Source organism: Pseudoalteromonas sp. RWi3 (assembly GCF_054960735.1).
Genome location: NZ_JBHNYL010000002.1, coordinates 115,343 through 230,685, shown reverse-complemented (window position 1 = coordinate 230,685; position 115,343 = coordinate 115,343). Strand labels below are relative to the sequence as shown.

General features: G+C 38.5%; 88 protein-coding genes and 3 pseudogenes (2 of these 91 running past the window's edge). 39 read left to right on the top strand and 52 right to left on the bottom strand.

The genetic code is table 11. From position 1 onward, the window contains the following. Window positions 1-663, top strand: the 3' portion of a protein-coding gene (locus ACFI4Z_RS04560) for a class I SAM-dependent methyltransferase (RefSeq protein ID WP_462669523.1). It extends 3 nt beyond the left edge of the window; the window shows 663 of its 666 coding nt (coding positions 4-666); the start codon falls outside the window, past its left edge; its stop codon occupies window positions 661-663. 275 nt (window positions 664-938) lie between these two features. Next, the gene (locus ACFI4Z_RS04555; RefSeq protein ID WP_462669522.1) at window positions 939-2,012 is read left to right on the top strand and encodes a hypothetical protein; all 1,074 of its coding nucleotides are present in this window, start codon (window positions 939-941) and stop codon (window positions 2,010-2,012) included. A gap of 52 nt (window positions 2,013-2,064) precedes the next feature. On the opposite strand, the gene ACFI4Z_RS04550 is transcribed toward ACFI4Z_RS04555, so the two are convergent. Continuing rightward, entirely contained in the window at window positions 2,065-2,748 is a 684-nt protein-coding gene (locus ACFI4Z_RS04550) for an FMN-dependent NADH-azoreductase (RefSeq protein WP_462669521.1), read from the bottom strand. Window positions 2,749-2,877: 129 nt separating this feature from the next. Between ACFI4Z_RS04550 and ACFI4Z_RS04545 the strand changes: the two genes are divergently transcribed. The 6 genes from ACFI4Z_RS04545 (at window position 2,878) to ACFI4Z_RS04520 (ending at window position 13,711) form a co-directional block, all read left to right on the top strand. After that, window positions 2,878-3,726 carry a LysR family transcriptional regulator gene (locus tag ACFI4Z_RS04545; protein ID WP_462669520.1) on the top strand — a complete coding sequence of 283 codons (849 nt, stop codon included), beginning with the start codon at window positions 2,878-2,880 and terminating at the stop codon, window positions 3,724-3,726. A 40-nt stretch (window positions 3,727-3,766) separates the two neighbouring features. After that, window positions 3,767-4,963, top strand: a complete 1,197-nt coding sequence (locus ACFI4Z_RS04540) for a beta-propeller fold lactonase family protein (protein ID WP_462669519.1) — start codon at window positions 3,767-3,769, stop codon at window positions 4,961-4,963. Window positions 4,964-5,220: 257 nt separating this feature from the next. Next, on the top strand, window positions 5,221-7,398 hold the full coding sequence (katG, locus tag ACFI4Z_RS04535) for a catalase/peroxidase HPI (protein ID WP_462669518.1): 2,178 nt from the start codon (window positions 5,221-5,223) through the stop codon (window positions 7,396-7,398). Window positions 7,399-7,909: 511 nt separating this feature from the next. Beyond that, the gene (locus tag ACFI4Z_RS04530) at window positions 7,910-9,175 is read left to right on the top strand and encodes a hypothetical protein (protein ID WP_462669517.1); all 1,266 of its coding nucleotides are present in this window, start codon (window positions 7,910-7,912) and stop codon (window positions 9,173-9,175) included. Next, window positions 9,168-11,129 carry a hypothetical protein gene (locus ACFI4Z_RS04525; RefSeq protein WP_462669516.1) on the top strand — a complete coding sequence of 654 codons (1,962 nt, stop codon included), beginning with the start codon at window positions 9,168-9,170 and terminating at the stop codon, window positions 11,127-11,129. Before ACFI4Z_RS04530 ends, ACFI4Z_RS04525 begins: the two co-directional genes overlap by 8 nt. After that, complete coding sequence (locus tag ACFI4Z_RS04520; protein ID WP_462669515.1) at window positions 11,129-13,711, top strand: DEAD/DEAH box helicase family protein; 2,583 nt, start codon at window positions 11,129-11,131, stop codon at window positions 13,709-13,711. The genes ACFI4Z_RS04525 and ACFI4Z_RS04520 overlap by 1 nt, the downstream gene beginning before the upstream one ends. A 148-nt stretch (window positions 13,712-13,859) precedes the next feature. On the opposite strand, the gene ACFI4Z_RS04515 is transcribed toward ACFI4Z_RS04520, so the two are convergent. The 3 genes from ACFI4Z_RS04515 to ACFI4Z_RS04505 form a co-directional block, all read right to left on the bottom strand. Beyond that, window positions 13,860-16,202 (bottom strand): S9 family peptidase, encoded by a 2,343-nt coding sequence (locus ACFI4Z_RS04515; protein ID WP_462669514.1) that lies wholly within the window; start codon window positions 16,200-16,202, stop codon window positions 13,860-13,862. Window positions 16,203-16,350: 148 nt separating this feature from the next. After that, entirely contained in the window at window positions 16,351-16,995 is a 645-nt protein-coding gene (tmpT, locus tag ACFI4Z_RS04510; RefSeq protein ID WP_462669513.1) for a thiopurine S-methyltransferase, read from the bottom strand. 9 nt (window positions 16,996-17,004) lie between these two features. Next, complete coding sequence (locus ACFI4Z_RS04505; protein WP_462669512.1) at window positions 17,005-17,496, bottom strand: DUF2938 domain-containing protein; 492 nt, start codon at window positions 17,494-17,496, stop codon at window positions 17,005-17,007. Between the two features lie 101 nt (window positions 17,497-17,597). On the opposite strand from ACFI4Z_RS04505, the gene ACFI4Z_RS04500 reads away from it, so the two are divergent. Next, the gene (locus tag ACFI4Z_RS04500) at window positions 17,598-18,488 is read left to right on the top strand and encodes a LysR family transcriptional regulator (RefSeq protein WP_462669511.1); all 891 of its coding nucleotides are present in this window, start codon (window positions 17,598-17,600) and stop codon (window positions 18,486-18,488) included. Here ACFI4Z_RS04500 and ACFI4Z_RS04495 read toward each other — a convergent pair. From ACFI4Z_RS04495 to ACFI4Z_RS04475, 5 genes are all read right to left on the bottom strand, one after another. Then, entirely contained in the window at window positions 18,485-19,057 is a 573-nt protein-coding gene (locus ACFI4Z_RS04495) for a DJ-1/PfpI family protein (protein WP_462669510.1), read from the bottom strand. The genes ACFI4Z_RS04500 and ACFI4Z_RS04495 overlap by 4 nt on opposite strands. 28 nt (window positions 19,058-19,085) lie before the next feature. Continuing rightward, on the bottom strand, window positions 19,086-20,552 hold the full coding sequence (locus tag ACFI4Z_RS04490; protein WP_462669509.1) for a DNA recombination protein RmuC: 1,467 nt from the start codon (window positions 20,550-20,552) through the stop codon (window positions 19,086-19,088). Between the two features lie 936 nt (window positions 20,553-21,488). Beyond that, window positions 21,489-24,635, bottom strand: coding sequence for an SNF2-related protein (locus ACFI4Z_RS04485; RefSeq protein WP_462669508.1), 3,147 nt, complete (start codon window positions 24,633-24,635; stop codon window positions 21,489-21,491). Between the two features lie 404 nt (window positions 24,636-25,039). Then, window positions 25,040-26,002: a transcriptional regulator gene (locus ACFI4Z_RS04480; RefSeq protein ID WP_462669507.1), complete on the bottom strand. Its 963-nt coding sequence runs from the start codon at window positions 26,000-26,002 to the stop codon at window positions 25,040-25,042. Window positions 26,003-26,016: 14 nt separating this feature from the next. Continuing rightward, window positions 26,017-27,255 (bottom strand): AAA family ATPase, encoded by a 1,239-nt coding sequence (locus ACFI4Z_RS04475; RefSeq protein ID WP_058559432.1) that lies wholly within the window; start codon window positions 27,253-27,255, stop codon window positions 26,017-26,019. A 772-nt stretch (window positions 27,256-28,027) separates the two neighbouring features. Between ACFI4Z_RS04475 and ACFI4Z_RS04470 the strand changes: the two genes are divergently transcribed. Continuing rightward, entirely contained in the window at window positions 28,028-29,245 is a 1,218-nt protein-coding gene (locus ACFI4Z_RS04470; RefSeq protein ID WP_394189522.1) for a replication protein A, read from the top strand. A gap of 137 nt (window positions 29,246-29,382) precedes the next feature. Here the strand turns inward: ACFI4Z_RS04470 and ACFI4Z_RS04465 are convergent, their stop codons facing one another. Further along, the gene (locus ACFI4Z_RS04465) at window positions 29,383-30,258 is read right to left on the bottom strand and encodes a DNA replication terminus site-binding protein (RefSeq protein ID WP_462669506.1); all 876 of its coding nucleotides are present in this window, start codon (window positions 30,256-30,258) and stop codon (window positions 29,383-29,385) included. Between the two features lie 1,330 nt (window positions 30,259-31,588). Here ACFI4Z_RS04465 and ACFI4Z_RS04460 point away from each other — a divergent pair. Further along, window positions 31,589-32,938 carry a class II 3-deoxy-7-phosphoheptulonate synthase gene (locus ACFI4Z_RS04460; protein WP_099293250.1) on the top strand — a complete coding sequence of 450 codons (1,350 nt, stop codon included), beginning with the start codon at window positions 31,589-31,591 and terminating at the stop codon, window positions 32,936-32,938. Between the two features lie 62 nt (window positions 32,939-33,000). Here the strand turns inward: ACFI4Z_RS04460 and ppsR are convergent, their stop codons facing one another. Next, a complete protein-coding gene (ppsR, locus tag ACFI4Z_RS04455; protein ID WP_462669505.1) occupies window positions 33,001-33,810 on the bottom strand; it encodes a posphoenolpyruvate synthetase regulatory kinase/phosphorylase PpsR in 810 nt (269 codons plus the stop codon). A gap of 154 nt (window positions 33,811-33,964) precedes the next feature. Between ppsR and ppsA the strand changes: the two genes are divergently transcribed. Continuing rightward, complete coding sequence (gene ppsA, locus ACFI4Z_RS04450) at window positions 33,965-36,343, top strand: phosphoenolpyruvate synthase (RefSeq protein ID WP_462669504.1); 2,379 nt, start codon at window positions 33,965-33,967, stop codon at window positions 36,341-36,343. Window positions 36,344-36,401: 58 nt separating this feature from the next. On the opposite strand, the gene ACFI4Z_RS04445 is transcribed toward ppsA, so the two are convergent. Next, window positions 36,402-36,611 (bottom strand): PGPGW domain-containing protein, encoded by a 210-nt coding sequence (locus ACFI4Z_RS04445; protein WP_462669503.1) that lies wholly within the window; start codon window positions 36,609-36,611, stop codon window positions 36,402-36,404. Between the two features lie 144 nt (window positions 36,612-36,755). Here ACFI4Z_RS04445 and ydiJ point away from each other — a divergent pair, with 144 nt between their 5' ends. Further along, window positions 36,756-39,800, top strand: coding sequence for a D-2-hydroxyglutarate dehydrogenase YdiJ (gene ydiJ, locus ACFI4Z_RS04440; RefSeq protein WP_462669502.1), 3,045 nt, complete (start codon window positions 36,756-36,758; stop codon window positions 39,798-39,800). A gap of 55 nt (window positions 39,801-39,855) precedes the next feature. Here ydiJ and ACFI4Z_RS04435 read toward each other — a convergent pair whose 3' ends face one another. Together ACFI4Z_RS04435 and ACFI4Z_RS04430 are read right to left on the bottom strand one after the other, a co-directional pair. Continuing rightward, entirely contained in the window at window positions 39,856-41,058 is a 1,203-nt protein-coding gene (locus ACFI4Z_RS04435; protein ID WP_462669501.1) for a cation:proton antiporter, read from the bottom strand. Next, the gene (locus tag ACFI4Z_RS04430; protein WP_462669500.1) at window positions 41,058-42,269 is read right to left on the bottom strand and encodes a tyrosine-type recombinase/integrase; all 1,212 of its coding nucleotides are present in this window, start codon (window positions 42,267-42,269) and stop codon (window positions 41,058-41,060) included. The genes ACFI4Z_RS04435 and ACFI4Z_RS04430 overlap by 1 nt, the downstream gene beginning before the upstream one ends. Window positions 42,270-42,401: 132 nt before the next feature. On the opposite strand from ACFI4Z_RS04430, the gene ACFI4Z_RS04425 reads away from it, so the two are divergent. Beyond that, window positions 42,402-42,965, top strand: a complete 564-nt coding sequence (locus tag ACFI4Z_RS04425) for a lipid-binding SYLF domain-containing protein (protein WP_462669499.1) — start codon at window positions 42,402-42,404, stop codon at window positions 42,963-42,965. A gap of 123 nt (window positions 42,966-43,088) precedes the next feature. Here the strand turns inward: ACFI4Z_RS04425 and ACFI4Z_RS04420 are convergent, their stop codons facing one another. The 3 genes from ACFI4Z_RS04420 to ACFI4Z_RS04410 all read right to left on the bottom strand — a co-directional run bounded on the left by ACFI4Z_RS04420 (window position 43,089) and on the right by ACFI4Z_RS04410 (window position 46,730). After that, the gene (locus ACFI4Z_RS04420) at window positions 43,089-44,135 is read right to left on the bottom strand and encodes a patatin-like phospholipase family protein (RefSeq protein ID WP_462669498.1); all 1,047 of its coding nucleotides are present in this window, start codon (window positions 44,133-44,135) and stop codon (window positions 43,089-43,091) included. Window positions 44,136-44,204: 69 nt separating this feature from the next. Next, entirely contained in the window at window positions 44,205-45,611 is a 1,407-nt protein-coding gene (locus ACFI4Z_RS04415) for an alanine/glycine:cation symporter family protein (protein ID WP_462669497.1), read from the bottom strand. A gap of 135 nt (window positions 45,612-45,746) precedes the next feature. Continuing rightward, a complete protein-coding gene (locus tag ACFI4Z_RS04410; RefSeq protein WP_462669496.1) occupies window positions 45,747-46,730 on the bottom strand; it encodes a patatin-like phospholipase family protein in 984 nt (327 codons plus the stop codon). A gap of 479 nt (window positions 46,731-47,209) precedes the next feature. Between ACFI4Z_RS04410 and ACFI4Z_RS04405 the strand changes: the two genes are divergently transcribed. From ACFI4Z_RS04405 to ACFI4Z_RS04355, 11 genes and pseudogenes are all read left to right on the top strand, one after another. After that, complete coding sequence (locus ACFI4Z_RS04405; RefSeq protein ID WP_058559405.1) at window positions 47,210-47,623, top strand: LexA family protein; 414 nt, start codon at window positions 47,210-47,212, stop codon at window positions 47,621-47,623. Further along, window positions 47,611-47,709: pseudogene (locus ACFI4Z_RS04400) on the top strand (Y-family DNA polymerase); the annotation flags it as partial. The gene ACFI4Z_RS04405 and the pseudogene ACFI4Z_RS04400, both read left to right, overlap by 13 nt. A 100-nt stretch (window positions 47,710-47,809) precedes the next feature. Next, complete coding sequence (locus ACFI4Z_RS04395; RefSeq protein WP_462669495.1) at window positions 47,810-49,339, top strand: tyrosine-type recombinase/integrase; 1,530 nt, start codon at window positions 47,810-47,812, stop codon at window positions 49,337-49,339. Then, window positions 49,339-51,186, top strand: a complete 1,848-nt coding sequence (locus ACFI4Z_RS04390; RefSeq protein ID WP_462669494.1) for a hypothetical protein — start codon at window positions 49,339-49,341, stop codon at window positions 51,184-51,186. The genes ACFI4Z_RS04395 and ACFI4Z_RS04390 overlap by 1 nt, the downstream gene beginning before the upstream one ends. After that, the gene (locus ACFI4Z_RS04385) at window positions 51,183-53,171 is read left to right on the top strand and encodes a hypothetical protein (protein WP_462669493.1); all 1,989 of its coding nucleotides are present in this window, start codon (window positions 51,183-51,185) and stop codon (window positions 53,169-53,171) included. The genes ACFI4Z_RS04390 and ACFI4Z_RS04385 overlap by 4 nt, the downstream gene beginning before the upstream one ends. Window position 53,172: 1 nt before the next feature. After that, complete coding sequence (locus tag ACFI4Z_RS04380; protein WP_462669492.1) at window positions 53,173-53,613, top strand: hypothetical protein; 441 nt, start codon at window positions 53,173-53,175, stop codon at window positions 53,611-53,613. Between the two features lie 37 nt (window positions 53,614-53,650). Further along, window positions 53,651-54,901: a Y-family DNA polymerase gene (locus ACFI4Z_RS04375; RefSeq protein WP_462669491.1), complete on the top strand. Its 1,251-nt coding sequence runs from the start codon at window positions 53,651-53,653 to the stop codon at window positions 54,899-54,901. Window positions 54,902-55,020: 119 nt separating this feature from the next. Continuing rightward, the gene (locus tag ACFI4Z_RS04370) at window positions 55,021-55,260 is read left to right on the top strand and encodes a plasmid replication protein RepB (RefSeq protein WP_462669490.1); all 240 of its coding nucleotides are present in this window, start codon (window positions 55,021-55,023) and stop codon (window positions 55,258-55,260) included. An 801-nt stretch (window positions 55,261-56,061) separates the two neighbouring features. Next, entirely contained in the window at window positions 56,062-57,393 is a 1,332-nt protein-coding gene (guaD, locus tag ACFI4Z_RS04365) for a guanine deaminase (RefSeq protein ID WP_462669489.1), read from the top strand. 6 nt (window positions 57,394-57,399) lie between these two features. Next, the gene (locus tag ACFI4Z_RS04360) at window positions 57,400-58,632 is read left to right on the top strand and encodes an MFS transporter (protein WP_462669488.1); all 1,233 of its coding nucleotides are present in this window, start codon (window positions 57,400-57,402) and stop codon (window positions 58,630-58,632) included. A 997-nt stretch (window positions 58,633-59,629) separates the two neighbouring features. Continuing rightward, window positions 59,630-60,814 (top strand): annotated as a pseudogene (locus ACFI4Z_RS04355) (Y-family DNA polymerase); the annotation flags it as partial. Here ACFI4Z_RS04355 and ACFI4Z_RS04350 read toward each other — a convergent pair. The 6 genes from ACFI4Z_RS04350 to ACFI4Z_RS04325 form a co-directional block, all read right to left on the bottom strand. After that, entirely contained in the window at window positions 60,809-61,276 is a 468-nt protein-coding gene (locus ACFI4Z_RS04350; RefSeq protein ID WP_462669487.1) for a hypothetical protein, read from the bottom strand. The pseudogene ACFI4Z_RS04355 and the gene ACFI4Z_RS04350 sit on opposite strands and share 6 nt — an antisense overlap. Before the next feature lie 92 nt (window positions 61,277-61,368). Further along, on the bottom strand, window positions 61,369-61,887 hold the full coding sequence (locus ACFI4Z_RS04345) for a DUF4240 domain-containing protein (protein WP_462669486.1): 519 nt from the start codon (window positions 61,885-61,887) through the stop codon (window positions 61,369-61,371). Continuing rightward, window positions 61,884-62,078: a YwbE family protein gene (locus ACFI4Z_RS04340; protein WP_462669485.1), complete on the bottom strand. Its 195-nt coding sequence runs from the start codon at window positions 62,076-62,078 to the stop codon at window positions 61,884-61,886. Before ACFI4Z_RS04340 ends, ACFI4Z_RS04345 begins: the two co-directional genes overlap by 4 nt. A gap of 57 nt (window positions 62,079-62,135) precedes the next feature. Further along, window positions 62,136-62,588, bottom strand: coding sequence for a hypothetical protein (locus ACFI4Z_RS04335; RefSeq protein WP_462669484.1), 453 nt, complete (start codon window positions 62,586-62,588; stop codon window positions 62,136-62,138). Window positions 62,589-62,595: 7 nt separating this feature from the next. Then, on the bottom strand, window positions 62,596-62,877 hold the full coding sequence (locus ACFI4Z_RS04330) for a hypothetical protein (RefSeq protein ID WP_462669483.1): 282 nt from the start codon (window positions 62,875-62,877) through the stop codon (window positions 62,596-62,598). Further along, entirely contained in the window at window positions 62,864-63,091 is a 228-nt protein-coding gene (locus ACFI4Z_RS04325; RefSeq protein ID WP_462669482.1) for a hypothetical protein, read from the bottom strand. Before ACFI4Z_RS04325 ends, ACFI4Z_RS04330 begins: the two co-directional genes overlap by 14 nt. Before the next feature lie 102 nt (window positions 63,092-63,193). Here ACFI4Z_RS04325 and ACFI4Z_RS04320 point away from each other — a divergent pair, with 102 nt between their 5' ends. Beyond that, the gene (locus tag ACFI4Z_RS04320; protein ID WP_462669752.1) at window positions 63,194-63,994 is read left to right on the top strand and encodes an ion transporter; all 801 of its coding nucleotides are present in this window, start codon (window positions 63,194-63,196) and stop codon (window positions 63,992-63,994) included. Between the two features lie 35 nt (window positions 63,995-64,029). On the opposite strand, the gene ACFI4Z_RS04315 is transcribed toward ACFI4Z_RS04320, so the two are convergent. The 16 genes from ACFI4Z_RS04315 to ACFI4Z_RS04240 form a co-directional block, all read right to left on the bottom strand. Then, a complete protein-coding gene (locus tag ACFI4Z_RS04315; protein ID WP_462669481.1) occupies window positions 64,030-65,739 on the bottom strand; it encodes a methyl-accepting chemotaxis protein in 1,710 nt (569 codons plus the stop codon). An 18-nt stretch (window positions 65,740-65,757) separates the two neighbouring features. Next, window positions 65,758-65,988, bottom strand: coding sequence for a hypothetical protein (locus ACFI4Z_RS04310; protein WP_462669480.1), 231 nt, complete (start codon window positions 65,986-65,988; stop codon window positions 65,758-65,760). Between the two features lie 146 nt (window positions 65,989-66,134). Then, window positions 66,135-67,277 carry an aspartate-semialdehyde dehydrogenase gene (gene asd, locus ACFI4Z_RS04305; protein ID WP_462669479.1) on the bottom strand — a complete coding sequence of 381 codons (1,143 nt, stop codon included), beginning with the start codon at window positions 67,275-67,277 and terminating at the stop codon, window positions 66,135-66,137. Between the two features lie 144 nt (window positions 67,278-67,421). Continuing rightward, window positions 67,422-68,225, bottom strand: coding sequence for a polyphosphate kinase 2 family protein (locus ACFI4Z_RS04300; protein WP_462669478.1), 804 nt, complete (start codon window positions 68,223-68,225; stop codon window positions 67,422-67,424). A gap of 130 nt (window positions 68,226-68,355) precedes the next feature. Beyond that, a complete protein-coding gene (locus ACFI4Z_RS04295; protein WP_462669477.1) occupies window positions 68,356-71,058 on the bottom strand; it encodes a TonB-dependent receptor domain-containing protein in 2,703 nt (900 codons plus the stop codon). Window positions 71,059-71,154: 96 nt separating this feature from the next. Next, window positions 71,155-72,762 carry a hypothetical protein gene (locus ACFI4Z_RS04290; RefSeq protein WP_099293310.1) on the bottom strand — a complete coding sequence of 536 codons (1,608 nt, stop codon included), beginning with the start codon at window positions 72,760-72,762 and terminating at the stop codon, window positions 71,155-71,157. A 220-nt stretch (window positions 72,763-72,982) separates the two neighbouring features. Further along, window positions 72,983-74,290 (bottom strand): tetratricopeptide repeat protein, encoded by a 1,308-nt coding sequence (locus ACFI4Z_RS04285; protein ID WP_462669476.1) that lies wholly within the window; start codon window positions 74,288-74,290, stop codon window positions 72,983-72,985. A 15-nt stretch (window positions 74,291-74,305) separates the two neighbouring features. Then, entirely contained in the window at window positions 74,306-74,911 is a 606-nt protein-coding gene (locus tag ACFI4Z_RS04280; RefSeq protein WP_462669751.1) for an energy transducer TonB, read from the bottom strand. A 15-nt stretch (window positions 74,912-74,926) separates the two neighbouring features. Further along, complete coding sequence (locus tag ACFI4Z_RS04275; protein WP_058559390.1) at window positions 74,927-75,337, bottom strand: ExbD/TolR family protein; 411 nt, start codon at window positions 75,335-75,337, stop codon at window positions 74,927-74,929. Between the two features lie 49 nt (window positions 75,338-75,386). Further along, window positions 75,387-75,914 carry a MotA/TolQ/ExbB proton channel family protein gene (locus tag ACFI4Z_RS04270; RefSeq protein WP_099293316.1) on the bottom strand — a complete coding sequence of 176 codons (528 nt, stop codon included), beginning with the start codon at window positions 75,912-75,914 and terminating at the stop codon, window positions 75,387-75,389. Between the two features lie 3 nt (window positions 75,915-75,917). Then, window positions 75,918-77,285 carry a MotA/TolQ/ExbB proton channel family protein gene (locus ACFI4Z_RS04265; protein WP_462669475.1) on the bottom strand — a complete coding sequence of 456 codons (1,368 nt, stop codon included), beginning with the start codon at window positions 77,283-77,285 and terminating at the stop codon, window positions 75,918-75,920. 13 nt (window positions 77,286-77,298) lie between these two features. Continuing rightward, complete coding sequence (locus ACFI4Z_RS04260) at window positions 77,299-78,051, bottom strand: DUF3450 domain-containing protein (protein ID WP_462669474.1); 753 nt, start codon at window positions 78,049-78,051, stop codon at window positions 77,299-77,301. A 383-nt stretch (window positions 78,052-78,434) separates the two neighbouring features. Further along, window positions 78,435-79,061, bottom strand: coding sequence for a DsbA family protein (locus ACFI4Z_RS04255; RefSeq protein ID WP_462669473.1), 627 nt, complete (start codon window positions 79,059-79,061; stop codon window positions 78,435-78,437). Then, window positions 79,061-80,152 (bottom strand): GGDEF domain-containing protein, encoded by a 1,092-nt coding sequence (locus ACFI4Z_RS04250; RefSeq protein ID WP_462669472.1) that lies wholly within the window; start codon window positions 80,150-80,152, stop codon window positions 79,061-79,063. Before ACFI4Z_RS04250 ends, ACFI4Z_RS04255 begins: the two co-directional genes overlap by 1 nt. 24 nt (window positions 80,153-80,176) lie before the next feature. Further along, window positions 80,177-82,066 (bottom strand): methyl-accepting chemotaxis protein, encoded by a 1,890-nt coding sequence (locus tag ACFI4Z_RS04245; RefSeq protein WP_462669471.1) that lies wholly within the window; start codon window positions 82,064-82,066, stop codon window positions 80,177-80,179. Window positions 82,067-82,663: 597 nt separating this feature from the next. Beyond that, entirely contained in the window at window positions 82,664-83,938 is a 1,275-nt protein-coding gene (locus ACFI4Z_RS04240) for a sugar MFS transporter (protein ID WP_462669470.1), read from the bottom strand. Between the two features lie 363 nt (window positions 83,939-84,301). Between ACFI4Z_RS04240 and ACFI4Z_RS04235 the strand changes: the two genes are divergently transcribed. Continuing rightward, window positions 84,302-84,982 carry a hypothetical protein gene (locus ACFI4Z_RS04235; RefSeq protein WP_462669469.1) on the top strand — a complete coding sequence of 227 codons (681 nt, stop codon included), beginning with the start codon at window positions 84,302-84,304 and terminating at the stop codon, window positions 84,980-84,982. Here ACFI4Z_RS04235 and ACFI4Z_RS04230 read toward each other — a convergent pair. From ACFI4Z_RS04230 to ACFI4Z_RS04220, 3 genes are all read right to left on the bottom strand, one after another. Next, the gene (locus tag ACFI4Z_RS04230; RefSeq protein WP_462669468.1) at window positions 84,979-85,497 is read right to left on the bottom strand and encodes an RNA methyltransferase; all 519 of its coding nucleotides are present in this window, start codon (window positions 85,495-85,497) and stop codon (window positions 84,979-84,981) included. The genes ACFI4Z_RS04235 and ACFI4Z_RS04230 overlap by 4 nt on opposite strands. Beyond that, entirely contained in the window at window positions 85,497-85,994 is a 498-nt protein-coding gene (locus ACFI4Z_RS04225) for a YcgN family cysteine cluster protein (protein ID WP_462669467.1), read from the bottom strand. Before ACFI4Z_RS04225 ends, ACFI4Z_RS04230 begins: the two co-directional genes overlap by 1 nt. Before the next feature lie 82 nt (window positions 85,995-86,076). Then, entirely contained in the window at window positions 86,077-87,903 is a 1,827-nt protein-coding gene (locus ACFI4Z_RS04220) for a DUF885 domain-containing protein (RefSeq protein ID WP_462669466.1), read from the bottom strand. A 154-nt stretch (window positions 87,904-88,057) separates the two neighbouring features. Here ACFI4Z_RS04220 and ACFI4Z_RS04215 point away from each other — a divergent pair, with 154 nt between their 5' ends. Beyond that, window positions 88,058-89,320: a Xaa-Pro dipeptidase gene (locus ACFI4Z_RS04215; RefSeq protein ID WP_462669750.1), complete on the top strand. Its 1,263-nt coding sequence runs from the start codon at window positions 88,058-88,060 to the stop codon at window positions 89,318-89,320. Between the two features lie 207 nt (window positions 89,321-89,527). Then, window positions 89,528-91,939: a TonB-dependent receptor gene (locus tag ACFI4Z_RS04210; RefSeq protein ID WP_462669465.1), complete on the top strand. Its 2,412-nt coding sequence runs from the start codon at window positions 89,528-89,530 to the stop codon at window positions 91,937-91,939. Between the two features lie 57 nt (window positions 91,940-91,996). On the opposite strand, the gene adhP is transcribed toward ACFI4Z_RS04210, so the two are convergent. Next, entirely contained in the window at window positions 91,997-93,007 is a 1,011-nt protein-coding gene (gene adhP / locus ACFI4Z_RS04205; protein ID WP_462669464.1) for an alcohol dehydrogenase AdhP, read from the bottom strand. 190 nt (window positions 93,008-93,197) lie between these two features. Here adhP and ACFI4Z_RS04200 point away from each other — a divergent pair, with 190 nt between their 5' ends. The 3 genes from ACFI4Z_RS04200 (at window position 93,198) to ACFI4Z_RS04190 (ending at window position 97,810) form a co-directional block, all read left to right on the top strand. Further along, window positions 93,198-93,743: a GbsR/MarR family transcriptional regulator gene (locus ACFI4Z_RS04200; RefSeq protein ID WP_462669463.1), complete on the top strand. Its 546-nt coding sequence runs from the start codon at window positions 93,198-93,200 to the stop codon at window positions 93,741-93,743. Between the two features lie 1,624 nt (window positions 93,744-95,367). Beyond that, the gene (locus ACFI4Z_RS04195; protein WP_462669462.1) at window positions 95,368-96,234 is read left to right on the top strand and encodes an AraC family transcriptional regulator; all 867 of its coding nucleotides are present in this window, start codon (window positions 95,368-95,370) and stop codon (window positions 96,232-96,234) included. Between the two features lie 106 nt (window positions 96,235-96,340). Next, complete coding sequence (locus ACFI4Z_RS04190) at window positions 96,341-97,810, top strand: serine hydrolase domain-containing protein (protein ID WP_462669461.1); 1,470 nt, start codon at window positions 96,341-96,343, stop codon at window positions 97,808-97,810. 454 nt (window positions 97,811-98,264) lie between these two features. On the opposite strand, the gene ACFI4Z_RS04185 is transcribed toward ACFI4Z_RS04190, so the two are convergent. After that, window positions 98,265-99,305 carry a lytic murein transglycosylase gene (locus tag ACFI4Z_RS04185; RefSeq protein WP_462669460.1) on the bottom strand — a complete coding sequence of 347 codons (1,041 nt, stop codon included), beginning with the start codon at window positions 99,303-99,305 and terminating at the stop codon, window positions 98,265-98,267. Further along, window positions 99,286-99,567, bottom strand: coding sequence for a YcgL domain-containing protein (locus ACFI4Z_RS04180; protein WP_462669459.1), 282 nt, complete (start codon window positions 99,565-99,567; stop codon window positions 99,286-99,288). Before ACFI4Z_RS04180 ends, ACFI4Z_RS04185 begins: the two co-directional genes overlap by 20 nt. 169 nt (window positions 99,568-99,736) lie before the next feature. Between ACFI4Z_RS04180 and minC the strand changes: the two genes are divergently transcribed. Genes minC through minE form a run of 3 tightly spaced genes read left to right on the top strand, consistent with a single transcriptional unit; the run spans window position 99,737 to window position 101,521 of the window. Beyond that, complete coding sequence (minC, locus tag ACFI4Z_RS04175) at window positions 99,737-100,441, top strand: septum site-determining protein MinC (RefSeq protein WP_462669458.1); 705 nt, start codon at window positions 99,737-99,739, stop codon at window positions 100,439-100,441. Window positions 100,442-100,446: 5 nt separating this feature from the next. Continuing rightward, window positions 100,447-101,256: a septum site-determining protein MinD gene (gene minD / locus ACFI4Z_RS04170; protein WP_394189615.1), complete on the top strand. Its 810-nt coding sequence runs from the start codon at window positions 100,447-100,449 to the stop codon at window positions 101,254-101,256. Window position 101,257: 1 nt separating this feature from the next. Further along, window positions 101,258-101,521 (top strand): cell division topological specificity factor MinE, encoded by a 264-nt coding sequence (gene minE, locus ACFI4Z_RS04165; protein ID WP_087531477.1) that lies wholly within the window; start codon window positions 101,258-101,260, stop codon window positions 101,519-101,521. Window positions 101,522-101,759: 238 nt separating this feature from the next. On the opposite strand, the gene ACFI4Z_RS04160 is transcribed toward minE, so the two are convergent. Then, window positions 101,760-102,428: a DUF1826 domain-containing protein gene (locus ACFI4Z_RS04160; protein WP_462669457.1), complete on the bottom strand. Its 669-nt coding sequence runs from the start codon at window positions 102,426-102,428 to the stop codon at window positions 101,760-101,762. Further along, on the bottom strand, window positions 102,425-103,627 hold the full coding sequence (gene zigA / locus ACFI4Z_RS04155) for a zinc metallochaperone GTPase ZigA (protein WP_462669456.1): 1,203 nt from the start codon (window positions 103,625-103,627) through the stop codon (window positions 102,425-102,427). The genes ACFI4Z_RS04160 and zigA overlap by 4 nt, the downstream gene beginning before the upstream one ends. A 401-nt stretch (window positions 103,628-104,028) precedes the next feature. On the opposite strand from zigA, the gene ACFI4Z_RS04150 reads away from it, so the two are divergent. Then, complete coding sequence (locus tag ACFI4Z_RS04150) at window positions 104,029-104,688, top strand: NADPH-dependent FMN reductase (RefSeq protein WP_462669455.1); 660 nt, start codon at window positions 104,029-104,031, stop codon at window positions 104,686-104,688. 72 nt (window positions 104,689-104,760) lie between these two features. Here the strand turns inward: ACFI4Z_RS04150 and ACFI4Z_RS04145 are convergent. The 4 genes and pseudogenes from ACFI4Z_RS04145 to ACFI4Z_RS04130 form a co-directional block, all read right to left on the bottom strand. After that, window positions 104,761-105,429: pseudogene (locus tag ACFI4Z_RS04145) on the bottom strand (isoaspartyl peptidase/L-asparaginase family protein); the annotation flags it as partial. A gap of 220 nt (window positions 105,430-105,649) precedes the next feature. Beyond that, window positions 105,650-106,021 carry an isoaspartyl peptidase/L-asparaginase gene (locus tag ACFI4Z_RS04140; RefSeq protein ID WP_462669454.1) on the bottom strand — a complete coding sequence of 124 codons (372 nt, stop codon included), beginning with the start codon at window positions 106,019-106,021 and terminating at the stop codon, window positions 105,650-105,652. A gap of 65 nt (window positions 106,022-106,086) precedes the next feature. Continuing rightward, complete coding sequence (locus tag ACFI4Z_RS04135) at window positions 106,087-108,936, bottom strand: discoidin domain-containing protein (RefSeq protein ID WP_462669453.1); 2,850 nt, start codon at window positions 108,934-108,936, stop codon at window positions 106,087-106,089. A 116-nt stretch (window positions 108,937-109,052) separates the two neighbouring features. After that, the gene (locus tag ACFI4Z_RS04130) at window positions 109,053-112,034 is read right to left on the bottom strand and encodes a TonB-dependent receptor (RefSeq protein ID WP_462669452.1); all 2,982 of its coding nucleotides are present in this window, start codon (window positions 112,032-112,034) and stop codon (window positions 109,053-109,055) included. Between the two features lie 394 nt (window positions 112,035-112,428). On the opposite strand from ACFI4Z_RS04130, the gene ACFI4Z_RS04125 reads away from it, so the two are divergent. Both ACFI4Z_RS04125 and ACFI4Z_RS04120 read left to right on the top strand, forming a co-directional pair. Continuing rightward, the gene (locus ACFI4Z_RS04125; protein WP_462669451.1) at window positions 112,429-113,169 is read left to right on the top strand and encodes a copper homeostasis protein CutC; all 741 of its coding nucleotides are present in this window, start codon (window positions 112,429-112,431) and stop codon (window positions 113,167-113,169) included. Next, window positions 113,162-114,040, top strand: coding sequence for a glucosamine kinase nucleotide-binding domain-containing protein (locus ACFI4Z_RS04120; protein WP_462669450.1), 879 nt, complete (start codon window positions 113,162-113,164; stop codon window positions 114,038-114,040). The genes ACFI4Z_RS04125 and ACFI4Z_RS04120 overlap by 8 nt, the downstream gene beginning before the upstream one ends. Here ACFI4Z_RS04120 and ACFI4Z_RS04115 read toward each other — a convergent pair. Next, the gene (locus ACFI4Z_RS04115) at window positions 114,030-114,752 is read right to left on the bottom strand and encodes a PAS domain-containing protein (protein WP_462669449.1); all 723 of its coding nucleotides are present in this window, start codon (window positions 114,750-114,752) and stop codon (window positions 114,030-114,032) included. The two genes, ACFI4Z_RS04120 and ACFI4Z_RS04115, sit on opposite strands and share 11 nt — an antisense overlap. A gap of 161 nt (window positions 114,753-114,913) precedes the next feature. On the opposite strand from ACFI4Z_RS04115, the gene ACFI4Z_RS04110 reads away from it, so the two are divergent. Further along, window positions 114,914-115,343 carry the 5' portion of a Gfo/Idh/MocA family protein gene (locus ACFI4Z_RS04110; RefSeq protein ID WP_462669448.1) on the top strand. It continues 731 nt past the right edge of the window, so the window shows 430 of its 1,161 coding nt (coding positions 1-430); its start codon is at window positions 114,914-114,916; its stop codon lies beyond the right edge, outside the window.

The following is a 115,343-nucleotide window of genomic DNA, read 5'->3' as shown; positions in this document are numbered from 1 at the left end:
CCATCATTTACACAAGACGAAGCCACTGAGTATGATTCACGAATCACTCGCCTAGTACCAGGTTATGACCTGCTCCATAGCTGCACTGCAGCACAGTTAAGCGCCACACTTGACGATAATGCACATATTTTGGTAGTTGGCTCAGGTACTGGTAAAGACATTGCTCAACTGGCTGCTATAAACCCAACATGGCGTTTTACAGCACAAGATGTATCTGTTGATATGTTAAACATAGGACAACAGCGCTTCTCTGATTTAGGGATCAGCGAACGAGTCAAAGTACATGTAGGCAGTATAGATGAATTGAACGATCCCGCTGATGCCGCTGTTTGCTTACTCGTTATGCATTTTTTAGCTGATAACGGCGACAAAAAGGACATGTTCAAGGCCATCGCTAAACAGCTAAAGTCACACGCTAATTTATACATAGCCGATTTAATGCGCCCTGAAACCACCTTTGAGCGCGATGCTCAATTTACGCTGTGCCAACAGCTAGGTTTAACCGAGGTTGGAGTAGAACGCATGAAACATAATTTTGAGCATGAGTTTTACCCGTTAGATCGTATTCGCTTAGCCGACCTGCTCGACGAAACTCGCTTCAATATAGGTAAACTCTACTTTAAAGCCCTAGGCTTTAGCGGTTACGTAACACAAAAGCGCTAACTAATTAGCATATATACCTAAGCATTTGCTGAGCCTAAGTAAATGCTTTTTATTTTCTACCCCCCCCCCCAATTATTACTTTACCTGAACTCTGGTTAATAGATGTACTAATGTATTGATATTAAATCACAAATATATTTATTATCCAGAGTTCAGGTTACTTTAACTCTGCCATGTGTTTTACGTTACCTATATCAGATGTAAATAGCGCCACTTTAATGTATTGTAAACAACGCTTATTGAAGTAATAAAAATTATAACAAGAGGGATCGACGATGAGAAAGCTCAAACGTTTTGCTTTAAGCTTATTAGCATTTAGCTTACCTAGCTTTGCAGTAACACTTGAAGATGTAAATCAGGCTCACAAAGCAATTCAAACGCAACTTTACAGTGCAGATCCTCTCAACACATTAGACATAAATGAATTACAAAAACACATAGACACATTAGAGACCGCCACACGTGAAATGGAGTTCGACGCAGCTAATTTCGCTATTATTTTAAATGCCCAATTGAGTGCAGCTGAACTCATTAATAAAAAGTATCATTTTAATGGCGAACCTATTGATGTATCGCAAGTTCAAGACTTCTTAGATGATTTAGACACGCTAAGTGAAGTTACAGACATCAAATTAAATAACCTTCAATATAACGCTGGCCATATCGCTGCCCACCAACTGCAAAACAAAGGACTAGCCTACCGCTACTGGTCTGAGTGTGGAATAAACGGCCATGCAGGATGCATGAACATACTGGCAACTAGCTATGAATCAGGTGAATTTGTCGTCGAAAAAGATTTAGACAAAGCAGTTACCTGGCATAAACGCGTAGTAGGCACAGGCACTCGTTGGAATTGTGCAGGAGTTTACTCATCGCTACGACTGGCTATTTTAAGCAGTAGTGGTGTAGAAACCCATAAGCCAACCGAGCACTGGTTAAAGCAGGTTACTTTGCTCCGTGAGCAGCGAATAGAGGAAACAGACAATGTCGATGTATGTAGCCCTGATATGGAGTACATTGCACACTACACAATGAATGGTTTTGATAAAAAATGGCTCAATGAGCTAGCATCCATAAATATGAATGAAGACAATATAACGCGAAGTGGCAGGGCGAGCTGGATAGCTAACTTTGCCAAAGCACAAAGCCTAAACGTACTCATACCAACCTTAGATCTAATGTACGACGATGCACGCCGCTGCTCAGCAATTGAAGAGTTTGCTCTTAAAAATAAAGGCAACAAGGCAGAGCTAGATGTAATTAACAGCTATATCTCAAAGCTTGATCCAGAGCACTGTGCCCAGTACCAAGCAACTGTTATTCGTTTACGTAATTTAGCTGCACAATAACCACTTACTTAAATTCAGGAGGTTTAGCGTGCTGTAAACCCCCATTACAGTTTTAGGGGCGAGTCTGAAAACTCTCTGCGCTGAGCTTCAACCCAAGCTCAGCTGCTTTATTGTAGGCATTTTTTAACGACTGCTCATGACGTTCGTCATTAAATTCCTGATACTGAGAAGTGATTTCGAAAATCGTATTGGCCCCTAAATATTTACTTAGTGTACGTAAATGCGGCACTAAATGACTCATATGCTCGCGAATCCCCCCAACCTCAAACCCAAACTCTCCCGTAGAAGTCACGATAATGAGTGTTTTCCCCTCAAGCAAAGGTTGCAATGGAAAATCTCCGCGCGCTAGGTCAAAATCAAAGGTTTTATTAATACGTATAACTTGATCAAACCATGCCTTTAACTGCGCGGGCATACCGTAATTATACATAGGTGAGGAGATGACAATAATCTCAGCAGCCATTATTTCTGCAATTAATTGATCGGATAGAGCCAATAACTGCTTCTGTTCGTCAGACTTTTTATCGTTTGGCGTAAACACAGCACCTATCCAGTCTTGGGTAATAAAAGGGGGTGGATTTACACCTACATCACGATAAATATACTCATCTATAGTTTGGTGTTTTGCAAAGCTATCGGTAAAACACTTAGCAATATTTTTAGAGATTGAATCATGGCTTGGGTTTTCGTTTTTAGCGGCTCTTACGCTTGCATCAATATGTAGTAGGGTAGTCATACTGTTTATCCTCGTAATGAATATGGTGTAATCATCTAACTAACAGCAACGATTCACAAACAAGTTAACTTCAGCTATAAACAAGTTATACTCATCTATAATTTATTTTATCATTTGCCAACATTCCTTATGAAAGTCTCACTACAAGCGCTTAAAGCCTTTGAATCAGCGGCACGTTTAGGCAGCTTTAAAGCCGCAGCTGATGAACTATCAATCACATCAACCGCTATTTCGCATCATATAAATAACCTTGAAAACCGTTTAAACGTGGATTTATTTTACCGCCAAGTCAGAAGGGTCGCCCTCACACCTACCGGTGAATATTTAAGTACCGCCACAAGCGACGGCTTTAACCGTATAGACCAAGCCTTAGCAACTGTGCAAGACACAGGCAGAGCCGTTAAAATAAGCACCACCTCGTCACTGGCCGCCTTGCGCTTAATACCCGCATTGCAGGAGTTATCTATAAACCAGCCTAATCTTGAGGTAGATATATCAACCAGTGAAGCCGTTGATAAACAATTACACACCTTACCGATCCGCTTTGGTCAGCAGCACAATATAAACGCAGATGACATTATTAAAACCGAGCAATTTAACGTATTCGGCTCATACAAAACCGCCGATACCCCATGGCAAAACGGCCCTGTTACGCTCTATACCACTAAATGGAAAAACAACGCTTTGAGTGAGCCACCAATTAAACAATGGCTTACTCAAAACAACTTAGATCCAGCTTTATTTAATATTAAAACCTTTGACCAAGAGTTATTTGGCATTCAAGAAGCCATGGCAGGCTCAGGACTTGTATTTTGTTCAACTACACTAGTGAAACAGCTATTAAACACTGAGCTACTTAAACATTTTGGTACACAGCATGTAACATCCGACTTTTGTTACTACGTACCTAAAAAACAACAATTTCAAACGCGCGATACCCGCTTAGTGTTAGAATGGGTAGAAGGGTTGCTAAGGTAGCGATTGTATATAACAACGTATTTTTGAGGTATCCAAAGCCATGTTTCAAACCAAAAGCGCAGCTTTATTTTCTCTGTTGGTCTTCACCAGCTTGTTTTATGGCTCAACAGTAAAGGCAGCGCAAAGCCTCACCCTTATCCAAGTACTGAGCGACAATACAAACGGGGTTGATGGACTAGCTAACCCCAGAAGCATCAAAATCAAGGCCGATAACACCAAGGTCTATATTTCCAGCGGCGACGATAATGCAGTGGCTGTTTTCAACGCTGACAAGCATTTTAACCTTACTTTTAATCGTCTATTTAAAAACACGCCACCTACTTTTAAAGGCTTAGAAGGCGCATCGGGATTAACTTACTTGCCAAAATATCGTCTAGTCGCTGTAACGGGGTTTTATGATGGCGCATTAACGCTATTTAATGAAACCGATAAAACCATTACCTATAGCCAGACGCTAAGTGATGGCCTAAGTTATAAAAACGTATTTACAGATAACACTATTTTAAAATCACCAGACACACTTGGCTTACTTGGAGCGTGGGAAGTCATTCACCCAGCAAACGAAAAGCAGCTTTTAGTAGCAAGCTATATGAGCAATGCCATCTCAATTTTTGATGTAAAAGCAGATCATACAGTCACATTTAAACAAAAAATAACACACGCAAAACCCTATGCCGATAGTTTGGGGAAACCTGTAAGCCTTGCGTTATCACCATCAAATAATGCGTTGTTCGTACTTGGTTATGAAAACCAATTAACTATTTTTGATAGGCAAACTGATGGAACCTTATCTGTTAAGCAAGTCATTGAACACAGTGAAAATGGTGTAATTCAGTGTCTCAATCCGCAAAAAATTGTGACTTCGTCAAATGAGCAGTTTTTATATATAGCATGCTCTGGAAGCCATTCAATTGCCGTATTACAAAAAACACCAAATGGAAAATATCGTTTTATAGATGCTATCACTAACGCTGATATTGGAAATGATAGCTTAAAAGGGGTCAGCAGTTTAGCCATATCAAACAAGGGTGACACGCTTTACGCCGCAGGTGAGTTAGGGGTTGGTTTGCATGTGTTTAACGTACAAAAAGATGGTAAGCTCGCTTTAAAAGAGACTTTATATAATGTTGGTGAGCAAAAATTAAAGGGGATATCATCACTGACACTCACACCTGATAACCGACATTTATTGGTTGCAACAGGGAAGGGAAACTCGCTTATAATTTTTAAGCGATAATTACAAAGCTCTGCAATTAGAATTTAACGGCCATTGATTAATCATAATGCATACAGTATTGGTTAGTTTGCGTTCTGATTTTATAAGGATATTTCATAAACCTCTGCATCTAATTAATGGATGGCTGCAATCGCTTTAAAGCATTGCTTACAACCTAGTTTTCCAACGCAAATCAGCTATATTGAATATATTAAGTAACCGTCTAACCGTCAGTTACAGTTTCCAATCAAATTGTATTTTCTTAGATAGGGACCAAAATGAGCAATTCTAATGCAGGTAAATGCCCAATAATGCATGGCAGCAACACACAAACATCTAAATCCAACACCGATTGGTGGCCAAACGCATTAAACTTCGACATTCTTCACCAACACGATACAAAAACGAATCCATACGACGATGATTTTAATTACGCTGAAGAATTTAAAAAACTAGACCTTGAAGCGGTAAAAACCGATTTAAAAAACCTCATGACATCGAGTCAAGATTGGTGGCCTGCTGACTGGGGTCATTATGGTGGCTTGATGATCCGCATGGCGTGGCACTCAGCAGGTTCTTACCGTTTAACGGATGGACGTGGCGGCGGTGGCACCGCGAACCAACGCTTTGCGCCTTTAAACTCATGGCCCGATAATGCCAACCTTGATAAAGCCCGTCGTTTACTTTGGCCTATTAAGAAAAAATACGGCAATAAATTATCCTGGGCTGATTTAATTATTTTGGCCGGTAACATGGCGTATGAATCAATGGGTTTAAAAACCTTTGGATTTGCCGGTGGGCGCGAGGATATTTGGCATCCAGAAAAAGATGTTTATTGGGGCGCTGAAAAAGAGTGGCTTGCACCAAGTGATGAACGTTACGACAATGTCGAAAAACCTAGCACCATGGACAACCCATTAGCAGCGGTGCAAATGGGCTTAATTTACGTCAACCCGGAAGGGGTCAATGGAGAGCCTAATCCACTTAAAACCGCAGAGCAAGTGCGTGAAACCTTTGCTCGTATGGCAATGAATGACGAAGAAACCGCAGCACTTACTGTAGGTGGCCATACGGTCGGTAAAACTCACGGCAACGGCAGTGAAGAGAACTTAGGCCCAGAGCCAGAAGCCGCCGATGTATCTGAGCAAGGTCTTGGTTGGAATAACCATAAAACACGCGGTATCGGGCGTGACACTATGACCTCAGGCATCGAAGGCGCGTGGACCACACATCCAACTAAGTGGGATAATGGCTACTGTTACTTACTGCTAAACTACGAGTGGGAGCTGACTAAAAGCCCAGCAGGTGCACACCAGTGGGAGCCTGTAAACATTAAAGAAGAGGATAAACCCGTTGATGTTGAAGACCCGTCAATTCGTTTAAATCCGATAATGACCGATGCCGATATGGCAATGAAAATGGACCCTGCGTACCGCAAAATTATCGAACGGTTTAACGATGATTTTGAGTATTTTAGTGACGTATTCGCTCGCGCTTGGTTTAAACTCACTCACCGTGACCTAGGACCTAAAGCACGTTATTTAGGTGCAGATGTACCAAGTGAAGATCTGATTTGGCAAGATCCAATCCCAAGCGTAGATTACACATTATCGGATGCTGAAATAGCAGAGCTTAAAGATAAATTACTAAACTGTGGCATTGCAGCGAACGAGTTGATCAGCACTGCATGGGATAGTGCTCGTACTTATCGCAGCTCTGATCATCGAGGTGGCGCAAACGGCGCACGTATTCGCTTAAGCCCACAAAAAGATTGGCAAGGTAACGAGCCTGAGCGCTTGGCAAAAGTATTAGCTTCGCTTGAACAAATACAATCAGGTTTAAGCAAGCCCGTTAGTTTAGCCGACTTAATTGTACTCGGTGGTACAGCCGCTGTGGAACAAGCTGCAAAAGCAGCTGGAGTCAACGTGACTGTACCATTTGCACCTGGGCGAGGCGATGCAACTGACGAGATGACCGATGCAGAGTCTTTCGATGTGCTTGAGCCAATTCACGATGGCTTTAGAAACTGGTTAAAGCAAGACTACTCTGTATCACCAGAAGAGCTACTATTAGAGCGCAGCCAGCTAATGGGCTTAACAGCACCAGAGGTAACCGTACTATTTGGTGGCATGCGCATGCTTGGCACCAACTATGGCGACACTCAACACGGTGTGTTCACCGATAATGTGGGCACTTTAACAAATGATTTCTTTGTTAATTTAACTGATATGAACAACCGTTGGGAGCCTGCAAGCAAAACAACCTTTAATATCGTTGATCGCAGCTCTGGCGATACTAAATGGACAGCAACACGTGTTGACTTAGTATTTGGTTCAAATTCTATTCTACGAGCGCTTGCGGAGTTTTACGCTCAAGACGATAACAAACAGCGCTTTGTAAAAGACTTTGTTAAAGCATGGGTAAAAGTAATGAATGCCGACCGCTTTGATATTTAAATAAAACACCGAGCTAGTTTTAAGAACTGCGCGAGAGTTAACATTCTCGCGCTTTTTTATTCCTCGCTAGCTACGCACCGTAAATCTCCACCTTATTTTTGGCTAAAAAACCATAAACTTTTAAATGCTGATTCGTATTGCTAGCTCCATAGCTTGTATGTGAGTATTTGCCAGTAACTCCTGATGGCAATAACTACAGCCGTAGTTTACAGGAGTGTCCAATACTAACTTCAAATTGGCCACTTGATATATTCATTAACCTTATAAAAACATAGAATAAATCATTTGAATAGACTACATTGCTATTTGCTTACACCCTAGTTGGCAGAAGTGTAAATGGAACTTTTGTTAAAGAATCATAAAACCAAAATATAGCTTAATTAATTTAGCTGTTTTAAATAAGTAGCAAAGCCGCGACAAGTTTTTGTCGCAACAGTGTTGTATCATTTTGGATAACTATATTAAAAGTTGAAAGCTTAATTAACACTAAAAATATATAAAGGGAACACATATGGATTGGGGGTTAATGGGGCCAGAAAAGGTCATTTCTCAAAGACGAACACGAACGCTAGGTTTAAGCTCTATAGTACGTAAATTTAACGATTTAGCAGTACCTGGGTTAGGTGGGGTAAAATATGCCAAATCTGTTTTTCTGGCTTGTTTAGGTATTGATGTTGCTGAAAAAGTAAGGCAAACAGGTAAGCAAGTTACAAATATTCAAGTCACTAACGCTATCGAAGCACTTGCTTGCCATTTAGCATACTATACGAATGACTGGCGTGCGGATAATCGCCTAAGAGGCAGAACTAAATTAAATAGCCCTGTAGATTTAACCTATAAAACTTTCAGCAGCAATAACTTCTATGTGACTCAGCCCATGCGCATGAGCACAGTACAAGCATTACCAGGTTTAGGGTTCGTTGAGTCTAAAGGTGAACGATTCAATAGCTTTAGCTTAAGCCAGCAAGGTAGAGACTTTATAGATGCTGCTTCTATGGGTTATAAATGCCATAAATTAAATATTACAGCGTTTTTAGCAAGGTGGGTCAAAAACGAAAAGCAGCTGCCTTCCTCTGAAACATCAAGCCATAATGATTTACTTTATGTACTTTCTCCTATGGTACGTTTAGAGCAACATGCCTTAAATGTATTCACTCAAGCTTTATTGTCAGGTGAGCCTCAAAATGTCAGTAGGAGAAAAGGTATACTTGAGTGGACTAAGTCAAATGACCTTAGCAAATATGTTAATTGGACAAGGCCATCATTCATAGAAGAAACTCATTTCAATGACTTAAAAAGTGGCGCTTTGTTCTTTTCTCTAAGAAATAAATCATTAGATTTACTTAATGTGATTGAAGCCGAAATTGCGCCTTTAAACCCACCAAAGCTTGCCCTAACAGCACCTCTTTCAGAAGGTATTTGTAAAGCTGTTAATAAATTAAAAGTGGCTGCCAATGATTTTCTAAGTCTTGAACATGATCCAAGTGCAGGAAAACAAGCCAATCATTTTGCAAAACAATGTATGCAAAGTGATGATATTAGTGTTCTCAAGTCACTGTTAGAAAGGGATGAAGTTGTACTTCGCTGCAGAGGCAGTCATGTCCTTCCCGCTGCTGCATTTGGTAAGCCTGAAACTGTGAACTATGAAGAAATTGAAGACTCTTCACTATTTCCAAACCATATTTCGTTTCGAGTTTGGAATATGTACGCGCTTAATCAAGACTTTGAAAATAAACTGGAGCAATGGTTAGAGCCAGAAGGTGATAATGATGTGTAAGAAACTAGCGCCATCACTAGCGAGTTATTTTACCGCCCCAAAAAACTACAAAGGTGAATTTGGACTTGTAACAGGCTACTCCGCAGACGCTGATTTTTTTAATGATGCGTTAGAGAAGTTCACCCTAAATATGAAAGGGCAAAGGGCATATCAAGGTGATATTAGCCTTGCATTAATGCTCGACCCAAATCACGCACAAATTTCACCAATTACATGCCCTGGCTTACTGCATTTACCCTTCAAACATGATGCTAATAAACCTTTTAATTTATTACACAGCAAAGTTGCGCTATTAATATTTAAGGCAATCGATACTGACGTTCACTTTATTCGGTTAATTGTTTCAACAGGTAATTGGACTAAGCAAACACTTGAAGACAGTTTAGATCTTGTATGGTCTATTGATGTCAAACTTGATAACCAAGATGTTCAAGGTAATGCAGACATTGCAACCGCTTACCAGTTTCTGAACGATGTTATATCGTATTTCGATATCGCTATTTTGAGAAATAACGATACTAAAAAGAGGCTATCTAGCACCCATAAGAAATATGAAAAATTCAACAAACTGCTTGATGACATTAAAGTTGAAGAATACATAAAACCTAGATTTTTTGATAATCGCTCGGTATCACTACTTGATCAACTACCCACTTTAGTTAAGCACCATTGCAATGATAAAAAGCGTAATTATTTAACTTTAGGCTCAGGCTTTTATGAAGGTGGCTCAAGCAATGAAGTCCCAAGTGTTGTTGCTCTTGTCAAACAGCGCTTAAGTGATGAAAACTTGCTGACAAAACATGTAGAAAAAAGCATTGTAATTAATCAGCATGCTTGCCAAGCAGTTTCGAGTAGCTTACCTAGTTTGCAAAAAAATAATTGGCAAGTATTAAAGGCATATGATCCGCTATATCAAGATGGTTACATGCAGAGAAGCCTGCACGCAAAGTTTATTTTCAGTGCAAAAAGATCAGAAAACGAAGATGCGTGTAAAAGAGCATGGGTGTACTTAGGTTCAGGTAATTTAACAGCTCCAGGCTTTACTCAAAAAGCGTCCAAATTTGGAGGTAACTTAGAGGCTGGAGTAGTGTTCAATGTAAAAGGGACTACTTGGCATGGGGAGAAAAACCACCAAACCGCTTTGAGCTTAAAGTTACCTGTTTGCTTTGATAGCGAATATTTGATTGCTGAAACAGCTCAATTAAATGCCGGATGTGACATGCCTGAGCATGAAGCTGAACACATATCGCTGCCAATTACTTACTTTGTAGTTGAAGAACTTGAAAATGATACATACGCTCTAATACCAAACGCGCCATTTATAGAAGCCTTTAGTATTATATGCTTAGGAGCTGACAAGTTTACTTTAGAATCTGAAGAAAGGCTACTTTGGTCCGGAAAACCACCAAGGCAACTTACAGTTTCATGGCTAAATAATGGCACCATACACACAGCAGATATTCCTGTTATTGATGAGTATGGTCGAGTAGCAGCGACAGAACTCCCCGAGCTCGCAATTGATGATGCTTGGTATATGTTTAGCTCATTTCCACTGATGCCAAGCTCAGATGCACAAGGTGGTGAAGATAGTGTAGAAGAAGGCTTATCATTAGGCACTGCACTCGATGTTGAAATAGATAAAAGCTACTCAATCAACTCAATAATGACATTGATAGAGCTTATTGCTGAAAAGCAAACACACGTGCCAGAAAAAGACTGGTTGCAATGGTGTATTCGGTTAGAGCAAACATTTTCTCAACTAAAAAATAATTCAGCTTTTTTATTATTCAAAGAAATAGCTATTAACCCTCTTTCAGCGCTATGGCAGTCCCCGTTTAGACCTACTTATGCAGAATCAGCCGCCACTGAGTCAGGGGCTCAATATGAAAAAGCGCTAAAGCGAATCGAGCAAAAATTAGGGTTAGAAACATTAGCAAGATTAGGAAAACTGTAATGAACTTTAAAGGTTGGGAACAAGTTGCGAATATTATTACAAACTCCTTAGAGAGCAATGAAATGCTAAACGAGGGCCAAAAACTTAGTGTCAAAAACTTAATTAAAACACTGCCCAAGTCTGGCGCCATCATTGCCGATGAAGTAGGTATGGGTAAAACGCGTATTGCCGTTGAGCTTATTAATGCTGTAAAAAAAGCAGGTGGTCGAGTATTAGTTGTATTGCCTACAACACTCGGGTTTCAGTGGCAGAATGAGCTTGAAGACAGGAACAAATACTTAAAGCCAAAACCTATTATACGAAGCTTGTGGGGATTTCTTGACGCATATAAAGAAGAAGAAACCGCAGAAGCATGGGCAAATGAAAGTGTTGTGCTACTTTCACAGAATTTTGCTAACTGGCGACTAGGTGTTAATTCTAGAGCTGACCGCTGGGCATTATTACCTGAGATTTACGGTCAATACCATAAAGCTCATAATGGCAGTGTTCCTAGAGGTTATCATCAGCGTTCAGATTTAGTATCTTGGGAAGCTGAAGTATGTGCAAGAAACATAGTTAACTATGCCAGTAAGCTACCTAAAAAACATGTAATCAACAAAACCTTAAATGATGTGATTAATAATTTCAATTGGGGTATGAGTGGTTTTGATGGGGATGTTTTTTCAGCTGGCAGTGAGTATCGAACACTACTAGAAAAAGCAGTAGGTCTTGGGTTTGGAGCATTTGATTTAGTGGTAATAGACGAAGCTCACAAGAGTAGAGGCGAAACGAGTAGCTTAAGTACCATTTTAAATAATATCGTATTAAAAACTGAATCAGCCCGTAACCTTGCTATGACAGCGACACCTGTTGAGCTAGGCGTTGGACAGTGGGAAGATATGCTCAGCAGAATAGATCTGCCAAAAGAAAATCGAGATAAAATCCTAGAGATCGTTAAAGAATATGCGCAAGTAGTTTCTAAACTAAAGCAAACTTGGCGCTCAGATCCTGTTATTCGTCAGCAATTTAAAGAAACATCAACTAAATTTCAACAGGTTTTATCACCTTATTTGTTTCGAAGGGATAAGCGTCAAGATGACACCATAAAGGCCTTTCATAAGGTGTCGGGTTTACCTATAAATGCTTACCGTAAACAATTGCCCGTAAATGTAGAAATATCTGATCTTTCAACTGAGTGGAAAAAGATAGTCTGCGCAGTTGAAGGGCTTTCTGCATCATCTATAATGCAAACAGATTCAACATCTAAAAGAGCCAGACTAACATTATCAAATGGTCACGGCATCGCAGGCATAATCGACAAGTCAATTAACTCATCAATAGATGATGATATGTTAGAAATTGAGAGCGTTCCTTTACCAAGCAAAAAAGAACAAAGAGCTCAATGGTGGCAATCAATTATTGCTAATTCATATCAGTCTGGTGAAGAATCACTTTATAGCCATCCTGCAATTATTAAAGTCATTGAAGAGATTGAAAAAGACTTAAGTAAGAATCAAAAAGCCCTCGTTTTTGGTAAGATGACTAAACCAATGCGCGCGTTAGTAAACCTACTAAATGCCCGAGAAATGCTAAGATCACTTCAGCAAGAAAAGTATTGGCCCCAAAGTAAAATTCATACCTCAGCGGAAAATAGCGCTGAATCGGAAGAGTTAGCCGTTTTAGCTGCACTTAGGCAACTTAAACTTTCTTGGAGTATTGATGAAGTTAACCAAAAACTTGCAAAGCAATACAACCAACATGCTTACAAAGTTGATAAGGCAAAAAATACTCTAGTTGAACGTATTGAAGAAGCTAAGTCTATTTTTGATACAAGAAGCTCTGCATTATTTGATGCTTTTAAAGTAACTATCGATTCAACAGAGCCAGATCAAAAAACTAACCTTATAAGCTTTGCGAATGCGATTTTTGAGTTAATCGATAAAGAGGGCTTTGATTTTTCTGCACTTGAGCTTGCTCAAGGCTTTAAAGACTTAATGAATGTAGTAACAGCTAAAAATGAAGGTGATGAGAATGGAGATGGTGAATTAGATACAGAAGAAGCTAATAACCTATGGAAGGTCATCACTCAACGTGTTGCTAATGAGTTTGCTCATGTGCGCGGTGGTATGGCGCGCTTAATGTACGGCGGTACCGAAGCACATAGTCGAAGAGTTATGCAACTAGGCTTTAATCGCCAGAATAGCTTCCCTAAAGTGGTTGTCGCTCAATCAGTGGTAGGCCGTGAAGGTTTAAACTTACATCAGGCATGTAGAGTTGTTTATCTACTTCATCCAGAATGGAATCCGGGTGTTGTAGAACAGCAAATAGGTCGTGTAGATCGCCTTGGCTCAAGGTGGCAAAGAGAATTCGAAGCTAGTCAGTATGAAGAGAAAGAGCTGCCATTTATCGAAATTAAACCTGTTATTTTCAAAGGGACTTATGACGAATATAATTGGCAAGTACTGGACGCAAGGTGGGACGAGCTTCGTTCGCAGTTACATGGCGTGATTTTACCTGAATCAGAAAGAAGTAACGGTGACGAAATGTTATATGACGAGCTTTGTAAAGCGGCGCCAAATTTTACGCCGCTTGATGTTAAGTAACAGATTTGGGTTCAAGAGATACATTTTTTCGTTGGGTTTCGTTGCACTCTACCCAACCTACACTTTGTAAACCCCCGTTACATTCTGATTAAAAAAGCCGCACACTAACAATTAGTATGCGGCTTTAGTATTTCATTTTTAAAAGCGATTACTTGGTTAATAAATGCTTTTCAAAAAACTCGGCCATCATTGTATGGTAATGCAAAGTGGTGCCTTTGCCTTCACGTAGGCTGTGTGAACGGTTTGGATATGAGAAAAACTCAAACTGTTTGTTGTGCTTAACGAGTTCGTCAATTAAACGCTCTGAGCCCTGGTAATGCACGTTGTCATCGCCGGTGCCGTGAATAAGCAATAGCTTACCGGTTAGGTTTTTAGCAAAGGTGATAGGCGAGGTGTTATCGTAACTTTCAGGATCGGTATTTGGATTACCCGCATAACGCTCTTGATAAATGGTGTCGTATAAACGTATATCCGGCACAGGTGCTGAGGCTATACCTACTTTAAATTTATCACCATGGCGGAACAATAAATTAAGCGTTGAGCTACCGCCCCCAGAGTGGCCCCACACGCCAACGCGGTCGGTGTCTATTACATCCCAACGTTTGGCCATGGCATCTAGGGCATCAACTTGATCTTGCACGGTGATTGAGCCGATTTTTTTGTAAATCGATTTGCGCCAATCACGGCCTTTGGGTGCGCGTGTACCACGGTTATCAACCGATGCCACAATAAACCCTTTTTGCGTTAATAATGATTTATACAAGTAGCTATTGCCCTCATAGCGATCTTGCACTGTTGAGCCCCACGGTTCGCCGTATACGTAAAAAACAATCGGGTATTTTTTACTTTTATCCATGTTCTCTGGGAACATAATGTAGCCGTCAAGCTCGGTACCATCCTGCGCATTCACTTTGAAGAATTCGTGACTTGGTAAGCTTTGCTCAGCGAGCTTTTCTTTTAGCTCTTTATTTTCAACTAAGGTTTTTACATTGCTGTGATCGCTCACTTTAATGATTTCTTTTGTTGGAGGGGTGCCAAATTTAGAGTAGCTGTGCATGGCCCATGAGGCATCTTTAGACATGTAATAGCTGTTTGAGCCGTCAAACTCTTCAGGGGTTACACGCACAGGTTTGCTGCTACCATCAAGTGGCGTACTGTATAAATAGCGCTGACCTGGGTTCTCTGGCGAGGCAATAAAATACATGACATTTTTTTCTTCATTGATAGTGAGCATATCAACAATATCGTAATCGCCTGGTGTTAGATCAATAATGGTTTTGCCATCGCGCGATACACGGTAAAGATGACGCCAGCCGTCACGTTCGCTGTGCCAAATAAAGAAGTCGCCGTCTTTTGACCAGTTGGCTTTGTAAAACCACTCAATAAAGGCATCGTCTTTATCTTCTAAAATTTTAGTCAGTTGCTGTTTTTGCCAGTCAAACAACCATACCTTGTTATGGCTTTGCGGGCGGTTTAAATCTTGGATCATTAGCTCACCCCCAGTACCTGCCCAGCTGATCCGTGGAATGTAGCGATCGCGATTATCACCTTCAAGTTCAGCCCAACGGGTTTGTTTATCTGCAAGGCTGACGACGCCCACGCGCACGGCTGAATTGGTTTCACCCGCTTTAGGATACGGAAATGTTTTGAGAGTAGGATAGAGTTCATCGGTGTTGTTGATCATAGTGAAAAATTTAACGTCACTGGTATCAAGCTGCCAATAAGCAATTGATTTGTTATCTGGGCTCCAACGAAAGCCATCCGCAATAGTGAACTCTTCTTCGTACACCCAATCAAAGTTGCCATTAACAATTGTGGAGCTGCCATCGGTTGTGAGTGCTGTTACATCGTGACTGCCAACCGCTTGCATATAAATATTGTTATCGCGCACATAAGCCACTTTTGAGCTATCAGGCGAGAACTTAGCAAACATGAGCTTAGTTGGTTCAACGTCTACGCCACCTAATTGTTGTAACTGGTTAGTCTCAAGGTTGAGTAACCAAAAGTCCCCGCGGCTGCGCGAGCGCCAAACTTGCTCGCTATTGGTAAATACCATGAGCCATTTACCATCTTTTGACCACTGGTAGCTTTCTATCGCTAATGGCTCTTCAGCACCTTCTGGGTGTAGTTTTTCAAACTCAACTAATACCTTACGGCCCGTGCCATCGGCATTGTAAAATACGATATCGTTACCTTTTACGCCGTGTTCTTTTTCATCATCAGCCTTTGCATTATCAGTGTTGTCTTTTTTATTTTTTTCGCTTTCTCGCTCTTCAAGCACGGTGTAGCCAGTGCCATCATCAAGCCATTTAAAGTAAGTGCTACGTTGTGCTTTAAAGTATTTATCTTTATAGATTTGCTCAAGGGTAAGTGGGTTACTTACTTGGCTCATAGCTGTATTCCCAGTGGTATTTTGCGTTACTGTGCAACCTGATAACGAAAGCCCGGCGAGTACCGACAGTACTAAAGCCGAGGATTTAAGTAGTTTCATGTGGAGATCCTAAAGTAAGGTAATACTTTTGTTATTGTTAAAGATGTCTTGCAATAAGCTTACTTTAGCAAACTTTCCCAGTTAATAGTTTATAGCTTATCGCAGAGATCTATCCATCCGCCTCAAGTATTGCATGCAATATACAAAGCTAGCAATTCTTTTTACTTAACAACCACACGAGCGCATTAGCAGGTTCAACGCCTTTAATACCATTTTCAATACGTTGGCACTTTAGTAACTGGAGAGTATAACCACAGTGATAATGAACAAACACTTCCTGGGCACTCACGCTGTAAGGTGTGCCATCTCGTTTAGATTGGTCATAGATGCAGCAAATTAGCAGTTGTGGTGCGTTACTGGTAATGTTTATTAAATGAGCCGTATATTTTTTGCGTAACTCGAAGGGCAGAGCAACTAAAGCTCCGCGGTCGTATATTGCATTAACTTCTCCTATTAACTGAGCCGTTAAAGCAAAAATATCCCCCACCCAAACAACCAAATTACTGGCCTTGTAAAGTTTTAGCTCACCATGGTGAGTGACTGTAGCTGTTAAACACAATGAATCAAACAGTTGTATGATTGCACTTTCGCTTAGTTCCACTCCCACAACATTAAACTTGTTCTCTAGTAGCCATGCTATATCGTTTGTCTTACCACATAAAGGCACAAACACTCGCCCATTTTGCTTTATGTTTAAGTTAGTAAAATAACGGTTTAAAAAAGGATTTACTTTTTGCTCATGAAAACCAATATCATTATCTTGCCATCGTTTTAGCCAGTAGTTAATTGACATAGTAATACCTCACATCAAAGTTAATAAAAGTGCGCTAACATAAAGGCCAACACCAAAAACACAATGTGATAAACAGCTTTTAACTCTCGCTAAAAAAGGCTTTTTAGCGTTACTTGCAGCAATACCTAAACCCAAGGCTGGTTGCATTATAAAAAAAGGAAAACACACAGTCAGAAGGCCAAAAAATAAAGCATGGAAAAGCTTTGGTGAGGAGAGCCAATCGCTGGGCACTAAAAGTAAGAAAACCAAGGCAAAAATAACTCCAATAAAATAATGTACACACCAACCTATTGAGCACTCTTTGTTTTGTGCTTCAGCTTGGCTAATTGACGCATGCTTAAACAGGCCATAACGCATTAAACTCACCCAGCGACCCACTAAGCAAAAGTTTAGCGACGATACTGCAAACACTTTTGCGAGTATTAAACTCCACACATCGAGCAATACAGTCGCTCCCACCCCAATAACAATCGCTGTAGTCCAATCAATACTTTCAAACATTAAAATAGCCTTGTCGCAAGAAAACCGAGCCCCAATGATATAAACTTACAAAAAAGTAAAATATAAAACTTTGATCAAGCTTAAATTGCAAAAGTGGAATTATGTTAGACGATATAGTGTTATTTGTGCACATAGTGCAACAAGGTGGCTTGTCTCAAGCGGGAGAGCATTTATCGCTACCTGCGGCAACCGTTACAAGGCGCTTACAACGACTCGAATCTAGGCTTGGGCAAAAGCTGCTGCATCGCTCTGCACGTCAATGCACACTGACTCAACAAGGAGAAGTGTATTACCAAAGCTATGTCAGTTTAGTTGAGCAATTTGAACAAACCAGCCATCAACTCAATCAGCAAAAAGAGCAACTAAGTGGTAAACTTAAAGTACTTGCACCACTTAATATTTGTCATGGTTTTTTAAGGCCAATGTGGTTGGCATTTACTAAAGCGTACCCTGATATTCAATTAGAGCTAATTTTGAGTAATCAGTTAGAAGATATAATAAAAAGCCAAGCCGATTTAGCACTACGTATAGGCCCCCAAGTTGACTCGTTATTACAACAAAAAAAGCTCGGACAAGCTGATTCTATTTTAGTGGCTACCCCAAGCTATTTAGCTAATAGCCCTAAATTAGAGGAGCCAAGCGACCTTAAACAACACCGTTTAATTGGTACAACACTGAGAAATAAATGGCCTCTCACCCACCTTTTTACGCGAGCAAGCTATACACATATGTGCCGTTTTAGCAGTATTTATAACGATACCGGCTTTGTGAAATATCAACTATGCGATCATCGAGGAGTTGGCTTACTGCCGCGCTTTGAAATTATAAACGAGCTTAAAACTGGGGAGTTAGTCAGGGTTTTACCTGCTTGGCAAAGTCTGCCAAGGGAGATTTTTGCTATTTGGCCAAGCGGTCGTTTACTTAGTAAAAAAGCGGTTTGTTTACGTGATTACATACATGAATTTATACAACAGCAGCTACTAGAGAGCTAAGTGTTTTTATGCCACTGATATTCCATTTGCTTTGCTGTAAGCTCTGCATGTTCTGGGCTTATTAACTGCTCAACTAGCGCCAGGCTCATATCAATTCCCGCAGAAATACCCCCAGAGGAGGTAAATGTACCTTGTGACAGCCAACGCTTATTTGCGATCACATTTAGGTTTGGAAACATATTAGCGAGATCGGCTTGATCTTCCCAATGTGTGGTAACCGTTAAACCGTCTAATAAACCTGCTTTTGCTAGTAAGAATGCTCCGGTGCACACTGATGCAACGTGCTTTGCTGAATCAGCTGTTTGTTTTATCCAACCAATTACTTGAGGTTTAGTTAATTCAGCAGTGTGAACGCCGCCAACCACTATGAGTAAATCTATTGCCGGATGATCAACAAAACTGTAATGGGGGTTTACAGTAAAACCACCGCGCGCCATAACCGGTTGAGCATGTTCAGCCACTAAAAATACCTGCCAGTTGTTATCAGCAAGTCGCTTAGCAGTGCTAAATACTTCAAAAGGGCCAGAAAAATCCAGCACTTCTGCATCATCGTAAATATAAATATTCATACTGAGTCCTGCTTATGAAAAGCTGAGATTAATCCAGCTCTAATTGCGCGCGTTCGACACTTTCTTTAGGTAATTCTTTTTGTACTGATACACCAAGCTCTTTAAATTCTGCCGCTTGTTTAATTAAGTTGCCTTTACCACGGTATAACTGAGAAAACGCTTTATCATAGCTTTCTTTGGCTTTATCTAACTGCTTACCAACACCTTCCATACTTGATAAAAACCCATTAAGTTTGCTGTAAAACTTTTCTGCACGATTTGCCAGCTCTTTTGAATATTTAGTTTGCTCTTCAAAACGCCATAACTGTTTTACAATATTTAAACTGGTTAGCAGGGTAGTGGGGGTTGCAACCAGTATATTTTGCTCTATCGCTTGTTGGTAAATATCACTTTGATATTTAAGTGCTTCAACAAATGCTGATTCTATCGGCACAAACATGATCACCACTTCTGGTGAGTTAAGCCCAGGAAGACGATCGTATGACTTACTGGCAAGTTCGTTAATTCGTGCTTTAACGGCTTCCACATGCTCTTTAATCGCTTGCTGCGCTTGCAGCTCATGATCTGCATTTACAAAGCGTGTGTAGGCATTTAACGATGTTTTAGCATCAATCACTAAGTGGCGGCCTTGGGGTAAATACACCACCACATCGGGGCGCAGGCGACCATCTTCTGTATTAAACGAAACCTCACGTTCATAATCTGTTCCAGCGCGAAGTCCTGCGCTGTCTAGCACGTTTTCAAGCATTAGCTCACCCCAATTACCTTGGGTTTTCTTTTGCCCTTGTAGCGCATTACTTAGCTTATCTGCTTGCTCCGTAACCGCTTGGCTTTTAGCTTGTAAATGCAGTAGCTCAATTTTAAGTGCTTCACGTTGCTTTGAGTCTTCAACATGAATAGATTCAAGCTTATCGCGAAACCCTTTTAACTCACCTTGTACAGGCTTAAGTAATTGCTCAATGCTTTCTTTATTGAGGGTCTTAAACTGTTTTGATTTATTTTCTAAAATTTGATTTGCTAGATTTTCGAACTCTTTTTTAAGCTGCTCTTTACTGTCATTAATGTGTTGCAGTTGCTGCTCAAAATGCATTTGCTTTTGTTCAAGCTCAGTACGAAGTGAGTTTAACTCGACATCACGGGCGTTGTACTCAAAGCGCAATGACGTTAAGTCAGCCTCCGCTTTTTGCCAATAATGATTATATTGTTGACTCTGTTTCTCTTGCTCAGTAAGGCGAGTTTTAAAGTATTGAGCTTCATCACGCTGCGCTAGATAGTCTTGCTCTAGCGACGCATGCTGGTCGAGTAAAGTGGTATAGTGGGATTGCTTGTCATTAAGCTGCGTTTGCAATAACGCCAGTTCTTGCTGTTGTGTGCCTAGTTGTTGTCGGTAAGATTTACGACGCACAGCGCTTATAACACTAAAAAGTACAGCGCTTGCAGCAAAGCCAACCCCAACACTCAACCAATCAATATTTGTAAGTAACTGTATATACATAAATAAACTTAATTAACCATAAGACAATTAATCATAGCGAATTACACGTGAGCAAGATAGTTGTTAAACAGCTTAGTCAAAGAAATGTCCAATAAAACAGTGTTTAAAGCGTAGAGGTTATTTAATTATTTTTTGAGGCATAAAAAAAGCCAACCTAGTTAATGGGCTGGCTGATTATTACTAAATTTAGTAACAAATTTGGGAAATCAACATGATGCATGTGCAAACTGCAATTTAACTACATGCCTAATAATAGACATTACCGATGAAAGTTAGTTCAAATAAATGTGATCTTTTTTAGGCATAAAAAAAACCAGCTCAATGTGAGCTGGTCAAAATTACTATAAATAAGTAACTAAATAGGGAAATCAACATGATGCATGTGCAAACTGCAATTTAACTACATGCCTAATAATAGACATTACCGGTGAAAGTTAGTTCAAATAAATCTGATCTTTTTTAGGCATAAAAAAACCAGCTCAATGTGAGCTGGTCAAAATTACTATAAATAAGTAACTAAATAGGGAAATCAACATGATGCATGTGCAAACTGCAATTTAACTACATGCCTAATAATAGACATTACCGATGAAAGTTAGTTCAAATAAATGTGATCTTTTTTAGGCATAAAAAAACCAGCTCAATGTGAGCTGGTCAAAATTACTATAAATAAGTAACTAAATAGGGAAATCAACATGATGCATGTGCAAACTGCAATTTAACTACACGCTTAATAATAGACATTACCGATGAAAGTTAGTTCAAATTGATTTGATCTTTTTAGACATAAAAAAGCCAGCCTAAAAATTGGCTGGCAAATTATTACTAAAATAAGTAACAAATATGGGAAATCAACATGATGTATGTATAAACTGCAATTTAACTACATACATAATAATAGACCGCGTTTATTTTGATCAGTTCAAAAAAATTGCACTATTTTATTAAACTCAACATTTGTTGCTCATCAAATCGGGTGAAGCTCATTGATTTATCGGTAAAAAGAGCATCAACGAGCGCTTGTTTTTCTTGCTGCATTTTATATACTTTTTGTTCTATCGAATTAGCCATAATAAGTTTATAAACAAATACCGGATTAGTTTGGCCAATACGATAAGCACGATCAGTAGCTTGCTTTTCAACGGCCGGGTTCCACCAAGGGTCAAAGTGAATTACGGTATCTGCTTGCGTTAAGTTAAGCCCTGTACCGCCAGCTTTCAAACTAATTAAAAAAACCGATGTTACGCCTTCGGTGAACTGCTCAATGACTTTATCACGATGTCGCGTTTGCCCAGTTAACAAGCTATAGGGAATAGCTTGGTTTTGCAGTTGCTCGGCAATAATATCCAGCACAGAAGTGAATTGGCTAAATATAATGATTTTTCTACCTTGTTCTAGCATTGTAGGAATATGCTGGCTTAACCAATTTAGCTTAGCGCTCTGAGCTGAAGTATTATTATCAATTAACTTAGGATGACAACATATCTGCCGCAGTTTTAATAATGCGTCTAGGAATGCGAGTTTACTTTTTTGTACACCTTGAGCAGCAAATAGGTTAACCATTTTTTCTTCGAGCGTATCTGTAATTGATTGGTACAATGCTTTTTGCTGTTCTTCAAATTCAAACTCTTTTATGAGTTCGGTTTTCGGCGGTAGCTCTTGGGCAACCTCTGCCTTAGTACGACGAAGAATAAATGGCATTATCAATGCTTTTAACTCATTTGCTCTTTGGGTATCTGAATCACGTTCTATGGGAAGCTGAAAATGACTCTTAAAATGTGCTTGCGAACCAAGTAACGAGCTCATTGCAAAATCAAGTAATGATTTAAGTTCAAATAAGTTATTTTCTATCGGTGTACCACTTAAGCACAATTTGAATGAGGCGTTTAATCGCTTTACTAATCGAGATATCTGGGCGCTGTCATTTTTAATATATTGGGCTTCATCAAGAACAATATTTTCAAAGTGAAGAGGCGTGTAGTAGGCAATATCCCTTTTTAATAAAGGATAGGTTGTAAGAATACAATCAGCCTGACCCAAGTGCTGCAATTGTTCAACACGCGCTGAACCAAAGATTGTGGTTACTTTTATATTGCTGGCAAATTTTCTCATTTCATTTTGCCAATTACTAACAAGACTGGTTGGGCATACTATTAAAGTAGGGCCTGATTGAAGGGTTTGTTTAGTAGTGGCTAAAAACGCAATGACTTGAAGAGTTTTGCCTAACCCCATGTCATCCGCTAATATGCCGCCTAGTTGATGACGCTTTAAAAAGTGTAGCCAGTTAACACCTTGCAGCTGATATTCACGCAGTTTCACTCCCTCATTTAAGTCCGGCTGCACGAGCATATAAGTTGAGTCTTCTGCTTTTAAGTCGTTAAGATAATTGTCTAAATTACTATCATTAATAGTCACATTGATACAATTGAGCTCGACGAGTTCCGGCAAGTAAGAAAGCGGGATAAGTAGTTCATCTCGCGTTTTTATAAACTCAAATCGCTGAATAAACTCACAAAGAAGTTTAAAAACTTGCTTCTCTATTACAGAAAAAGCTTTTCCTTGTTTAAAATAATAAAACAAGTCACTTTGACGATTTAATGATTGGTAATCGGGGTTATCATTAATTAGTAAACTAGCAGCTTTGTATTTTGAGATCATTATTTTACTAACAATTTGATGTCCTTTGCCACGTGTGATCTCTAGGTTGACGGGAACAAGTGATTTTTTTATACGTAAGTTTTTATCACAAACCTGCCATCCACGTTTACGTAAATTAGGTAGCACTTCAAATTTAAACCAATGTTGAAATGCATCTATTTGTTTATTGTATATAAACCTATTCTGTAAAGCCCCTTTACACACGTTAAAGCCAAGGTTAGTTAATTCGGTTAAAACCGTATTTTCAAGGGCTAAGTTGAGTAACTCTTTGGGAGCGGCATTAGGCGCAAAAGTAGCGCCTTGATAATTAAAACCAAGTGTTAAAGTGAGTTCCTTATTATCATTATTAACTTCTATTTCTGCAAAAGTATCTGCATGGCGCTTAACCTTTTTACCTTCTTTTTGTTGATAATGAGGAATAACGCCATCACCAAAGTTTGCGCTAATTTGTTTAAACACACGTTCAAAATTTGCTGTATGTACACCAGGCATCGATTTAATATGAGCAACCTCTTCGCCACTTAAAGGTGTGCGAATACGACCAACCTTAAGGGTATCGGTATCTAAATATGTTGGCGGCGTTGTTTTTATTAATAACCAAGAAGGCTTGTCATTAATAGTAGTATTGAGCTGAATTAAATCGTTTGATTGCCTCCAACTAAAATTAAGATCAACAGCGCTGTCTGGGCTAATAGCTTTACGAGAACGTCCAAAAAACAAACGACCAGTAGCAATTAATTGTTGTAATGCCGCGAAACCCCATTGCCCCTTTAATTCAAGATTACCTAATGCATTTTGTGAACGAATCCAACTGAAAAGCCTAAAATCAGTTTCAAGCAAATCTGCTGGAGTTACAAAACTATTTAGCTGTTGCTCAGTAAGACTTCGCCCTAAAGTGTACTGCTCATTATTTGAATAAGACGCTATTTTTGGCGTTAATATTAATTTATTCGCTTCAACCTCAAGCACAAACAATAATACATTTTTAGCACTTCGGTCATGCGTTTGCTTAATTGTGCTAAGTTCATCAAACCAATCGTTAATAATATAGTCTTGTCCGTACTCACCAGAATGATCAATTTTGAGTTTAAGTAATACGGCTGCTAAATGACGACAACTTGTTTTGGCTTTGCATGAGCAATGCCTTTCAACAGAAAAACCGCCATTGAATTTTTTTATCTCAATATGTTGAGTGAAAGTGCTACCTTCGTTACCAAACATAGACGCATCAATGATTGAAAAATCTTTATTGTGCTCTAAAAAATTGATCTGTCCGTTGGCTAAATACTCCTTAGCTTGATTAAGAACATGAGGCTTGAAAAGCTGTTTAATAAACCTTTCAGAAAGTGGAAATAAGGTTTCTTGTTCTTGTTTTATCTCTTCAAAAATAGCAAGAAGATCAGACTTTGATAAGTTAGCAGACATAACGCCCAAAGCAGTATGAATAAAAAGTAATTTTACCAGTATATGATTTATCGTCTGCCAGCTAAAGGCTTAATCGAATAAAACACACTGGTTGGAGTAGCTTAGTTGGTAAAAAATCGGTTTATCAACAAAATTGGGCAGAAAAAACAAAACCAATACAACTAAGCCACAAGATATATACAACTTAATAACAAGTAGGGGGGCTTACAGATCAGTTTTTTACTAAGGAGATAGAATTTTAAGATCAAATCGAATTTAAACACGTATATGTGGGTAAAAAACTGATCCAATCAGGGTAAATTGAAGAAAAAGAGGGTTTTTAGATCAAGTTTTTACTAACATTGAAAGAACTGAGATCGTACTTTTACTAACTTAAGACAGACCTCAGATCATTATTATACTAACTAATTGAACGCTTTAAGCAGTTTGGTGAGCTGTTCCAAACGTTTGTCAGTCATCACTTTATTATCAATTTTTATAGATAAATCGCCGCTTTTTAAAATTCGCTGAACACTAACAAAATCGTTTTCTAAAACAGCTTCTTTACGACCAACAGTTTGTTCTTGCGCTGTTAATGACTTAGTAATAGCCATCGCACGTTTATCATCTCCTTCAATTAGCAATAATTGAGGATCATTAGCTACTTCTTGAACAAGAGCATCAAACGTCTCAGAGTCCCTTTCTTTAGCTGCGATGAGCTTTTTAGCGACTTCACGACCAACATGATTAGCTGTAGGGTAAAGTGCTAACACCGCTGCAGGCAGGTTCTCATAGGCTTTGATTGCATCAGCAACTGCAGTATGTGAAACTCCTTCGATTGCAGATATTTCCCTATACGAGCCCTTTTTCCCCTGGCTGATCAGCTCATCTCTGGTTTGTTGATAGGCTTGACCTAACTCCCAGAGACTAGGTGCAATATACTGATCAGACGAAACAGCCAGTATTTTTGCATCTGAGTCGGTGAAATCTGCTGAGCTAAGGACAAGATAATCTGCATTACTTAAAATACATGCCATTCTACGTCGAGAGCCTGCCAGTACAAGCATTTCATCGCCTTTATCCCAGCACAATGCTGGATGCTGATTACGACCGTCTTGTGCAATTGCAGGTAAAATGTCAGCGACTGACTTTTCATTAAGTAGCGCCTGCACTCGACGGTTTTTACCATACACTTTTGTATCGGGTTCAATCTGTGAGTGAGGGATAACTTTACAAGTTAATGTGATTGAACGAGAAGGGTCGCTTGGGGCAGGCATTTTTATGACATCGCCTGCAGAAGCTTGTTCTAACAGCTCATCCAAATTACTGTTACCAATTGTTGTTGCAAATGGGTCTAAGCGGGTGTCGTTTTTGCGTTTTTTTGCCATTTTTATTAACTACCTTACTTAGGGTTTTTAAGTTGAGATTGAGTAGACTGCCAATTCGAGCGAATTAACATCTCAAGTTCATCAACAACATCTTTAATGTTTTCTTGTGCGCGAATCAATGATTCTCGACTTGCTAAACTATCAGACGTTTTTTGATCAAAAATAGTATTAAATGAGGATGAGCTCGCCGTAATAGCTGAACTGTGATTAATAGGGTAACTCATAACTTGTCGCCCAAATGCACTTCGAACATCTTTTACAATGTCACGCTGAGAGTGATTACCTTTTACATAATTTGTTACTAAGAACTGCATAAAATCCCAGCCTTCATGGCCTAAGGATGCAACAGTATGATAGATCTCACCTAAACGTTTGAGGTATTTATTATTTGCATCAAAATCAACAGCTTCAGGGTGAACCGGAATTAACATAGCTGTAGATGACATTAATGCATTATAAAACATAAAGTTAAGAGATGGTGCAGTGTCTATTAGAATGATATCAAATTGATCTTTTACCGGGTCAATAACCTTTTCTAATAACTTATGGTAATGGCGTGTTTTATCATAACTCGAACTATCTTTAAGCAAGGTTGCCGTTTCATGTTCAAAGTAAAAATCATCCATACCTGATGGTAACATTCTAATATTAGGAATGTGAGTTGGTAAAAAAGAGTTTGATACTAAATCTTCCCATGTTTCTCCTTTATCAAGCTCAATGCAATCACGCATTAAATCACCAACGGTAATTGGATCTGGCTCGCTTGGTGGAAAAAAGCTTGAAGAAGAACCTTGAGGGTCTAAATCGATTATACCGATTCTATAACGTTTAATATTTGTTGTTGCTAGTGCTGCAGCTATATTAACCATACTAGTAGTTTTACCACAGCCACCTTTTAAAGAGTTGATAACAATAACTTGTAGTTTATCTGACTCAGAGCGATGATCAGGCTTAATATCCATGATATCAGCCATAGCAAAAATATTAACTAACGTGTAAGCATAATGACCGTTCGCACCCCGTTTAATATTAAGTTCATCAAAATCACCGTTATCATGACGGCGTTTTAAAGTGCGATTATTACAACCTAAAAGATCAGCTGCTGCTTTTTGAGTGTAGGTTCTTAACTCTTTCTCTTCAGATTTCAAGTGGGCACGATAATGCTGGATACGTCCTTCTAAAGATTTTTCAGCAACTTCTGCGGTTGCTTTTAAAAGCCGGTAAGTGGCTAATGCATTATTATGAATTGACATGCTTTATTCCTCAAAGTTAGGCTATAAGTATAATGTCCATTCAATTGACTGTAAACAACTATTTATGACGACATCACTTTTAATAAGTAGACATAAAAAATTAGTTTATAGATTTAAAGTTGCTTAGTATAAATAAAGAAGTTTAAGTATGGTTAAAGTATAAGGTAATAAAGGATAAGAAATAAAAAAGGTGGTATAAATATATGATATTAATGAATAAAAGGTAAAATATTGGATCATGTTTATACTACGTTAAGATCAGATCTCTTATAACTACCAGATCACGATAATACTAAGCTACTTTTTAACTTTGAAGTTATGCACATATTAAGCACAGTATTATACACATTTTTAATGCTTAAGATCCGATTTTTACTAAGTAAAATAGAAAGTTATACACTTCAAGCTATGTAAATGTAGTAAGTAAATTAGTATAGATCTGATCTATAGTAAGTACAGATCAGATCTATGCTAACTCAGAACATGTTTATACACAGGGCTGTTTAAATTATCTCTATTTTGTCGTGTAAATTTAACTAAAATAAAGTTTTTAAGTGACATAGATACACTTGGAGTTAGTAAAAATTCGGTTTATAAGTGGTCGCTTAGTAAAAATATGATCTCAAACCAGTAAAATAAAACTAGCTTAGTAAAATAGTGATCTGAAAATTTATTTTAAACCCAGATCAAGTTTATACTAACTTAAACATTTAACTTTTAGCTTTATATGTGTTGTTATTAGCTGTCGCAAAAAAATTTGGAAATAAGAACAATGAGCCGAAAGGTCAACATCTCGGTAGATAACTTACCCGATACATTACGGGGACAAATCCACGGGGTGGAAAGTGCAATCGATAATGAAAGTTTAGCTTTATTTACAGATAATAAAGATGTTCGTATTTCAATTGAAAATGCGGCCCACGGATTACGTGCTTATTCTAATACTTTTAATCATTATGATTTATGGGGACGATTTGTTCGTTCTGGCCATAAAAAATTGCCATTAGAAGAAGCACCGAAAAAAACCATTATTACTCGTAAAATATCTGAGAAAGTAGATGGCATTTTATACGACGGTGAGATTAAAATAACTCCAGCAGTGGTAAGTTCTCGAAAAGATGGTGAAGATGTTGAGTATTTAGTTTGGCCATCTGATCGTGAAGAAAAAGTTGAACGTGCACTTATTCGGTTAGCCTCTAAAGGTAAAATTGTAAAAATCAATTTTAAGTCTGGTATTCAATACGCAGTCGTTTTTTCGATGAATGAGTTGGCGCAAGAACTTAAAGCTGTTGGCCAGTCAATGCCGTATCCACAAATCAAAGAAGCATTAGAAGCATTACAAGGTTCTAAACTATCATTTAAATATTCTGCAACGGATACAAAAAATACAGATATCGATGATTCATTTTACGAATCTAATATGAACTTTTTATCATCATTACATTTCAGTGGTAAAAAAGGGCAGGGCGGTAATGTTAAATGTGTTGCATGTCTTAACGCATTTGTTCATAACATGATTGATAATTTAGAGTACAAAGGTTATTACTTTAATAGTGCTCAAGAATTAAAACGCGGTTTGTCGCGGTGGATGATGTTACGTTTATATCACCTTTGGCGATATGCTGCTCCAGGAAAAACCTATCATTTTAGATTGTTATCGATTATGGAAAAATATGGTTCGATTTATTCAACTGATGATATCACTGAAAATAAACTAAAAGCATTACGTCGTGATATGACGACCACCATGAAAGATTTAATCGAAAAAGGCGCAATTTCAGAATACAGTATTACTAATGTTAAAGATGATAAAACCGGTAATATTATTGATTACACCTATGAGATGCATCCTTCAGATCAGTTCTGCGATGAGATTCTTACGCTTAATAAACAAAACAAGCGTATTGAGATCCAAGGCGGTAAGCGAATTGTTGAAAATGCAGTGTTGATCGATGAAGATAAAATAGAAGAAATAGTCGAAGATAATTAATTATTAAAGCCTTTAGTTTTTACTAAAGGCTTTTTTGTATTAGCAAAGGGAATCACTTTTTTCAGTAAACATACTAGTTATATAAAATTAAAATAAAGCATTATTTAACATAATGCTAAGTGTGAAATAGCAATTGATCAATCTGTGACTTGCTCTAAGTACAGTCTATCCACTAAAAAATCATACTCTTTCTTTCTTGGATGACTTTGAGGTTTTATATAATTTGGCAAAGTGCCGAGTTTAACATCTGGCTCTGGGTTTATTAGAATAAAAGGTAACGCTGCACTGACATGATATCTATTTTGTGCAGTGTATCTAACATTTACCTGCGGACTTACTCTAGTTGGCCTGCGAATTCTCAGTTTTTCTTTATCCCCCAAACTTGCAACGCGAACTTGCTCTTGGGCAACAAGTGTCTGCCAACTATGTTGATCGATCATCCTTGGATTAGAATAGCCGGCTGATTTTTCAAGCATCGCTAAAGCCATTTTTTTTGTTAATGTTTTAGTTGAATGCTTGTGCATCCAAGTAAAACGAACTGAGAAAGGGGACTCATGTTCAAAATGAATCTTTCTGTATGCCGCAAGTGTAATTAAGTTTGGAACTGCATTATGAACTGCTTCAAAACGAGCATCATTATTATCAATCGATAATATACACTCTTTAAAAGCTGCTTTTGCTTTATTTAACTGTTGAATACGTGCAATAAGGTTTTCTTTATTCGTATTCTTTAATACTAACAATCCAGGATGTCGTTTAAGAACGCGAGAACTAAACCCTGACTTTTTATATATATCAGTAAAAGAATTTAAAATTGACCTATGCGCAATTTCACCTGTTTGTTTGGTCACTTCAATACTGTGTGGAACTATCTTTTCATCACTACTTTCTGTTTCGGGTAGCTGATAAAATTCAGCTTTTGAATATTCACATTCTTTCAAATCTTCTATAAATAAATTAGTTAGATCATTTAGCAAATCAAACTGACTGCGTATTTGTATTTTAGAGGCCATGAGAACACATCATACTTAATTGTTACAATATGATACCACTTTTTAGAATCTTTCGTATCCTTTGTTTTACTCTTATCATAAGTAACTTTTTTGCTAAGATTAAATTATCAGTTACTATATGTATGATGTGTTCTTAGTGTGGTTAGTTAGATATTTATTAAAGCTGCAGTGCTTAAGGTGGTTTATTACTTTCAGTAGGTGTGGTGTAAAAGTGCTGTAAATGCTAAGTCGCTCGAAAATGAATTAAAGCTTTTTTTAACCTGCAGAGGCAAATATACTAGGCCCTAGATAAACACTGATTTAGTAAATCGCGCTGATCAGGTTGTGCGACAACATAAGCTTAAAGCATAATTGGGGCAAGCTTTTCAATATTAAACGCGGTAAGACATCGCGTATTTTAGATTGCTGATTTGGGCGCTAGTAACGAACTAGTACTGTGTGAGCTACTTTATAACATTCTTTGATTGTTATATAAAATTGTAAATGCGATGGTTTTTAACTCAAAGTGGATAGGTTGAAGGATAAAAAGTTCATTTGACTCTGTCTATTAATACCTTCCTGAGGGTAAGGTTATGGTGTCGAGCTTGAAAGATATTACGCTTAATTAATATTTGAATAATAAGGCGTACATAATCAACATCCGAATACTGAGGTATTCAATTTTATAGGGGTGTCTAGAATCCAAAAAATGCCCAATTACACTTAAGCAATGCTTCACCTGCTAACTTTGAATAAATATAGTATTCTGGATAGCTAATGCTAATGATGTAATTTTAAAACATGTTTAAAAGGGAGCATTAACGAAACTTTAAAACACTGCCTTTGTGTATTCATAAGTTTAATCACTGAAGTACAGTGAACATTAGTTATTCATGGTAAATTATCATCTTAAATTGCAGGGCTGCATCAAATTTTGATTAATCTAACTTGAAGACATTTTACTCATTGCAACACATTAAACGCCTCCATTTAGCACAAGAAGCAACACATTTCCATGTCGGTTTAAATTTTTATAATTAACACTGTAAAGCTGAGATTACACTTACAATGCCAAATAGTATGATGTGTTCTTTAGTTGTTATTCATACAGTCATCTCTCTAACAATAGTTGTAAATGGGTTATATTTATTCCTTAATATAATTATATCAATAACTTAATGGTTTTATTTTTGTTTTAAAATCGCAATACATATCTAAATTGATATACAAAACAAACTTTTAATTTATGTCATAACTAAATAATTGATAATACGCGAATATAGTCCTTGAACAGGGGGGCTGCATACGTTAATTTCTTTGTATCAGGTAATAGTAGGAATGAGGAAATATTATGCAGTCGTGGAATCCAAATAGCTGGAGGGAACACCCAATAGTCCAGCAACCACAGTACCCAGATCAAGATGCGCTTAAAACCGTAGAGAGTCAGTTAAACAGTGCACCACCACTGGTATTTGCTGAAGAAACACGTAGTCTATTTAAACAACTTGAAGATGTGTGCGAAGGAAAGGCTTTTTTACTCCAAGGCGGAGATTGTGCAGAATCATTTAGTGATTTTAATGCAGCAAATATTCGCGATACATTTAAAACACTACTTCAAATGGCTGTTGTACTTACTTATGGCGGAAAATGTCCAGTTGTTAAAATCGCTCGCATGGCTGGCCAATACGCAAAGCCACGTTCTGCAGATTTAGAAACAATTGACGGTGTCTCACTTCCTTCATACCGTGGCGATATAATTAATAACTTCGAGTTTACCGAAGAAGCTCGTATACCCGATCCGCAACGTTTGATGACTGCATATCACCACAGTGCCGCTACTTTAAATTTATTAAGAGCATTTGCACAAGGTGGCTTAGCAGATTTACATCAGGTCAACCGCTGGAATATGGGCTTTGTGGCTGCGAATCCGCTAAGAGAAAAATATCAACAATTAGCAGATAGAATTCAAGATGCTCTTGAGTTCATGGAAGTATGTGGAATTAACTCTTCTATAGCACCAAGTTTAAAAGAAACTTCTTTATATACTTCACACGAAGCATTACTTCTTGGGTATGAAGAAGCACTAACGCGTCGAGATCATTTATCAGGTGACTGGTATGACTGCTCTGCTCATTTTGTTTGGATTGGTGAGCGCACACGTCAATTAGATCACGCCCATATTGAATTCTTTAAAGGTATTAAAAACCCAATAGGTGTCAAAGTTGGCCCAGGTATGGAGCCAGATGAACTTATCCGTTTAATTGATGCTGTAAACCCAGATAACATACCAGGCCGGCTAACTTTAATTACGCGTATGGGTGCTGATGTATTACCAGAAAAACTACCTGCGCTTGTTCGTCGAGTTCAACAAGAAGGCCGTAAGGTAATCTGGAGTTCAGATCCAATGCACGGTAATACTGAGAAGGCAACCTCAGGGTATAAAACTAGAAGCTTTGATAATATTTTACGTGAAATAAGCCAGTTTTTTGCTGTTCATAAATCAGAAGGTTCTTATGCCGGTGGTGTACATCTTGAAATGACTGGCCAACACGTTACTGAATGTACCGGCGGTGCTTATGGTCTATCAGATGACGACTTAGCACAACGTTATCGTACACAATGTGACCCTCGTTTAAATGCTGACCAAGTATTAGAGCTCGGCTTCTTAGTTGCTGACTTGCTTAAAGATGCACGAAAGTAAGTAAAATCGTTAATACATAAAGCCACTGATCAGTGGCTTTTTTATGTTTAGAACCTACTGAGTTAGTACTTACGTCGCTCAAGGTTAGTATCGGATATAATTTTGGCAGATATTTCTTCCACTGAGTGATTTGTTGAGTTTAGGTATGATAACTTGTATTTCTTGTAAAGCATCTCAACTTCACGAACCTCAATACGACACTGTTTAAGTGAAGCGTATTTTGAGTTTGCCATTCTGCGCTGTCTAATGTCAGCAAGCCTAACAGGGTCAATAGTCAAGCCAAAAAGTTTATGCTTATAAGGCATCAAACATTCTGGAAGCTTACCCGTTTCTAAATCATCTTCAGTTAATGGGTAGTTGGCTGCTTTTATTCCATACTGTAGCGCAAGATATAAACTAGTTGGGGTTTTACCACTTCGGCTAACGCCTACTAAAATGATGTCTGCTTCTGCATAATTCTTAATATTCGCGCCATCATCATTAGTTAAAGAGTAATTAACAGCGTCAATTCTAAAGTCATAGTTTTTTTCATGCATAGAATGAGTGCGGTGTACTTTGGGAACTGGCGCCACTGCAAGCTCTTGTTCTATTTTTTCGCTGTAGGTTGATAAAAAATCGTAGCAAACAGCGCAAGATGAATTAATAATTTCACTTAGTTCGTGATTAACGAATGTATAAAAAACAAAAGGCTGCTCACCATCACGTTGTGCTGTACTGTTTATTAACTCCTTTACTTCTTGCGCCTTAGTTTCAGTTTCAACAAATGGGATTGTTTTATGATTAAATTCAACTGGGAAAAGCGACAATGTTGCATGACCAAAAACCTCAGAAGTAATGGCTGTGCCATCAGAAATATAAAATGCAGTTCTCATATTAACCTTTTTATTACCTATTCACGTAAATTGGGGCTTCATACGGTTTACGTATGGACTGTTGCCAGTGTAGAATGAAGGTGACCTTTTTAGAAGGTTTTCTTTCTTAACTCTCACAGTTAATACTACAATTTGTTTTTTGGAGAAAGATCCCGTGCAAGAATACGTTCTCTGGTATCAAGAGCTTGGTATGCAAGATGTTCCTCGTGTTGGTGGTAAAAATGCCTCACTCGGTGAAATGATTTCAAACCTAGCAAACGCTGGTGTTCAAGTCCCAGGTGGCTTCGCAACAACTGCTGATGCATTTAATGAGTTTTTAGAGCAATCAGGACTCAATGCAAAAATTCATGACATCCTAGACACACTCGATGTAGATGATGTAAACACACTCGCCCAAGTTGGTGCAGATATCCGTCAATGGATAATCGACACACCATTCCAGCCTAATTTAGACCAAGCAATCCGCGAAGCATACAGCGAATTACATGGTGATGAAGCAGCCGACGTTTCATTTGCAGTTCGTTCATCTGCAACTGCCGAAGATATGCCAGACGCTTCTTTTGCAGGCCAGCAAGAAACTTTTCTAAATGTTCGTGGTATTGACTCAGTAATGGTCGCCATAAAACATGTTTTTGCCTCATTATTTAATGACCGCGCAATTTCTTACCGTGTTCACCAGGGCTATGATCACCGAGGCGTTGCGTTATCTGCTGGTATTCAACGCATGGTTCGTTCTGATAAATCATCGTCAGGCGTAATGTTTAGTATTGATACTGAGTCTGGTTTTGAAGATGTAGTATTTGTAACATCAAGCTACGGCTTAGGTGAAATGGTTGTACAGGGCGCTGTTAACCCAGACGAATTCTATGTACACAAACCAACTCTTGCAAAGGGTAAGCCTTCAGTTGTTCGTCGTAATATCGGCTCTAAAGCAATTCAAATGATCTATTCAGCAGACGAAGCTCATGGCAAACAAGTTGAAATTGTAGATGTTGATAACGCACTTTCTAACAAATTCTCAATATCAGACGCTGAAGTAGAAGAACTTGCTAAGCAAGCTGTGATCATTGAAAAACACTATGGCCGCGCGATGGACATCGAGTGGGCTAAAGACGGTAACGACGGCAAACTTTATATTGTACAAGCACGCCCAGAAACTGTTCGTTCTAACGAAGATACAAACGTAATGGAGCGCTTTCAATTAAACGGCACAAGCAACGTTGTTGTTGAAGGTCGCGCTATTGGTCACAAAATTGGTTCTGGTACTGTTCGCGTACTTAATTCAATTGCTGAAATGGACCAAGTACAGGTTGGCGATATATTAGTTACTGATATGACAGACCCTGATTGGGAACCAATCATGAAACGTGCTGCAGCGATTGTAACTAATCGTGGTGGTCGTACATGTCACGCTGCGATTATTGCGCGTGAACTCGGTATTCCAGCTGTTGTTGGTTGTGGTAATGCAACTGACTTAATCACAGCGGGTCAAGAAGTCACTGTTTCTTGTGCCGAGGGCGATACTGGTTTTATCTACGAAGGTATTTTAGATTTCGAAATCCTGACCTCTCGTGTTGATAAAATGCCAGAATTACCAATGAAAGTTATGATGAATGTGGGTAATCCTGATCGTGCATTTGATTTTGCACGTCTACCACACGCAGGTGTTGGTTTGGCCCGTGTTGAGTTTATTATTAATCGCATGATTGGTGTTCATCCTAAAGCACTATTAAACTTTGATGCTCAAACTGATGCATTAAAAGACGAAATCACTGATATGATTGCTGGCTATGATTCGCCAGTAGAGTTTTATATTTCGAAGTTAGTTGAAGGTATTTCTACACTAGGTTGTGCATTTGCACCTGAGCGCGTAATCGTTCGTATGTCTGATTTTAAATCAAACGAATATGCTAACTTAGTTGGTGGTCAGCAATACGAACCGGAAGAAGAAAATCCAATGATCGGTTTCCGTGGAGCTGCTCGCTACATTTCGGAAGATTTCCGTGACTGTTTTGCACTAGAATGTGAAGCTATAAAACGTGTTCGCAATCAGATGGATATGACCAACATTGAGATCATGATCCCATTTGTACGTACACTTGAAGAAGGTAAACGTGTCATTGAACTACTTGAAGAGCATGGCCTTAAACGTGGCGAAAATGGCTTAAAAGTAATAATGATGTGTGAGCTTCCTTCAAATGCCTTATTAGCAGAAGAGTTTTTAGAATACTTTGATGGCTTTTCAATCGGTTCAAATGACCTAACACAGTTAACACTAGGTCTTGACCGTGACTCTGGATTAATTGCTCATTTATTTGATGAACGCAACCCAGCTATTAAAAAGCTATTATCAATGGCTATTCAAACAGCAAAAGCTAAAGGCAAGTATGTAGGTATTTGTGGCCAAGGTCCTTCAGATCATGAAGATTTTGCAGCTTGGTTAGTAGAGCAGGGCATAGACTCTGTGTCACTTAACCCGGATACAGTACTCGAAACTTGGTTATACCTTGCTAAAAAATTAGAAAGTAAATAATTACTTACTATTGAAAATGCCAGCGTTTACGCTGGCATTTTTATTCTTGGTATTTACATTATCTAGCAAATTTTTTATCTAAAAAAGCGCAAGATTTAGATAACGCCTTTTGACATAGGCCCAAGTAATGACGGGCTTTAGGGTAGTAAAACGAAAAACAAAATAACCCAGCAATAAAAAATATCAAAGAAGGACCTGGCACAACCGCAAAAATTAGTCCCAAAATCATACAGAGACTACCAACAATTATTAATAAACACTTTTTCATCGTAACCTCCAGATTAGCATTATAACCAGTATAATTAATCATCACCCAAATACGATAAAAAGAGTGTTACAAACTGTAAAATCTTCAACTTATTTTGAATGTTAGCATGATATAATTAAACAAATGTCTTAATTTATCACCGTCATGATAGCAACTATAAGTCAACAAGATGCCGCGACTGATTTAGTCGCAACTTACCTAAAAACAATAACTAAACAAGGTTTTACTGGTGATACTGATGCCAGTTATGCTTCACGTTTAACTGCTGCTACTGATAACAGTATCTACCAACAAGTACCGCAAGGTATTATTTTTCCAAAAACTGAAAAAGATATTCAAATAGCGCTGCAAACCGCATCACATGATCCCTATTTATCGTTAACTTTTGGCCCGCGCGGTGGTGGTACAGGCACAAACGGGCAGTCATTAACGCCAGGGATTGTTGTCGATTTATCACGTTATATGCGTGAGATATTAGAAATAAATGCCGAAGAAGGTTGGGTACGCGTACAAACCGGTGTTATAAAAGATCAGTTAAATGACTTTTTACGACCTTATGGTTTCTTTTTTGCTCCAGACTTATCAACAAGTAATCGAGCAACAATTGGCGGCATGGTTAATACAGATGCTTCAGGCCAAGGCTCACTTGTATACGGTAAAACCAGCGATCATGTTTTAGGGTTAACAACGTATTTAGTTGATGGTACTAAAATGTCGACCACGCCAATTGATATTGATAAAGCTCAACTGATTGCTGAGCAAGACACTGTTATTGGTAATTTATACTCAACTGTACTTGATGTAGCTTTAAATAATCGCGACGCAATATTAGATAAGTTTCCTCGCCTTAATCGATTTTTAACTGGCTATGACCTAGAACATGTACTAAGTGATGACTTACTTACATTTGACATGAGCCGTTTAATAACAGGTTCAGAAGGATCTCTTGGCATAGTTACTGAAGCTAAATTAAACATTACACCTATTGCTGAGTTTAAAACGCTAATCAATATAAAATACGATAGTTTTGATTCAGCACTTCGCCATTCACCTTTTTTAGTTGATGCGCGCGCTACATCAGTTGAAACTGTAGATAGCAAAGTACTTAACTTAGCCCGTCAAGATATAGTATGGCACTCAGTATCGGACTTAATAACCGATGTTGAAAATAAAGATATGCAAGGGCTCAACATGGTTGAGTTTAATGCCGTCTCACCTGAAGATATCAAAGATAAAGTAGACACCTTGTGTCGTTTATTGGATGAATGTGTTCAACATCAAAAAAATGGTGTTATTGGATATCAACTGACCAGTGATAAGTCCGATATTTTAAAAATTTACGGCATGCGTAAAAAATCAGTTGGTTTGCTTGGTAATGTTAAAGGTTCGCAAAAGCCATTAGCCTTTGCTGAAGATACAGCGGTACCACCAGAGAACTTAGCTGATTTTATAGTTGAGTTTAGAGCTTTGCTTGATAGTCATAACTTACAATATGGGATGTTTGGTCATGTTGATGCGGGGGTTCTACACGTTAGGCCCGCACTTGATATGTGTGATCCAGAGCAAGAAAAACTTTTACGTGTGATCTCCGATAAGGTTGTAAAACTTACTGCTAAATACGGTGGCCTAATGTGGGGAGAGCATGGTAAAGGCTATCGAAGTGAATACGGCCCTGAGTTTTTTGGCGAACACTTATTTAATCAATTACGTATTATAAAATCAGCTTTTGATCCAAGAAACAGAATAAACCCCGGTAAAATATGCACTCCTATAGAAAGTGAAGACTCACTTGTAAGTGTTGATGGTCAAAAACGATCTTGGTTTGATAAGCAAATATCTATTGATGTTAAAACCAGTTTTAACAATGCAATGACCTGTAACGGTAACGGTATTTGCTTTAATTATGATCAAAACTCACCAATGTGTCCTTCCTATAAAGTAACAGGAGATCGCCGTTACTCACCAAAAGGCCGTGCGGGTCTTATGCGTGAATGGTTACGTTTACAAGAATCTAAAAATATTGATTTACTTGAAGTTGAAAAACAACTTAACCAAGGAGAAATTATTACTTGGTGGGAACGCTATCAGCACAGCCGAGATAAAAGCAAAGGCGTGTATGACTTTTCTCATGAAGTAAAAGAGTCAATGGATGAATGCCTAGCCTGTAAAGCATGTACAACAGCTTGCCCGATAAAAGTAGATGTTCCCACTTTTAGATCGCGTTTTTTAAATTATTATCATAGTTATTACGCCCGTCCATTAAAAGATTATTTGGTTGGAAATATTGAAAATAGCGCACCTGTTATGGCTAAGTTTTCAAGTGTAATAAATCCGATTGTGAATACTAAAATTGTATCAAAGTTAATTGAAAAAACTGTCGGGTATGTTGATACACCCACTTTAAGCTCACCTCGTTTAGACAAACGCATAAACAAAGAACATAGATTTAATTTTGAAAAGTTATCTACGCTTAGTGCAGAAAAACAAAGTGAGTATGTATTAATTGTACAAGATCCATTCACTAGTTTTTACGAAGCTGAGCTAGTCGAAAGCTTTATAAAAGTGATTACTGCACTTGGTAAAAAACCTATTCTGTTACCGTTTAAACCAAATGGAAAACCACAACACGTTAAAGGTTTTTTAAGTGAGTTTAAAACAACTGCAAAAAATGCAGCACAATTTTTGAATTCACTTTCAGAAATAAATGCGCCTCTTGTCGGTTTAGATGCCTCATTAGTAATGTGTTACCGAGATGAGTATAACTCTATTTTGGGTGATGATAGAGGTGAGTTTGAGGTAGTACTTGCTCATGAATGGCTGGCTAAAGAATCATTCAAACCATTCGCTGATAAAATAAAAAATGAAACTAATTTTACACTGTTAAGTCATTGTACTGAAACAACAGCAATGCCAAGTGCAGCAACTGTATGGCGAACCATTTTTTCTGATCTAGGTTTGCAATTAAATACAACGGCAACGGGTTGTTGCGGAATGGCCGGCACCTATGGTCACGAAGTACAAAATCAAGAAAACTCACGTGCTCTTTATAATATGAGTTGGCAGGCTGTTGTAAATAAACATAAGCCAGAGCAATTACTGGCAACTGGTTTTTCATGTCGTAGTCAGGTAAAGCGCTACGAAAAATTTAAACCCAAGCACCCCATTGAGTTACTTGCCAAAATACTTTAAATATTTTTAATTTTCAAAGGCGATAAGGTTTACTTACCGCCTTTTAATTTTAATTTCATTTACTAGAATAGCTTTCAGCAATTGGTTTAGTACTCATACCATGAATAAACACACTCAATAAAATTGTTGTCATCGCAATAGTAGCAACCTGAAACTTATTTTCAATTTGTGTATCAATCACCATCATAGTAAAAACGATCGACGCTAAACCTCGCGGGCCAAACCAAGCAAAAGTAAATCGCTCTTTTATTTTTAACTTGGTAAATTGCAAACTTAGCATCACCGGTATAATTCGTAAAATGGTTACACTCAACATTGCAAACATCGCTACTTGCCAATTTAAATTTGGAATAACAATATAACTACACACAAAACCAAATAAGCACCAAATTAGCAAACTGACGAAGTCTGCAATATGTTCGCTGTCTTCAACAAGCTTTTCTCTTAAGCCTTGCTCTGTAAATCTATCGAAAATCAAACCCGACACAAACACCGCTATAAATCCGCTACTGTGAACACTTTGCGCAATTGAGAAAATGGTTATTACCATACCTATTACTAAAAACGGACTAGTATTATTTGAAAAATAATGCCGTTGCATCGCAAACTTTATCATAGGTATAAAAACGCTCATGGTAGTTATAGCAATAATTATTGCTAAACCAAGTTCACGCGCAAAAATTTCTGCAACCGATAAAATTGAAATCGATATTGTAGGCTCTTGCGCCAATAACATTAAAAGTAAAAACACTGGAACACATAAACCATCATTTAAACCGCTTTCAGTATTTATCCCTTCACGTATTTTTTCTGGTACATGCTTACTATTTAGAATGCCTTTGCTTAATGCCGCATCTGTTGGGGTTAAAATAATCGCAATCAACGAAGCTTGGACTAATGTTAGCTCTGTAAACATAAAGCTCGCAACCGCAATTCCTGAAAACAATGTGAGCGGCAATGCTAAAAATAATAATAGGCTAGGATATTGAAAACTATGCTTTAAAACTGAAAGCTTAGTTTTTGCAGCATCTGTGAATAGAAATATACTCAAGGTCAATTCTATTAAGGGTAATAGCTTACTTAGATCAGCACTAAAGTATTTTGCATCTCCAGAAATGCCAGGGATAAAAAAAGCAATCAGCATCCCTATTAAAACAAAAAACATCGGGCCAGTTACTTCAACTACTTCCAGCTGTCTGATAGAAATTGAATACGCCAAAAAAGCTAAGCCAACACTTGCTAATACAAAGTATTCCATCAAATTTTCCTTTTAATTCCAGATTTCGCACGCTCTTTTATATTTGTTTGAATATATATTTGATCTGTTGTCGCTATTTTCGCATGACCTAAATCTTCAGATAAATGTTTTAACGGTCTTGTTTGTGCATCATGGGTGGCGCCAGTATGACGTAACCAATGTGCAGTTGCCGATTCTAATTGTTCTGCATCATCCGTAAAACCATCATCTAATAATGATTGCTTTGCAAGATCAAAACTTTGTTGTACCAACCTACGGATTTGACGTACTGTCATGCCACCTTGACCGCGAATTTTATGAACAAGTGGATCTGATTCATCAACACGGGGCAGGGCAGTTAATCCTCTGTATATCCTATATCGTTTTAAGTATTCTATAAAATCTTCACTTAAGGTAACGTCTCTCAATTTATTACCTTTACCCATTATTCGCAAAAACCAAAAACCATCGTTATCTTGCCAAAAGTGTGACATGACAGGTGACCATTGTGGGCGTTCTGATAATTCTGAAATACGTAGATATAATCCTTTTAAACAGGCTAAAGTAAAAAGATTTCTTTCAAAGTCAGGTTGTTGTTTACATTTATCACGAGTAACGCCAAAAACATATTCCCATTGTATATCACTTAATGTGTCTGGTATTTTAATCTGCGATTGAACAACCAAATATGGACTATTCTTTTTAACAACAGGAACAAAGTTCGCAAACGTTTTTTCTTCTAAAATTGCAAATTTATAAAATACGTTCAGTGCAGTAAACATAGCAGCTAATGTTTGTTGGCTCGCAATTGATTCTTTGCGCATAAAAGGGCGCCAATTTTCATTCAGTCTTCGTATTCCTTGCTCATCTTTATAACGCCATTGTACAGAGATAGTTGTCCAGGCTGAATCGGGCTCAACCATAAAATCCACATAACCCTCAATATCTTCACGCTTTAATTCGAAAACTGATTTTTCGGCCACAAGCCAAGACCATAAATAAAATCGTTCAAGCTCATTACGAAACCGATTATATGTAGCTTCAGATTTTCGACCGTATACATATAAAAATTGATATAAAAATACCAGTTCCTCTTTTGATTCAGCCAGAGTCAAGCCAACTTGCTGTATAAAGGCGTTAAGTTCTGGGTATTCTGATTGCAGAGTATCATCTTCGAGATGAGCAATTTGATACCGTAATTGTTTTAATGTATCGACCAAAGCAACAAGCATATTGAGCTAATTTCTATTAAAATAAATTAGTTACAGTTTAATATTTAAGTCCGATACTGTCTAGTATTGGACATTAAGAAAGTGCATACTGTTGTTTTATTTTTGCTATTGTCCGGTGTTCAAGGAAAGTATATGAAAAATTTGATTGTTTTAAGTTTAGTTACCCTAACTTTAGTTTTATCTGGGTGTGCCACAACGGGTAGCGCTTCGCCAAATGAAAAACGTAATTTAGTACAAAACATGCGTGCAGATACATTAGCTAAATTATATACACAGAAACCCGATGTTAAACAGCAAATTGCAGGTTCTGCTGGTTATGCTGTATTTGATAACGCCAATGTAAATGTTGTACTTGCCAGTTTTGGTGGTGGTTACGGTGTGGTAAAAAATAACCTAACTGGAAAATCAACTTATATGAATATGGGTGAGGCTGGTTTAGGGCTTGGCTTAGGTGTTAAAGATTTTAATGTAGTTATGGTTTTTCATAATCAAGACGCAATTAATCGGTTTATAGAAAATGGTTGGGCCTTTGGTGGGAATGCCGATGCGGCTGCAAAATACCAAGATCAAGGTGGAGCTATAGCTGCTGAAGCCATTGCAGATCAAGTTACAGTGTATTCTTTAACCGAGAATGGCCTTGCATTACAAGCTGTATTAAAAGGTACTAAATTTTGGCTAGATTCCGAGCTAAATTAAGCTTTTAAAACCCTTCTAAAAGTGGGCTAGTTCGTGTAATTACGCCCACTTTAACTTTAAATACATAATTTAACATAACGTAATTTATGGGCTGTTAATAAACTATAAATCTAATCTTCTGTACTATTCAATTAATTGTATTCTTTTATTGTTAACGTTTAGGTTTCTATCAAATGCGTCGGCTAGTTTTTCGGTTTCGCTGAATACTGTGTGCCAGTATTTAATTCGTGTGTCGGCATCGAGATCAGTAAAGTCGGTTCTGTCTGGAATTTTTCCGTAAGGTAAGCCCGCGACAAATTCTTGTGATGGTGAAATCATGACTACGTTGTCGTAATTTTCAGGGGCGACTGCACGTTTTAAACTTTTATCAAACCACCCTGCTTTTGGTGTTGAGTTAAAATGCGGATATAAAATTAAACCTGGGTTATTTATTTTCAAGTCAAAATGGTAATCAATTATTCCACCGTCGCGGTACATACCGGGTGGCGATCCCGCAATATTTTTAATGCCTTGCATTACAAGGGGTATTGAACCCGATGCGAGTAACGCATCTTTTAAATTATCAGTGGTTAAATCTAATTGTGTGGTTTTAAATTTATAACTGTCTTCAATAGTAAAATCACTGTTTGGCGCTTGATATATAAAACGCTCATACTGCTTGGTTAAAAATCGGCGATGTACGCGATTACTCAAATAGCTTTTGGTTAAACCCAATAATTGCAGTGATTTTTTCTCACTTGCAACCAAACCATTTGATTTTGCTACAATAAAATGTGATTTAAATACAGGGTTATTAATGATTTCAGCAACGCCGTTATCACCAAAAACCTCTTCAAGTAAAGCGCGAGCTTTTTGAGTTATTTCTTTTGGGGTTGGTTTATTAGTTGAGTAACGAGTTTCACTGTATGATTTTGCTAACCGAGTTATGGCCGCTACTGGGTCGTTTTGTGAAAAACAGGCTGCACGAAAAGCACCGGCAGATGATCCAATTAAGTTTAATTGCTGCGTTCTACCTTTAAAAAAATCGCCAAAAAGGTATTTATCTAAACCAAATAAAGTAAACCATTTAGGTCCACCGCTTGCGCCTAAAAATGATGTAAATAGCTCAGGTTTTAAGCCTTGTTCGTTTATTATTCTTGCAGCCGTTTTGCCTGCATGTATCTCAATCATTCAATATCTTAGCTTTTACTTTAACGCTTAAAGTGCATAGTTATGCAAATTAAAACTTATTATTATGGATTAATGCCAAATGCCTTTTTCTGTTTTACCCTGAATTTTAACCTTATCCGCGTTAAATTCTGGCTCTGCGTTTTGCGACCTTTGTTTATTATAATCAGCAGTTACTGCTAATATCGTTGGCGTTAATATTATAATAGCAATTACATTAACTACAGTCATTAAGCCAAGTGCTACATCAGCTAATGACCATACTTCTTTTAATGTAGCCGATGCGCCCCACATCATCATTGATAAATACAACAAAGTATAAATACCGCGCCCGAGTTTGTTATCGAGTTTAAATAAATGCAGGTTACTTTCAGCATATGCGTAGTTTGCAACAACCGAGGTAAAGGCAAATAAAGTAATGGCTGCAGCAACAAAATACACGCCGCCTTGTGCTAAATGCGCGGTCATGGCTTCTTGCGTTAGGCGTATACCTTCCATTTCGCCGCTAATATTTATATCTGCTAGTAATATGATCACCGCAGTACAACTACACAGCACTATGGTGTCAAAAAATACCCCTAACATTTGAATATAACCTTGAGTAACGGGGTGATTTGGTATTGGTGTTGCGCTTGCTGATGCATGGGGTACACTGCCCGCGCCCGCTTCATTTGAATAAAGTCCGCGTTGTATACCGTTTTTAATAGCTGCACCCATCGCACCTGCCCCCGCCTCTTGTAAGCCAAAGGCTGATAAAAAGATATCTTTAAGCATTGCAGGTACTTCGCTGATATTTATAACGGTTATTATCACTGCGGCTAATACAAACACAATGCCCATGATGGGCACAACGCGCTCTGCAAAACGGGCAATTGCTTTAAACCCACCGAGTATAATTGACCCCGCAAGCACAGTAATAACAATACCTGAATATAAGGTTGGAATTTCAAACGCGTAATTAAGTGCATCGGTTATGGTGTTAGTTTGCATTGCGCTAAATGTAAAGCCGTAACCTAAAAACAAACATAGAGCGAATGCGATAGCGAGTGCTTTGCTGCCAATACCTTGTTGAATATAGTAAGCAGGCCCGCCTCTAAATTCGCCATTACTATCACGTACTTTGTACACTTGCCCCAGTACACTTTCGGCAAAGCCAGTGGCCATCCCTAAAATGGCAATCATCCACATCCAAAAAATTGCACCACTGCCACCAAGTGATATAGCAACGGCAACACCAGCTAAGTTACCAGTTCCTACACGAGCACTTAAGCCAGTGCAAAGTGCCTGAAATGAACTAATATCATCTTTGTTGCACTTACTGCTACCGCGCAATAATAAGAACATGTGCTTAAATTTTAAGATTTGAATAAGCTTTAAACGCACTGAAAACCAGATACCCGTAAACAATAATATGTAAATGAGTACCTGCCCTTCACCCCACAAAAAGTTATTTATGGTGCCTACTATCAAATCGAACATACTTTGCCTTTATTATTTTTATGAAACAAAGAGGGAATATAAATTCTTTATTTAAGAATACTTAACTACATTCACTTTATCTTTATTTATAAAATACACAAGGTCTTTGTATAACATTTTGTTCATTAACGAACGTTAACCGTACAGAGCTTGTTGTGTCTGTGTTTGTTGGTATTGCTCAATTAAATATTGATTCCCTGCTGCTATACCTAATTTATAATCGTTTCGTAAATCACTGTTAGTACTGCCGAGTAATTTGCTGTGTAATTTACTATCCGCAAAAATTTGGATTATTTCGACATCTTCAGGCGGATTTTCAATAAATTTGAGTTCATCCAAATAAGCTTGTTCATGCTGTAATAAATAATCGATGGTTTTAGGGCAATAGCCTGATGCACACACAAATGTTCTCAGTTTATTTACCCATGCTGATTGCACCGGTAAACTAGCATCGACAGTGCGAATAACAACTATCTTGCGTGCACCACGATTGTAGGCCTCTTTAACAGGCAACGGCGCAGCAAGCCCACCATCTAAAAAGAAATCTTGATCCGTAAATGTACACTCTCTGCACTCTGACTCTTCATTTGCAGCGGGTTTATCTAACCAAGGCGTTAGTCGAACACCTTGTTTATATAAAAAAGGTAAAGCACTTGAAGCTTTAAGTAAGTCTCGCCATTGCTTACCCTCGCCAGTTGGGGTTAAAAAGTAGGGCTTTCTATCGCGTGCGTTTGTTGCTGTGATCAACAGTTCTCTTTCACCTAAACTTGTTTTAGCGGTTTTAAAGTCTAGAGCACGGTTAAATTCAGTCGTTTTATCAAAGTACCAATCAAGATCCACAATACTTTTACCAAAAAGCCCTCTGCCAAGTTGAAAGAATTGTTTATGGCGAGATAAACCTCTTATAAGACGTTTCGCATAGCCTTTTTGGCGCGCTAAAAAGCTCGTGAGGTTTTGTGAACCAGCCGATGTGCCGATAAAAAGATCGAATGGGTCGTAATTATGTTCCAGCCAGGCGTCTAATACGCCTGCAGTAAATATGCCTCGCTGCCCACCACCTTCTGCAATCAATGCTATTTTGTTTACAGTTTTTTGGGTCGTATGGTCTTGAGGTTTCACTGTGTTTCTCCTTTGTATTGCTGGTTATGCCTCAATTTTAATAAATTTCATTTAAACGTTAAAATTGATTGTATGAATCAGGTTGATTAATAAAATAGAACATAAAGCACTTATTACATATCAAGCTATTTTGTACGAGACATAATAACAATGACTAAATGTATGCTTGCTTAATTTGATTACTTTTAAAAATTCAGCTTACTTTGTTTAGTCATGTGTAAAAATTGCAGGCTTGGTTTTGCTCACTTGCTTGCCAATACATAGCAATAAATACACTGTGCATCGATGAGTAACGCGTTGATATACCGAAAGGTCGATTAAAACCAAATTGATAATTTTTTGCATACAGCTAACACTCTGATCAGCAATATAAAATATGAATAAAATAGGGGTATACGCTTGCGATACTAATCTAACCCTTGGCATTTTAACTTGCTAAGCACTATACTGTACAAATATACAGTTAAGTGTGTTTTAGTATGCGTGTTATCCCAATTTATATCGAAGCGGGCGTGTGTGGATTTGAATCCCCCGCGGCCCAATACAAAGAGTTAGGCTTATCGCTTGATCAATTATTAATAAAGCACCCAGATGCCACGTTTATCGGTGTTGCCTCTGGGGAGTCTATGCAAGGTGTGGGGATTTTTGATGGTGATTTACTGCTAGTTGACAGAGCTGAAGACGCTAAAAATGGTGATGTGATTGTGGCCAATTTAAATGGCTTATTTGTGTGTAAATTACTTGATAGAACAAATGCACAATTATTGTCAGCGTCTCCTGCATATGGACCTGTTCAGCTTTCAGCCGATGATGAATTTCAATTAGAAGGTGTAGTCACGCGCTCAATTCGTCTGCACCGTTTAAGTCCTGAGTTACACCAATGTATGCCTTAGTCGATGCGGTGTCATTTTATGCCAGTGCTGAAAAAGTGTTTGACCCTGCGATTAGAACAAAACCCGTGGTTGTATTAACCAACAACCACCTATACACCTTTTTTACCACTTTCTAACTATACACGTTTGACAAGTTGAGAATTCCCACTATCTTATCGACATACTTAATGAATTGAACTTCACTACATGGCAATCACATACGAGATCAAAACAACTGAAATAAAACCGTTCACGTATAGAACCCCTCTAATCACGCCTAATGAAAATGGTGAACTTTCAATTAAACACTCTCGACAACAGGCAAAGCATATTAAAAAAGTTGTTTTGTTGAACTTGGTTGGTAGAAATTCGAAGGGCGATATAGTCTCTTACGAACCGCTTGAACAAGTTAATCGCTTTCTACTAGCTCACCATATCGATAGCAATAAGCAAGAATCAGAACAATACAGCAAAGGCTTAGTTCACTACTTTTCATTCTTAATAGAGCTACAGCGATTATGGGACTGTGAATACGACGAAGACCTATACGATGAATCGATTGACTTACCTAGACCTAGCTGGAACAAATTCCCTATTAGAAAAAGCGACAAAGCAACATATCAATATCGTGAGGCACTAATAAAAGCTGTTATTAATCCTGTTGATCAAAGTCAGGCGATAGCTAGAACTACAGCAACCGCATACATGAGTGCAGTAGTAAAGTTTTATTCTTTCCATATCAGAAATGGCTATAGATTTAACAACCCTCCATTCGAGCATGAGGTTGTTTCTATACAATACCAAGGCAATAGTACAAACATCGGCGCTTACATGAGTAAAGATGTTCACACAACAGATCTGCGATTAAATTTAGGAAAGTCTAAGCGCAACGAAGGCGGCGCTCTACCAACAAGTCGCAAGGACTTGAATCCATTAGCAAATAGAGAATGGAAGGCCGTAGAAAACATCCTTACGAATACACGCCGAGTAATCAAAAACGTGGCTGGTGAAACAACCACATCCAACTTATCAATTGAATACTGCTTATTTTTTCTCGTTGCGAGATATACAGGTCTAAGAAAAGAAGAAGTGGCAAGCCTGCATAAAGGTCAGATAATAAAACCTAACGAGCACAAAAAAGCCATAAGATTTGGTGTGGGCGGTCAATACGGCTCCTTAACTAAAACTTCCGGTTCAGGCAATAAATCAAGAAAAACAATCATTCCAACACGCATAATGCAGCTTTTATACGAGTACACAAGGAGTGACAGATACAAGAAGCGAATCTCTAAACTCAAAGAGCATTGTAAAATTAAACGTCAAAAAGGTGAGTTGGGATATTTTGACGGGGAAGATGGCGTAGATGAATCAAAAGAGTATCTATTCATTAGTCAGACTGGTGTACCATTTTTTACCAAATTACCCGAAGCAAATGCTAGATGGAATGAAATTAGAGCAACGGTTAATGTAGCGGCTGGGCTTAATCTTACAGGAACCATACACAATCTTAGAGCAACCTTCGCAGTATCTCTTTTCAGGCTTCTCTTAAGGCATGTAACCCCCGATAAAGCCTTAGCTCTAGTATCAGAGTGTCTAGGGCATGAAGAGGAGCAAGTAACCTTAATGTACCTTAAAATCGCTCAAGACGAACCGTCAGGTGATGAGATTTATGAAGACATTCTTGAATTCATCGGGGCATTTGAAGAAACAGATATAAACCCGACAGGTAGCCAATAATGTCACAAGGAAGAACGAGTAAGAGAAAACCTCTACTACCTGAGGTAAATCTAATAAAAATAAAAGCTGAGGTTCAAACTCTACATATAACTGACATGGTTATACGAGCAAATGGGAGAAACTTTTTTTTTGAAAGGTTTGCTTATAATTCCTGCCCTCCACTGTTTCAAGGCGCAACAAAAGTCGATACTAGCAACTATAAGAACATGAATAGAGATGGTCTTGTTCGCCAGGTTTACTCTTTATTGAGCGCGAACGTAACCTCAACTACAGCGTCTAGGTATGAGACACTAATAAAATACGTCAAATGGATGGACGGCCACAACATAAGTCCAATCAATGGCGACATGCTCCATTGGGATCTAATAGATGGATTCATGACTTGGTGCGGACAGCAAAACAGCAAAGGCTTGTTATCACGACCTGTTTGGGGAATGTTTAGAACCAACATCGCTTGGGTTTTAAAGCAGCTAAATAGAAAACAGGAAGCAAAGAACCTTCCTAATGTAAAGAACGTCACAAGCCACACCACACCTCATAAAAGCCTCGACATTGAGAGTGAATTAAAACCAATCACGAAACGACTGCTTAACGCATACTTCAAATTACTCAAACACTACAATTCAGGCACAACGCCAGACAAACACCCACTTTACGATAAAGAATTACTCGAAAAAATAGCGAAAGAAAGGAGCTTAAAAAGCAGCGCCAGAGTCCATCACTTTGCAGCATTTTCAAAGGCTGTAAACCCAAATTTAGGACATCCAAATAACGCTATAACAAAGCTAGCGATAATGATCTGCTATTTGTTTACAGGAATGAACTCTACCCCTTTAGCTAACATGAAAATTTCTCACGTAAAATTCAAAGAAGTGCAAGGCGGAAAATATATCCTAGATTCTGTGAAAGGTAGAGCAAACTACCAAGAACAAGACAGTACCCTTGGTTTTAGCAAACACGCAAAAAGCTTTATTGAAAGCTGGCTAAAGGTTTCTATAGATATGGCTAATGGAGATAGTAACGCACTTCTCTTCCCTTACTATACAAGGAATGGCGAAGCTACTTCATATACGGAAACAAGCCGCAGCCCCCACCAAAGTGTCAACCTTTTATTGAATAGACTAGGCTTTCCTAAAATAACTCCTTCAATACTCAGAAAAACAAAAATGGACGCTCTATTTCAGGCAGCTGAATCTATTTACCTTGTTTCAATATCGGCAAACAACAGTGTTAAAACTGTTTCATCACAGTATTTACATGGCACATCTGGAGAGCACGAAAATAAATTAAAAGCAGCGATGGATGCTAAATTTACCAACGCCAAAGGTGTTGATATCAATGCCGCAGTTGAGGAAGCCAAATACAAACACTCAAACATTCTTGATCATTATGAATATGAATCACTACGGAAAGACTCTAATAGGTCTAATGAAGCCAGAACACCGATTGGGATACGTTGCAATGATAATAAACAAGGCTCTTTAAAAACCATCAACAAAATACTTAAGCGTATCGGAGTTGAAATGAATTCTGATGAAGAAGCCTGCACCAGCTTACTTGATTGCTTTGAGTGTGAACATCATTCTCTGGTATCTGACATAAAAGATATATGGTTAATGATGTCATTCAAGGAAACACTGCAAGAGCTTGAGATAACACCCGCAGTTAACTCCATACCACTCAAGAAAATGAACACACTTTTAATCACCATTGAGACTATTCTGAGAGGATTCAAAGATAAATCTCCAGATAATTATAGGGAAGCATCTGAACTCCAAAAACAATCACCACACCCCTTATATTCAAATGTCCACAGTTTAAATGACCTACATGAGGTATTTTCATGATCACAGCCATAACAAGTAATTTAACTGACGTTCCAGAGTATGTCGAAAACATTCCTGTAAGCACATATAGCGACGGCAGCATCGAGAGTTACATTTTTGATAATACATGGAAGTTTAGCGGCGCTATCCAAGTAGGTGTTGGAAAGCCAATATCAATCAGCTTCTCACAAATTGACACCAAATACCGTAAGTACATCCAATCTACACTTGCATACCTCATGGATGAATTTAAACAAAAAAACAAGACACACCCTACTATCGGACAACTTAATCATTGGAAGAGTGGGCTTAAATTTATTGCGCAATGTATCGAAGAGTGCAACTGGAACTCGCTATCAGACGATAGAAAATTCAACCAATTCAGAAAATCATTCAACGAGCTAGTTATTAAAAGAGACCTTTCTCAAACAGTTATCAACAACGTGGTGACTACTTTAAACCTACTGAACGCCCATAACTTATGCCATCGAATTGTAACGATAGAGAGTCTGAATATACAAAGCGTGAAGCAAGTAAAGCAATACATTGCAATTCCAACGAATATTTATCAACAAATACTAAGTGATTCAGTCTCAGTAGTAGAGTCATACCACCCATATCGGCATGAAATTTCAGCGATCATGAGCCAAGTACAGACTATATATAACGAAGAAAAAATTCGAAAAGATTGCTCTTCTTCTCCAGGCCAGATAAACGGAAGGACAGCCGCTAGAGTTAAGAAAATAGCGCATAATATACCTGGGTTTAAGCTTACGCGAGATGGGACAAGCATTTCTAGAATTTTAACCCCTTGCGCAATTGTTTTATTGGCATTTAGTGGTATTAGGGTTGGAGAACTAATCAGTCTCACTAAAGAAAGCTACGAAGAGAGAAAGGGGCAAGACGGCAGCAGCATTAGTTTTTTAAAAGGGGAAACAACTAAAACCGTCGATGGCATACCTAAAAAAGAGGTATGGCAAACACATAGCATATCTAAAGATGCGCTTGAACTGGCCTATGATTGCACAGAATATCTTCGCGAAATCTACACTGAATCAGTTAACAAAAAATACGCTGAAAGCCCAAACAATTCGGATGAACACAAAAGAACTTTGCGTGCGTTAGAATCTATTTTTCTGCCAGTAACATCAGAAGGCAAAAGAACAAACTTCAGCTCAACGGCTGCCCGTTCAAAAAACCTCACGTCCTATTTGAATCAACTAAATATTAAAGCAACAAAAGAAGATGCTGAATCATTCAACACCTTAAACCCTTCATGGCAAGGACAGCTTAAAGAAGGTTGCTTCCTACCTAAAGTCAGCGCTCACGACTTTAGGCGTTCATTTGCAGTGTTCTTTAAGCGCTATGGATTCGGCACAACTTCAACAATCAAATTTCAGTACAAACACAGAAACATAAACATGTCAGATTATTATGGCAAGAACGCCCAACTTCAACACATGGAAGATGTTTTGCTGGACACAGATTTAATTCAACTGCTCCATGAAGAAGGAGTTAATTTGGGAGTCGATATATTTGACGAAATCTATAATGAATCGGAAACTCTCAGTGGTGCAGGAGGCGAACGAATAGCCAAAGATAAGTTCGAAAAACTTAGGTCTGGAGACAAAGTGTATATGACACGAAAGGAAATTGAATCTCTAGTTCGTAACGGCACACTTTCTGTCGTAAAGCTAGCCACCGGAGGTTACTGCATGAATGCGTCTTGCAGTAGAGTTTGTGGCATAGGTGAATTCTCCGCTGAAATAAAGCCTTGCGAGCACAAGGTAATTACTGACAAGGAAGCTAAAAGAATTCAGCGTCAAAACATGAGACTAATCAATACATTTCGAGATTTAAATGATGGTGACCCCATGATGAACAGCATACTTATTGGAACCAAGCAGAAAATAAAAAGAAATGAGTCATTAATTATCAAGCATGGAATTAAAGTCTCCTCCTTTGAGGATAATATTAAGGGCGTATTAGCGACAGCTAGGGGTTAAAATGAAAAATTCAGGAACAGCATTAGCAAGACTAAGAGCAGCTTTAGAACGCTTGATCTCCGGCAAACCAGAACGTGTTTCACACAATGGGAAGCTAACACTTAATAGAATAAATAACGAAGCTGGACTTGGGCATAGCTACATTCACAAATTTGAAGACTTTATTAAATATGAAGCAAATCCAGCAATTGAATCTTTTAACGCTGACTACGACCCGATCAAAGCAAAGCTATTGCAAAACAAGGTAGAAATCACCGAGACAGATAAGCTAAAGAATAAATTAAAGAAAGAGACAACACTTAAAGAGCAATACCGAAAAGAACGTGATGATTTACAAATTATCAACAAAGAATTAGAAGCGCAAAATAGCTCGTTGATGTTCCGGCTTTATGAGTTACAAGAGCAACTGAATTTACAAAACGTCGTTAAACTACCCAAATAGCGATGACAGGCTGGATATTTAAGTAAAGAGGTATCGATTGTTTGCATTGATTGACGGGATCAGCTTTTACGCAAGCTGTGAACAAGTGTTTAGACCTGATTTGCGACTAGCTGGATGTTGTGTCTTATCAAACAATGACGGCTCTGTGGTTGCTCTTAATCGTCAAGCTAAAGAGGCAGGTTTAAAAAAATTCGAACCCTATTTTAAGCAAAAACACATAATAGAAAGGAACCACATCCACGTTTTTTCTAGCAACTATGAACTTTATGGCGACCTGTCTTCCAAGATGATGTCTATCATCGAAGAGTATGGAGATAGACACTTTGTATATTCAATCGACGAAAGCTTTATATTCAAACGCAATATTAAAGATTGGTTTAGCTATGCACGTAATATCCGCAGAAGGATCTGGAAAGAACTCAGACTACCTGTCGGTGTTGGCGTAGGTAGTAATCTAACATTGTGCAAGCTCGCAAACCATTGCGCTAAAAAGGTTGATGGTTATCGAGGTATAGCGATAATTGACAGTGAGCACTCTAGGAAATCTATGTTAGAAAAGTGCAAAGTAGAGGACGTTTGGGGGATTGGAAGAAAACTTAGTCAAAAGTTTAAAGCCTTAGGAGTCAGCTCTGCTCTCGAATTAAGCCTCTACCCACCCAAGCTCGCTCGACAGCACTTCAACGTAAATGTCGAGAGGACGATAAGAGAGCTAAATGGTGAGCAATGCCTGTCATGGGATGATAACGTAGAAAAGAAGAAGCAAATCTTTTCAACAAGATCATTTGGTCAGAAAATATCTTGCAGAGAAGAGTTAAAACAAGCATTAGTAAATCACGCGGTTAACGTTTCCACGAAAGCCAGAAAACAAAACTCACATATAGCCCAACTAATTGTGTTTGCCAGCTCTTGCCCATTCGATGACAGGCAACGTCCGTTCAACGCTTCAGCCACTATTGCTTTTCCAGAACCAGTAATTGATCCAACATTAATCGCCAACAGGATTAACGATTATATAGGTAGGATATTTAAACAAAATATCAGCTATAAACGTTGCGGTGTTGGCGCGGTAGATTTAATAGATTCTAATAATATGCAGCTCGACTTGCTTGCTCCTGACCCGAACAATCAAGCTCTTACTAGCACACTAGATTCAATAAATAATCGCTTTGGGAAAGATACTGTTAAACTTGGAAGCCAAGGTATAAATAATACTTGGGAAATGAAGCGAGAATTCCTTTCTCCAGCATATACTACTAAATGGTCAGACATCCCAAAGATTGAATGTTAACTTAGCCACACTCTAGCAAAAAAAATCATATTTCATTTTTGATGTGTCCATATCAAAATTTGATTAGCTATCAAATCAGGGATATGATTGGTCAAATTATAAGGTTGAGCAAGTCAGAAATGGAAATTAAAGACCTAAAGATTTTATTTGATAATGGTGCTCTTATAACTGCCACTATCACGAATCAAATTTTGGATAACGGATATATTGTTATCTTTGAAGCAAAAGATAAATCTAAAAAGTACCACATTAGCGGTCAACGTACTCAAGGTGAACCTCGCGTATTTAAGACTATTGATGCTGCAACCAGAAACGCTCGTGAAATTGGATTTAAAAATATATCCATAAGCTTACCTTAAATACAGTGACTTACATTGAATAAGGCACTCCTTTTTGACAATAACTGACAGACTGCTTTGAGCGATCATGAGCCGTTCGAGCATTCACTGGTTAGATTTTACTTTGCCGCATAGCAGCCGTTAACATTTGTTTCGCAAATGACAGTTGATCCGACAAAGCAGTCGTTAGGTATTTATTGAATTTTATGACAACTGCTAGCCAATTGCGGACATTAAGCCTTTGCAAATTCATGAGCATATTTAGGGTAATACTAGCCAAGATTCTCTGCTCACTTTTGGGGATGGTTTGAGCTCATTGCCGACAGTGGTATTCATTATAGATTTACTAAACTCTTTGGTCAGCCGAGACTCACGAAGCCTACTTTTGCAGGGCGATTTGCTTCTGGATGTGAAGTAACAATTTATTGATGTTGCTCTTCAATCATTTTGAGGGAATGTCTAACGTGGTTGTTTGGATTGCTACAGAATTACTTGTGCTTGGGTCGAATTTTTCTACGGTCATATGTCTCTCAACTTACTCTAAATTGTGACACATTAGGAAAACATTTAGAGTGTAATCTACATCTTTTTTTATTACTTCTTTGTAAAAATACAAAAGCCGTTTCACTTCGATTATTTTATCATCCAAAACTTTACATACTAAACTATTGAACTATATTAATAAAAGAAATATTAAAGAAGTTAAAGTGACAATTATGAGCTTAAACATGATTAATGATATTTAAAGCTTAAAAAATGAAACCAATTGCATGTCCGGCAACCTTGGGAGTGTTTTTTGGGCATTAAACCAAAGGAAAACATATGGATAAAATAATAATTCTTAGAGGAACATCTCTTTCATTTCATGCTGATCCTTTTATTGTTGGTGATGATAATTCTTACACATTAATTGAGGATGCTTTAGTTTTTATTGAAAATGGCAAAATAGTGAACGTAGGTAATTATTCCGATCTAATAAAAGATGTTCCTGATAAAGTTGAAATATTAGATTACACGGGGAAACTAATTACACCAGGGTTCATCGACACTCATGTTCATTACCCTCAGACCACAATGATTGGAGCTTATGGAAAACATTTACTTGAGTGGTTAGAAAATTATACTTTTCCAACAGAAGCGAAATTTAAGGATAAGGAACTAGCCAGATCAGTTGCAAAAGTTTTTCTAAAACAAACTGTCAAAGCAGGAACTACAACATCAATGGTTTATGGTACTGTTTTTAAAGACTCTGTAGATGCCTTTTTTGAAGAAAGTGAAAAATTAGGAAGTCGTATGCTTTGTGGCAAAGTATTAATGGATAGAAACGCGCCCAAAGAAATTTTAGACACTCCAGAATCAGGATACAAAGAAAGTAAAGAGTTAATCGAAAAGTGGCATAATAATGGGAGGCAACTTTACGTAGTTACTCCTAGATTTGCCCCAACGTCGACTAGAGAACAATTAGAATTAGCAGGAAAACTATTTAACGAATATCCGGATGTTTTTATGCAAACTCACTTGTGTGAGAATGAAGGAGAAATCGCTTGGGTAAAAGAGTTGTTCCCAGAAAGAGAGTCTTATTTAGACGTATACGATCATTATGGATTAGTTGGAAAACGCAGTGTATTCGGCCATTGTGTTCATTTCGAAGATGAAGACTTTGAAACATTAAGCAAGAAAAAAGCTTCTATTTCTCATTGCCCTACTTCTAACTTGTTTTTAGGATCCGGGTTATTCAATTTAAATAAAGCGAAAACAGGAAAACATCCCGTATATGTAGGTCTTGGTACCGATCTAGGGGCGGGTACTAGTTTTTGTCAATTACAAACATTAAACGAAGCTTACAAAATTTCTGAAATGAGAGATAGCTCTATAACCGCAATTAAAGGTTATTATTTAGCAACACGTGGTGGCGCTGAATCTTTAGGATTAGAGAGTAAAATTGGAAGTATAGAAAAAGGAATGGAAGCAGATTTGACAATATGGGATTTAGAGTCGACAGATATAATTGATTACCGATTAAAGTTTGCAAATAGTTTCGAAGAGAAACTTTTTGTTCAGATGATATTAGCTGATGATCGCTCTGTTTTTGCAACTTTTGTGAATGGCGAAAAAGTTTATGATAGCAACAATAACTACTATAAATTGGATTAGAATATTATGATGACATCGAAAGTATACCCTGTAGGTGGAGCAAGAGCTTGGTTTGTATGGGGATTAACTACAGTTTTTGTAGTTTTTCTTTTTAACCTCCAAACAGGTTATGAAATTATAAACAACGATTTAAAAACTGATATTGGTTTAACTGTCGCACAAATTGGTTTAATTGCAGCAATTTACACTTGGGTCTTTGCCTTAGCGCAACTTTTTTCAGGTTCAATTTTAGATAAATTAGGTATTCATAAAGTATTGCCTTTTGCCGTTTTAACGGTAACAGCAGGAGCATTTTTACTAGCCAATGCAGAAAATTTCGAAATGGTAATTCTCTCTCAAGTTGTATTAGCTATTGGCGCTTCATTTGGTTTTGTAGGAGCTGGTTACGTAGGAGGTGTATGGTTTGGTTTTGCCAAATTTGGCTTTATGTTTGGTTTGGTACAAACAGTAGTTTCTCTAGGATCTTTATTTGGAGGTGAAATTATAAACCTTGCCATGAACTCCTATGACTGGAGGACTATTATCAATGCCATTGGTGTTTTTGGCTTCTTTTTAGTCATTATATCATTTGTTTACTTAAAAGATCGTGAGCCAGTTTCATCAAAAAATGAAGATGGTTTTTTCAAATCAGTATTTGAAAAAATTATTGATGTAGCTAAGAACCCTCAAATATGGCTATCAGCTTTAATTGGCGCTGTGTTATTTGGTTCTTTACTTTCTTTAGCTGTTGTTTGGGGGGCAAAAATTATTCAAGCCAATGGAATTGAGGAAAGTACAGCTAATAAATTAGCTTTGTTAATCTGGCTAGGGTTAGCAATTGGTTCGGCATTTGCAAACAAATTTTCTGATATACTAAAAAGTAGAAAGAAAACCGTTATTTTATCCGCCATTTGTTTTGTTATTTTATTCATAGCGTTTTTATATATTCCTTTAACTGAAACTTTGGCTGGTACTTTTATGTTTTTGTTAGGTCTGTTAAATGGAGGCCACATGATCAGTTTTACTATGGCAGGTGAATTGGTTACAGAAGATAAAGTCGGAACTTCTTCCGCTATAACAAATGGAATTATGTTCCTTGTCGGTGGGGTATTTATATCGATACCAGGAGGTCGTCTAATTGAAGGGACTAATACAGTAGAAAACTTTCAATTTGCAATGTTGCCAGTATTAATTACGATTGTAGTCATTATACTAGTCAATATAATATTCTTGAAAGAAACTTTTAAATCATCACAATAATATAAAAAACGCTGATGCAATAGTTTTCTCTATGTTGAATGAGTAAAGAAAAACTTAAGTAAAACAACCTAATGTATGTACTTATAACGGTACTTATTTGATAGATCATCCTATAATACCAATGTTCCACAACCTTCTACGATTACCATCTTCGCATTAGATATTATGGGGTTAGCATCACGTAGATTTAAAATATAGTAATATCACATGTTTCATATCTAAACTATAAAGCACCATTAATCTGGTGCTTTTTTATTGCCTGTAATATATTAAACCCAATCTAATCGGTTGCTCAAACCACCTATCCGAAAGTAACTTGTACTTATCACTCTCATCCAATAAGCCAAGTTATGTTACAAAACCATTCAGACAAAACACCAGACAATTGCATTATTCGACAACGCTTAATTAGATCGTTGTTCAAATATCCTGGTTATGAGAGCAGTCATAATTAGCTAATGACTTGAATAGTGCCCACTGGTTTATGCCCGAAGATAAGAAAAATGCTACAGGTATATTAGATGGTCGAGTGATGTAACATGTTCTCTGATAGCTTTGGTGGCTTTGTTGACTATCAAGGTGAAGGTAGAACAACGTCTAATGAACACTAAAAACAGCTCAAAAATCTATTGATGTTAACGTCCGCTATCGTATCAAAGAGACTATTGGTTTTGATGATTATTCGTATCAGTTTTAGACCGCTTTAGGCTCAAAACCACCGTTTGTAACCCAAAATCTAACGTCTGCTTTGTAGTACAAGTTAAAAATAAAGGTTCATAAATGTATAGCCTTGTTTGGCACACATGAGAATGTCAACTTTGGTCGAATTCAATTAATTGAAATTGACAGTTCATGCTAAGACTTGCTCACTTTTAAAGGTTGAGAATTTGTGAAAGTTACCCTTAAAATTCTCAACTTATCACTTGAATGCATTGTGAATCCAATAAATAGTCCGAAAGCTTTAATATTACTGGGCTTTCTCAACAATTAAACAATTATAAGTGTAACGGTGAACAACGATGGCTGTATTTGTGCGGTATGCCCTATTGCGCGTAAATTAAATATTCCTAAATTTCAGCCTTACTTTAAAGTAAAACACTTACTTGCTAAGCATAACGTGGTTGTTCGTTCATCTAACTATGAGTTATACGCTGATTTAAGCGATAAAATGATGAATGTAATAAGCCGCTTTTGTGACAATCAGCATATTTATAGTATTGATGAATCGTTTTTACACTTTAACGGTTTTACACCCTTAATACGTGATTAGCATCAGTATGGACATCAGATCCGGCGTACCGTGTGGCAAGAAACCAAGCTGCCTGTAGGTGTTGGGTTTGGCCCAACCCCTACTTTAGCAAAAGCTGCAAATCATGCAGCCAAAAAGCTGAGTGGCTTTGATGGCGTTGCAGTTATTGATAATGAGAGCGCACGCAAACACATACTAGGCATGATGGATGTAAGCGATGTATGGGGTGTAGGTGAACGGATTGCAAAAAAATTAAAATTAATGAATGTACATTCAGCGCTTGATTTGGCGCAGCAAGAACCTCGGCGTATAAAAAGGCAATTTAGTGTTGTACTTGAGCGTACTGTTAACGAGCTTAACGGAGTAACTTGTTTGAGCTGGGACGAAGTACGCCAAGATAAACGCGAAATATTTTCGACTCGCAGCTTTGGTAAGCGGTTAACTGATCCGATTGCACTAAAAACTGCATTAGTAAGCCACTGCGTTACTGTTGGTAAAAAGCTTCGTCAACAACGCTCTGTCACTCAGCGGCTTTTATTGTTTGTTGCAAGCTCTGCACACGAACAAGTCTATTATAAGAAGTCTTTAATCTATGACTTTGAAACCCCAAGCTGTGATAGTTGCGTATTAGCCAGTGCTGTTAATCAGTTATTTGATCAACTCTATCAACCTGGCATACAGTTTTATAAGTGTGGTGTGGGAGCGTTAGAGTTGAGCTCTGTACAATTTCAACAACCAGATTTATTTGCTGTATCAAAAGATAATAGCAAGCTTATGCAATGCTTAGATACCATAAACAAACGTTACGGCAGCAATACATTATCATTGGCAAGCCAACAACAAACACAGTCATGGCATATGAAACGCGAGTACTTATCGCCCCATTACACAACTCGTTGGCATGCGTTACCTAAAATAACATGTGATTTATAGACGTTGCAGCTCAAAATTGCACATAACATCCGTGCCTTTAACAGTGTATTGTAGTTTGTTACTCGCCAAAAAGCGCAGTGTTTGGCTGCTATCAAGTGAGTCTTCAGGGTTGTCACAGCGGTCATGACGAAGAGCCATGGTTATACCTTCATTGGTGTATTTAAATTTAGTTGTGACTAAACAAAAATTAGGCACTTTATTGGTTTGCGTGCCGTTATGCAAAGCGTTAAAAATAATCCCACTACCTAAACTGAAACCAAGGTTGGGATTATTTTTATTAACCCACTTCAGCTCACCACTAGTACATAATTCACTAGTACCGATTGTTAGTTTATAACTACCTAGATTGGCATTTAATAGTTTAACAAACTGGCTTTTATTACTAGGCAGTACACTTTTAGCATCACATAAATGTGAAAATAAAGCCAAAACAATGAAAAAAGCTATCTTCGAATGATGCATTAAATACCTACTTAAAGTAATGAGCTGCTACAGTATAAGTGTACCCGTTAAGATAAAAAATAAAACAAGCTAACGTACTGATACATGCAGAGTTACTGCCAGTATTTAGCGAATAATTGCGGATAAGCTAGTTTTAAAAATTTAGGCTTATCTTTGAAACGTTTGCCCTTTGGTTGTTCAAGGCCTGATGGAACAAATGGAAGCTCATCGTCATTGCGCTCTTCATAAAGCAGCCCTGCTATGAGATCGTACTCATCTAAGTATGGGTATGGCTGTTCGTTTAAATGATAAACAGGAGTACAATCAGCCAGTGAGTCGGGGTTTTCAATTGCCGCATTAAATGCACTTTCACCACGCGAAATTAACCAGCAACGAAATTCTGAAAAACCATACTCATCATTACACCCTGCCATGACAAACGCTGCACCGAATAATTCCCATGTATAACTTTTACGCATACAAAGACTAAACTGCTTATCAAACGAAATCAGGCTATCGTCATCTAAATCAGCAAGCAACTCTTTTAAACGTTGAGTAACAGATTCGGGATCAGCTGTTTTATCATCGACGGTGACTAATTGCCAAAAATCAAACTCTGAGAACTCACTCATGAAATAATCTCTTTAACGCGCCCTACCTGGCCATCTTCTAACTGCACTTTAATGCCATGAGGGTGACTAGGTGATTTAGTCAATAAACGCGAAACAATGCCGTTAGTTAATGTGCCACTTCGCTGATCTTGCTTTAAAACGATGTTGACTTCAGTGCCCGGGGAAATTTCAGAACGAGTAGGTACAGCCATGATATATCTCTTTTACTATTTTGCTAGATTATAACTGTATGTGAAAACTATACCAAATTAAACAAGGCTAATAATGACAGCTTCGCGTTCACTCGCGGTTAAAATTGAGGCCAAATGCAATTGAATGTCGCAGGCTTTACCAATTATATGAAAATCATAGCCTTGGCCATTGTTATCAAGTATGCAACTGAGGTAATTGTCTGCGATTGTAATTTGGCTGATTCGAGTAATCTCAACCTGAGATACTTTTTGAATTGGTGCCTGCTTTACAATTAGCTGGTTATTATCTCTAGTAATAGCATTCGCAAGCGCATGTTGCTCTATAAATTTTGCACTATAACGACGAGAAAAAGCCCAAAATGCGATTGCAATGACAAACCCATTACTAAAAATGGGTATAGGTGTGCCATTCGGTGATGCTGTGATCTGATAAATACCTAAAATAAAAAACACCAAAGCCAGCACCAATAAGCTGCGTTGTTTTTTCTTATGAGTTAAATTCGAAAACATGAGTACCTTACACTGCTAAAAAATTAATTGTCTGAGGCTTTAAACCCACGATTTGAAGCTGCTCGATTAACTCTCTCTCAATAGAGGGTAATAACTGTTGCCTATTTGCTTGGGTGAGTGCGAGCTCATCAATAAAAAAACAGGTAACTTGTAATGTATTCTCTGGCTTTTTCAAATTAATCGTATGCGTAAGGTGACTAAAGTCGCGGTGCGTATCTTTTATATTTTCGCAGGCAGTGGTCAGTACTTTGCGAAGTGTATTATCTAGTCGTTTTTCAGTTTTTGTCATTTTTAGATGCTTGCTCGTTTGCCCTATTGTTTTTGTATTCGTCGTAACCGCTTTCTTGGCGCTTTACACATTCGTGATATTCTTTATCAGCCATGTAGTTACATTCATTTAATCGCGCTGATTGAATCTCATGATAACGACTGTCAGATGTACAGGCAGCTAAAGAAAGTACAAATAAAACACTAAATAACAACCTCAGTGTATTGAAAACCATTAAAAATCCCTTACGTTTTATGCCGAAAAAATAATTCATCCGACGCGATTTTGATGTATATTGCACACGTTTTGAATTAATTACCGTTAAGGCTGAATTATGATGTTGTCGCAGTTACAAGAGCTGTTCCAGCGTATCGATAAAAGTAAAATATTTCAATCATTTGTTATTGCCGTTATTGTAATATCTGCGCTAACTGTAGGCGCTCACACTTATTCTTTACACCCTACAGCCGAGCTTGCTTTGCATTGGATGGATGTAGGGATCACTGTATTTTTCCTTATTGAACTCGTTATACGCTACATTGCCAGTAAAGGTATAAAAGATTTTTTCTCTAAAGGCTGGAATATTTTTGACTTTATCATTGTGGTAGGCAGTTTATATCCGGCAGCAGGATCGACAATATTTATCGCGCGGTTACTCAGAATATTTCGTGTACTGCGATTGGTATCAATGATCCCTGAGTTACGCCTTTTAGTGAACTCATTACTTAAAGCGATTCCACAAATGGGGTATATCGCCTTGCTCATGTTTGTGATTTTCTATATTTATGCCGCTATGGGCAGTATGCTATTTGCTGAAATAAACCCAGTACTGTGGGGAGATGTATCTATCTCGATGCTGACATTGTTCAGAGTTGCAACGTTTGAAGATTGGACCGATGTAATGTACGAAACAATGGCGGTGTATAAGTTAAGCTGGATCTTTTACCTTACGTTTATCTTTTTAACTGCATTTGTATTTTTAAATATGATGGTTGGCGCTATTTTAGAGGTAATGTCTGAAGAGCATCGTAATGCCCGTGAAGAGAAAGCTGATACAAACTCATTACCAGCAACTCAGGGGCAAGTGAACGAACTTAAACAACAACTCGCTGAATTAAAGGCACTCCTTAAAAAGTAACAAATAAAGGTGGTAAATAATTGTTATTTATCACCTTATGTTTTAAATTTGCCAACAAGAGCGGTCAGTGTATCAGATAATAGATTGAGCTTGTCACCACTTTCACTGGTGCTGGTGGCAATCTCACTGACATCATCCGCAGCGTTTTTAATTTCTATTACATTTCGGTTGATGTCTTCTGCAACATGCTGCTGCTCCTCGGCAGCTGTTGCTATTTGAGTATTTAAGTCACTAATGGTAACAATTGATTCAGTGATTTCAGTAAACTGCTGTTGCGCAGACTGAGACAGACCTACTGTTTTTTCAGTACGCTCTAAGCTTCGCTTCATCTCACTTGAAACTTGACCTGACATAGTTCTTAATTTATCTAATTGACCAGCAATTTCCTCTGTTGACTCCGATGTGCGCTGTGATAATGCTCTCACTTCATCAGCCACTACAGCAAAACCTCGACCATGTTCACCTGCACGAGCAGCTTCTATAGCGGCATTAAGTGCAAGTAAATTGGTTTGCTCAGCAATCCCTCTTATTACACTTAATATAGACATAATATTTTCGCTTTCGGCATCCAACTGAGATATGTCTGAAGTTGCCTTTATGATCACATCACTTAATGATGCAACACTTTGTACTGTTTCAGTTATTACAGACTGACCAATCTCAGAGGCCTTCTGTGTTTGCATAGCTAAATCAGCGGCATTTGCACAACTGGCTGAAACCTCATTAGCTGTTGCAGCCATTTCATTTATCGCTGTCGCCGCCATTTCAAGCGCTTGTTGCTGCTGTGATGTAGAGCTTGTTAGTTGCGATGCCTGTGATGATGTTTGCAACGATGTGTCACTCACCTTTTGTGCACATTCGTTTATCTGCTTTACTAGATCGGCAATAAGATTAAGGAATAAATTAAAACTATTCGCTAACTTAGCTGTTTCATCTTTTGTTTTAATCGAAAGCCGTTGTGTTAAATCTCCACCACCGCGAGAAATTTCAGTTAGACCATCACTTACTTCTACAATAGGTGCGGAAATTAGTTTGGCAATATAACTCGCTATTATGATGAAAACAGCAATCAGCACGGCACTAATAAATATAATATAAAGAGTGATTGTATTCGCTGCGCTCATTACTTCAGACTTTTCGACTAACGCAATAAACTTCCAGCCTAAATTACGAGATGTATAAATACCGGCAAGGTAATCGGTATTATTAAGCGTAAGCTCAAACTGGCCGGATGTATTATTAGCTAATGCTTGATATTTACCACCAGCAACCTCGGATAATTGCTTAAATCGGTAATCATTATTTTTAGGGTCAACTAAGATAGTGCCATTATCTTCGATCAGCATTAAGTAACCCGTTTCTCCTAGCTTAATATCAGCAATGATCTTGGTAAGACCATTTAATGATACATCCATTCCTTGAACACCAACAATGCCTCCATTGTCTTTAATCGCCTTTACTGTAGATACGAGTACCATATCGTCTATTGCCCAGTAATAGGCGTTAGTGCGAATAGTTTCGCCATTCGCTTGAACCGCAGCTTTATACCAAGGCCTATCTCGTGGATCGTACCGCGCATTAACTTCCCCCTGAGGCCATTGTATGTAACCTCCTTGTTCATTACCCATATAAATATAAGCTAATCCTGGATGAGTCAGACCGAAGTGATCATACGCTTTGAACACCTCCTGTTCGGTGGTGCTTTGTTCAAGATGATTAAGAGCAACAGAGGTGTCCGCGTCCATGTGGGTTTTAACATTTACTTAAGCAGCAAGAACGCGGGGATCAGATGCAAGAAAGTCGACGTTTTTAGCAATTTCGGTAAAAAACATCACAATAGCATTGTCAATTTGCGTTGCCTCGCGCTGGCTTAATAGCGCAAAGTTATCATTAGCTTGTTGCCGAGTTTGTGTAATGACCAATACGGCAATGATGAATAAAGGTAGTACTATTGCTGAAGCAAAAGAGAGCTTCAGTTTTTTAGAAATATTCATAAAAAATACCTAAAGAGCTTTCTAAAAATATAGTGCTTAAGTGTTCTTTGAGCAAATAATAGTAGGACTAAACATGTAAAAAAGAAAAAGTAAATTAAAAAATAAAAAAGGCCAGCAAAAGCTGACCTCATCAATAACTTGTAAATTTAATAGTCTTTAGCAACAACAATTTGTAACATACGCCGTAAAGGCTCTGCAGCACCCCACAGTAATTGGTCACCTACAGTGAATGCACTGATATACTCAGGCCCCATCGATAATTTGCGGATACGACCAATTGGAATATCAAGCGTCCCCGTTACTTTTACAGGCGTTAAATCTGTAGCGGTAATATCACGCTCATTAGGTATCACTTTAACCCACTCGTTGTGAGAGGCTAAGATCTCTTCAACTTTTTCAACGCTGATGTCTTCACGTAATTTGATGGTCATGGCTTGTGAATGACAACGCATCGCACCAATACGAACACATAAACCATCTACAGGTATTGGTTGCTTAGATGAACCTAAAATTTTATTTGCTTCAACCTGCGCTTTCCACTCTTCTTTTGATTGCCCTGATGGCATTGGCACATCAATCCACGGGATTAAACTGCCTGCCAATGGCACACCAAATTGATCTTGAGGTAAATCGCTTGAAGCAATTTGCTCAGTTACCAGCTTATCAATTTCTAAAATGGCAGCTTGCGGGTCGGCAAGTTTATCAGCAACACTTGCGTGAATAGAGCCCATTTGAGCAATAAGCTCTTTCATGTTGCGTGCGCCTGCACCTGATGCAGCTTGGTAAGTCATAGGGCTTACCCATTCGATCAAGTCTTGCTCAAACAAACCACCTAAAGCAAGTAACATTAATGAAACCGTGCAATTACCACCCACGTAGGTTTTAACACCCTGTTCAAGGCCTTGCTCGATTACGTCTTTATTAACTGGGTCGAGCACAATGATGCTATCGTCGCTCATACGAAGCGCTGAGGCGGCATCAATCCAATAGCCATTCCAACCTGACTCTCTAAGCTGTGGGTAAACCGCTTTAGTGTAATCACCACCTTGGCACGTAATTACAATATCCATTTTAGCAAGTTCATCAATGCTGGTGGCATCAAGTAAAGGTTTTGCTGTGCCGGCTATGTCAGGTCCTAATTGACCTGCTTGTGAGGTTGTAAAAAAAGTGGTATCAATATTGGCAAAATCCTTCTCTTGCTGCATACGTTCTAATAACACTGAGCCAACCATGCCCCGCCAACCGACTAATCCTACTTTTTTCATTGTTTGTTCCACTGTTTGAGTCATAAGAAATACCTAATACGTTAAAAATTAAAATTCATTGCGTGAGATTTAATTTTTAGCAACTTAAATCTAGCATTGCAGTAAATGCAAAACCAGCAATAGTCATAGAACATAAAAATATTTCATATTGAAAAGTCAGTCATGGGTTTAATCTATGTTTATATCCTCTAGGTTGGCATCTAAATTAGGCGGTGTAATGTCTATTCCTTTGCGTAATTGCTTGACCACCGTTTTTAATACCTCTATGCGAGCATACCATTTGTACTGCGCAGCGATAGCATGCCACGGGGCTGCAATAGTGTCGGTATTAGCAAACATTTCGTTTATAGCAGTGACGTATTCACTTCTTTTTTCGCGATTACGGATATCTTCACTGGTTAATTTCCAGCGTTTATAAGGGTCTTGCAAACGACCTTCAAAGCGTTTATGTTGCTCATCACTACTGATATTTAAGAACAACTTAACAATACGAACATCGTCATCTAGCAATAAGCGTTCGAATTCATTAATCTCTTGATACGCGCGCTGCCATTGCTCGTCTCTGGCAAATCCCTCCACACGCTCAACTAAAACACGCCCATAATATGAGCGGTCAAAGATGGCGATGGTTCCTGTAGCTGGTAGCTTAGTCATAAAGCGATAAAGGTAATGTTTTCCTTGTTCCTGAGGCGTTGGCGCAGCTATAGGGTAAACGCTAAACCCTCTAGGGTCTAAACGCTGAGTTAAACGCCTAATTGCACCTCCTTTACCAGCTGCATCCCATCCTTCTAAAACGATAATAGCGCGCCGCCCTTGATGAAAATAAGCCTGCTGAACATGCTGTAACTCAATTTGCCAACGTTTTAACTCTTGTTTGTAGGCTTTTTTATCTTTAATGCATGGCCACTGTTGCTCAGGGTTATCTAGCTGTAATGTCGGTTCTCTTAGTTTGATGGTACTAACTGTGTGCACAACAATTCCTTATGAACTGGCGTATTAAAGTTAAAATTAACATAACAAATATGCAGGCAAAAAAAAGCCCTACGTAAGTAGGGCAATTGTAGTTAGGTTTTTTATATTTGCCTTCCTGGGCAGAACAAACTTAAAACTCGTAAGAGTAACTAAGACTTAATTCAGTGCCTTCATCACGTGAACGAACTATGATATCTGACTGAGTAACTTCTTTATCTTCACCAAGTAAGTTTTGTACTTTGAACTTAACTTTAGAGTTAAAATCTGGGTACCAAGTATAAACTAAATCTAATGAGTTAAATGGTTGCTCATAGGCATCATCACGCCCAGCGACACCGGCAGCGAGTATGCGCTCCCCAAATACATTGTAAACTAATGAAGCACTATGAATGCCATCTGGAGAATCATAGTTTAGTTGCATATTAACAACATATTCTGAGTGACCTGTCATACGCTTTTTAGGGTTAGTTAAATTACCAGCTAATGCAGGATCAATCGAAGCTTCAGAATCACTTAGTGTAATATTACCACTTGTGAATAGCCCCTCTGTTACCATAGTAAGATCTTGTAACCACTCAGCTTCAACACCATAGACTTCAGCGGTTTCGCCATTAATAAAGCTAGCAGAATAGTCATCATCACCGACTCTTAATACAGTTTCAATTGGCGCTTGAATATCTTTGTAGAATGCAGCTACACTAAATGAGTTGCCTGCTTGACCATAATATTCATAACGTAAGTCATAGTTTTTAATCGGGCTACTTTTAAGCCCTACACGACCAAAGGTACGAATATCTGTAAGCGGATCAAAGTAAGTAACAGGCACAACTTCACGGAAATCTGGTCTAACAACCGTCTCACCATAGCCAGCACGTACTTGATAGTTTTCGCCACCTAAATAGGTTAGAGACAATGCCGGATACCAATCATCTTCTAAGATAGTCCCATCTTCAATATTCTCAGCTGACCAAATATTTTGTAAATCATCACCATCAAAGATTAAACTTGAAGTCCCCACGGATGTTTGACGAAACTGTTCATAGCGTACACCACCACTAACCCGTAGCCATTGATCATAGATAACATCAAAGGAACCATATCCTGCATCTATTTTTTGTGCAGCAATATAATCATCCGCATCAGGTGCTGTTGGCTCATTAAAGTCAACGAGTACACCGTTATTATCAATAAACTCATCTGATAAATAACCACTATTTGCAAGAGGATCATTTGTTCCATCGTTAATAGATATTGGCGAACCTGAACTATTATTTACAGTAAAGCTTGATGTATTATAAACACGCGCTCTGTCTGAAAAATCATAGCCAACTTTAAATTCTACATCCATAGAGTCAAAAGTAAGTGGTAGATTAAAATTACCACCATATGAAGTTACGTGCTCTTCCATGTCTGTATAAGACATAATTACACGGTTATCATCACCAGTTATTGTTGAACTGGCGTAATTACCTTCATCGTCATATTGATCTCTGAACTTATAGTTTGCATTAGTTGGAATATCGGTTGTTGCTTCAGAGCGTGTATATTGCCAGTCAAAGCCTACCCCCCAGTAATCAAGGAAAGTATGTTGGCCTAAGAATTGGCTAATATTTAACTCTCTTTGTTCAAGGTTAAACTCATGATCACGATTAGCTATACCATTTCCAGCAATACTAAATGTAGAACTGCCCGCAGGGCTTTGAGAAATTGAAACTTCAGTTTCATCTTCATTATCTACAATATATAAATGCTGTGCTGAGATGCTATGAGTTTTATATGAATAACCAACGCTACCGGTTAAATTGTAACGTTCATTTTCAGTAGTAACCGTAGAGTTTTTTAACGTATTGTAGCAAGAATTAGCAACATTTTCAGGTGTGCTTAAAGTGGTTGAACAGCTTTCTAAATCTTCTTGATCTTGTGTAATTACAGATGAGAGCTGTGTGCTAGAGTCCCATTCGTTTACATAAGCACCAGAGAGCAAAAAGCCGATTTTGCCACCAAAATAAGACTCTTCAAAGCTATTACCTAAATGTGCTTTGACGCCATACTCAGGATCAATTGAATCTTCTTTTAATGCATAATTACGCGGTAAAGATTTAAGTAACTGACTGTTAATAGCAGTAGCTTGATCGGCGCGAGTACCTTGTTCACCATCAACAAGAAGGTCTCTACTAACAATGTTACTAACACTAAAATTACCGTGATATTGTACTATTGCATCTTTTAATGCTTGTGGTATCCCACTGTCTGAGCCTGAATATTTATAACCATCATTTGCAGAAGTGTTATAACCTACACCTAGCTCAACACCAGCAGTAAACTCAGATGGTATTGACTTGGTACGAATATCTATATTACCACCACCAAAAGACGCTGGCATATCTGGCGAGTAGGCTTTTTGTACCGCCATACTTTCTATTATACTCGCTGGGAATATGTCTAATGGCAATACATTTCTGGTTAAATCTGGGCTGGGAACATATGCACCATTTAAGCGAGCACTTGAATAGCGTTCGCCTAAACCACGCACATATATAAATTTACCATCTACTAATGTTAAGCCAGTAACACGACGAAGAGCAGATGCAGCATCACTATCGCCGGTTCTTGAAAGTTGTTCAGCACCTAGTATATCTGCAACAAACGCTTGATTTTTACGCTCTTCAACAACAGCTGCTGCGCTACCTTGAAGGCGTGTACCAACAGCAACAACTTCTTCAATTTCGTTATTTTCGAGTTGTTCGTCGGCAGCGGTTACATTACTAGTGTGGACAAACAATCCAAGGCCAATTGCGAGTGACAGTTTACTCAGCCTATATTGTTTTGACATGATTTACATCCTAATCAGTTTGATAAAAAACAGGCGCCAATTGCTTTTAAATAAGCATTAAGGCGCCTACATTTCATAACTCTAAATGAGCAGGTATTAGTCTTGAGCAGCTGCTGCTAATGCAGTTTCAACCCATTTGTACCAGCTAGAGCTAGTATCTGTATCAGATACTGCACCGATGTAATCAACAGTGTCGAAAAAGCTATCTTCAAGCGAAGTTAAATCATTTGCAGAGATTGTTACATCCGTAGAGGCTGTGTTAGTAGCAAAGCCATTTTCAGCGAATACTGCAACATCATCTGTTAAGATTTCACTGCTTGCACTATTTTCAAACCAAGATGCTTTAGTTTGACCAGCCAGGGGACCTGCTGCAAATGTATCTGTTTCAGCAAAGTTTGATGAACAAGCCATAACTGAGTTGTTAAACATAATTTTATCAGCTTGTTTTTCACCATCAGAAGAAATTTCAATACACGCGGTTTCAACAGCATTTTTCTTTACTAATAGAGAATTGTAGATACTTGCATTAAATTCATCGTCAAATTTATAAGCTTGTGAAGGGTCATCATCACGTACTGATTTAGCATCAGTCGTGATAACTGTGATATTTGCTAAAGTTGGATTAGTTGGTCCAACTTCAGCAGAAGACTCACCTTTAACACCATCCGACTCAAAACCATTATTACCCATATTTGCAATAGTGCCATCAGCTAAAGTTACAGTGCCGTGCTGGACAAATAAGAACTGTCCTTTACCTTGCCACCCTGCATCAAAATCAAATGAGTCATCTTGTGTATCAGTAACCACAATATGTTTAATTGTCGCTGCACCACCAAAGAACTCGATCCCATCATCAAAACCTTGGTGAATATGTAAGTAATCGAATGCAGAACCTGAACCAACAGCATTAAGCGTTAGAGAGTTAAGGTCATCACCAGGGCCACCAACTTTAGGACCTGAGCCAGCGTACCAAATTTTAGCCCATTTAATACTACCACTAGAATCAGCATTATCATTACCACCAAAGTAGCTTGTAATTCCTTCAGATGGTACGTTACACGTACTCGCTGCGCGTTCTGCATCAGTACATTGGTCTGTTATACCGTTACCGTTAATGATGATGCCACCCCAATCAGCATAGCGAGCGCCATTACCAGTACTATCAAAACGGTCAAAAGCGTTTGCAGATGTAAATGTAATAGGTTTAGCTTCTGTTCCATTTGCTTGAATTTTCGCACCGCGGGCAATACGGATTATTGCTTCACCTGATTGAAAGGCAAGTGTTGCGCCTGGCTCTACTGTTAAAGTAGGTCCATTTTCAGGTACTGTAAAACCAGTCGTTGTATCGCCATCTTTACCAATTAAAAGTGCTTCAGCAAATAAGTGAACACCACCGTCTGGAATTTCTTCAAAGGTGATGTTACTTGTAATTTCTATAGATTTACTAGCAAAAGAATCATTGTAAGTACAATCTTTACCATCAAACACACCTTTTACAGTACCAGCATCTGACTCATAGCTGGCACATTCAAAGTCATCAGTTGAACCACCATCAGTAGTAGAGTTGTTTGAGTTATTAGTACTATTATCAGTAGTAGTGCTGTTGTCGTTTACTGTTGGTGTGATGTCAATATCGCCGCCACAAGCTGCTAATGTTACTGCAGAAGCAAGTAGGCTGACCTTGAATAAGTCAGATAGTTTCATTGTAATACTCCGTTGAATTTCGATTATTGTTAACGCTTTAAAAAACTAAGGCTTAAGATACTTAAGGTTTATGACAAACGAGTTACACTTTGATAAACATAAAGTGACAATCTAAGTTATTTAATTACAATAACTTAGGCTTATAGAAATGAAAAAAGCCGCCCGAAGGCGGCTTTGGTGTTGCGATTATAAATTGCTCAGTAAACGCGTATGCGATTACTTAAAGTAAAGCGGTGCGAAGTGTCTCTGCATGAACTTTTTCGCTTTTAACGTACTTGATCCACTGTGTCGCTAAACGTTGTGATTTTTTATGCTTTTCAGCTTGTTCAAACGCTAATATAGACGCATCAAAATTCTTTAAATTATATTGTGCCATACCCAGTGCAACATAGGCGTTTGATTCAAAATCTAATCCGCCTTTATCCAGTGCAGCACGGGCAGCATCAGCCGCTTTGTTGTAATGCTGCGTATTTATTAGCACTTCAGCTAATCGCTGGTCATACTTGCCATGAGTTGATAAGTCAGCAGCTTTTGCGAAAAATTGTGCTGATTTTTCATCTTCTTTCGCTTGTACCATTGCCTCAGCGATAAAAGCATAATTTTTAGCCGTTTTTTCAACTACACCCGACGCCATAGCTTGCTGCATCACATCGGCTGCTTTATAAGAAAGCCCATTATACATATACACTTGTGAAAGCTGAGTTAACGCAGACTTAGAGGTTAAAAAGCCCTGCTGGTATGCTGCTTCTAAAACAGCCAACTGTTTTTTCTCAGCCCCTGTTTCACCATACATACCGCCTAACTGCACCCAGTATTCAGGCTTATTATAAAGTTTAACCATGCGCTCAAGCACATCAACTACCCTTTGCGGTTGATTTAGCGAATAGTACATAGCGCGTTGTAAGACTAACCAGTTTTCTTTAGGTTCTTTACCCTCACTATCAGCCTGAGCAATTGCTTGATTAATGCTGTTAATGCCTTTGCTATAATCTTTCATTTGATAAAAAGCTTGGGCCTTAAGCACATAATACGCATCAGTTTTTGGCTTAGTGTTAATATTATCCCAATCATTTAAAAATGAGATTACTTTGTCGTAATCACCATTGGCCATTGCCAATTGCGCTAAACTGAAAGTCGTGCTTAAACGTAATGTTTCAGGGATAGCCTCTGCATTAACAACATTCTCAAATGACTCAATCGCTTTCGCTAAATCGTTCTCGTTGTAATAAATAAAACCATAAAAGTTATGCATCATGGCTATTTCATAATCATTCATACTTGACGCACGTTCTTTTATGCTATCCAGCGCTTCAAGTCCTGCTTTTGCATCTCCGTCATCAGCTAACTTTTGCGCACGTGCTAGCTGGCTGTATACTTTTTCACGCAGTGCTGGTACACGCTTAGTTTTTTGCTCTGCCGCATAGGCTGTCGCGATGTTTACGCCAGGTATAAAGCTAACAACTGTCGGCAACGCTACGCTGGTGGTGAATGCTGTGGCACAAATTAGTGCAATTTTTAATGGTTTCATAATCGCCTCGCTACTCTATCCATTTATTTGGAATGAGATTTTGTTCTGTACACCCGCAACTTCAACGGCTTCTCCGTTTACTACGCGTGGTTTGTATTTAAACTTAAGAGCCGCATCCATCGCAGCTCGGTCAAACAATGACTCAGGCTCTGCTCTAACGACTTGTGGGTCGCGAACGGTGCCTTGTTTCGTTACAGTAAATTCAACAATGACATACCCTTCTATGCCTCTTGATAGGGCTCTTCTGGGATAAACAGGCGCCACTTTTACAATTGGTAAATATTCGCCATCGCTGGATTCAAGTGCTAAACCACCTGCAAGATTTACATCGGCTTCTACATTGGCGCCAAAGTCAAAGTTTGAAGCACTCGCGTTAGGATCACTGTTTTGCATTTGCGGTGAATCCATTGGCGGAGGTGGCTCTTTCGGCTTTGGCGGCTTTTGTGGTTTACGCTCTTTCTTTTGTACCGTTTCTTCTTTTTTTAAACGAACAAAATCAAGTACATTCCCTTTAGCTGGCTCGCTCATAGCGCCTTCACCACCCGTTATCAACGCTTGCATGCCTAAAAAAAGTAAAAAAGTAACAATACCTGCAATTACTAATGCAACTAAATATCGCAACATATCAGTTCCTTATTACGCTTCTTGCGCAGCAATTGAGACATCGAACGCGCCAGCTGCACGTGATGCATCCATCACTTTAATTAATACTTCAGTGGTGGCTTTTTTATCTGCTTGAATAACCACACTACCCTGTGGGTTTTCTGCTTTTAAACGTTCGATATTGGCTTGCACAGCACGCTCATCTACTTTACGTTTATTAATCCAAATTTCACCGGTATCAGAGATAGCAACTAAGATGTTCGCACGTTCTTTTTTAACTGCGGTTGCCGCTTCAGGGCGGTTCACATCAATACCCGCTTCTTTGACAAATGAAGCTGTTACAATGAAGAAGATAAGCATGATAAAAACAACGTCTAGCATTGGCGTCATGTTAATTTCTTCTGCTTCGTCTTCTTGTAATAAATTACCTAATGGGGCTCTCATTTTTTTCTCCTTGGTAAAGCAGCCATTGGCTGCTTTACTAAAATTATTATTAGTGGTCTAAAACCATATTATCTTCAAGCAACTCAACTTCGCGTTTCGCTCGGCGTTGTAAAAATGTAGAGGCAAATACACCAGAGAGCGCACCAACCATTCCCGCCATTGTTGGGATAGTTGCTTTAGACACACCCGATGCCATAGAGCGAGCACTGCCAGTTCCTGTCACTGCCATTACATCAAATACTTCAATCATGCCTGTTACTGTGCCAAGTAAGCCTAGTAGCGGGCATAGCGCAACCATTACATTAATTAACGCTAAGTTGGTATTAAGCTGCATACCGGCGCGTGAGATCATCGCCTGACGAATTTGCTCTGCATTCCAACTATTACGCTCATCGCGGCTACGCCAAGTGGCTTTTACATCGCGTTTGTATTGCTTGTAACCTTGAAAGAAAAATATAAATCGCTCGAGTATCAATAACCACATCGCGAAGATTAACACTCCGATGACCAAGAGAACTTGGCCACCAGTGTCGAGAAAATCACGGATAGCATTGATTGAGTCAATCAACTGCACCATGGTTTATGCTCCCTTCTCGCTACGTTCGGCGATGATACCTGCGCTTTGCTCTTGGATAATTAACAAGATGTTTTTAGCGCGTGTATTAAGCAAGGTGTATAAAAATACGGTTGGAATTGCCACAACAAGACCCAGTACTGTTGTTACAAGTGCTTGTGAAATACCGCCCGCCATTAGTTTCGGGTCACCTGTACCAAACAACGTTATTGCTTGGAAGGTATTGATCATACCGGTTACTGTACCAAGTAAACCCAGCAGCGGTGCGACCACTGAGATGATCTTGATAAGCGTTAAGTTACGGGTGATTTTAGGCATTTCGCGTAAAATCGCTTCGCTTAACTTAAGCTCAAGTGTATCGTAAGCAACATCAGGGTATTGGTCTTTAACTTTCATTACACGGCCCAGTGGATTGTCATCACGGGCCACGTTATCTTTAAGTTGACGACGAACTTTACCGCCAATTAGCATCAGTGATAGGAATCGTTCAATCGCAATTAGTAGAGCAATAACACCCACACCTAAAATTACATAGCCGACTGTACCACCTTGGTGAACACGCTCTTGCGTATCAGGCGCTTGGACCAATAATCCAAGAATTGAACCACCTGTTGGGTCAAGTGCAAATTGCACAACACCTGAATCGGCACTCTGTAATTCTTGCGCCGTAGCAGTAAAGCGCGACACTGGCTGACGAGTAAGTTGGCTAATCGTATTTGTAGCTGCGTTATATTCTAAGTATTTACCGTTAGAAATAAGGTTAAATGCACCTACTCGTACAACTTCTTGCTCTGCTTTAGCGCCGCCTTCTACGATAACGTCAGTAGTAAAGCGAGAAACTTTACCTTGCTCGGTCATCTCACGTTGTAGTTCGTACCACACTTGTTCAATATCCTCGATTGAAGCAAGGTTTGAGGTTGAACCCATCTTAACCGCAAGCTCATCCATAAATTTGCTGCGTTCTTGAATTTGGGCAGATACAACCGAGGTCATAAATTTATTGCTTGAATCACCTGCAACTTGTTGCAGAACACCAAACAATTCTTTTAGTGAACCCATACGGTTTGATAATGTGTCTGTTAAGTTAGCAAGCTTAACTTCGTTTTCTTCAAACTGTGTTTCAAGGCGCTCAGACTGTGCAAGCATTTGATTACGCTTGGCCTGCGTGTCTTGAAGCATTTGCACTTGTTCGTTTTGGCGTGATTTAAATTCTTGTTCACGTTGCTGATTTTGTGCTGATTGCGCTGATTTACCCTGCTCTAAGGTTTTTAATAACGCATCTAAATTCATTGGTTCTGCTGCCATGCTGCTTGCAGCAAAGCCAAGGCCTGTTACAAGAGCGGCCATTTTTGTCATTTTGGTAAGTAATTTCATCGTCAAAAACCTCTTATTCAGCCGCGTGTACTGGTAGTGTTAACATGTCTGGGGCAAGTTGCTTACGAGCAATGCGTAAACCTTTACTGATTTGGCTAATTGTTGAATCTGGTAGCGCAACAAATGACTGTGTTTGTTGATCCCAACTGCCTGCTTTTTTACCATCACGCGTTAAATAGATAAGCTCTAAACGACCGATGCGTAAAAAATCAACTTCGCGCTCTTGGCCTTCTACATTGAGTAACGCTGTATAAGCCTCAATTGTACGACCGTAATCTACTTCAACCTGGTAAGCTTCTAAAAGGCGGCGAAATTTCTCGCTTGAATTGATATCAGCACGGTCCATCATGCTTTTTAGCGATGCAATTCGTTTTGCACGTTCTTCTTTTAAAAAAGGCACATCAAGTGATACAAATTGTTCAAGGCCCGTAATCATACGGATCATCAATGGCGTAATTTGACGTTCAATCACAGATACTTTATCCATAGAAGCATTTAAGTCTTCCATTTCTGTAATCTGATTATTTAATTGCTTGCTTAGCTGTGCATTATAAACAGCCAAGCCATCAATCTCTTTGTTTAGTGCTGTAAATTGCTGAAGACGACCTTGCATAGAGTCTGCAATCTTGTCTATTTTTGTTTGTGATTGCGCAGCTGATTTATTAATTTCACTGCTTTTGTCGATTACCGTATTAAGCTCATTAGCTTGTACTGTGGCAGTAGCTGCTACAATACCTGCAAGAATCAATGGTTTAACGCCTATCATCGCATACACCTTACTCGTTAATTACTATTGGTTTGTTTTAATGAGCGAGAGTTTAGAGATTAAAGATGACAAGAGTGTTGCTTGAAAAAGTCTTTTTTGTTACAGCTGTAACAAATAATACAACTAGGGTGATACTTAAATTATAAATCATTGAAATTGAGATAAATTTCAAAATTACAGTGTGAGCAATAGAAAACAAATATTATGATAGGCAACTAAGCATAAATAATTAACAGCATCTAATTAGGGTATGATGAACTTGGCGGATTAAATTTCGTTTAAGTTAGAGAGCCACCCATGGCGACAACAAAGCGTAAATCGCTACCAAACGACAGTGCCTGCTTAGCATTAATTCTGCGTTAGAGACTATTTATAAAGCCGCATCATAACTTGCTAACAATGCGCTCAATTGTACTGTAGGTAAGTTGCCAATGAATATAATCTATAGAGATAGGATATATGCTGCCGTGTGCAATTAAAACTAATGAAGGAAAACCTTGTATAGGCCATGCTCTGACACGTGCTATCTCTGTCATTAGCTCTTTATCTAAATTGGTTGAGGTTAACTGCTGTTCGAAATCCTCTTTTGTTGCTATCCCTAATTCTTGAGCAATTTCAGCCAACACACTATTGTTTGAAGGATTACGTGCTTGAAGGTAATAAGCATGTTGAATCGCTTCAATCATTTGTGATTCTTTTTTTACTTTACGCGCCAGCAAAGCGGCTCTGCAAGCAGGGTAAGTTGAACGCCTAGGCTGGCAAATGTGCCAAAAGTCAAAGTTAAATCTGGTACCGAGTTTGTTACTTATCGTATGCCATGTGTTTTGTAACATATGCTGCATTTGCTCTGGCATTGGTTCTGAACTATCAGGGGCCAAGCCACCAACACGGTATTCAATAGTTACAATACCGTCGAGAGCTTGCTTTAATTGCTGCCAAGCAGGTGTAAAACCCCAGCACCAACTACACATAGGGTCATAAACATAAATAAGCTTTGCTGTATCAGACATTATAAAAAATCACTTGCGGAATAAACGACACGATTACGGCCACTATGCTTAGCATTATAGAGCCTGTCATCAGCAAGCTTAACGCCTTCATTGAACTGTTCAATATGTTTAACCTCTGAAATACCTATGCTACATGTGAGATCAATTTTTATATTTTCATAAATAAATGCTTTATTATCGACTTGCTCTAATAAAGTCTCAGCCATCGTTGCAGCTGTTAAAAGTGCTGTTTCAGGCAAAATGACCATGAACTCCTCGCCACCGTAGCGTACTTTAATATCATGAACTCTTAAATGATCTTCAAGTAAAGTAGCAAAATCAACTAACACTTTATCACCAGTATTATGACCGTAGGTGTCATTAATAGCTTTAAAGTGGTCTAAATCGATTAATAAAATACTTAACGGTAAATATTTAGCAGGGTTAGCGCTAGTTAGTGGCAAAAAGTGACTCAATATGAAACGCCTGTTAGCTAAGCCAGTAAGTTGATCGGTATGAGCATCTTTTTTTTGCGACAAGGTCATATCAGCTATCTCTAAGTGGCTCTTATTTCTGAAGTACTCGCCAATCAAGCTAAAAAGAAACACAAGTGAGAACGCAGCAGTAAACCGACCTTTTTCGGTCACAGGGTATTCAACTTGCCCAATACTCGGCCCATAAAGTAATAAGCTGGTGAAAAATAATAAAAGTGATACAAGGACAAAACCTAGCCGATACCCCAGAGTAGAAAATGCAACCACGGGGTAGAACATTACCCAATAAAGCGCAGTGCTTTCTTTTCCTCCAGTATAAACCAGCGCCAAACATAAAATACATATAATGGTTAGCACTATTACTGCAATAGTGTTGAAGCGCCCTGTTCTATAAAAATACAAAGCAAACAACAATAAGCTAATGTCAGACACTATAAGGGTAACGGTTAAAAATATTGGATAGACGTCGTAATTTGAAACAACTAACGTTGTGATTAGAATCAAAGCTACGAATATCATGGTGAAAAAAGTAAAAGCGCGGCGTTGATTTTCCGCGCTGTAAACGTTTTCAATGTTGATTAAACTTAACCAACTTGATTTATTTTCAAATTTTGGCATTAACGAGTTATTATTCTTATTTAATTATACTTTAAAACGAAGAACCATTTTTTCTAGATCATCAAACTCCAACTTCAAACGCGTACACTCTTCCAACGTATTGTTTAAGTTAACTTGACCCTGCTGCGATAACTCACTAATTGTATGAATATCACTATCTAAGGATTGAATTACATGATTTTGCTCTGTTGTTGCGTTAGCAACGCTATGATTAACATTATCGATTGACTCAATTGCTTTAGTTACGTCAGCCATTTTATCGCCAGCAACATGAGCCTGTTTTACGCTGTTATCACTTTCGAGTAAACTCGCTTTCATAACATTTACAGCACTTTCAGAACCTTTTTGTAATTGAATTACAGTGTCTTCAATTTCTTTTGTTGATTGCTGCGTTCGGTGAGCAAGCTGCCTCACTTCATCCGCAACAACAGCAAAACCTCGGCCAGCCTCTCCTGCTCGAGCGGCTTCTATTGCTGCATTTAATGCTAGTAAATTGGTTTGCTCACTCACCCCTTTTATGACCTCAAGCACTTGTTCAATACTGGCCGAGTGCTTGGCAACACTGTTGATAGTTGTTTGGGCTTTTTCCATGTTGGTAGAGAGTGAGTTAATTGCCGCTATATTTTCGTTTAACGATTTTTGGCTTTGCACAGATTGCGCGTTTGCATCAGTAGCAAGGCTAGATGCATGGCTTGCACTATTAGATATCTCAACTGCACTAGATGAAAGCTGGTTAATAGCAGTTGCAACGCTATCTGTTCGCTTAGTTTGGTCGCTATACATATTCAAGGTTGACTCTGTTTGCTCTACAAGGCTTTCGACTGAGCGTTCTAGTTGCACTGTTGTGGTTTTAACTTGATCAATTGAAGTATGTATTTTATCAATAAACGCGTTGAAATAGGCTGATAGCTCGCCAAATTCATCGTCGTTTTCTATTTCTAAGCGGCGTGTTAAATCACCTTCACCTTGAGCAATATCTTTAATAGCATCATTTAATCTCTGCATTGGGCGCATTAAGTAACGCAGTGAATACTGCATCATGAGAACAATAGCAAACACCCCTAAAACCAAATAGATTGCAGCCATATTGCGAAATGATGCAACAGAGGAATACGCAATTTCTTTATTAATTACAACACCTAGATACCAATTAACATTCTCAATTCCTTTAATTTTAGTAAAAGAAACTAGAAAGTCATCGCCATTGATCTCAACTTCTACAAATTGAGATTCCAATGGAAGGTTTTTAGAAAACAATTTATCCATATTTTGATCGTTCAATTTGGTATTCGGGTGACTCAAAATTCGACCGTTACTATCAAGTAAAAAGCCATAACCAAAGCCTAAAAAATCAATCTCGTTTACAATTTTGGTGATTGTTTTCATATCAATATCTGCGCCTGCTACACCATTAAATGAACCATTGATGGTAATTGGTGCAACAGCCGATATTGTAAGCTCATTCGTTGTTACATCTATATAGGGTGTGGTAAAAGCAGTGTTCGTTTTATTTTCGACTAATTTATACCAAGGCCGCTTTGTGGCATCGTAATCTGCAGGGAGAACAATACTTTGATCGTTTAGCACAAATGTACCATCTGGCTTGCCTATATAAGTATTTTTAAAGCTACCCGCCATTTCTGCGGTGTTAAGTTGGCTCAAGGTTACAGCTTCAGAGTCAGTTTGCTGGTGAGTTTTGGCAACGGAAACAACAATCGCCAGCTTATTATTGAGCCAATTAGCAATATTTTGTGAAACCGACTGAGAGCTTTCTTGCAACACTGCTGATAGTTGCTGCTGGGTTTGGGTCCGCATTGAAATAAAATTATTGATAGTAAACAAACCAAGTACCAGAACTAAAACAATCGATGCAGCAATAGTAACTTTGGTTGTAAACTTTAAGGAGCTTTGCATAGGGAGCCTATTTATTTTTCTTTATTAGCATCTTAGTTTTAACAAATAACAGTGAATTTGTCTCATTTAATCGTTATTTGTCACGCTATTAACAACAAAAATAAGCATTTAGTACTAACTGTAATTTATTTATTATGAAGTATTAAGTTTATTAGGTAAATCTAAGCTGCCAGATAATTAACAATATCATTTATATATTCTTATTACAGTGTAGTTAAAATTATAAATTAATCATGTAAGGTAGCTATTGGAACGTTCCTATTATTTTTCATTGCATTTGTAGTGAATACGTATTCAATAATTTTATATAACAGGTTTAGCTGATTGGTAATGCTATTAATTGTGCTGTGACAACAATTAACTTTATATAACCAAACCAGCTCAAGATACAAAATTGCGCATTTCACAGGGTTGGTTTAAAAACGATGCCTACTGCGTTATTAGTTTTGGCAATAGAACCACTATTGTATCGGTCAATGCCTTGCCTAAGCCTCTTTTAATTTAAACGACACTCGCAGCTAGGGTATAAGTACAATAAATAAAAATGCACTTGCCAAGGCAAGTGCATTTTAAAAAACGGATGTATTTTATGAAAAATTATTTACTGACTAGTTGTTGCCATCTATTTGATAATTTAACAACGTTAAGACCATACCAAGCTATAAATACATAACAAAGAGCCGGTATAAAGAAACTATCTTGAATACTCATAGTGTCTGCTACAAACCCTTGCAGTAAAGGGATAAGTGCACCACCAACGATAGCCAAACATAACCAGCCTGAACCTTTACTTGTTTGAGAACCCAAACCTTCAATCGCCAGAGAGAAAATGGTTGGAAACATGATTGAGTTAAATAAACCAATGGCAAGCACGCTGTACAAAGCAACATTTCCTTGCGTAAAAATAGTGATTAGCAACAATGCTATAACCGCAAATCCATTAAAGGCCAATACTTTAGATGGCGCTACTTTTTGCATTAAAGCAGAGCCAATAAACCGACCGACCATTGCCCCACCCCAGTAGTAAGCTATCATTGCTGAAGCTGCATGTTCTTCTAATCCTGCAATATGTGCCTCACCAAAAAAGTTAACTAAAAAGCTACCAATAGCAACTTCACCACCAACATAACAAAATATACCAACCACACCCATAATAAGGTGAGGCGCTTTAGTTAACGAATGATCTTTCGCCTTACAGTCGTTTTGCTCTTTGTGGGCGTTTATTTCAGGCAACTTTAAAAATGCAAATACAACAGCAATGGTTAGTAGTGCAGCGGCGAGCATTAAATATGGAATTTTAACCGATTCAGCAGATGCAGCACCGGCCGTTAAAGAGCCCGCAGCGCCAAAGAAAAGAATCCCTCCAACATACGGGCCTACTGTTGTACCAAGCGAATTCAATGCTTGAGCTAAATTTAGACGCGAAGAAGCTGTTTTTTCAGGCCCAAGCGCCGCAACATAGGGGTTTGCCGAAACTTGTAATACGGTAATGCCACCAGCAAGTACAAATAAAGCAGTTAAAAATAACCAATATTCATGTACAACAACCGCAGGGTAAAACAATAAACACCCTATTGAAGCAACTACTAAGCCCGATAAAACACCATTTTTGTAGCCAAAATTTTTAACTAATAAGCCAGCAGGTAAAGAAACAATAAAATAAGCACCAAAAAAACAAAACTGTACCAGCATTGCTTCGGTGTAAGATAAATCAAAAACGCCTTTCAAACGAGGAATTAACACATCATTTAAAACCGTTATAAACCCCCATAAAAAAAACAGGGTAGTCATCGCCGTTAAAGCGGGCAGATAATTTTTATTTTGCTGCTGCTCATTTGTTTCAAAATGTTGGTTTGTATTTATTTCACTCACGTGGTTTTCACTCCATTAACAAGTTGCTATTGATTTTACACATAGCATCAAGAAGATCACAAACTATTACTGGGAACGTTCCAATTATTATAGATGGGTAAAACTTACTGTAGGAGTAAAATTGTGAATTAAACTGACACGTTTATTCTTGTGGTTAGCAAATTTATAAAACTATTTTTATATACGTATTTCTCATTCAGTAATTTTAACGACTATAGTTAAATTTCAATTTTATAATTAGGGTTCTAACGTATTTCAGGATGCAATTTTGTTCAATCTTTAAAATCAACATAACTAAGGTCTATTACCTTTTAGGATTAAAATTTATATTTTCATAAATAAATATGGCTCACTGGAGACCGAATGAACAACAAATTGTTGAAATTATCTGTAATGCTTATGAGCTTGTATTCATTAAACGGGTATTGCGAATCTTGGCAACTTAAATTAGACCATTCAGCCGCTTTGAATGTTAGCGAACCTGACCCATGGCCAATGCAATCAACAGTTACGAAGTTGAGAAGTAGGTATAATGCTTTAAATTTATTTACTTCGTCAGTAAACAATCATTCATTGAAATCGATTAAAGCTAAAACGTTTGTCTCTGTGGCACTTGAGCCTTTTTTTAAATCAAATTATTTAACTGAATCGACTTTATCAAAATGGGTAAACTCTATTGACCTAAATCACTCATACTCTAAGGTACGATTTGATTTTAATGATGAAATTAAAATCCCTCATCTTATTGGTCCAATTAATTATAATTCAGATGGCCTAAAATTAGCTTACCAGATAAGTCAGCCTATTGGTTATAATTGGGAATTAACATCTTCGGGTGATATTGGAGGTTACGGGTTTAAAGATACCTTTTCGGGTACTTTAAAACTTGGAGTGACTTATAAATTGACGCCGCGGTGGGATGTCTCCGCACTTTATAAAAGTAGCTATTTGGAGTTTGATAGCCGTAATACTGTAGAAAACTACAATTATGAATACGAAGCACTCACCCATGGTCCTGTGATCAGTGCATCATTTCAATTTTAGATCAGTGGCTTTACCCAGCTCATTTTGTTGTTTGTGTCACGGCTTTGTATAATTGTATTATCTGAGCTTTCAACCCCACCTAACTTTGCAAGCCTATCGTATAAAACAACATTGCACGTTGCGGCCAAATTCATGCATCCAATTGTTGGTACATACACCACTTCATCACACCATTTAAGAACATCTTTGCTAATTGACCCATCTTCTGGTCCAAAAACATAAAACGCATTGTCAGGGTGCGTAAACTCAGGCAGCGGCGTTGCTCCTTCTATTAGCTCGATGACAACTACTTTAGCACCTGGAGGAATTGCACTTTTAAGATCATCAACGGGTGTCAGTGGAATACGCTCAACCACATTTTTTGTATCAGTGTGAAATTTTTGGGCATTTAAATAGCGTGTGCCAGTAAAAAACACTTGTTTTGCATCGTAACAACCCGCGGCACGTAGCACACCACCAACATTAGTTGGGCTCTTAGGGTTAATTAATCCTATTGTTGAGAGTAGCTGAGTCATTAATCAAAGTCCTGTGTTGGCCAGTGAGCAACATATAAATCAAAGTCGTCCAACTCTACATCACAATCTTTAACAGTCTTATCACGTACTGAAATACCCAGTTCGTGCATCAATTCTTTGCTACCGTTATTATTTAATGGATGCCATGAAGCTAAATCACGTCCTTCATGTAAACGCCGATAGCTGCAACTTTGTGGCATAAAGAAAATACTGTCGAGGTTTTCTTTAGTGAGTTTTACACATGATGGTACAAGTGTTTGGCGGTTTTCGTATTCACTGCAGCCGCATGTATTATTGTCTAGGTATTGGCATACAATATTTGTAAAAATGAGCTCTTCGCCCTCACGGAGTTGATCCGTAGCCGTAAACTCGTCTTCATCTTCACTGTCTATAAAAGTGTTTAAACAGCATTTACCACAACCATCGCAAATGGCTTCCCATTCAGGTTGAGACATCTGCTCTAGTGATTTTTTTAGCCAAAATTGATTATCTAACATGTTAAAACTCAGCGCCCCTAAGAGCGCGCAGTTTACCGTAAACAACGTCATCGCGCAAAGCTAGCAGCCCTACGCGTAGTGATTATTGCTGTTGAGCAACCCACCTTTTTATTTTAGCTTCAAGAATAGGCATAGGTAATGCGCCATCAACTAAAATTTGCGTATGAAATGCTTTAATATCAAACTTTTCACCCAAGGCTTGCTTACAATAATCGCGTAAAGCTTGAATTTTAAACTGCCCAAGTTTATACGACAATGCTTGGCCAGGCCATGCAATGTAACGCTCAACCTCTGCAACGATATCACTTTTTGCCATCGATGAATTAGCTAGCATATAGTCAATACCTTGTTGGCGAGTCCAACCTTTAGCATGAAAACCAGTATCAAGTACTAAACGCATTGCACGTAACTGCTCATCTGATAAACGCCCATACCACATGTAAGGGTCTGTAAATAAGCCCATCTCCTTGCCTAGGCTTTCAGCATATAAAGCCCAGCCTTCAGCAAAAACCGTATAACCGCCAAATTTACGAAATAACGGAAGCCCTTCAATTTCTTGTTGTAATGCAATTTGAAAGTGGTGCCCCGGTGCTGCTTCATGAATTGACAGCGTTTCAAGTAGAAATTTTGGCTGTGCTTTTAAGTTAAATGTATTGATATAAAAAATACCTGGTCGTGAGCCATCTGGCGCAGGCGATTGATAAGAAGCCCCCGCCGCTGACTCGGCTCGAAAATCTTCAACGGCTTTTACAACGTAATCCGCTTTCGGTGCTACATCAAATAACAAAGGCACCTTGGCGTCTATTTTGGCTTTAACGGCTTCATAGGCCGCAATTAATTCCTCAGGGGTGTCATAATAAAATTCATCTGAGGTACGTAAATGTTCAAAAAATGCGCTTAAGTCACCTTCAAATCCCACCGTCTGTTTAACCTTTTTCATCTCACTTAATATACGTGAAACTTCATCTAAACCTATTTGGTGAATTTCATCAGCGTTTAATTCAAGCGTGGTGTGTTTTTTAATTTCATACTCATACCATAATTTACCATTTGGTAAGTCAGCATAGCCAATTGAATTGCGGCTATTTGGGATATATTCGTTAGCTAAAAAGTCGCTCATCTGTTGGTAGGCAGGTACCAAGGTTTGCAAAATCATCGTATTATAAGCAGCACTTATTTCAACCCGCTGTTGTTGAGTAAAGTCTTCAGGAAAATTCTCTATTGGTCCCCAAAACAAAGAGTCTGTTGCTTTTGATACAATATGCGCTTGAAACTGAGGAAGTAATTTTTGTGCTAGCGGTTTAGGCAATACAACCCCTTTTTTAATCCCTTGTCGCATCATATTCTCAACGCTTTGCAGCCACGCTGTGTATGCTTGTGCTCGCTCTATAAACGCTATGTAATCTTCTGGCGTATTAAAGGGTTGTGCACTTTTACCTGAGCCAAAACCAGCAAACGTATTATGTGCCCCACCCATTTGATTAATCGGCATTAAATGACTTGGAAACTGTGCACTTTGTAGTGCTAAAGCCAAATCACGTTCAAGTATTTCATAGCTCAATAAGTCTTGCCCTTGTAGAGCTGACTTATCAATCTTATTTAGCTTGTCTTGATATAAGGCATAAAAATCACGCTTGGCATCGATGTTAGCCTGCGTAATTGGTGCAATAAATTGGTTGTTATATTCACTGCGGCCTAAAAATGTACCACCAATGGGATTAAATGCTAGTGCATCATCAAAATAGTGTGACAATAACTGAGTTAATTTTTCGCTCTCATTCATAACCAGCCCTGTGCTGAGAGGTGTTTGATTATCAACACTGAGATTATTGTCTTTGTTTTGACCACTACATCCACTGAGCGACAACACAATAGCAGTACTTAGCACGGCTAACTTTATTTTTTTCATAATTTATTCCTTGAATGAGAGAGTGGTAGATTATGCAGTTTGAGCACATTGCATAGCAAGCTTTGTATTTGCTTCGACATTTTATTTACTTGTTAGGTGCGCATTGCTAAATTAAACGTACTAAAAAGCGACAAAAACTAAAATAATGAAAAATATAAAAGTAATCACACTTAGCTTAAGTGCGTTTTTATTGTGTAGTCCGATGGCACAAGCAACTACTTATATAACTGCGAAAGCGATGGTAGATGTACAAACAGGTAAGTTAAAAAGCCACCCCCTTTTAAGCATTGACGACGGCGTAATTACCCATGTTGAATATGCCAAACAGCCAAATTTAAAACCAGGCGATGATCACATTCAGCTTGATGAATTAACGCTGCTTCCTGGCTTAATGGATATGCATGTGCATTTAACTAGCGATCCTACCGTACCGCGCAGCGAGCGAATTGGTCAGTCAATCCCACGTCAAGCAATTAAAGCGGCCTATTTTGCTAAAAAAACTCTGCATGCTGGTTTTACTTCAGTTAGAAATGTAGGCGCAGATGGTTACAGTGTGATTGCCGTTAGAGACGGTATAAACGCAGGCGATATTGTTGGACCGCGAATTTGGGCAGCAGGCCCCTCTTTAGGTGTTACTGGTGGCCACTGTGATAATAATCGACTACCACCCGAACTAAAGTATACAGCAACGGGTGTTGCTGATGGCCCTTGGGCTGTTAGAGCAAAAGTACGCGAAAATATAAAATACGGTGCCAATGCTATAAAATTTTGCGCAACAGGCGGTGTTTTTTCTAAAGGCACAAAAGTGGGTATTCAACAATATAGTCAAGATGAAATGAATGCAATTGTTGATGAAGCCCATATGCGAGGTTTAACCGTTGCAGCTCACGCACATGGAACCAGTGGCATAAAGGCCGCTATTGTAGCAGGAGTAGACAGTGTAGAGCACGTTAGTTACGTTGATGATGAAGCCATCGCCCTTGCTAAAAAACATGGTACCTGGTTTTCAATGGATATTTATAATACTGAGTATACCCTGACCTACGGTGAACAAAACGGTGTTGCAGAAGAAAACCTTGCCAAAGAGCGCTTAGTGTCTAAAAGACAACGCGACAGTTTTTCTCGAGCAGTTAAGGCGGGTGTAAACATGGTGTTTGGCACTGATGCAGCTATTTACCCACATGGCGATAATGCTAAACAGTTTTCACGAATGGTAAAATTAGGCATGACTGAGTTACAGGCGATACAGTCTGCAACAATTAACAGTGCCAAATTATTAAAGGTTGAACAATCTCTTGGCCAGATCAAGCCAAACTTTGCCGCCGATATAATCGCAGTGAAAGGAAACCCATTAGATGATATTACTTACTTAGAACACGTTGAGTTTATTATGAAAGGCGGCGAACACATTAAGTAAGCCAAAGTGCTATTTTCATTTAAACGTGGGGCACCCTCACCCCACGTAATAAACTATTCATCCCCTCTGCCCATCAAAAGTAAATATATATAAAACATGCCGTTATAAAAATGTATACAGCCTATTTAATTTTAATAAAAGTTAATTTTTACTTGTAATGAAAATGCAACCCATTATCATTGCGAAAAACTTTAATGGCAACTATGTATGACAACACATAAACTTTCTTTAATTACGCTCGCGTGCGTAACTTCATTCAATGCTTTATCAGCTCAAGAGTCTGAGCTAGAACACATCACTGTTTATCAAAAGCAAAACCATGTTGTGCTAAATTCCGGTTTAGCAACAAAATCTGATATGTCTCTGATGGAAACGCCTGCCCCAATTGTGGTGGTGGATCAAGAATTAATAAATTTACAAGGGGTTGATAACCTTCAAGACTTAGCGCGTAATATCAGCGGTGTTACCCAAGCAGGTAATAACTATGGTATTGGTGATAACTTGGTTATTCGTGGCTTAGGTGCAAATTACACGTATGACGGTATGTACGGCGGTGCAGGTTTAGGCAATACCTTTAACCCAACTCGCTCGCTTACCAATGTTGAGGCCGTTGAAGTTCTTAAAGGCCCAGCCACGGGTTTATATGGTATGGGCAGTGCCGGTGGTGTTATAAACCTTATTGAAAAAAAACCACAGTTTGAAGCTAAGCATTCAGTGCAAGCTGAGGTTGGTCAATGGAACACTTACTCACTTGCAGTTGATAGTACAGATGCAATTACAGATAACCTAGCCTACCGAGTAAACGCTAAAACAGCACGCAGTGATGGCTATCGTGATTTAAAAGACGATCGTGATGAGATATATAGCTCACTAAAATATGTTTTCGACGACAAACAAGACATCATGCTCTCAGCGGCTTATATAAAAGATGCCATTGCTGTTGACTCTATCGGCCACCCTATCCGTATTTTTAATGCAGAGTCGGTTGGTGGCAAAACAGCAAGTCAGGTAACTGGCGATGATCTAGTAAATGACCAAACATTGGCTGGTTTACAGTTAACCCAAGCGCAACGTCAACAACTCGCTGATTCATTAGCCAGTTCAGATGGTTTAACGCCTTATACATTTGGCCACAACGGGATAATTTCTCCAATGGCCAAGGATAATAAAGGTGAAGAACTGCGTTTTAAATTAACGCATAATTATTACCTTACGGATGATTTATTTTTAAACCAACAACTGCAATATCGTAATTACGAATCTAGCTTTGCCCGTCAAACCGGCGCTTACAATTATGTGTATTGGAACCGCAGAGGTGTTATTAATGCAGACCCACGCGCCCCATTAGTAATTGATGATATGCTCTATCCGTTTGCCGCTCGTCGCCAAGAATACCGCCAAGTTGAAGCGGACGAAAAATCATGGCAGTACTTTGCTGATTTACGCTATGACTTTAGCCTAGGTGATATAGAGAATGAGCTATTAGTTAATGCTAATTACGAAGATCGTGACGTGCGCTTCACACAATATTCTATTTGGGATAAAGACTATATTCTCAAAGATAAAAACGGTGATACTACATACCAAGGATCGTTACCTTATATTTTTGACATTCGCACACCAAACTGGGGCGAAGGTCAATTTAGTGATTACGACCCACTTAAAACCAGTAACTACAATAAGAAAGTTCAAGCGTGGGGCGTAGGTCTACAACATGTGGCCTATATTCATGACACATTTACCACCCGTATCGGTTTTGCCTATAACGAAATTACACAAAAATATGAACACTTTGGTGTAGACGCTCGTTATCGTGCAAGCGCTGCAGCTGCAACACCAGAAGCCAGTACCTCCGATAATGGTTTAACCTATAACTTAGGCGCTACTTATAAACCAAGCGATGATATCTCACTGTTTATAAATCACTCAAAAGGCCGTACAGCGTATAGTGTTTTAGGGTCTATATTAGGTAATGAAGCAGACAGAGAAGACGCTGAATCACTCAGCACTGATCTAGGTTTACGTGTAAAAGGGTTTGACGATCAACTACTCGCCTCTATCGTCGTGTTTGATACAGCACGTACTAATTTAGAATACGCAAACCCTGATTATGATGAAGCTACTTCTCCAGCATCAGTACCACAAAGCTATTTTGACGGAGAAGAAAAAACCCAAGGCGTGGAGCTTGATTTAAATGCGTATTTAAATGAACAGTGGAAAGTGAATATCAATGGTGTTTATCAAGATGCCCGCGATAAGAAAAACCCTAACTCAAGCTCATTTGATACTCGTCAAAAAGGCGTGCCTTATGTAACAGCGAGTACCTGGGTGACCTATAGCGCTCAATGGTTTGCACTAACAGAACCATTAAAAATTAGTGCCGGTGTGAAATTTGTTGATGACAGAAGCACTAACTCGTCATCATTTGGTATTCCTGATGGCTATGTACCCAATTATACCGTTTATGATGCCGCACTCAGTTATAACACTGATAAATGGAGCGTACAGCTAAACTTAAATAACTTTTTTAATAAAGTATATTATTCAAAAGCGATGTTTTTGGGCGGTATGCCTGGTGAAGAGCGTAATGCAAAATTGACGTTGAGTTATAAGTTGTAGGCTTATATCATGTTACTAATTATAGCGCACATCGTGTGCGCTATAATTAATTTGCTATTAGATAGTTACTACAATTCGGCCGTTGATGTCACCTTTTAACATGTCGTCAAAAATGTCATTAATATCATCAAGGCGTTTTTCTTCAATAATGGCACGCACCTTACCTTGCGCTGCAAATTCTAAACATTCTTGTAAGTCTTTACGCGTGCCAACAATTGAACCCACGACAGAAACTCCATTTAAAACTGTATCAAATATTGGCAATGGCATCTCCTCTGGCGGCAAGCCTACTAATACACACTTACCACCGCGCCTTACACTTTTATACGCTTGCTCAAAACCTGGCTTTGAAACCGCTGTACATACAACTGCATGCGCGCCCCCTACTTTTTCAAAAATTGTTTCACTTGGCACACACTCTTTAAAATCAAGAGTGATATCTGCACCGAGCTTGGCAGCTAAAGCAAGCTTTTCACTCCCCGTATCAACTGCAATTACGTTAAACCCCATGGCTTTTGCATATTGCACTGCAAGGTGCCCAAGGCCACCCACGCCAACTATAGCAACCCATTGTCCCGGTTTTGCCTCTGATACCTTTAATGCTTTATAAGTTGTCACACCCGCGCAAAATAAGGGAGCAGCTTCTGCAAAGCCTAAACCATCAGGAATTTTAACCACGTAATCACCATGGGCTAAACAATACTCAGCATAACCGCCATCAATTGAATACCCTGTATTGTGTTGTGACAAACAAAGCGTTTCTTTGCCATCTAAACAAAATTCACAATGCCCACACGCACTGTAAAGCCAAGGCACACCGACCCTATCACCCACTTTTAAATGTTGAATATTACTGCCTAATTTTTCAATCACCCCAACGCCTTCATGTCCCGGAACCAAAGGCATTTTTGGTTTAACAGGCCAATCGCCATGGCATGCATGTAAGTCTGTATGGCAAACGCCACATGCTGCAATTTTTACCAGCACATCATTTACACCGACCGTTGGAATAGGTAAATCAGTAATTTCTAAGCGTCCTTTGAATTGAGTATTTATAGCAGCTTTCATATTTAATTCCTTGTGAGAGTTGTCATCGTTATGGGTATATCTTACGCCAATATAAAGGAATGTGATTTAATCTAAATCAAACTTTGGTCGCACAAAAATTAGTCAGCTCATATTATCAATCACGGTAGTACTTGCTATACAGTTTAAGCGTGCTAGCATTAGTTTCATTGTTTATTGAAACTTAAAAAATATGACATTATCAGACAAAAACTACGCATTTGTAATGCACTGTGGCGAAATGGGCAGTCGTTGGGGGTTTAATCGTACAATTGGTCAAATGTGCGGTTTACTTATTATTACTAAAGAACCCATGACGGCCAATGAAATTGCAGATGCCCTAAGCATTTCTCGCGGTAATGTCAGTATGGGTATTAAAGAGCTGCAATCGTGGCGCTTAATTAAAGTGCAGCATATTCCCGGCGATCGTAAAGAGTATTATGCCCCTGCGGGTACAATTTGGGACATGGCCAACCGCGTATTTGAGGAGCGCAAAAAACGCGAGATAGACCCAACACTCAGCCTACTCCGTGACAATATTTTAGAACAAGCTCACAATGATGATGAGCGTTTCGCTCAGCAACAAATGCAAGAAATTCATGACTTGTTAGAAACCGTTACAAAGTGGTCAGCAGAATTACAGCGCCTAAGCCCAGAACAACTCCAAAGATTGATGAAGCTCGGCTCAGGCATTGGAAAAGTACTCGACTTTAAAGATAAGATATTGAAGAAGCCGTAGCAGCGATTTTATATCGCGTTGTGTTTATTAGGTTCTAGGTTCTAGGTTCTAGGTTCTAGGTTCTAGGTTCTAGGTTCTAGGTTCTAGGTTCTAGGTTCTCATAAACTTAACCACAGAATTCACCGAAAAATAATAAAATCAAAAAGATTACTCTGTGCAGCGCGACGCTCCGTTGTGCTCTTAGTGATGAATAAAAAGATATGTTGTGTCAGATATAAAGCGTAGATAAGTACTTTACTTAACATTCTGCTGGCGGAGTTATTTGAACAAATTATAGCCATTGATATTGGCTAATAATTAATTGATTGGTCAAACAATTGTTTGCTCACATATTCTAGGATATGACCGACGCGCGTATATTGTTCCACTTAGCTTTGTTTAAAAGATATTAGAAAACTTAATGATAGTAATATCTTAGTTAATTTGTTAAAAATATATAAAGTATAAATATGAGTGTGGTCTGAGCAGAAATATCCGCCCTTCGCGCACTATAAAATTGTTAGCAGTACGAAATGAACTATCTTTGGAATCTGATATTTAAGCGTAAATTGAAACCAAGTACTGAAAAAGAATTGGTTAAAATTTTGGAACAAGTCCTACTTTTTCTGGATAAATCAGAAGACTCTATATGGTCAGACATGTAAGTTTCAGAAACATTAGAGCTAATAAATAATCAGTTAACTCTGATTAAAAATACAAGCAAAGTTAGCGTAAGCAAACTTTACTACTTGTTTTTACCTACAGCTCCTTTACAAGAAATTGCAATGGGAAATGGCTGGGTTGAAGAGTATCTAAAACTAGCAGAGCAATTTGATAGTCATATGGCAAAGTACTGCTAACAAGTCAATTATGCAAGGGACGTCTAAAGCTTGGCTGGCGATCATTCTTCGCTAATTTTAGCCAAGTTTTTTACGCCCCATATTGAGGCGTTGGTATGACTCCCACTGTCAAATTAAACGCACTGATCCTTGCTTAACTTTTTAAGCCATAATTACTTCAGCTCGAATTAGAGCGAGTTAATACATAGGATGAAACAAGTAATGTCGTCCGTTATCTTGCTGATATGACGACAGGCGTCCTGCCTTTTGTGAATCAGCTACGCTGTTCAAACTTGTTCCTGATAATTTTGTCGTTGATTATCACTATTTCTAGTAACAGAGCAGACCTTACTTAGTTCGTCCCGTGGCGGTCACCAGTGGTACCTGTCTTCAGTCTATGTTCGTGGTTCAATGCAGCGTTCTTTATGAACAAAGAGTAGTGTTGTGCTGGGGCATTTAGATTCAAACAGACGAACACACTTTTGAACGGCCACTTTGGAAAAAAAATTGCGTAATACGAATAGATTGAACGCCTCTATGTTCTTCAATTTAAGCGGTTTTACTTAAATTTTATGTGTATCCAGATCTACATATTGTATATTATATTTATTCATGTTGGCCTCTGCCTTTAGGTATTTACAAACTAGTTACGGCTTTGGCTTTGTATTAGGATAACCGACAAAAAGCGGATGCTAACACCGCGTGAGAATCATTGCGCCTATATGCCCTCAAAATTCAGCAACTTTGGTCAAGATTCTTATTTAAACAGTTCCTAATATAGAGTTGCTTAGGAGATAACAAATTATATGACCAAGTACAGTGATAAATTTACAGGCGTTGTCAATTATATTGATGCGCACCTTGATGAGGACCTTGACGTTGAAAGGCTTTGCCAGCTCGCATATTTATCAAAGTACCATTTTCATAGGCAATTTTCAGCACACTTTGGCATGCCTGTAATATCGCTTGCGAGGTTACTTCGGCTTAAAAAGGCGGCTTTTCAACTAGCCTACAGGGACGAAGCTAAAATTGTTGATATTGCATTGGCAAATGGTTACGAAAGTCATGAAGCTTTTTCTAGGGCTTTTAAAAAACATTTTGATAAAAGTCCGTTTGATTTTAGAAAAAGCCCAGATTGGAATCCTTGGCGCTCAAGATATGAACCTGTTATTAAGCTAAGGAATAAGATTATGAGTGAAAATACTGATTTTAAAGTTATGGTTATTAATTTCCCTGAAACATCAATTGCAGTTATGGAACACCGAGGTGCACCATATCTTTTAGGAGCTACCATAAAAAAATTCATTGAGTGGAGGAAAATAAATCATCTTCCTCCAGCTAAAAGCAAAACTTTTAATTTGGTTTATGACGACCCTGCTGTAACAGGCCCAGAAAATTTCAGATTTGATCTTTGTTGTACTATTGAGCATGCAATAGAGCCAAATGATTATGGGGTCGTAACAAAAGTAATTCCTGCGGGGAAATGTGCAGTAATTAGATATGTTGGTAGCGATGACTCTATTGGGGTGGCAGTAAACTTTCTGTATTCAAAATGGCTTCTAAATTCTGATTTTGAGGTTCGAAACTTTCCTATTTTTTTTGAAAGGATTAGTTTATTCCCAGAAGTACCAGAAAATGAAATGATAACCGACATATATTTACCTATCATTTAAAGTCTGTAACAAACCTATAAATCTGACCTCAATAAATCGCGCTGTTTTAGCGGTTTATTAAGGTCTTTATATTACCCTTTGCTCATTTAGCCCTATTAGGTAACACATGAATTTTATAAATTTAAATTTAGTTCTTTTGTTAATATTTTTTTCACTTCGTTCATATGCTGGTATTGATCTTTCGAAGGTTTACTTGAAAACAGGAGAGTCGAAAACTTATGAACAACTACTTAAAGACAATAAATTACCTGGTATTAGCGTTGCAATAGTCGATAACTATGAAGTTATTTTCACTTTTTCTGGCGGCCTAAAGGATACGGCGAGCAAAAATAAAATTAACATTAATACGTCTTTTAATGCCGCATCTATTTCTAAACCTATAGTAGCGACTTTAGTTGTTATGCTAGCGGAAAAAGGTAAGTTAGACCTAGATGCGCCTGTTAGTAAATACCTTAAAAGGTGGGCGTTGCCAAAGTCTGATTTTACACTTAATCATGTTGTTACTTTACGTCATTTGCTGAGTCATACATCAGGAACAAGCCATAGTGGTTATAGTTCAAACTATAGTGGCGATACAATTCCCTCTACAGTGGAGACGCTCAATAACTATAAAAATGAAGCAATAACAGTGATTTTTGAACCGGGTTCTAGCTGGAAATACAGTGGCGGTGGTTTTCTTATTGCCCAATTAGTGTTAGAAGATGTAACGGGCAAAAGCATGGCAAAGCTTGCAGAGGAAATGCTTTTTACACCATTGGGTATGAAACACAGTACCTTCAATCAGCATGGACATGTTAATTTTCCAATTAATGTTGCCAAAGCGCACAATAACAACAACGAAGTAATTTCTACTGGGATTCCTATTTGCCCGCAAGCGGCCTGTGGTTTGTGGACCAATGCTTCAGATATAGCGCTGTTAACAATCGAAATTCAAAAATCCTTGGCGGGCAAAAGTACTAAAGTAATATCGACAAAGGCTGCTCAAAATCTAATTGCTATTCAGACCACTGAATTGACTGGTGGCTGGAGCTTAGGATGGATGCGCAATGCAGGGATAGGCAACCTGGATTGGTTTTCTCATAGCGGGTATAACCACGGAACTGGCGGACTGATAATGGCTTCAGTAGAAGATGGTCGCGGGATTTTTGTTTTTGGTAATGGTGATTATAGAGCTAGGGTATCAACAATTGAACAAATTGTTGCCTCTGTGACAACCGCTTTGAATTGGAAAAATGAGATAGCTCAAACTAAAGAGCCAATATCAAAAAATTTCGTGGATAACTTACTTGGTGAATACGAAAATTTGATGCCACATCATTTTTCTCCCTTTGCTAAAAAGATAAAAATAGAAAGACAAGGAAGTGAACTAGTTTTACTAAACTCGGAAACTAATAATGCACCTTCACGTATCATATTAACAGGAAATAATAAGTTTAGAGTAGATGAGCTAGTCAACAGCCAATTAGGACTTGTCTTTGATGAACATGGAGTTACATATATAACATTGGAGCAACCTGATACTACTCTTGTCAGTAAGGCTATGCGTAAATTAAAGAAATATAAGGGCAATGAATAATTGACGAATTGGGGATTAATTAACTCTTTTCGACTCAAAATGAAGTAAAGCAGGCATTATTGTCTTCATACATCAAAGTCATTACCTTTAACCTAATAGTACATAGCGTTTTAATTAACAGCTATGTACTTATAAATTAGATGCTTTCTCTAAATCGAAGCGTCTCAAATTTATTTTTTTGCATAATTGACTCAAAGGACTTATGCACAACATCGCATATAAAACACTTGTTTATGATGGACAAGAATGCGGACTGAAAGTGTATTTGTTCGTTGGGTTTCGTTGCACTCTACCCAACCTACGTAGCCAAATTTAACTGTGAACTTAGAACATAAAGCTTACCGCTCCCAGCTTGCTTATATTCTTTACAAACAAAAGCGCGAGATATACTCGCGCTTTGTGCAAAATCCCTAGTACCTGTTACCTAGAACCTAGTCATCTATCTATCAACTAACTAAATCGCTGGATAACCTATGCGATCTGATAAGTAACCAACGCTAGTAGCGAAGTAGTATGAACGGTTCCAATGCATAAGTGATTTGTAGTTATCATAAGCAAGGTACATACGCCCGCCCATGTCATCTGGCATAACGAGGGCAGCTGTCACATCTACATTTGGAAGGTCTGTGCCGTCCATCTTACGCAGCCCAAGTGCTTGCCAATCAGCTAATGAACGTTCTGAATCAGCCCAGTAGTCCAGCCATTGCTTGCGCGTACGCGTGCCGCGTTTTAATACATAATTTTTATCAAAACCATCAGGTAATTTAACTTGGCGCCCCCAGGTTAAATCGTCATTCCAACCTGCTTGCTTTAAGTAGTTTGCGATTGAAGCAAAGGCATCAGCTTGTGTGGTCCAAATGTCTTTGCGACCATCCTTATCATAATCAACTGCGTAAGCATTAAAAGAGGTTGGCATAAATTGCGTTTGTCCCATTGCACCGGCCCACGATCCTTTGAATTTATCTAGCGTGATATGCCCTGCTTTTAAAATATCCAGCGCGGCCCAAAGTTGGTTTTTATACATGGTTTCGCGACGGCCATCGAACGCCAATGTTACCACTGATGAAATAACATTGTGTCCACCTTGAATTTTGCCGAAGTTACTTTCAAGGCCCCAAAGTGCAACAATAAAGCGAGCTTGCACGCCGAACTCATCTGCAACTTGTTCTAAAATTTCTTTATTTTCAGCATACAATTTACGGGCGCGGTCTATTTTCCATTGCGGTACACGTTTAGGTAAATATGTTTCGAGGGTTTCTTTAACTTCTGGCTGGTTTTTATCAGCAGAAATTACTTTTTTCTTAAACTTAGCCGTTGCAAACGCAGCGTCAATAAGCTGTTTGTCATAGCCTTTTTGCGTTGCTTCTTGTTTGAGGTTCGCAACATATGCATCAAATTTTTCTTGTGTATTGGCCAGTGCCGATGTGCTAATGCACGCACTACAAATAATAGCAGCCAATTTTGTTAATACTCTTTTAGTCACTCTCAACTCCATTTTGTTTTTTAAACTCAGCAAGTAAATTATCTTGTGGTGGTGGAATCTGCAAGTAAAACCCATCATCTGTTAACGCTTGCTTAACTGTATTTAGATCTGCAACACCTAAGTGCTCTCGTTTCGCTAAATTTATTAGCATTACGTATACAGGTTTACCAAACATCCCCATTAGAGGTTCAGGTACCTTGCCAAAATCATCTCTTTTTTCGACAAAAAGAAAGGTATCCGCTTTTTTCTTACTTTTATATACCGCAGTGAGCATTATGAGCCTATAAATTCTTGCGTAACAGTGCCGCACACTATACCATGAGAGTCATAATAAGTTAGAAAAAATAGATTAGAAATTTCAACTTAATCCACATAATTTAGGCCATTTTTAGCCTGTATTTGTCTAGTTTTAAATTCTGATCAAATAATACAATTGAGTGTATATGTCGGACCAAATATTTGAGTTAAAGGGAAATCTATTTACGCTATCAGTGTTACACCTGTACAGCACTGATATAAACCTTTTAGCAGAACAACTTTACATAAAAATATCACAAGCCCCACGATTTTTTGAAGGTGCGCCTATTGTTGTTAACTTAATTGAAGTTAAGAATGAGCAAATAGACTTTGCACATCTTAAATCTTTAATTGAGCGGCTCAACTTCAATGCTGTTGGTGTATGTAATGGCTCCGATGAACAACATACACTCGCTAAATCAGCAGGCCTGTCTGTTTTAAATTATTCACAAGACGTTAAGAGTGAACCTGTTAAAAAGGAGCCTAACACGTCAATTGTTGAAAAAGCCGTACATTTACCAGCACAAATAATAAATGGCACGGTTCGCTCAGGCCAACAAGTCTACGCTAAAGACAGAGATCTTATTGTACTTGGTGCAGTTAGCCACGGTGCAGAAGTAATCGCTGACGGCAATGTCCATATATATGGCACATTACGTGGTCGCGCTATTGCTGGCGCGCAAGGTTTAAAAGAAGCGCACATTTTTTGCCAAAAGTTAGAAGCTGAACTTGTTTCAATTGATGGTAATTACTGGATCAGTGATTCATTACAAGGTGAACACTGGGGACAGGCTGTGCAAATACAACAAAAAAACGAATCTTTAGAAATTTCAGCTTTGGTTAAAGGATAAATCTTATGGCAAAAGTAATTGTCGTTACATCTGGTAAAGGTGGTGTAGGTAAAACTACATCAAGTGCTGCAATTGGCACAGGCTTAGCACTTAAAGGCTATAAAACAGTTATTATCGATTTTGATATTGGCTTGCGTAATCTTGATTTAATCATGGGTTGTGAACGCAGAGTCGTTTATGATTTTGTAAATGTAATCAATGGTGAGGCAAATCTTAACCAAGCACTTATCAAAGATAAACGTGTAGAGAAGTTATTTTTACTACCCGCTTCACAAACTCGCGATAAAGATGCGCTAACACGTGATGGTGTTGAGCGTGTGCTTAACGAGCTGAAAAAAGATTTTGACTACATTGTTTGCGATTCACCCGCTGGTATTGAGGCAGGAGCAATGATGGCAATGTATTTTGCTGATGAAGCAATCGTCACAACAAACCCAGAAGTTTCATCGGTTCGAGATTCAGACCGTATTTTAGGAATTCTACACAGCAAATCAAAACGTGCTGAAGAAGGCCTTGAAAATATTAAAGAACATCTCTTACTTACTCGCTATAACCCAGAGCGTGTTGAGAAAGGCGAAATGCTTTCAGTTGAAGATGTAAAAGACATTCTTTCTATTCCATTATTGGGTGTAATACCTGAGTCACAAGCCGTACTGAGCGCGTCAAACTCAGGGCAACCTGTAATTTTAGACTCGGAATCTGACGCAGGCCTTGCATATGCGGATGCGATTGAGCGATTATTAGGTGAAACTGTCGATTTTCGCTTCTTAGATGTAGAGAAAAAAGGGTTATTTAAACGGATATTTGGAGGTTAATGTGTCTTTACTTGACTACTTCCGCTCAGAAAAGAAAAACACCGCATCATTGGCAAAAGAGCGATTGCAGATTATTGTTGCGCACGAGCGCTCACAGCGCGGTACACCAGATTATTTACCACAGTTAAAACAAGACATCCTTGATGTTATTCGCAAGTATGTCAATGTGAATACAGATGCAGTGCAAGTTCAATTCGATCAAAATGAAGATGACTTAGCTGTACTTGAGCTTAACGTCACTTTGCCTGACGAAGAGAAAAAATAGCTTTTTTCAAAATTATCTATTTATTTAAGGGCGCTTCATTGCGCCCTTTTGTTGTTAGTAATCCGAGCTCATTTTTATACCAATCCGCAATACTGCTTAATCATTTTGCGGGGCTAAACGTGTCGCTACCTGCGTTATAAAATTCTCATTTAGAACAAACAAATAGCAATTTTTGCCTAGCTATCAACACGTTTTCCATTCCTCAAAATAGATCACTTAATTAAGCGAATTGGTATTACTACATAAAATCCAACGTTAATAAAACACGTTGGGTATTATTTTTAACTGCTGGAGAGCGATGAACTAAACCTGCACCTTCTGTATCTTGCCAATTCTCTCCTTTCAATAATGCAACATCACCTTGGGTTAATTGTTGTATATGTTCAGATTTATCAAATAAACCCGAGTCTTCATCCTTAAGACCATTATTGCCAGCGCCTAATTTGGAACGATCAACATGCTCATGTGCAAGCCACTCAGTAGCAACGCCTTGATAGGTTGAAACTAATCTACAGGGTATTTTATCAACGTGAAAGCGTGGACACATCGCTTTGTCTAGCATTGTTAAGCGCAAGCCTGCTCGTTTTAAATCAAACAAGCAACAAAAAATATCAACAATTAAAGCAATGTCTTGGCTCAAAATTGATGCTGCTTCAGAGTCACCAAGAATACCAGTGAGCTCATCATATGTATTCTCGGGTGCAACCGCTATTTCTACTGGTTTTAATTGCTTGGAATTTATAAGCTGATCGACTGCCGCACAAAGTGTGTCTGCAAGTTGCCTTTGCCAAATAACAATATTTACATCGGGTTGATAAATATCAGCAAATATACTGGGTTGAGTATCTATAGCCGCACGACGCTCTAAAAGCTCTTCAGCTAATGAAACAGTTACAAGGGAATTCATACACCTTCCTCCCATACTGGAAATGGGTCATTTAACGATGCCCAAAACTCTTTGCCTTTAAGCAAAATATCATCGTTTAATAAGCAAGCATCAAGCGCGCCTTTCATCGCACTTTTATTTAAAGACTGTCCTATAAATACTAACTCTTGGCGCATATCACCAAATGGCTCTTGCCATTTTTCATTAATTTCAGCTAAAGTTTGTTCATCAGTCGGCCATTGAGCTTTAGGCAGTGATTTATAAAACATTCCTGCAAAACCATGATCGGCAATGCCGCCTGCTTGATTCCACTGACCACAAAAATCAGGCCGTGTTGCTAGCCAAAAATAACCTTTTGAACGAAGCAATTTGCCATATTGCTCAGTAGAGTGTAGGAACTGATAAAATTTATCAGGATCAAAAGGTTTATGTGCAACATAATTTAAACTGCTTATTCCGTACTCTTGCGTTTCTGGGATATGCTCACCACGCATTTCTTTAAGCCAACCAGGTGCTTGTTGAGCCTTATCAAAATCAAATAAGCCCGTATTCAAAATTTCTTCTACAGCCACATTACCAGCCGTTATAGGAATAATCTTAGCTTGTGTATTGAGTGTTTTTAAGATTGCGGTGAGCTGAGAGACTTGTTCTGCGCTTACCAAGTCAGTCTTACTGATCAAAATAACATCTGCAAATTCAACTTGATCGACAAGCAAGTCCGTAATGCTGCGCTCATCTTCTGCGCCTAAAGACTCCCCGACATCATGCAGTAATTGTGATTGCTCATAATCATGCAAAAAGTTGACTGCATCAACAACTGTCACCATTGCGTCTAATCTTGCTACATCTGATAAAGAGACATTATTATCATCGGCAAACGTAAACGTTTCAGCAACAGGTAGAGGCTCTGATATACCCGTCGATTCAATGACTAAATAATCAAATTGTCCTTGATTGGCAAGCTTTGTAACTTCTATTAGAAGATCTTCTCGTAAGGTACAACAGATACACCCATTACTCATCTCTACCAGTTTTTCGTTAAGATGATTAAGGGAAACCTCGTTTTTAATAACCGCGGCATCTATGTTGATGTCGCTCATGTCATTTACGATGACAGCCACTTTTAAACTCTCTCGGTTATTTAAAATATGGCTTAATACGGTGGTTTTACCAGCCCCAAGAAAACCAGACAAAACTGTGACGGGCAGTTTATTATTCATTTTATAGCTCTTTAATTAATACGGTATAGTGATGTTATAGTATATCAACTTAATTTACTAGCTAACGTATTAGCTGAGTATTTAGAATACAAAATTTATCTAAGCACCAAAATTTTGTTTCCTAGCTTTTTTAGAACCACTTAATATATGTTGAGCTACAAAATTTTAGTATGATAGGCCATTAATTAGCTAGAATTGACGTTATTCAATTGCTTACTTGATGACATAACAGCCCAAAAATAAAATACACTTTATTTAATTAACCATATACTTAACTAACCCGTAAAGTTTGGGTTTAGGCATTTTGCTTAAGGTAATTTTTCACTAGCACTTAGACTTTATACCTTAAGTAATGAATGGCGATATATAATAAACTGATAATATCAGTCAGGAGAAAGTGGATGAAGTTTCTTATTTTTTTAGGCACTGTGCGCGACAGTACTCCACCAAGACCTGCTCGCTTAGGATTACGGGTTGCAAAATCATGCCTAAGTTATTTACAAAGCACTTATTCAGACCATCAATTTGAATTAGTTGATCCATTAGATTATCCATTAGAGCCTGTATTTAAACCGCAATTTGTCTATGCCAAAGGTAAAGCACCCGAGCTACTCAATACCCTTGCAGAAAAAATAGCCGCAGCTAATGGATATGTTATGGTAAGCCCTGAATATAATCATTCTATGAGCCCTGCCCTTGCTAACTTATTAAATCATTTTGCCAGCTCATCGTTCGCCTATAAGCCGAGCGCAATTGTTACCTATTCTGCAGGTCAGTGGGGCGGAATGCGAGCAGCGATTGGTATGCGTACGTTTTTAGCTGAACTTGGTTGCTTATCGGTCTCTGCAATGATTCATATTCCTAAAGCACAAGATGTGTTTAAAGAGGATGGTTCTAATATAATAGCCGAAGAGGAAAGTGCATGGATGGACTATTACAGCCGCACATTTAACCAGTTAATGTGGTGGGCATCAGCAACAAACCAATACAAAAATGAAGTAAAACCGAATGATATGATAGGCAATTTTAAAAGCTCACCATCTCAACGAAATGCACCTTAACCTATAAATATATATCCAAATACATGCTTATAGGTCACTTGCAGCCTGGTTATTGAGTACTATTCTATTGGGCTAAACCAAGCTATTTGCATCGATTAACTTATCTTCTTGTTTTGATTTAACCGCATAATTAAAGCCGGGTTGAATGCAATATGAGCCATAGTCTCCCGCTTTATTTAATGCTAAAAACCCCACCTGAAATTGCTTATAATTACCTAACTTGCTGGCAATACGCTCAACAGCTGCCTTGCATGCCTCCGTAGGTGACATACCTTGGCGCATCATATCAACCACAAGGTGACACCCTACAGTTTTCATCATCAATTCGCCCATTCCAGTTGCTGTCGCAGCACCAATGTCATTGTCTACATATAAGCCAGCCCCAATAATAGGTGAATCACCTACTCGCCCTGCCATTTTAAAAGCTGCACCACTGGTGGTACACGCTCCTGATAAGTTACCGTGGCTATCTAGTGCTAACATACCTATGGTGTCGTGATTTTCAATATTGATAACAGGTGCGTATTTTGATTCCACCAGCCAATCTTGCCAGACTTTCTTGGCGTTTGCTGTGAGTAAGTTTTCCTCTACAAATCCATGTGTTTTAGCAAATTGCAGTGCGCCTTCACCAACCAACATCACATGCGGTGTTTTGTCCATTACTAGACGAGCAACTGAAATTGGGTGTTTTATATTTTGCAGATAGGCCACTGAGCCACAATTTTGATTTTCATCCATTATATACCCAAGCCACCTCAAGATGCAGAATTCAGCGTTTCACAGGGGCTTAATATCAAGGCGTTACTTTGCAACAATGGCCATCCCTTTTAAGAAGTAACAACGATGAGAGTAAGTCCTGTGAAACGCCCAAGGGGTTGGTTTAAAAGTGATTTATACTGCGTTATTTATTTTAACAATAGAACCACTATTTTTTGCAATCAATGCCTTGCCTAAATCACTTTTAATTCCAACTGAAACTCGCATCTTGAGGTGGCTTGGGTATACTTGCATCAAGGGTGACGTTACCTTCTCTATCTGGATAGCCACCGTACCCAACAGTCATTACATCTGGGTCGGCTTCAGGGATTCTAACACCCGTTTCAACGGCATCTATAGCCTTGCCTTGCTGGGTAAGAACCTGCCAAGCGGCTTGATTTGCGGCTAAGCCATGCTGCCAAGTTGACACGACGATAGGCATATTGCGTATTTTTGTCTTGTTGGTTCTAGCTGTAATCTGAGGCGAGCTTGCCATACTTTTACTCGTTAATGTTGAGGCACCTAAAGCAAGTAAAGTTGTAACTGATTGTTTTAAAAATGTTCGTTTAGTATTCATTGGTTAACCTAGATTGGCATTAATAAAAAAGGCCAGAATAAGCTCTGACCTTTGGTCTGTTAAAACTATTTATCTAGTCCAAGTAACTCAATTTCTGCGATTTGGACGAGTCCATCATTGTTTGCGTTTTTACTGATATTCAAACGATAGCTTAAATAGCCAAAACCATTACTGAAATCAAAATTACGGCGTTGAAAACGGGTATCCCAGCTTTCTCCTACAAAAGCAGCAATTTCTTCCCATGTTTGTCCACCATCATTTGAGCCCAGTAAACTAAAGTTTTCAGGGTCGCGCTCTGGCGCATCATTTGCACTTGTAATAGCTAAACCGCTAACAACTTGTTTTTGAGTAAAATCTACTTGGATCCAAGAAGGGTCGTCAGCAGTCGGTGCACCTTGCCAATCATTGTGATCAAGCCATTTTGTATTAACATCACCATCAAACGCTTTATCAGCACTTTCACCATCGCCAATACTATAGCGAGCACTGTAAATAGCATCAGGTAAGCGACTTAAGTCTGTGTAGGCATAATCAGGGCCAACCGTGGCGATTTCAGCAATTTGTACTAAACCATCATTATTAGCATTTTTGCTTACTGACAAACGATAATAGCTATAAGCTAAGTTATTACTAAATTGGAGGTTTTTTCGTTCATAGCGCTGTTCAAATGTTTCACCAACCCACGAAGCTAAATTAACCCAATCCTCTGCATTATTAGAACCCAAAATACTAAATGATTCTGGGTCACGCTCTGGTGCATCGCCAGCACTGGTTATTGACAATACATTTACCGCTTTTGCCTGGGGTAACTGAACTTGTATCCAAGCAGGGTCTTCATCAGTTGGTGCGCCTTGCCAATCATTGTGGTCAAGCCATTTTGTGTTAACGTCATTATCAAAAGCTTTGGCTGCACTTTCACTGTCGCTAATACTATAGCGTGCACTATACTTCACGCCATCTGCTTTGCTGTGATCTAAACCTGGTTTCACAGGGCCGATTAAGTCTATATTGGCTATTTGCAGCAACCCATCATTATTCTTATTTTTACTGATTTCTAATCGGTAGCTTGTAAATGCTAATTGATTTTGAAATGTAAAGGCTCTTCTTTGCGCTCGTTCATCAAATGATTCACCTACCCAATTTGCAAGTTCAAGCCAAGTTGTTCCGCCATCATTTGAGGCTAATAATGTAAAGTTTTCTGGATCGCGCTCTGGTGCATCATTAGCACTTGTAATCGCTAACGTATCAACTGCAACAGCACTGTCAAAATCCATTTGTATCCACGATGGATCAGCTTCGGTTGGAGCGCCGTTCCAGTCATTATGATCAAGCCATTTAGTAGATGGGTCGTTATCAAATGCCTTATCTTGGTTTTCTGCATCGCCAATGCTGTATCGAGCCGTTGCTACGCCATTCATTTCATTCGTATGGTCAACACTATTAAACACTGGGCCAATCATTTGAATATCTGATAACTGCACTAAGCCGTCATTATTTTTGTTCTTTGTTATATTGATGCGAAAGCTTTTAAATTTTTGAGCATTAGTAAAGCTGAACTCTTGTCGCAAAAGACGTTCATCAAATGATGCACCGACAAAGCTGGCAAGGTTTGACCATGTTTCTCCAGCATCATTCGATCCTAAGATTGTGAAGTTTTCTGGGTCTCGCTCAGGAGCATCATTAGCACTTGTAATAAATAGACTGTTCACTGCATGAGGATTTGTAAAATCAACCTGTATCCAAGAAGGATCCTCCTCAGTAGGTGCGCCTAACCAATCATTGTGGTCTAACCATTTAGTATCAATATTTGAATCAAATGCTTTTGCTGCATCCTCGGCATCACTTATTGCATTTCTTGCTGTGTAAACAGCACCCGCTAAATTTGCTTGTGTTGTTACCTCTTGTAATGGACCCGTTGATACGGGTTCATCAAATAATGACAGTGATACATCTACAATTAGATCAGCCGTTAATCCAAGTTGCTCTGTTAACGGATGAATACTGATAGCATCAAAGGTTGATTGACGAAGCGTCTCTAAAGCAACGTTATCCTCTGCGAGTGCCAACTGAATATTCTGCTGGGCAGAATCTAAAACTGTTTTTAATGTTTGAGTGTCACTGTATTGAGCAAATGATGCATTAAGTAAAGACAATTTAATGGTTGTTTCATCAGCATATTTAATTGAACAGACCTGCTCACCAGCATCATTTTCTTCGCAGTTTTCACCCTCAATAAAGTTTTCAAGTTTATCCGCGCCAATTACCGGTGTTGTAAATACATTACTGTTACTTGTGTTCCAACCCAACAACCTTAATAACAGATCAGACACCTGACTTTGTGCTAATACCATCAATTCTGGTGTGGATACATTCTTACCTTCATTAATCTGTTGTTCTAATAATTGTGTTGCAAGTGTGGTAAGTGCATTAGCTTGGAGTGTTGTATCCTCTACGCCATTGTTTGTATTACCATAATCAACAGATAATTGACCTAAAGTAGTAAAGGTGTTTCCTGCAATTGCTCCTTCTGCTGTTAACTGTGCAAAGTCTGTCTCACCACACTGCAAAGCGTCGCACAACATAGTTGAGCTTTCACTCGTTACAACATTTAGCTTAACTGTGGTGTTAATTCCAAAGCCTGGGGCTGATGCCAATTCGACAAAAAACTTTCCTTCATTGTCTGTAAATTGAGTGCCACTAATTGTTAGCTCAGTACCATTTAATGCGCTTACTGATATATCTGCGTTTGCAATTGAACCTTTTACTACTGAACCTGCAATTTCTGCATATGTCATATCTGGTGTAACAGGAACATCCTCTTTTTGAGGATCGTTACTCCCTCCTCCACAGCCACTTAATAATCCAGCAGTGAGAATAGGAGTCCCTACAAGTTTAAAAAATTTTAGTTTATTCATAATAGTGCCTTAAAAATTCAGGTATCGTTTACACACTAACTTGCCTTAGTCGTTATTTTTTATGGCGTAGCCAGTTGATTTGATTAGTGTATTAACATGTACTTATTGATATGGTTTTAAAAACGATAAGTCATGCCGGCATAGTATCTACGTCCAGTGTAACTACTACTACGCAGGCGATTTTTACTATCGTCACCATAATAAGTACGCGCTTCTTCCTTGGTTAAATTGATTACAGATACAGACAGAATTAGATTTTCTATAATGTTATAAGACGCGTTCAAATCAACTTGTTGATAGGGTTGTTGTGAAACTGTTAAGCCATCTGCAAGGCCTAATGCCATTTTTCCTCGACGGTTATAAGAAGCTCTAACGCTGTAGTCTTGATTTTCAAAGTATGCAGAAAAGTTAAATTGATCATCTGCGCTACCAACAAGTGCAGACTCACCAACTTTCTCGCCATCCACACTAACATCAGCCTGATTTGTATCATTTAAGGTGTAGTTAGCATTGATCCCAAAACCATTTTCAAAAGAATGCTGTGCAAAGATTTCAATGCCGCGCGATGTTGCGTTAGTACCATTTGCTGTTGTTGTAAATGGAGTAACGGTAATATCACCTGCAGGTACTATTTCTTCATTTGTGAATGGGTTTGTAAAACCTTCAAATGGGCGCTCTGAGGTTATAATTAATGGCACAATAAAGTTATCGACATCTTTATTAAATAAAGCAACACCAACGGCAGAGCCAACACCATAGTAATATTCAGCCGACAAATCTAATTGTACTGATTCAAATGGTTCAAGGGCTTTATTGCCGCCCGAGCCACTCCACCCTTGATCAACTGGGTTACCTCTAAACTCAAGGCGATCATCAGCCCATTCTTGGGATATAAAAGTAAGTTGTTCTGGCGCACCTAAATCATTAAATGGCGCTCGTGACATGGTTTTAGCAGCAGCGGCTCTAACCACAAGTGAATCATTTGCTTCCCAGACTAGATTTAAACTAGGCAGAAAACGTTCATCTTTTACTCTGCGCGTGGTCATTGTTTCCACATCAACTAAACGCTCATCGCCTAAGATGTCTTCGCCAGTTACGTCGTTAATATCATCTAAAAAATAATTAATCTTGTCTGACGACATAATTTGGGTTTGTGTTTCAACATAACGTACACCGACATTGCCGCGGAAATCACCAAACGAAAAGTCAGCTTGTAAATAAGCCGCTGTGATTTCTTCTTCAATATCAAACACAAAATCTGGCTCTCGTCTGGTATATTTAGCGTATTCACTGGTAACTATACTGCGGTACTTTTGCCAGTTGATGCTTGGCATAGTATTAACTTCAAAACCACCCGCTATGTTTTGTTCTGACTCTGCATTAAGCACGTCTTGAAGGCTTGGCATTCCACCGATCCATTGATAGGCTACTTCGTCAATCTCACCTTGGCTGAATGGGTCTAAATCTCCACTCGCGATGCGGTTAGCGCCCTCTTGTGTTATAAAAAATGTATTGTTGGTTTCACGGTGTAAGCTTGCTTTTCGATGTTTAACACCCACACGAATTGTATCTACGATGCCATAAGCTATGTGGTAATCTAAATCCAATTGACCATAATCTTCAACCAAGTCACTGACAATAAAGCTTGAGCCAGTTGAACCAGGATCGGGGTCGCCTGCAACGCCCGATTGTAAGTTTGCTAATAGTGCAGGATCTGCATAAAGTGATACGCGATCACCTAAACGCCAACCTGCAAATGATGCGGCATTTTCATTAACGCCTGAATCACTTCGGCTTGCTGGTTGACCACTTTTATAAGCCGCATTAAATGACTCAGAAGGCCCACCACTTGCTTCTGTTCGACCAAATTTACCGCTTAAGTCAAAGAGGTCGCCTGCATATTCAAATGAAAAGTCATAAGTATCAGATGTGTCTTTTTCTTTTGTATAGCTACCTATAATCCAAGGAAACTCTAAATTACCCTCACTGCCACCTGCCCCGCTGGTAAAATCCATTCCGGTGACAATTGTTCCAGTTTCATCGAGTAAAACGCCTGTTAAGTAATCAGGATTGTATTTCCATTCTGGGATCATTAATTGAGATGTCGTGCGATCTTGCCCCAGTTCGAAGTGAAAATGATTAAAGGTAAGTTCTAAATTATCTGATGGGCGCCATTGAAAAGTCGCTTGAATTCCAACTCGTTCACGGGCCTCTTGCGTAATTCCAACACCAGCAACTTGAGGTGCCCAAACACCATCGTATGTGTTGCCGTATGCATCTTCTAATGCATCAAAACGTCTAGTACTATCTGTTATTTCGTTGCCATTAGTATCTGTTGCAGGTAAATCACTGCTCGTTGCCCAGCGCCATCCCCCGCCGCCTGACATATTGCCTGTAAGCGATCTGTTTGTACGCTCTTGATTTGTATATCCAAGTAAAAAACCCAAATTTTCATCTTCATTCTTCCAAGAGTAAACACCACTAAAGTTGGGTTCATATTCTTTTGTAACATCAGCGTAAGTATACTCAACATTCAATACACCAGAGTTAGCTTCCATGTCTAAAGGTGTTCGGCTATTTAGAATGACAGTACCACCAACTCCCCCTTCATCTAAGCGAGCTTCAGATGATTTAAACACTTCAACAGACTTAACCATGGTTGATGGCAATAAAGAATAACTAAAGGAACGTGATGGAGAGCCCGGAGACGACGCTATGAAATTACCATTTAACTGGGTAAGGGTTAAATCAGATGAAAGCCCTCTAATACTCACATTTTCCCCTTCGCCACCACTTCTAGAGATCACAACACCGGGTACACGCTGTAAGGAGTCTGCTACATTTTTATCAGGAAATTTACCAATATCCTCAGCCGTTATAGCATCAACAATTGAATTTGAAAGACGTTTAATAGCTAGATTCTCTGCCATTGAAGAACGAATACCTCGCACCTCTATAACTTCTATGTCATCTTCTTGTTCGTTTTTTTCATTTTGCGCCAATGCATTACTCGAGCTTGCAATTATCGCCAACATCAATGCTGACTTTCGAAACAGCCAAGCAAAGTTTGGCGAGCCTAAACTATTATTATTGTTCATGTTTATCTCCATTCACTGTGTGTATTCTTGTGTTGTGTAAGCCTTAATGAGGTCAAACAATGAGTTAAACCTAAAAACCAATAAATAATTTCAAGGTTAAATTGTTGTTAAATCACAATTCCAGAATAGGGTTTTACAATTAAAAGCGATAATAGAAATTCGGTTAACAATGCTACAAAATCGGCGTTTAGTATATTTTATTATCTATTTTAATTTGAATTGGTTTATAGTCTTAAACCGTAAAAACTAAGTTTACTTATTAGTGCAGCAACGTTAACACTCAGTATAAACACCTATAACCTATTAATTAAAAAGAAATTTATAGTTTATTTCTCATGTTTTACTTAGTGGTAAATAATATATGGCTGCTAAATAATTTATTTTAGGAAAAATAGTGACAGGTAAAAATTTAGAAATTTGTATAAATTCCGACAACCTCATAAGCCTACCTATTAATTTAAATAGTGCATTTATTGCAGGAGCAAATAGAGTTGAGTTGTGCAGTGCAATGCATCTTGATGGGCTAACACCAGAAATTACTGCGATCAAAATGTGTGCACAAAAAATACCTGCACACGGTGAGCTTCTTGTAATGATAAGACCTGTAGCAAATAAGTTTACTGTTAATAAAACACTATTAAATACGATGATCTCTCAAATAATGACTGCAGCAGATTTAGGTGCAACGGGTGTAGTGTTTGGCGCAATATGTGGGTTAGAAGTAGACATAAATGCAACTCAACAACTTGTATCATGTGCACAAAAGCACGGTTTAAAAACAACATTTCATCGCGCGTTTGATTGTGTAAGTAATAAACAACAAGCAATAAAGCAACTCGTTGATTTGGGTATTGACCGAGTCCTAACCAACGGCAATCACTGGAATGAAAATCAGCCTATATTGCATAATATATATCAATTAGAACAGCTTATTGAGAAGGCACAAAATAAAATAGAAGTCGTTATAGGTGGTGGTGTATCCAGCCAAAACGCAGCTAAACTATGGCAACTCGCGGATGGCAATTTAGTGTCACTTCATACACACTCGGGCGTACTGAACAGCAAGGGCTTTATCAATCCATTATTGATAAGTAAAATTTTAGCTAATTCTCAAAAGCAGGCATTGAATGATTGATAAAAAACCACAGTTTTTTTTAGGTATTGATGGCGGCGGAACAAAATGCCGTGTCAGGCTTGAAAACGCAGAAGGCGATTTACTCGCTCAAGCACAAAGTAGTGCTGCAAATATTGCAACGTCAGTACAAATAGCACAAAAATCTATTGTTGATGCAACAATGCAGGCACTGAAAGAGGCAAATTTACCCGCCTTTGTCTTGCCTTCTATCAATGCTTATGCGGGACTTGCAGGGGCAAACATTGAAAGCGCAAAAATTGCTATGTCTAAATGGTTGCATCCTTTTGCACAATTTAATTTTTCTACAGATTTACATATAGCCTGTCATGGAGCGCACGCAAGTAACAACGGCGCTATCATCATTCTTGGTACAGGTTTTTGTGCTGGTGTTATTAATAATAACCAAGTAACAGAACTAGGTGGCCATGGACTACTTTTAAGTGATGGTGCTAGCGGTAGCTGGATTGGTCTTGCTCTTTTTCGTCATACTTTAGAAGTGCTAGATGGCCTTTATTCAAGTACGCCATTAGTTGAGGAGTTTTTAGCTCAGACCAAGTTTGCCACTGCGCACCAGCTAACTCAACATGCAATGAACGAAAAACCAGCTTATTTCGCACGTTTCGCACCACTGGTATTTGCTATGCATGAAGACCCTATTGCTAAGTCTATTATTCAAAAAGCAGTAGACTACACCACCCGTTACATCGAACATTTAGTACAGCTTGGATTTACAGATATATCCCTAGTCGGTGGCGTCGCAGATAAAATAAGCGCTTACTTATCCACAAATATACAAGGATACCTTTGTGATGCGAAGTATTCACCGGAGCAAGGGGCTATTCAACTGGCTAGAAATTATACTAACGGTTAATGTTTTCACGCATCTGTGAAGGTACTTCACCAAATAAACGTCTAAATTGTTTACTAAAATAGCTGGGTTCTGCAAAGCCACATTGGTAAGCTATTTGCGAAATAGGTAAGCGTGTTTCAACTAACAATTTGCGTGCATTTTCTAAACGTATTTCGTTAATAAGTTGGTTCGGCGTTTTAGCTAAATGTTTTTTGAAGCGCCTTTCTAATGCACTCACAGATAAATGTGCAAGTTCCGCTAAGTGCTCTATGTTGATAGGGCGTGAATAATGTTCGCGAATATAATCTACTGGCCCTTCTATTGCTCTTACATGGGACAAGGCTTTAGAGGTTTTTTGAAGGTGGCGTGTAATACCATAAGTACCGACAATTTCTTTATCCAAATAAATTGCTTTTTTAGATGTAGAAAACCAGGCTAGTTCTCCATTTGATGTATGATTTAATTCAAGCCTGTCGGTGACAGTTCCCCCTAGCATTACTCGCTTGTCATCATTTACGTATTGGAACGCAAGATGCTTTGGTGAAAAATCGTAATCAGTTTTTAACGCTATTTGCTCAAACGTTTTATAACCCTGATGTTCAATAAAGTGTTGATTAGCAAAAAGAACCCGACTTTCAGTATCTTTTACCCAAAACAAAATATCAGGCAACAAATCAAATGCTGATATTAGTTGATTGACCCCTGCTCTATCAATAATTTGTTGAATATCCAATACACTTAACCTCGATAATTAACTTGAAACTAAATATATAAAACGCCGATTTTGTTGCATTGTCAACCGAATTTTTATTACCCCTGACGATGACCATTCACTATTATTAATAACATGATATTAACTAAATTCAATAGATTGCTATTGAGGTGGTATTTTAGATGAATAATCCAAAAATCAGAATGGGAATGGTGGGTGGCGCTGAAGGTGCATTTATTGGTGCAATTCATCGTATTGCAGCTAGACTCGATGGGTTAATTGATCTTGTAGCGGGTTCTTTTAGCTCTAATCCAGCTCTCACAGAAAAAACAGCAGCCATACTTGGTATTGACTCCTGTAGGAGTTATGACACTTACCAGCAGATGTTTATTGAAGAAGCAAAGTTACCTGTTGATCAGCGCATAGATTTTGTAGTTATTGTTACCCCTAACCACCTTCATTTCCCAATCGCTAAATTAGCCATTGAGAGCGGTTTTCACGTTTTATCAGATAAACCTGCCACATTAAACCTACAAGAAGCACTGAGCTTAAAACTAAGTTTAGATAACAGTGATTGTTTATACGGCTTAACCCATACCTATACCGGTTACC

Bases quoted from the DNA above. Each gene is read 5' to 3' on its own strand.
- ACFI4Z_RS04140 (WP_462669454.1), bottom strand. From the start codon at position 106,021: ATGAATACTAAACGAACATTTTTAAAACAATCAGTTACAACTTTACTT.
- ACFI4Z_RS04415 (WP_462669497.1), bottom strand. From the start codon at position 45,611: ATGTTCGATTTGATAGTAGGCACCATAAATAACTTTTTGTGGGGTGAA.
- ACFI4Z_RS04445 (WP_462669503.1), bottom strand. From the start codon at position 36,611: ATGAAAAAGTGTTTATTAATAATTGTTGGTAGTCTCTGTATGATTTTG.
- ACFI4Z_RS04340 (WP_462669485.1), bottom strand. From the start codon at position 62,078: ATGGCTGTACCTACTCGTTCTGAAATTTCCCCGGGCACTGAAGTCAAC.
- ACFI4Z_RS04490 (WP_462669509.1), bottom strand. From the start codon at position 20,552: ATGTATATACAGTTACTTACAAATATTGATTGGTTGAGTGTTGGGGTT.
- asd (WP_462669479.1), bottom strand. From the start codon at position 67,277: ATGACTCAAACAGTGGAACAAACAATGAAAAAAGTAGGATTAGTCGGT.
- ACFI4Z_RS04230 (WP_462669468.1), bottom strand. From the start codon at position 85,497: ATGACTCAGCTACTCTCAACAATAGGATTAATTAACCCTAAGAGCCCA.
- ACFI4Z_RS04345 (WP_462669486.1), bottom strand. From the start codon at position 61,887: ATGAGTGAGTTCTCAGAGTTTGATTTTTGGCAATTAGTCACCGTCGAT.
- ACFI4Z_RS04525 (WP_462669516.1), top strand. From the start codon at position 9,168: ATGTGTAAGAAACTAGCGCCATCACTAGCGAGTTATTTTACCGCCCCA.
- ACFI4Z_RS04295 (WP_462669477.1), bottom strand. From the start codon at position 71,058: ATGTCAAAACAATATAGGCTGAGTAAACTGTCACTCGCAATTGGCCTT.
- ACFI4Z_RS04235 (WP_462669469.1), top strand. From the start codon at position 84,302: ATGAACAACAAATTGTTGAAATTATCTGTAATGCTTATGAGCTTGTAT.
- ACFI4Z_RS04225 (WP_462669467.1), bottom strand. From the start codon at position 85,994: ATGTTAGATAATCAATTTTGGCTAAAAAAATCACTAGAGCAGATGTCT.
- minC (WP_462669458.1), top strand. From the start codon at position 99,737: ATGTCGGACCAAATATTTGAGTTAAAGGGAAATCTATTTACGCTATCA.
- ACFI4Z_RS04395 (WP_462669495.1), top strand. From the start codon at position 47,810: ATGGCAATCACATACGAGATCAAAACAACTGAAATAAAACCGTTCACG.
- ACFI4Z_RS04290 (WP_099293310.1), bottom strand. From the start codon at position 72,762: ATGAAACTATCTGACTTATTCAAGGTCAGCCTACTTGCTTCTGCAGTA.
- ACFI4Z_RS04430 (WP_462669500.1), bottom strand. From the start codon at position 42,269: ATGCTTGTTGCTTTGGTCGATACATTAAAACAATTACGGTATCAAATT.
- ACFI4Z_RS04285 (WP_462669476.1), bottom strand. From the start codon at position 74,290: ATGAAACCATTAAAAATTGCACTAATTTGTGCCACAGCATTCACCACC.
- ACFI4Z_RS04320 (WP_462669752.1), top strand. From the start codon at position 63,194: ATGTTGTCGCAGTTACAAGAGCTGTTCCAGCGTATCGATAAAAGTAAA.
- minD (WP_394189615.1), top strand. From the start codon at position 100,447: ATGGCAAAAGTAATTGTCGTTACATCTGGTAAAGGTGGTGTAGGTAAA.
- ACFI4Z_RS04515 (WP_462669514.1), bottom strand. From the start codon at position 16,202: ATGAAACTACTTAAATCCTCGGCTTTAGTACTGTCGGTACTCGCCGGG.
- katG (WP_462669518.1), top strand. From the start codon at position 5,221: ATGAGCAATTCTAATGCAGGTAAATGCCCAATAATGCATGGCAGCAAC.
- ACFI4Z_RS04195 (WP_462669462.1), top strand. From the start codon at position 95,368: ATGACCAAGTACAGTGATAAATTTACAGGCGTTGTCAATTATATTGAT.
- ACFI4Z_RS04500 (WP_462669511.1), top strand. From the start codon at position 17,598: ATGTTAGACGATATAGTGTTATTTGTGCACATAGTGCAACAAGGTGGC.
- ACFI4Z_RS04160 (WP_462669457.1), bottom strand. From the start codon at position 102,428: ATGAATTCCCTTGTAACTGTTTCATTAGCTGAAGAGCTTTTAGAGCGT.
- ACFI4Z_RS04485 (WP_462669508.1), bottom strand. From the start codon at position 24,635: ATGTCTGCTAACTTATCAAAGTCTGATCTTCTTGCTATTTTTGAAGAG.
- ACFI4Z_RS04545 (WP_462669520.1), top strand. From the start codon at position 2,878: ATGAAAGTCTCACTACAAGCGCTTAAAGCCTTTGAATCAGCGGCACGT.
- ACFI4Z_RS04385 (WP_462669493.1), top strand. From the start codon at position 51,183: ATGATCACAGCCATAACAAGTAATTTAACTGACGTTCCAGAGTATGTC.
- ACFI4Z_RS04275 (WP_058559390.1), bottom strand. From the start codon at position 75,337: ATGAGAGCCCCATTAGGTAATTTATTACAAGAAGACGAAGCAGAAGAA.
- guaD (WP_462669489.1), top strand. From the start codon at position 56,062: ATGGATAAAATAATAATTCTTAGAGGAACATCTCTTTCATTTCATGCT.
- ACFI4Z_RS04265 (WP_462669475.1), bottom strand. From the start codon at position 77,285: ATGAAATTACTTACCAAAATGACAAAAATGGCCGCTCTTGTAACAGGC.
- ACFI4Z_RS04200 (WP_462669463.1), top strand. From the start codon at position 93,198: ATGACATTATCAGACAAAAACTACGCATTTGTAATGCACTGTGGCGAA.
- ACFI4Z_RS04245 (WP_462669471.1), bottom strand. From the start codon at position 82,066: ATGCAAAGCTCCTTAAAGTTTACAACCAAAGTTACTATTGCTGCATCG.
- ACFI4Z_RS04390 (WP_462669494.1), top strand. From the start codon at position 49,339: ATGTCACAAGGAAGAACGAGTAAGAGAAAACCTCTACTACCTGAGGTA.
- ACFI4Z_RS04540 (WP_462669519.1), top strand. From the start codon at position 3,767: ATGTTTCAAACCAAAAGCGCAGCTTTATTTTCTCTGTTGGTCTTCACC.
- ACFI4Z_RS04250 (WP_462669472.1), bottom strand. From the start codon at position 80,152: ATGCCAAAATTTGAAAATAAATCAAGTTGGTTAAGTTTAATCAACATT.
- ACFI4Z_RS04335 (WP_462669484.1), bottom strand. From the start codon at position 62,588: ATGTTTTCGAATTTAACTCATAAGAAAAAACAACGCAGCTTATTGGTG.
- ACFI4Z_RS04315 (WP_462669481.1), bottom strand. From the start codon at position 65,739: ATGGACGCGGACACCTCTGTTGCTCTTAATCATCTTGAACAAAGCACC.
- ACFI4Z_RS04130 (WP_462669452.1), bottom strand. From the start codon at position 112,034: ATGAACAATAATAATAGTTTAGGCTCGCCAAACTTTGCTTGGCTGTTT.
- ACFI4Z_RS04420 (WP_462669498.1), bottom strand. From the start codon at position 44,135: ATGATTGAGATACATGCAGGCAAAACGGCTGCAAGAATAATAAACGAA.
- ACFI4Z_RS04310 (WP_462669480.1), bottom strand. From the start codon at position 65,988: ATGAATATTTCTAAAAAACTGAAGCTCTCTTTTGCTTCAGCAATAGTA.
- ACFI4Z_RS04370 (WP_462669490.1), top strand. From the start codon at position 55,021: ATGGAAATTAAAGACCTAAAGATTTTATTTGATAATGGTGCTCTTATA.
- ACFI4Z_RS04530 (WP_462669517.1), top strand. From the start codon at position 7,910: ATGGATTGGGGGTTAATGGGGCCAGAAAAGGTCATTTCTCAAAGACGA.
- ACFI4Z_RS04460 (WP_099293250.1), top strand. From the start codon at position 31,589: ATGCAGTCGTGGAATCCAAATAGCTGGAGGGAACACCCAATAGTCCAG.
- ACFI4Z_RS04120 (WP_462669450.1), top strand. From the start codon at position 113,162: ATGATTGATAAAAAACCACAGTTTTTTTTAGGTATTGATGGCGGCGGA.
- ACFI4Z_RS04475 (WP_058559432.1), bottom strand. From the start codon at position 27,255: ATGTCAATTCATAATAATGCATTAGCCACTTACCGGCTTTTAAAAGCA.
- adhP (WP_462669464.1), bottom strand. From the start codon at position 93,007: ATGAAAGCTGCTATAAATACTCAATTCAAAGGACGCTTAGAAATTACT.
- ACFI4Z_RS04425 (WP_462669499.1), top strand. From the start codon at position 42,402: ATGAAAAATTTGATTGTTTTAAGTTTAGTTACCCTAACTTTAGTTTTA.
- ACFI4Z_RS04470 (WP_394189522.1), top strand. From the start codon at position 28,028: ATGAGCCGAAAGGTCAACATCTCGGTAGATAACTTACCCGATACATTA.
- ACFI4Z_RS04495 (WP_462669510.1), bottom strand. From the start codon at position 19,057: ATGAATATTTATATTTACGATGATGCAGAAGTGCTGGATTTTTCTGGC.
- ACFI4Z_RS04180 (WP_462669459.1), bottom strand. From the start codon at position 99,567: ATGCTCACTGCGGTATATAAAAGTAAGAAAAAAGCGGATACCTTTCTT.
- ACFI4Z_RS04380 (WP_462669492.1), top strand. From the start codon at position 53,173: ATGAAAAATTCAGGAACAGCATTAGCAAGACTAAGAGCAGCTTTAGAA.
- ACFI4Z_RS04360 (WP_462669488.1), top strand. From the start codon at position 57,400: ATGATGACATCGAAAGTATACCCTGTAGGTGGAGCAAGAGCTTGGTTT.
- ACFI4Z_RS04505 (WP_462669512.1), bottom strand. From the start codon at position 17,496: ATGTTTGAAAGTATTGATTGGACTACAGCGATTGTTATTGGGGTGGGA.
- ACFI4Z_RS04330 (WP_462669483.1), bottom strand. From the start codon at position 62,877: ATGACAAAAACTGAAAAACGACTAGATAATACACTTCGCAAAGTACTG.
- zigA (WP_462669456.1), bottom strand. From the start codon at position 103,627: ATGAATAATAAACTGCCCGTCACAGTTTTGTCTGGTTTTCTTGGGGCT.
- ACFI4Z_RS04435 (WP_462669501.1), bottom strand. From the start codon at position 41,058: ATGGAATACTTTGTATTAGCAAGTGTTGGCTTAGCTTTTTTGGCGTAT.
- ACFI4Z_RS04260 (WP_462669474.1), bottom strand. From the start codon at position 78,051: ATGATAGGCGTTAAACCATTGATTCTTGCAGGTATTGTAGCAGCTACT.
- ACFI4Z_RS04465 (WP_462669506.1), bottom strand. From the start codon at position 30,258: ATGGCCTCTAAAATACAAATACGCAGTCAGTTTGATTTGCTAAATGAT.
- tmpT (WP_462669513.1), bottom strand. From the start codon at position 16,995: ATGTCAATTAACTACTGGCTAAAACGATGGCAAGATAATGATATTGGT.
- ppsR (WP_462669505.1), bottom strand. From the start codon at position 33,810: ATGAGAACTGCATTTTATATTTCTGATGGCACAGCCATTACTTCTGAG.
- ACFI4Z_RS04255 (WP_462669473.1), bottom strand. From the start codon at position 79,061: ATGTCTGATACAGCAAAGCTTATTTATGTTTATGACCCTATGTGTAGT.
- ACFI4Z_RS04520 (WP_462669515.1), top strand. From the start codon at position 11,129: ATGAACTTTAAAGGTTGGGAACAAGTTGCGAATATTATTACAAACTCC.
- ACFI4Z_RS04325 (WP_462669482.1), bottom strand. From the start codon at position 63,091: ATGGTTTTCAATACACTGAGGTTGTTATTTAGTGTTTTATTTGTACTT.
- ACFI4Z_RS04550 (WP_462669521.1), bottom strand. From the start codon at position 2,748: ATGACTACCCTACTACATATTGATGCAAGCGTAAGAGCCGCTAAAAAC.
- ACFI4Z_RS04555 (WP_462669522.1), top strand. From the start codon at position 939: ATGAGAAAGCTCAAACGTTTTGCTTTAAGCTTATTAGCATTTAGCTTA.
- ACFI4Z_RS04480 (WP_462669507.1), bottom strand. From the start codon at position 26,002: ATGGCAAAAAAACGCAAAAACGACACCCGCTTAGACCCATTTGCAACA.
- ACFI4Z_RS04190 (WP_462669461.1), top strand. From the start codon at position 96,341: ATGAATTTTATAAATTTAAATTTAGTTCTTTTGTTAATATTTTTTTCA.
- ACFI4Z_RS04150 (WP_462669455.1), top strand. From the start codon at position 104,029: ATGAAGTTTCTTATTTTTTTAGGCACTGTGCGCGACAGTACTCCACCA.
- ydiJ (WP_462669502.1), top strand. From the start codon at position 36,756: ATGATAGCAACTATAAGTCAACAAGATGCCGCGACTGATTTAGTCGCA.
- ACFI4Z_RS04220 (WP_462669466.1), bottom strand. From the start codon at position 87,903: ATGAAAAAAATAAAGTTAGCCGTGCTAAGTACTGCTATTGTGTTGTCG.
- ACFI4Z_RS04350 (WP_462669487.1), bottom strand. From the start codon at position 61,276: ATGCATCATTCGAAGATAGCTTTTTTCATTGTTTTGGCTTTATTTTCA.
- ACFI4Z_RS04405 (WP_058559405.1), top strand. From the start codon at position 47,210: ATGCGTGTTATCCCAATTTATATCGAAGCGGGCGTGTGTGGATTTGAA.
- ACFI4Z_RS04210 (WP_462669465.1), top strand. From the start codon at position 89,528: ATGACAACACATAAACTTTCTTTAATTACGCTCGCGTGCGTAACTTCA.
- ACFI4Z_RS04185 (WP_462669460.1), bottom strand. From the start codon at position 99,305: ATGGAGTTGAGAGTGACTAAAAGAGTATTAACAAAATTGGCTGCTATT.
- ACFI4Z_RS04135 (WP_462669453.1), bottom strand. From the start codon at position 108,936: ATGAATAAACTAAAATTTTTTAAACTTGTAGGGACTCCTATTCTCACT.
- ACFI4Z_RS04270 (WP_099293316.1), bottom strand. From the start codon at position 75,914: ATGGTGCAGTTGATTGACTCAATCAATGCTATCCGTGATTTTCTCGAC.